This is a genomic window from Burkholderia cepacia ATCC 25416 (assembly GCF_001411495.1).
In the GTDB taxonomy this organism is placed as follows: domain Bacteria; phylum Pseudomonadota; class Gammaproteobacteria; order Burkholderiales; family Burkholderiaceae; genus Burkholderia; species Burkholderia cepacia.
In genome coordinates this window covers 512,707-626,058 of the sequence record NZ_CP012982.1, presented here as the reverse complement: position 1 = coordinate 626,058, position 113,352 = coordinate 512,707, and the positions used below count along the sequence as shown (strand labels likewise).

Sequence of the window (113,352 nt, the reverse complement as noted above, 5' to 3'; positions counted from 1 at the left end):
GTGCTGGCCGGGCTGGCGCCGGACGAGAGCGAAGTGCTCGGGCTCGTCGCGCTGATGGAACTGCAGGCGTCGCGCATGCACGCGCGCACCGACGCGCAGGGCCGGCCCGTCCTGCTGCTCGACCAGGATCGCAGCCGCTGGGATCCGCTCTTGATCCGGCGCGGCCTCGCGGCGCTGGAGCAGGCGGCGAAGCTCGGCGGCGTGCGCGGGCCGTATGCGTTGCAGGCTGCGCTCGCCGCCTGCCATGCGCGTGCGCGGCAGGCGGCGGACACGGACTGGGCGCAGATCGTCGCGCTGTACGACGCGCTCGCCGAGGTTGCGCCGTCGCCGGTCGTCGAACTGAATCGCGCGGTGGCCGTCGGGATGGCGTTCGGGCCCGCCGCGGCGCTCGAACTCGTCGACGTGCTGCGCGACGATCCGGCGCTTGCGCGCTATCACTGGCTGCCGAGCGTGCGCGGCGATCTGCTCGCGAAGCTCGGCCGCGCCGATGAGGCGAAGATCGAGTTCCGGCGTGCGGCGGAACTGACCCGCAACGAGCGCGAGCGCGAATTGCTGCTCAGGCGCGCGACCGACGCGTGAGGCGCACGGCGCGCACGCAGCACGCAGCACTCACACGCAGTACGCACACGCACACGCACACGCGAACGCGAACGCGAACGCGTACCCCGCACACCGTACCCCGCACACCGTACCCCGCACACGCGTACCCCGCGCACCACCCCGCGCACCACCCCGCCGCGCAACGCGCCGACTATCGTCCGGATTGAAAAAGCCTATTGGGGGATGCGAACGCGAGCGCCTAGATTGAAGAGCACGATGCGCGCGCCGCGCCGCGGCGCACGCATCGTTCCCCACATACCTGATCGGCCCGGCTTCGCACGCGGCCGCGCCGACTCGAACGGAGGCGCAAATGGCTCAACTCAAGGGCAGCAAAACCGAAGAGAACCTGAAGGCCGCATTCGCGGGCGAATCGCAGGCGAACCGGCGTTATCTGTACTTCGCTTCGAAGGCTGACGTCGAAGGCCAGAACGACGTCGCCGCGCTGTTCCGCTCGACCGCCGAAGGCGAAACCGGCCATGCGCACGGCCATCTCGAATACCTGGAAGCCGTCGGCGATCCGGCAACGGGCTTGCCGTTCGGTTCATCGCGACAGAATCTCGAATCGGCGATCGCCGGCGAAACGCACGAATACACGGACATGTATCCGGGCATGGCGAAGACGGCGCGCGACGAGGGCTTCGACGAAATCGCGAACTGGTTCGAGACGCTGGCGAAGGCCGAACGCAGCCACGCGAACCGCTATACGAAGGCGCTGGACAGTCTCGTCGACTGACGGGCCGCCGCGGGCCGCACGGCAGACCGTGCGACCGGCAAGCGGCCGGCTGTTCGTTCATCGCTGCCCGCATCGCGCGGGCGGCGCTGGCGCGCATGCGCGCCACGCTGGAGCGCCCCATGCCCCACAAGGAAGGCAGTCTCGAAGCCCCGACCCGGCATCCGCTCGACTGGCAGTCCGACGCGTTCTACGACCAGGCCGCGATCGACGCGGAAATGACGCGCGTGTTCGACATATGTGCCGGATGCCGGCGCTGCGTGTCGCTGTGCGGCGCGTTTCCGACGTTGTTCGACCTGGTCGACGACACGCCGATGGGCGATATCGAGGAAGTGCCGAAGGCGGCGTTCGGCAAGGTCGTCGACCAGTGCTACCTGTGCGACCTCTGCTACATGACGAAATGCCCGTACGTGCCGCCGCACGCATGGAACGTCGACTTCCCGCACCTGATGCTGCGCGGCAAGGCCGCGCGCTACAAGCGCGGCGAAGCGACGTTGCGCGACAAGGTGCTGTCGAACACCGACGCGCTCGGTCACTTTGCCGGCATTCCGATCGTCACGCAGGCGGTGAACGCGGTGAACCGTACGCCGCCCGCGCGCCATGCGCTCGAAGCGACGCTCGGCGTCGATCGCCATGCGTGGCTGCCGGAATTCGCGCCGCGCAAGTTCCGGCGCGCGGCGAAACCGTCGGACGGCCTGCCCGTGCGCGACGGCGAACGCACGCCCGGCAAGGTCGCGATCTACGCGACCTGCTACGTGAATTTCAACGAGCCGGGCATCGGCCACGACCTGCTCGCGATCCTCGCGCACAACGACATCCCTTACGAGCTCGTCACGCGCGAAGCCTGCTGCGGAATGCCGCTGCTCGAACAGGGCAATCTCGCCGGCGTGGCCGCGAAGAAGGACGTGAACCTGCCCGTGCTCGAACGCTATGCGCGCGAAGGCTATGCACTGATCGGCGCGATTCCGAGCTGCGTGCTGATGTACAAGAGCGAGCTGCCGCTGATGTTCCCCGGCGACGACGCGGTGCGCGCGGTGGCCGACGCATTCTGGGATCCGTTCGAATACGTGATCGCGCGGCATCGCGACGGGTTGCTGAAGACCGATTTCAAGACGGGCCTCGGCACCGTGTCGTATCACGTGCCGTGCCATGCGCGCGTGCAGAACATCGGTCGCAAGACGGCCGACGCGCTGTCGCTCGTGCCCGATACGCGCGTGAACGTCGTCGAGCGCTGCTCGGGCCACGCGGGCACGTTCGGCGTGAAAAAGGAGTTTCATGCGGACGCGATGCGGATCGGCGGGCCCGTGTTCAAGGCGATGGCCGAGCCGCAGCCGGATTTCGTGTCGTCGGACTGCGCGCTGGCCGGCCATCACATCGTGCAGGGCATCGACGACAACGGGCTGCCGTCCGCGCCGCTCGCGCATCCGCTCACGCTGCTGCGCCGCGCGTACGGCATCTGAGCCGCCGCCGGCCGACCCACGAGGACATCCCATGACGTTGACCCGCGACTCCCTGCTGACGCTCGAAGCGTACGCGAAGATCCGCAAGGCCGAACATGCGCGGCTGGTCGCGTACAAGCGCCGCCGCGCGGTGGCCCTCGGCAACCACCTGCGCTTCCTGTTCGAGGACGAGACGACGATCCGCTATCAGATCCAGGAGATGCTGCACATCGAGAAGATCTTCGACCAGGCCGGCATCGAAGGGGAGCTGGAAGCGTATCTGCCGCTCGTGCCCGACGGCACGAACCTGAAGGCGACGATGCAGATCGAGTACGAGCACGAGGTCGAACGGCGCGCGGCGCTCGCGCGGCTGATCGGTGTCGAGGATCGCGTGTACCTGCAGGTCGACGGGCACGCGCGCATCTACGCGATCGCCGACGAGGATCTCGAGCGCGACAACGCCGAGAAGACGTCGGCCGTGCACTTCGTGCGCTTCGAGCTCGACGCGCCGATGCGCGCGGCGCTCAAGGGCGGGGCGGCGCTGTCGATCGGCTGCGATCACCCGGCCTACACGATGCCGGCGCAGCGCATGGACGCGGACGTGACCGCATCGCTGGCCGGCGATCTGCGCTGACGCATCCGCCGCACGCCAGCCGCACGTCCGGTGCGTCCCGCACACCGGCTTCCATTTTTCCGTTCCGACCCGAAACGCGATCTCCGCACGCGACGCGGCGCGTTTCGCTCGCCTGCCGCCGCGAAGATGTAACAGGCGTCACGAACTTGCATGCAGCGAAAGACGTGCATCGCACGTCACCGGGCTTTCATCACTCGCAGAGAAACAATAAAAAGATTGTGCACGGAGATAATTAAAATCGGCGAAATTTGAATGATTTACCGATTCGTGAATATCTTGTTACGCTTTTTTCCCTGATTTACCGATGTTGGGCAGCAATGCGCGGGATTGTTGCCGGCAGGGGTCGGAGCGACCCGAAAATGCCCATTCGCGGGCATTCTTCATACGCTGTAGAGCCCCGCCAGACGGGCCTTTGCAGCGTCGGGCATAAAGATCCCGCAAAAAAATTCAAGCGTAAATACATTACGCACCCTTGGCAGGTTGTTTCAGTGCGTAACATTAAGTCATTGTCATATTGAGATAAACCCTAGGGATGGTATGCTTCGTGCACAAAAATTCCCACATTGGAGTGAGACCGTGATTTGTGCGCCATTGCCGGGAATGGCGGCACCGTGAAAGTGCGGTGTCGCACCGGCATGCACAACACCGGATAAGCATAATGTGCAACCTGGCCGCCCCGCGACGCGATGTGTCGCGATGGCGCCGCCAATCGCAGCCCCGGCCTGGCTGCGTGGAGAAATCTACTATGTTCTTCGATGAGCTTACCGATGAAGAGTGGTTTCGTCTTTCAACGCTGATCGCCGATGAACCCATCCGGCTGAACCGTCGTGGGCGTCCGCGTGCCGAACCGCGCGTCGTCGCCAACGCGGTGCTCTGGATCCTGACGACCGGTGAAGCCTGGTCGAAGCTGCCCGGTCGTTATCCGTCCGGGCCGACGTGCCGTCGCCGTTACGAGGAATGGCTGGCGTCCGGCACGCTGCTGCAGATGATCGACGTGCTGACCCAGTTCAGCGGGCGCACGTTCGCGTATATCCCGCCGCCGCCGGTGCCGGTCGTGCCCGCACGCCGTGCCGAGCCCGTGCCCGACAACGATCGCTTGCGCGGTGTGTTCTGGCAAAACCCCGAGTCGTGGCAATTGCCGGTCGCGCACGCAAACGTTTGGGATGGCGAGGGCGCGTCGCAGTCGTCGATGCAGGACGACGCCGAAGCGCGGCCGTCCGACGCGTCGTTCGTGGTGCCGGGCGCGCGGTCGGTGGAGTTGCGCCATGCGCGTGCGTCGTCGGCGAGCTTCGCCGCGGCCGAACCGCAAGTCGACGAGTATCGCGGCTATACGATCCGCGGCATCGCGCAGCCCGTGCAGAACCTGATGTATCGCGCGTGGGCCGAGATCTCGCAGGACGAGCGGCGCGTCGAGCGTTCGGGCCTGATCGGCCCGCGCTTCACCGATGCCGAGGAAGCCGAGCAGTTCGCGCTCGATTGGGCACGTCAGTGGATCGATCGCCATGGCGCGAGCGACGAACCGGCGCGCGCGCCGCAAGGCGAGGTGCTGGCCGGCCTGTCCGCGCTCGCGCGTGCGGAGTCGGACATCAAGCGCTTCATCGCCGAGCGTCACACGGGCGCGCTGTCCGAAAGCCGCAACGATCCGGTGCAGCAGGAGCGTCGCGAATACGTGTACCGCGTAGGCTGATCGCCGCACCGGTGAAACGGGCGGGCCGTCGTGTGCCACGACGCCCGCGCGGAAGCCTCGTCTTTCCATGCCTGCCTGCATCGCCCGGGGCGCCGCCGTCGAAGCGGCGCCCCGGGCGCACGTGTATTACTGGCGGCCGTAGGTATCGTCGAAGCGGACGATGTCGTCCTCGCCGAGATACGCGCCCGACTGTACTTCGATCAGCTCGAGCGGCATCTTGCCCGGGTTCTCGAGGCGATGCGACACGCCGAGCGGGATGTACGTCGATTCGTTTTCGGACAGCAGGAACGTTTCGTCGCCGCGCGTGATGCGCGCGGTGCCGCGCACGACGATCCAGTGTTCGGCGCGGTGGTGGTGCATCTGCAGCGACAGTCGCGCACCCGGTTTCACGACGATGCGTTTCACCTGGAAGCGTTCGCCCATGTCGACCGAGTCGTAGTGGCCCCACGGGCGATGCACCTTGCGGTGATCGGACGCTTCCGCGCCGCGTTGCGCCTTGATGCGCCCGACGATTTTCTTCACGTCCTGCACGCGCGACTTGTCCGCGACGAGCACGGCGTCGGGGGTTTCGACGACGACGAGGTTCTGCGTGCCGACGCAGGCGACGAGCCGGCTTTCCGAATGCGCGAACGTCGATTCCGCGTCTTCGAGCAGCACGTGGCCGCGGCCGACGTTGCCGGCTTCGTCCTTCTCCGAGATCTGCCAGATCGCATCCCACGAGCCGACGTCCGACCAGCCCGCGTCGAGCGGCACGACGACGCTCTCGCACAGTTGCGGCAGGCTCGCGAGCGGCTCCATCACCGCGTAGTCGATCGAGTTCGACGGCGACGCGGCGAATGCATCGCGATCGACGCGGAAGAAATCGCCGTCGGCCTTGCCCTGGGCGACGGCCTGTTCGCAGGCCGCGTAGATCGCGGGTTCGAGCTGGCTGATCGCCTTCAGCCACACCGATGCGCGCACGATGAAGATCCCGCTGTTCCACCAGTATTCGCCCGATGCGACGTACTGCCGAGCGAGTTCGAGATGCGGTTTCTCGACGAAACGATCGAGGCGGCGCACGTCGAGGCTGCCCGTCGCGGCGTCGCCGAGCGGCGCGCCGACGCGGATGTAGCCGTAGCCGGTTTCCGCGTGCTTGGGCACGATGCCCATCGTCGCGATCCGGCCTTGCTTCGCGCAGTGCACGCCGGCCGCGACCGCGGCGTGAAAGCGCGGCAGGTCGGCCACCGCATGGTCGGCCGGCATCACGGTCATGATCGCGTCGTTGCCGTCGGCGACGAGCCGCAGCGCGGCGAGCGTCAGCGCGGGCGCGGTGTCGCGGGCGATCGGCTCGAGCATGATCGATGCGGACTTGCCGGTCAGGCGCAGCTGTTCGGCGGTCGTGAAGCGGTGATCCTCGCCGCATACGATCAGCACGTCGTCGGTCAGCGGATGATCGCCCGCCAGGCCGTCGAGGCGCAGCGCGGTCGACTGCAGCAACGAATGTTCGCCGAGCAAGCCGATCAGCTGTTTCGGAAAGCGCTCGCGCGACATCGGCCACAGGCGCGTGCCGGAGCCGCCGGCGAGAATCACCGGTTGCACGGCGACGCGCGTGCCGGCGGCGGGTGCGGCGGAAGGGGAATGGCGCGTTTCGGCAGCCACGGCCGGAGCATTCATGTTGACACTCTCCACGGTTGAAGTCAGTGCCTGCCGTTGTAGCATGAAGTAAATCGACAATAAAACCGGGCCCATTGCCTGATATTCGCCGGGCATTCACCGGGAAGAATTTTCCTCGCCAGCATCCGGTGCAAATAAAAAAGTAAAAAATAAATCGGTGAATCGGCTGGTGTTGACCGTCCGCAAAGGGTGAGTGGAAACCGTAAAGCTTCCGAAAAATTCCCGATTCGCGATCATTTCGGGAAAACCTGCCGATTTAATTCAAAAACTACGCAGCAAGAATTTCCGATTATTTTTCGAAATACTTGTGCGCTTGAGGCGGAATTTTCTTACCGCTTCAATAGCGTCATGCAACGTTTGAATCGAATGTGCGGCACGGGTCGCACAAGGAGCTGTTCGGCAAACGCCTGTTCAAAGAGGAAGCAGACATGTTGAGCGTGCTGGCGAGAGTCATCGATATCGCGATGGTCGTAGCGGGGGCGCTGATCGCCGCCGCACTGCACGACGGCAGCATCTGGCTCAACGACCTGCAGCGCACGACGGTGCTGTTCGACTGCCTGCTCGTCGTCGTGTTCTTTCCGGCCATCGGCATTTACCAGTCGTGGCGCGGCAAGCGTCTCGTCGGGCTGGTGGGCCGGGTTGCGTTCGCATGGCTCGTGGTCGAGCTCGCGGGCATCCTGATGAGCTTCAGCTTCCACCAGTCGGGCGACCTGTCGCGGCTGTGGCTGGGTTACTGGGCGCTCGTGACGATGGCGCTGCTCGCCGGCTCGAAAACCTGCGTGCACGTCGTGCTGCGGCAGCTGCGCCGAGGCGGCTACAACCTGAAGGCGGTCGCGATCGTCGGCGGGACGCCGGCGGCGCGGCGGCTGATCGCGCAGATGCGGGCGCGGCCGGAGGCCGGTTTCAACCCGGTGTGCGTATACGACGAAAGCGAAGCGCCGGGCGAGGTCGCGCTCGACGACGTGCGCATCGAGCGGCAGTTCGAATCGCTGGTGTGGCTGGTGCGCAGCCGCGCGATCAGCGAGCTGTGGCTCACGCTGCCGATCACGGAGGAACGCCGGATTCACCAGATCGTGACCGTGTTCCGCCACGACTTCGTCAACATCCGTTTCATCCCGGACGTGCGCACGCTGTCGTTCTTCAACCAGGAAGTGGTCGAGGTGCTCGGCGTGCCGGCGATCAACCTCGCGGCGTCGCCGATCACCGACGTGCGGATCCTGCCGAAGTTCGTGTTCGACCGGCTGTTCGCGCTGGCCGCGCTCACCGCGCTCGCGCCGGTGATGGTGCTGATTGCCGGCCTGATCAAGCTGACGTCGCGCGGGCCGGTGTTCTTCCGCCAGAAACGCAAGGGCATCGACGGGCACGAGTTCGAGATCTACAAGTTCCGCTCGATGAAGGTGCACCAGGAAGTGGCCGGGCAGGTCACGCAGGCGACGAAGAACGACTCGCGCGTGACGCCGGTCGGCCGGTTCCTGCGCCGCACGAGCCTCGACGAGCTGCCGCAGTTCATCAACGTATTGAAGGGCGAGATGTCGGTCGTCGGCCCGCGCCCGCATGCGCTCGCGCACGACGACATCTACAAGGATCTCGTCAAGGGCTACATGTTCCGCTACCGGATCAAGCCGGGCATCACCGGCTGGGCGCAGATCAACGGCTTTCGCGGCGAGACCGACCAGATCGAGAAGATGATGGGGCGCGTGAAGCTCGATCTGTACTACATGCAGAACTGGTCGTTCTGGCTCGACATCAAGATCGTCGTGCTGACGCTCTGGAAAGGCTTCACCGGCAGCAACGCGTACTGAGTACCGAGGCCGCGCCACGCAGGCATCGCGGTTTTACGAATTTCGAATCATTGGTCAAGAGGTCCGACACATCATGAATCTGACTATCATCGGCAGCGGTTACGTAGGTCTTGTCACCGGCGCCTGTCTCGCCGACATCGGGCACGACGTGTTCTGTCTCGACGTCGACCAGGCAAAGATCGACATCCTGAACAACGGCGGCGTGCCGATCCACGAGCCGGGCCTCAAGGAAGTGATCGCGCGCAACCGCTCGGCGGGCCGCCTGCGCTTCTCGACCGATATCGAGGCCGCGGTCGCGCACGGCGACGTGCAGTTCATCGCGGTCGGCACGCCGCCCGACGAGGACGGCTCGGCCGACCTGCAATACGTGCTCGCGGCGGCGCGCAACATCGGCCGTTACATGACGGGCTTCAAGGTGATCGTCGACAAGTCGACGGTGCCGGTCGGCACGGCCGAGCGCGTGCGCGCGGCGGTGGCCGAGGAGCTCGCGAAGCGCGGCGGCGACCAGATGTTCTCGGTCGTGTCGAATCCGGAATTCCTGAAGGAAGGCGCGGCGGTCGACGATTTCACGCGGCCGGACCGCATCGTGATCGGCTGCGACGACGACGTGCCGGGCGAGCGCGCGCGCGAGCTGATGAAGAAGCTCTATGCGCCGTTCAACCGCAACCACGAACGCACGCTGTACATGGACGTGCGCTCGGCCGAGTTCACGAAATACGCGGCGAACGCGATGCTCGCGACCCGCATCTCGTTCATGAACGAGCTGGCGAACCTCGCCGACCGCTTCGGCGCGGACATCGAGGCCGTGCGCCGCGGGATCGGCTCCGATCCGCGCATCGGCTATCACTTCCTGTATGCCGGCTGCGGCTACGGCGGCTCGTGCTTCCCGAAGGATGTCGAGGCGCTGATCCGCACGGCCGACGAGCACGGGCAGGCACTGCAGATCCTGAAGGCCGTGTCGTCGGTCAACGCCACGCAAAAGCGCGTGCTCGCCGAGAAGATCGTCGCCCGCTTCGGCGAGGACCTGACCGGCCGCACGTTCGCGATCTGGGGCCTCGCGTTCAAGCCGAACACCGACGACATGCGCGAAGCGCCGAGCCGCGAGCTGATCGCCGAGCTGCTGTCGCGCGGGGCGCGCATCGCCGCGTACGACCCGGTCGCGCAGGAGGAAGCGCGCCGCGTGATCGCGCTCGATCTCGCCGATCACCCGAGCTGGCTCGAGCGCCTCTCCTTCGTCGACGACGAGGCGCAGGCCGCGCGCGATGCCGACGCGCTCGTGATCGTCACCGAATGGAAGATCTTCAAGAGCCCCGACTTCGTCGCGCTCGGCCGCCTGTGGAAAGCGCCGGTGATCTTCGACGGCCGCAACCTGTACGAGCCGGAGACGATGACCGAGCTGGGCATCGAATACCACCCGATCGGCCGGCCGGGCTCGCGCCAGGCCGTCGCCGCGCGTGTGCCGGGCACCGCGCCCGCGAGCGCGTAACCCGTTTCCCGTCACTCGTTACGAGACGCCATGTTCCGGAACATCCTGATCGTCTGTCACGCGAACGTCTGCCGCAGCCCGGCAGCGGAAATGCTGTTCAAGTCGCACGCCGCGTCGCGCGGCGGCCCGCGCCCGACGTTCCATTCGGCCGGCGTGCATGCGAACGACGGCGACGGCATCGATCCGGTGATGCGGCAGCTGCTCGCCGAGCGGGGCGTCGATGCGACGACCCATCGCTCGCGGCGGCTGTCGCGCCGGATCGTGCGCGACGCCGACCTGATTCTCGTCAGCGAGCGCGGACAGATCGCGGCCGTCGAAAAGGTCGATCCGTTCGCGCGCGGCAAGGTCCACCTGCTCGGCAAGTGGGAAGGGGCCGAGATTGCCGACCCGCACGGCGGCCCCGAGGCCGATTACCGCGAGAGCTACTCACTGATCGAACGTCTGGTTCAAGGATGGCTACAGAAACTATGCTGAAACGCCCGATGCGCCCGGTGGCGCTTGCCGTCGCGCTGACGACCTTCCTGTCAGCCTGTGCAACCGCGCCCGGCAACTACCTCGACTCGTCGAACCTGAAGGACGAAGGCCGCCAGCAAGCGGCCGAGACCTATCCGGTTCATTACATCGACGCCAAAGTGGTGATGGACCAGCTGCAGAAGGCGCAGGTCGACCATCCGCTGCCGCCCGGACGCTATACCGATCCGTCGCAATACGTGTACCGCATCGGGCCGCAGGACATCCTCGGCGTCACCGTCTGGGACCACCCGGAGCTGACGACGCCGCAGGGCCAGTCGTTCTCGAGCGGCGGCAACACGACGCAGACGATCGCGGGCGCGCTGCAGCAACCCTATTCGTCGTCGCTGCCGGGCCAGGCCGATCCTTATGGCCAGACGGTGGCCGCCGACGGCACGATCTTCTTCCCGTTCGTCGGCCGCATCCACGTGGCGGGCAAGACGATCGCGCAGACCCGTGACGAGCTGGCCACGCGACTCGCGCGTTACGTGAAGAATCCGCAGCTCGACGTGCGCGTGCTGTCGTTCCGCAGCCAGAAGGTGCAGGTGACCGGCGAGGTGAAGACGCCGGGCCCGCTCGCGATGAGCGACGTGCCGCTGACGCTGGTCGACGCGATCTCGCGTTCGGGCGGCTCGACCACCGACGCCGATCTGCAGCGCGTGCGCCTGACGCGCGACGGCAAGCTCTACACGCTCGACGCGAACGGCGTGCTCGACCGCGGCGAGGTGCGGCAGAACGTGATGCTGCAGCAGGGCGACATCATCAACGTGCCGGACCGCAGCGACAGCCGCGTGTTCATCATGGGCGAAGTCAAGACGCCGGTCACGGTGCCGATGCTCAAGGGCAAGCTGACCATCGCCGATGCGTTGACGGCCGGCGGCGGCATCCTCGACACCGATGCGAACCCGCGCAAGATCTACGTGATGCGCGGCATGCGCGACAACCCGACGAAGCCTGAAGTGTTCCGTCTCGACATGACGCAGCCCGATGCGCTGATGCTGTCGAGCCGCTTCCCGCTTCAGCCGCTCGATGTGGTCTACGTCAGCACGGCCAGCTCGGTGCAGTTCAACCGAGTGCTGCAGCAGGTGTTGCCGACGATCCAGACGATCTTCTACATGCGGCAAATCACGCGCTGATAGCCCGCCGGGGCGGTACCTCCGCCCCGGCACCACTCAAGCGGGAACGAATGGTGAACACGCAAGCGAAACACTCCTACGCGGATCTGTCCGTGAAAACCGAGGAAGAGGACGTCGTCCTCGGCCAGTTGCTCCAGGTGATCATGGACGACATCTGGCTGCTGCTCGGCATCGCGGTGACGGTCGTCGCGCTCGCCGGCCTCTACTGCTACGTCGCGAAGCCGGTGTACCAGGCCGACGTGCACGTGCGGGTCGAGAGCAACGACAACACGTCGCAGGCGCTCACGCAGACGCAGACCGGCGCGACGATCAACTCCGGTCCGCAGCAGGCGCAGACCGATGCGGAAATCGAGATCATCAAGAGCCGCGGCGTCGTCGCGCCGGTGGTCGACCAGTTCAAGCTGAATTTCTCGGTCGTGCCGAAGACGCTGCCGCTGATCGGCAGCCTCGCCGCGCGTGTCGCGACGCCGGGCACGCCGTCGCGGCCGTGGCTCGGCCTGCAATCGTATGCATGGGGCGGTGAAGTCGCCGACGTCGATTCGATCAGCGTCGTGCCCACGCTCGAAGGCAAGAAGCTGACGCTGACGGCCGGCCCGAACGGCACCTATTCGCTCGTCGACCAGAACGGCACGCGGCTGCTGTCGGGCCAGGTCGGCGAATCGACGCAGGGCGGCGGCGTGACGCTGCTCGTGTCGAAGCTCGTCGCGCGCCCCGGCACGCAGTTCACGGTGGTCCGCTACAACGATCTCGACGCGATCAGCGGCTTCCAGGCCGGCATCCAGGTGACCGAGCAGGGCAAGCAGACGGGCGTCGTGCAGATCTCGCTCGAAGGCAAGGACCCGGACCAGACCGCCGCGATCGCGAACGCGCTCGCGCAGTCGTACCTGAACCAGCACGTGGTCGCGAAGCAGGCCGAAGCGACCAAGATGCTCGACTTCCTGAAGGGCGAGGAACCGCGCCTGAAGGCCGACCTCGAACGGGCGGAAGCCGCGCTGACGCAGTACCAGCGCACGTCGGGCTCGATCAACGCGAGCGACGAGGCGAAGGTCTACCTCGAGGGCAGCGTGCAGTACGAGCAGCAGATCGCCGCGCAGCGCCTGCAGCTCGCGTCGCTCGCGCAGCGCTTCACCGATTCGCACCCGATGGTGATCGCCGCGAAGCAGCAGCTCGCCGAGCTGCAGGGCGAGAAGGACAAGTTCAGCAACCGCTTCCGCAGCCTGCCGGCCACCGAAGTGAAGGCCGTCCAGCTGCAGCGCGACGCGAAGGTCGCCGAGGACATCTACGTGCTGCTGCTGAACCGCGTGCAGGAGCTGTCGGTGCAGAAGGCCGGCACGGGCGGCAACATCCACCTCGTCGACTCCGCGCTGCGTCCGGGCGCCCCGGTCAAGCCGAAGAAGGTGCTGATCCTGTCGGCCGCGGTGTTCCTCGGGCTGATCCTCGGCACCGGCGTCGTGTTCCTGCGCCGCAACCTGTTCCAGGGCATCGAGGACCCCGACCGCATCGAGCGCGCGTTCAACCTGCCGCTGTACGGGCTGGTGCCGCAAAGCGCCGAGCAGGTGAAGCTCGACGCGGCGGCCGAGAAGAGCGGCAGCCGCACACGGCCGATCCTCGCGAGCCTGCGTCCGAAGGATCTGAGCGTCGAGAGCCTGCGCAGCCTGCGCACCGCGATGCAGTTCGCGATGATGGACGCGAAGAACCGCGTGATCGTGCTGACGGGCCCGACGCCCGGCATCGGCAAGAGCTTCCTGACGGTCAACCTCGCGGTGCTGCTCGCGCATTCGGGCAAGCGCGTGCTGCTGATCGACGCCGACATGCGCCGCGGCCTGCTCGACCGCTACTTCGGCCTCACCTCGCAGCCGGGCCTGTCCGAGCTGCTGAGCGACCAGTCGGCGCTCGAGGACGCCGTGCGCGAGACGCCGGTGCAGGGCCTGTCGTTCATCTCGGCCGGCACGCGCCCGCCGAACCCGTCGGAGCTGCTGATGTCGACGCGCCTGCCGCAATACCTCGAAGGGCTCGGCAAGCGCTACGACGTCGTGCTGATCGATTCGCCGCCGGTGCTGGCGGTGACCGACGCGACCATCATCGGCCGCATGGCCGGCTCGACGTTCCTCGTGCTGCGCTCGGGCATGCATACCGAAGGCGAGATCGCCGACGCGATCAAGCGCCTGCGTACCGCGGGCGTCGATCTGGAAGGCGGGATCTTCAACGGCGTGCCGCCGAAGGCGCGCGGCTACGGCCGCGGTTATGCGGCCGTGCATGAATACCTGAGCGCCTGATCCGAATCGCACGTAACCGGGCGGGCCGCGCGTGCCGCCTGCCCGGTCGACAGGAGAACCAACGATGAAAATTTCCGTGCTCGTTCCGACCTATCGGCGCCCCGCCGACCTCGCGCGCTGCCTGCTGGCGCTGCAGCGGCAGCAGCGGCTGCCCGACGAGGTGATCGTCGTCGCGCGCCCGGAGGACGATGCCACGCACGAACGGCTCGCCGATCCGGCGGTCGGCGGCGCGCTGCCGCTGCGCATCGTGCCGGTCGATGTGCCGGGCCAGGTCGCCGCGCTGAACAAGGGGCTCGACTCGGCGAACGGCGACATCGTCGCGATCACCGACGACGACGCGGCGCCGCATCCCGACTGGCTCGCCCGCGTCGAGTCGGCGTTCGAGGCCGACCCGCGCGTGGGCGCGGTCGGCGGCCGCGACTGGGTGCACGAGAAGGGCCGCGTGCTCGACGAATCGCGCGAGCTCGTCGGCCAGCTCACGCTGTCCGGCAAGATCGTCGGCAACCATCACCTCGGCGTCGGCGGCATGCGCGAAGTCGACATGCTGAAAGGCGCGAACATGAGCTACCGCCGTGCCGCGATCGAGCGGCTGCGCTTCGACACGCGGCTGCGCGGCGCCGGTGCGCAGGTGCACAACGACATGGGTTTCAGCATGCACGTGCAGCGCGCCGGCTGGAAGCTCGTCTACGACCCGGCGATCGCGGTCGATCATTTTCCGGCGGAACGCTTCGACGACGACCGGCGCGATGCCGCGTCGCTGAATGCGATCAGCAACGGCGCATACAACCTGCACCTGATCCTGCGCGAGCACCTGCCGCCCGTGCGGCGCGAAATCGCGTGGTGGTGGTGGACGCTGGTCGGTACGCGCGTCTACCCGGGCCTCGCGCACGTTCTGCTGTCGCTGCATACGGCGAAGCGCGAGCGGATCCGCGAGCACTGGCGCGCGGTGCGCCGCGGCGCGCGCGATGCCCGCCGCGCGAATCTTGCCCCCCACCGTGCGGCGATGCCGCCGGTGACGTCTTGAACGAGCCGCGCGCGCAACGCCGCGCGGCCGAACCCGGAGAAGGGCTCGAATGACTGCAACCAAGGTCCATGTCCATCTGTTCCACGGCGCCGATCCGCGTACCTACCGGAAAGGCGAGAACATCGGCTGCCTGTACGGCTATCACCACGCCGAATCCGACGAATTCCGGCTGACCTATTCGCAGGACGGCGGCGAGAGCCGCGTCGCCGGCCTCGTGCGCCGCGCGCTGAAGGCGGCGCTCGGCTTCGACGTCGTGCATGCATGGCGCAACCGTGCCGCGCTGCTGAACACCGACGTGATCTGGACGCACACGGAGCAGGAGCACCTTGCGGCGTCGCTGATCCTGAAGCTGGCCGGCGAGCAGGGCAAGCGTCCGCTGCTGCTCGCGCAGAGCGTGTGGCTGTTCGACAAGTGGGGCAGCTTCGGCGGCCCGCGCCGCTGGCTGTACCGCAAGCTGATCGCGCGCGCCGACGCGCTGACCACGCTGGCCCGCGACAACGCCGACCTGTGCCGCCGTTATCTCGGCCGCGAAGCCGAGTTCGTCTACTACGGGCTGAACACGCAGGATTTCCCGATCGTCGAGCCGCAGCAATGGCAACCGAACCGGCCGCTGCGGATCGCGGCGATCGGCAACGACCGCGACCGCGACTGGCGCACGTTCCTCGCCGCGTTCGGCGGCGACGCGCGCTACGACGTGCGGCTGGCGACCCGGCGCCGCGTGCCGCGCGAGTGGCATGCACCGAACGTGAAGATCGGCTCGGCGTCGGGGCTCGCGAAGCAGCACGAACTGTACGCATGGGCCGACGTGATCGTCGTGCCGCTGCGGCCGAATTTCCACGCGTCGGGCATCACCGTGATGCTCGAGGCGGCCGCGGTCGGCAAGCCGATGATCGTGTCCGACGTCGGCGGGCTCAGCGACTACTTCCCGCACGATACGGCCGCCTACGTGCCGGCCTTCGACGCGCAGGCGATGCGCCAGGCCGCCGATCGCTTCGCGGCCGACCCGGTCGCGGCGCTGGGCTGCGCGCGGGCCGCCGCCGCGTGCCTGCGCGAGCGCGACCTGACCACGCAGGCGTTCGCCGAGCAGCACGTGCGGATCACGCGCGACATGCTGCGCCGGCGCCGGACGCCGGCGGCGGCGGGCCTCGCGATGCCGCTCGCGGATTCGCGCCCGTCGTCGCGGTGAGAGCGGATCGATGAGTACGATTGCCGCCGAACGCGCACCGTCGCGCCGCCGCAACTGGCTGCCCGAGCGGAAGCACTGGGTCGGGCAGGCCGGGCTGTGGTCCTTCACCGCCGCGCTGATCGCCATTCACCAGGGCAAGGTGCTGACGCTCGCGTTTCCGGTGCTGGCCATCGCGGTCGGCATCTGGCTGTATTTCAAGAGTCCGGCGCGCTACGTCGGCTTCATGTGGTGGGTGTGGTTTCTGAGCCCGGAAGTGCGGCGTCTCGCCGACTGGTCGAAGGGCGCGTTCACGCCGACGAGCCTGATCCAGGTCGCGCCGCTCGCGGTGACGATGATCGCCGGCCTGGGTTTGATCCGGCATTACCGCGTGCTCGCGCAGCGGCGCGGAATCCCGATCCTGCTGATGCTGTTCGGGCTCGCGTACGCGTACCTCGTCGGGATCGTGTCGAGCGGCGTGATGGCCGCGACCTACGACCTCGCGAACTGGGTGTACCCGGTGCTGATCGGCTTTCACATCATGGTCAACGCCCGCGACTATCCCGAATACCGCGACGTGCTGCTGTCCACGTTCATGTGGGGCATGCTCGTGATGGGCCTGTACGGTGTCGTGCAGTACTTCGTGATGCCGCAGTGGGACGTGCTGTGGATGATCGGCTCCGACATGGGTTCGCAGGGCGAGCCGGTGCCGTACGGCGTGCGCGTGTTCAGCACGATGAACTCGTCCGGGCCGTTCGCGTTCGCGATCATGGGCGCGCTGGTGTTCGTGTTCGCCGCGCCGCAGAAGATCCGCTGGTTCGCGGGCGCGGCCGGCTTCGTGTCGTTCGCGCTGTGTCTCGTGCGCTCGACCTGGGGCGGCTGGGTGATCGCGCTCGCGATCCAGCTCGTGCAGTCGAGCAACCGCGTGCGGATGCGGATCCTGATCAGCGGCGTCGTGCTGGTCGGGCTGTGCGTGCCGCTCCTGACCGTCGGGCCGGTGGCCGACCGTCTCGGCGCGCGTCTGCAGTCGATCACGAACCTGAAGGACGACCGCAGCTACGACGACCGCAACAAGTTCTACGCCACCTTCGCGCAGACGGCGTTCACCGACGTCGCCGGCGAGGGGATGGGCGCGACGGGGGCATCCACGAAGCTGTCGAGCGACAGCGGCGAGCTCGGCAAGTACGGCAGCTTCGACAGCGGCGTGATGAACGTGCCGTTCGTGCTCGGCTGGCCCGGCACGCTGCTGTATCTCGCCGGCGTCGTGATGCTGTTCGGCCGCACGCTGCGTGCGGCATTCAAGCTGCGCAATGACAAGTTCGTCGGCTCATGCCTGAGCCTGTGCCTGTCGACCTTCGCGATGCTCGTGTTCACGAACTCGCTGATCGGCACGGGCGGCCTGCTGATGTTCACAGCCATTTTTTCGATACTAGCCGCGGCGCACTGGCAAAAGGCACAACGCCTGCTGGCCGCCGCGCATTCACGGGGAGGCGACCATTGAGAATCGCGATCGTCACGCACGTCGTGCGACATAACGACGGCCAGGGCCGCGTCAATTACGAAATCGCGCGCGCGGCGCTGGCCGAGAACTACGAGGTCACGCTGGTCGCGTCGCACGTCGCGCCCGAGCTGCTGGCCGACCCGCGCGTGCGCTGGGTGCCGGTGAAGGTCGGCGGCTTCTGGCCGTCGAATCTCGTCAAGCAGCAGGTGTTCGCGCTGAAGAGCGCGGCCTGGCTGCGCGCGCACCGCAGCGAATACGACGTGCTGCACGTGAACGGCTTCATCTCGTGGATCAAGGCCGACGTGAATACCGCGCACTTCGTGCACGGCGGCTGGTTCAAGAGTCCGTACTATCCGTTCGAGCCGACGAAGGGGCTGTGGTCGGCCTATCAGTACGTCTATACGCGCGTGAACACCACGCTCGAGCGCTGGGCGTACAAGCGGTCGCGCGCGATCACCGCCGTGTCGCAGAAGGTGGCCGACGAGATCGCCGGGCTCGGCATCGACAGCCGCAAGATCAGCGTGATCTACAACGGCGTCGACGGCAGCGCGTTCGCCGGTGCGCAGGCCGACCGCGCGGCGTTCAAGCTGCCGGACGACGCGTTCCTGCTGCTGTTCGTCGGCGACCTGCGCACGCCGCGCAAGAACCTCGGCACGGTGCTGAAGGCGCTGACGAAGCTGCCCGCGAACGTGCACCTGGCGGTGGCCGGTTATCTGCCCGGCAGCCCGTATCCGGAAGAGGCGCGCGCGCTCGGCATCGATGCGCGCGTGCATTTCCTCGGTCTCGTGAAAAACATGCCGACGCTGATGCGCTCGGTCGACGCCTACGTATTCCCGTCGCGCTACGAAGCGATGAGCCTGTCGCTGCTGGAGGCGATGGCGGCCGGGCTGCCGGTCGTCACCGCGCGTACGGCGGGCGGCGCCGAAATCATCACGCGCGAATGCGGGATCGTGCTGGAGGACCCGGACGATCCGGCCGCGCTCGCGCAGGCGATCGGCTCGCTCGCGGCGTCGCGCGACACGTGCCGCGCGATGGGCGACGCGGCCCGCGAATTGATGACCCGTTTCGGCTGGGCGCACATGGGCGCCCAGTATGTCGCGCTCTACCGGCGCATCGGCCAACCCACGCAGCCGTCCGCCTTCGAGCGGGTCGAGCATGCAGTGACGCAGGAGCAATCGTAATGTCCCACTCTTCCCGGCCGATCAAATCGTTGCAGATCGGCATGCACTGGTTCCCCGAACGCGCGGGCGGCCTCGACCGGATGTACTACTCGCTCGTCGGCGCGCTGCCGGGCGCGGGCGTCGAGGTGCGCGGGCTCGTCGCCGGCTCGCAGAAGGTCGCCGACGACACGGGCGGCGCGATCCAGGGCTTCGGCCCCGCATCGGAGCCGCTCGCGCGCCGCATGCTCGCCGCGCGGCGCGCGCTGCGCGAGGAGATCCGCAGCGAGCGGCCGGACGTGATCTCGTCGCACTTCGCGCTGTACACGTTCCCGGGCCTCGACGTCACGCGCGGGATTCCGCAGGTGTCGCACTTTCAGGGGCCGTGGGCCGACGAAAGCCAGGTCGAGGGCGCCGCGTCGCTCGGCCAGCGCGCGAAGCGTTATCTCGAGCAGGCCGTCTATACGCGTTCGTCGCGGCTGATCGTGCTGTCGCAGGCGTTCGGCCAGATCCTGACGAACCGCTACGGGATCGATCCGTCGCGTGTGCGCGTGATTCCCGGTTGCGTCGATACCGCGCAGTTCGACACGCCGCTCACGCCCGCCGAGGCGCGGCACAAGCTGCAACTGCCGCAGGACCGGCCGATCGTGCTGGCCGTGCGCCGGCTCGTGCGGCGCATGGGGCTGGAGGACCTGATCGACGCGATCGGCCTCCTCAAGCACCGTCACCCGGACGTGCTGCTGCTGATCGCCGGCAAGGGCAAGATCGGCGAGGAACTGCAGCAGCGCATCGATGCGGCAGGCCTGCAGGACAACGTGAAGCTGCTCGGCTTCGTGCCGGACAACCATCTCGCCGCGCTGTACCGCGCGGCGACGGTCAGCGTCGTGCCGACGGTCGCGCTCGAAGGCTTCGGGCTGATCACCGTCGAATCGCTCGCGTCCGGCACGCCCGTGCTGGTGACGCCGGTCGGCGGGCTGCCGGAGGCGGTGGCCGGGCTGTCCGACGATCTCGTGCTGCCGTCCACCGGCGCGGACGCGATCGCGGAAGGGCTCGGTGCCGCGCTGTCGGGCGCGATCACGCTGCCCGACGAGGCCGCGTGCAAGCGCTATGCACGCGATCATTTCGACAACGCGGTGATCGCGCGGCGCGTGGCCGGCGTGTACGAAGAGGCGATCCGGGCGGCAGGTTGAGCGCCCGTGGCGCGCGATCTGCGCGCCGAACGGGAAGCCGAACCGGCGCGCATGCGCGGCCGGTTCGCGTGCCGGCCGCCTGCGCAGGGCCGGCTGATCCCCCCATCCGATGCGCGACGCCGGCACGTCTCACGCGGCGCGCCTGAGCGTCGCGGCCCAGACGCCGAGCGCCGCCACGCTCACGACCGCGCCGAGCACGCAGACGCCCGCCCATCCGGCGCGCGCATACATCATCGTCGATGCAATCGCGCCGAGCCCGCTGCCGGCCGAATAGAACAGCATGTAGCAGCCGACGAGGCGCGCATGCGCATCGGGCCGCGTGCCGAGGATCATGCTCTGGTTGACGACGTGGACGGCCTGCCCGCCGACGTCGAGCAGTACGATGCCGACCACCAGCCATGCAATCGACGAATCGCCGAATGCGAGCGGCAGCCACGAGCACGCGAGCAGCGCGAGCGCGGCACCGGTCGTCGCTTCGCCGCGCCCGCGATCCGCGAGCCGGCCCGCGCGGGCGGCGGCCGCCGCGCCCAGCGCGCCGACGAGGCCGAAGGCGCCGATCTGCGTATGCGACATCGCGTGCGGCGGTGCGCTCAGCGGCAGCACCAGTGCGCTCCAGAAGATGCTGAATGCCGCGAACATCAGCAGCGCGATCGCGCCGCGCACGCGCAGCACGCGTTCGTCGCGCAGCAGCGACACCATCGATCGCAGCAGCGCCGCGTAGCCGATGCGCTCGCGCGGCCCGTTCTCGTCCGGCAACAGTCGCGACAGCACGACGAGCATGGCGATCGCGAGCGCGCCGGATACCAGATAGACGGCCCGCCAGCCCGCGATGTCGGTGACGACGCCGGCCAGCGAGCGTGCGGCCAGCAACCCGACCACGACACCGCCTTGCGCGGCACCCACCACGCGCCCGCGTTCGCCGGCGCCCGCGAGCGCGGCCGAGCAGGCGATCAGCCCTTGTGTCATCGCGGTGCCGAGCAGTCCGACCGCGACCATCCCTGCCAGCAGCGCAATGCGCGTCGACGATGCGGCGACGCCGATGCAGGCCGCCGTCAGCAGCAGAAGCTGCACGGCGATCAGGCGCTTGCGGTTCAGCAGGTCGCCGAGGGGCACGACGAACAGCAGCGCGAGCGCACAGCCGAGCTGCGTCGCGGTAATGACGCCGCCGACGGCCGCCTGCGACACGCCGAAATCCCGCGCGATCGAATCGAGCAGCGGCTGCGCGTAGTAGACATTCGCGACGCTGGCCGCGCAGCAGACGGCCAGCGTCGCGACGCGCGCCGTGGACAGGGTGCCGACCGCGGCCGGATGCGCGGCAGGCGCGGATGCGTTCGATGCAACGGTGCCGGAACGACAGGAAGACGCCATGGATTTCCCCGTGCAAAGTAGTTGCAAATTAAAACTGGTGTGAGTGTAGGAAAAGTGGTTTTAAAATGCAACCTGTTGTGCGGCGGGCGAGACGTCCGTGCACGGATGGCCGGCGTTGCCGCGAAGGCGGCTGGCACGATTGCGGAGAGGCACATGGCCAGGCAGAAAAGTCTTGCGGATTCGCCGTGCCCGGTGGCACGGGCGACCGATATCGTCGGCGATCGCTGGGCATTGCTGATCGTGCGCGATGCGTTCGACGGGGTGCGCCGGTTCGGCGATTTCCGCGCGAGCCTCGGCGTCGCGAGCAATATCCTGTCCGACCGGCTCAGGATGCTCGTGGATGCGGGCGTGTTCGACGTCGTGCCGGCGTCGGACGGCAGCGCGTATCAGGAGTACGTGCTGACCAGGAAGGGCGAAGGGCTGTTCCCGGTGATCGTGATGCTGCGGCAGTGGGGCGAGGCGAACCTGTTCGCGCGAGGCGAGCCGCATTCGGTGCTGGTCGACCGCCAGACCGGGCGCGCGATCCGCAAGCTCGCGCTGCGCCACGACGACGGCCGGCCGGTGAAGGCGGGCGAGACGGTCGTGAAGAAGGTCGGCGACGAAACGGGCGCTCGGCGGCGATGAGCGTCGTGCGCGACGGCTGCACGGTCGGATAGACTGTCGCGATCGTTGCCGACCGGAACTGCATCGCCATGTCCCATCCGCTGGATTCCGCCGCTTATCGGCTGTTGCTCGACCTGCAGCGGCGCATTCACGACTTCTGCGAGCGCGAGGGCGCCGAGTACGGGCGCGACCATGCCGATCCCGCGGAGCCGCTGTGGCAGACCGATTTCAACCATGTCACGGTTGCGCCGATGCGGGCGGGGCTGCACGTCCGGTACTTCGGCGGCGCCTGGGAGGAACCGTTCGACTGGACGCTGCAGTGTCTGGCGTTGCGGGACGTCGCGGATCTCGTGACCGACCTCGCGTTCAGCGGCATCGACGAAGGGGCGAACGGTACGCGCGAATGGGATTTCGGGCCGCTGCTCGATTCGGATGCGCGCTTCCCGATGCTGCGCTCGCTGTACGTGCGGCCGACCGAGCCGGCCGATCACAACCAGTCGATGATCGTGCGTCGCGACCTGATCATGCAGGAGGGCGGCGAGATTGCCCGCTTTGCCGCGAAGGCGCCGTTTCTCGCCGAGCTGACGGTGCCGAACGCGCCCGATGCGCGCTTCTTCGATGTGCCGCTTGCGCATCTCGAGCGGCTGCGCATCGGCGGCGGAGACGACACGCAGCAGTTCATCGACCATCTGGCGGACTGCGATAACCTGCCGTCGCTCGGCTGGCTCGATTTCTCCGAGTCGACCGCCTTGCATTCGACGTGGAAACGCGAGCGCGGCGCCGGCAGCGTGACGTCGTTCGACGCCTACGAGCGCCTGCTGAAGAGCCGTGCCGGCCAGCGGCTCCGCACGCTGACGCTGAGAAACACCTGTCTCGACCGGGAGGCGCTCGAAGCGCTGCAGGCGCTGCATCCGCGGCTGTCGTTCATGGTGATCCAGGCCGGCAGCGGCGGTTACGTGAGTCACTTCAAGGACAACGTGTTTCCGTGGCGTCACCTGATCCAGCGGGACCCCGGCGACGCATGACCGCAGCCGTTCAATCGGCCGCCGGCACGGCCTGACGCACGGACGATGCGCCGCGATGCGCATCGGGCCGCACCAGCGTCGCGAGCAGCGCGGCGGCGACCAGCAGCGCGACCGACACGGCCGTTTCGATCCGCAACCCGTCCACGACCTGCGCCGCGCCGCCGCCGCCGGCGAGTGCGCCGAACGCGGCCACGCCCATCGCGCCGCCGGCCTGCCGCGCGGTATTCAGCACGGCCGACGCGATGCCGGCCCGTTCGGGCGCGACCGACGCGAGCACGGCGGTCGTCATCGCCGGCACCGCGAAACCCATGCCCGACGGAATCAGCAGGAACGGCACGAGCAGGACGGCCAGCGGCGTCGACGCGTCGATGAAGTGCAGCGATCCGTAGCCGAGCGCGGCGACGAGCGCGCCCGCCAGCATCGGCGCGCGCGGGCCGTGACGCGCCACGACGCGGCCGCTCGCGAGGTTCGACAGCAGGAAGCCGCCCGTCAGCGGCAGGAACGCGAGGCCGGCCTGCAACGCCGATTCGCCGCGTGCGCGCTGCAGGTACAGCGCGAGCACGAACACGGTGCCGTAGTACGTGAGGTTCACGCAGATCCCGAACAGCACGGCCGCGCTGAACGTGCGATGGCGGAACAGCGGCAGCGGCAGCATCGGCGTGGCCGTCCGCGTTTCCACCGCGACGAATGCGAGCGCGGCGAGCGCCGCCAGCGCGAAACCGCCGGCGACGACCGGATGCGTGAAGCCGAGCGGACGCCATTCGATCACGGCGCCGGTCAACGCGGTCAGCATCGCGATCGCGATGAACTGGCCGCGCAGGTCGAGTGCGCGGACGGAGCGGGATGGCGCGGCCGGCGTTGCCGCCGCACGGCGCGCAGGTATCCATGCAAAGGCGGCCGCCAGCCCGGCCGCACACAGCGGCAGGTTCACGAGGAAGATGCCGCGCCAGCCCCACGCCGCGATCAGCAGGCCACCGACGACCGGGCCGGCCGCGATCGAAATCGACCCGGCCGCCGTCCACCAGCCGACGGCCCGCGCGCGCAGGCGCGGGTCGTGCCGGCACGCGTCGTTGAGCAGCGCAAGCGAATTGGGCAGCATCGCCGCGGCGCCGACGCCTTGCAGTGCGCGCGCCGCGATCAGCATCGCGGGCGCGCTCGCGGCGCCGCATGCGAGCGACGCAAGCGCGAACAGCACGAGGCCGGCGATGTACAGGCGGCGCGGGCCGAAGCGGTCGCCGAGCGCGCCGCCCGACAGCATCAGTACCGCGAACGCGAGCGTGTACGCATCGACGACCCACTGCAGGCCGGCGACGGGCAAGCGCAGGTCGCCGGCGAGATGCGCGAGCGCGATGTTGACGATCGTCACGTCGAGCTGCGTGACGACGAAACCGGTGCTGACGGTCGCGACGACGCGGGCGAGCGCGGGCGGGAAGGCGGAGGAGGGGATGGTCGTGTCCATGCGCCAATCGTAGGGCGCGGCCGGCCGGCGATGTTTCAGCGGGACGTGAAGCGTCGAAGCGCCGGGGGCGAAGCAGCAGGGCGGCGAGAGGGACGAAGCGGGGACGAAGCAGGAGCGAAGAATGCTGCGCGCGGGCCGACGTGAGCGCCGTGTGCCCGACCGTGCCGCTACGACCCGTGTCGACGCGCGCTCAGCGCGGAACCCTGGCTGCGTTCAATGGCGCTCGCCGCGCCAGCGACCCGGCGCAACGCCGAAGCGCTTCGTGAACGCATGCGTAAACGTGCTTTGATCCGCGAAGCCGACCATCCCGGCGATATCGACGAGCGGATACCGGCCATCCGCGAGCAGGATCACGGCCGCGTCGAGCCTGAGCCGCTGGAGGTAGCGATGCGGCGTTTCGCCGAACGCATCGACGAACAGTTGATGAAAGCGGCGCATCCCGTAGCCGCAGTGCGCGGCGAGATCGGCGATGCGCAGCGGCTCGGCGAGCCGCGCGCGCAGCCAGCGGTCGATGCGCGCGAAATCGAGGCCCGATGCGGGCGCGGGGATGTCGCGTTCGTCGAGCAGTGCGCCGCACAGCCGGGCGGCGGCCTGCCACTGGAAACGGTGCGCGGCCGCGTGCGGCGCGTCGGCGGCAGGCGCTTCGAATTGCGCGGCCGCCGCTGCGATCTGCGCGACCAGTGACGTCAGGGCCGGATCGATTGCCACGGCGCGCGCGCTGTCGAACAGCCGCTGCGGCACCGCGAGTGACGCGAGGGGAAGATTGAGCACGAGCTGGCGATTCTCGCCGAGGCCCGCGTAATCGTGGCGCGCGCCGGCTGGAACCAGCCAGGCGCGGTGCCGGTCGAGACGCTGGCTGACGCCGTTCACCGCCATCACCATCGCGCCGTCGATGCCGAGCACGATCTGGTGAAAGTCGTGCACGTCCGACGCTTCGAGCGCGTCGTAGCGTTGCAGCTCGACGGTGGGGGACGGAAGGTGTGCCATGGGGCGGGGCGTCAGCCGGGGGCTCGTGTGCCGTGTCAGATGGCGAGCAGTTCGACTTCGAACACGAGCGTCGCATTCGGCGGAATCACGCCGCCTGCGCCGCGCGGGCCGTAACCGAGTTGCGGCGGGATCGTCAGGCGACGCACGCCGCCGACCTTCATGCCCTGCACGCCTTCGTCCCAGCCCTTGATGACCATGCCGCCGCCGAGCACGAACGCGAACGGGTCGTTGCGATCCTTGCTCGAATCGAATTTCTGACCGTCGGTCAGCCAGCCCGTGTAGTGGACGCTGACGGTCTGGCCGGCTTGCGCTACGTCGCCGGTGCCTTCGGTCAGGTCTTCGTATTTGAGGCCCGATTCGGTCGTGATGACAGACATGACTTCTCCTGAAAAAGGATGGGTAAAACCGCTATTGTAGGCGAGCGCGCTGCGGGCCGCCGCTCATGGCTTTCGGCCGGTCGCACGCGTATCGCGGGCGGCGTCGGGCCGTCGCGGCCGCGATCGCGCGGAACGCAAATGGAACGCGCGTTTGAATTTCCGGCCCGCCCGGCGACCGAGGTTGCACCGCGCGAGTGCGACGCGCGTATGAATCGGTGCTACCGGGGTGCTCGGCCGCATGCCGCGCTGGGTTGCCGGATTCCGTGAAATGCCCGCCACGCGGGGCTTCCGGGCCACCGCTGCGATGCGGTGCCGACTGCCGCGAATGGCTCGCGTGCGGTCACGTGCGTTCGAATTCCGCCGTGTCTGGACGCCGTTCGAACGCCGTTTTTTCCGCCTTTTCGACCGTGCCCTGTTTGGAAGCGCGCATCTACCGCGCGGCTTGCGCGCGCTGCCGCGGGCGGCCTATCTTTACAGCTGTCGATGTCAAGATTTTGGCGGTGCGCGATACGCCGCCCGGGCCCGCGCCGGCCGCGTCGGACGACGCGCCGGGCCGCTCCGGAACCAGGAGAACGATGAACATGAAGTCAGCCGCTTCCGCCACCGCAGCCGGGATCATGCCGGTGCGCCGCGACCTGCGCTTCGACCTGCCGGTCGAACGCGCGAAGGACTGGCATGGCCTCGGGTCGCACGTGACCCATTTCTTCAACGCGCTGTCGCTGCTGTTCCCGGCCGGCGAGCGCTTCTTCATGGATTCGGTGCGCAACTATCGCGACCGGATCGACGATCCCGTACTGAAGCAGCAGGTGCTCGGCTTCATCGGCCAGGAGGCGATGCACACGCGCGAGCACATCGAGTACAACGAGCTGATGCAGGCGAACCACCTGCCCGCGCGCAAGCTCGACAAGCGCGTGTGGGCGGTGCTCGGCTACATGAAGCGCAAGCTGCCGCATTCGGTGCAGCTCGCGCACACGGTCGCGGCGGAGCACTACACGGCGATGCTCGCCGACTGGCTGCTGCGCGACCCGACGCGCCTGGAAGGCTCGGTCGAGGGCTACCGCCAGATGTGGATCTGGCACGCGCTCGAGGAAACCGAGCACAAGGCCGTGTCGTTCGACGTGTGGAACACCGTGATGGCGCCGGGGCTGCGTCGTTACCTGATCCGCATCGGCGTGTATCTGCTGACGACGCTGACGTTCTGGCCGACCGTGTTCCTGATGCACGCGACGCTGCTGTGGCGCGATCGCGGCGCCGGCCATCACGTGCGCGGCATGCTGCGGATGATCGCGTTCCTGTACGGGCCGCGCCGCGGGCTGTTCCCGCGCATCGCCGGCGAATGGCTGAGCTTCTTCCGGCCGGGCTTCCATCCGTGGGATCACGACAATCATCACCATCTCGCGCGCGTCGACGCGCTTGCCGCCGCCTACGGCGAACACGGCGGCACGCCGGCCGGCCGTGGCCGTGCGAACGCGCCTGCGCCGCTCGCATCGGGCCGTTGACCCCTCCGCTGCGCCGGCGTGCGCGGCATCGGGCCGAGCATGTTGCGTTCCCGCATCAGCCGGCTTCCTCTGACGATTGACCGAAATCAATTCGAACCGGCCGGGCGGGCATTCCGGCGGCCGGTCGACCGGCCGCGCACGCATGCGCGGCCGGGCCGATCCTGTCGGTGCCGCATCGCCCGCGAACTCCGTGCGCCAGCACCGGCGCGGCTTTGCGCGTCGCGCGGCCACCCGTGGACCGCCCGCGCCGCGCACGCCACCGGGATAACACCCATCTAGTCGCGCGCCGGCCACATCGATATACCGTTGATGACGCTGTCCACCTCACGCGCGATTCATGCACGGGGGGATTTTATTCGGACGGAAATGCGGCCAATATGTCGGTTCGATCGAGGTTCGTCGCACGCGGCGGCGAGCCGGGCGCGCGATACCAATGCCAAGCGGGGAACAACGATGGTTGCTAGGTCACCTGACGCAAACGGGCACACGGTGCCCGAGATGACGCATGTGTCCGTCACCGCGCCCGAGGATGGACGCAAGCTGTTCGTGATCATGCGTTCGCCCGACGAGCCGTTGCTTGCGCAACTGCGCGGGCTGGGCTGGGAAATCTCCGTCGCGAAGACAGCCGGCGCCGCGCAGAACATGACGTCCGGCGTGAGCGTCGCGGCCGGGCTGGTCGATTTCTCCGGGTTCACGTCGCGCGAGTATCCCGCGCTGAAGGCGTGCCTGAGCCAGCCGTCGATCGGCTGGATTTCCATCGCCCAGGCCGGTGTCACGATCGGCCCGGCCGTGCGCGAGCTGATCCGCAGCTACTGCTTCGACTACGTGACCCTTCCGTTGCCGTACGAGTGGATTTCGCACGTGCTCGGCCACGCGCGCGGGATGGCCGCGCTCGATCGCGTCGATGGCGCGGCCTACGCGGCGTCGATCGGCGAACACGGGATGATCGGCAACTGCGAGGCGATGCAGCAGCTGTTCAGCACGATCCGCAAGGTCGCGAAGACGGACGCGAGCGTGTTCATCTCGGGCGAGTCGGGCACCGGCAAGGAGCTGACGGCGCTCGCGATTCACGAGCGTTCCGGCCGCGGCAAGGGGCCGTTCATCGCGATCAATTGCGGCGCGATTCCGCATCACCTGCTGCAGTCGGAACTGTTCGGCTACGAGCGGGGCGCGTTCACCGGCGCGAACCAGCGTCGCGCGGGCCGGATCGAATCGGCGAACGGCGGCACGCTGTTTCTCGACGAAATCGGCGACATGCCGGTCGAAAGCCAGGCGAGCCTGCTGCGCTTCCTGCAGGAAGGGAAGATCGAGCGGCTCGGCGGGCAGGAATCGATTCCGGTCGACGTACGGATCATCTCGGCCACCCACGTGGATCTCGACGGCGCGGTCGAGGCCGGGCGCTTTCGCGCCGACCTGTATCACCGCCTGTGCGTGCTGCGCATCCACGAGCCGCCGCTGCGCGCGCGCGGCAAGGACATCGACATCCTCGCGCACTACGTGCTGCAGAAGTACAAGGCCGATAGCGGCCGCAAGATCAGCGGCTTCACGTCGGCCGCGCTCGACGCGATGCGGCGCTACGAGTGGCCCGGCAACGTGCGCGAGCTGATCAACCGCGTGCGGCGCGCGATCGTGATGGCCGAGAGCCGGCTGCTGACGCCGCACGATCTCGGGCTCGATACGCCGGGCGAAACCGAACCCGTGACGCTCGAACAGGCGCGGGCGCTCGCCGAGCGCACCGCGATCGAGAATGCGCTGCTGCGCAACGATCACCGCATCAACAAGGCCGCCGCCGAACTCGGCATTTCGCGCGTGACGCTCTACCGGATGATGATCGAGCACGGGCTGAACGATCACGACAACAACGGCGACAACGGCGGGCACGACGGCGCGCCGTCCGGCGACGCGGGGCATCAGCGGGTCGGCTGAACCGGCGCACGCGCGACGCGTGAGCCGGTTCAGCGATAGGTCCAGAGCCGGTGCAGCACGAACGTGACGGGCGGCACGCACAGCACGACCGCGACGACGCTCCACGCGCGTGTCAGCCCGAGCGTTACGGTGCCGTGCGCAAGCAGCATCGTCACGGCGAGGCCGACCGTCGCGACGGCGAGAAAGCGCATGAAGTTGCCCCACGTCACGGGCGACGAAAAACTCCACAGCGTGTTGGCGAGATACGAGAACGCGGTCGAGCAGGCGAACGCGACCGCGTTCGCGGTCACGGGCGTCGCGTCGAACAGCGCGAACATCGCGGCCGCGATCAACGCATGCAGCGCGGTCGAACCGAGGCCCGACACACCGAAGCGAATCAGTCTGGCGCGTTCGGCGATATAGAGGGTACGGATCATCGGCGGGGCGATCGTTCGGGCGGTGGGGCGGCGTGTGTGGCGTCGTCGTGCGGTACGGCATCCGCCGGCCGGAGGCGCCGATGCGAACACGACGCACGCCGGTTTCGCAGTATAGCCGTGCGCCCGGCCGGCCCGGTACCGGCGGATGGATCGCGCGGGCAACCCGCGGCCCGCGTGCTGCCTGCGGCATGTAAAGCGCATGAAACATTTCGCGTCGGCGGCCATGCGAATTTGCGTGGTGAATCGGCGTGAATGGCCGGCCGTCCATCGGTAAAAATGCCGTGCTTCATTGTTCAGCCTTATCCGGCAAGCCAGGGCCGCCACGGGGCCCGCGCGTGCCGCGCGCCGCGTGTTTCAGTTTCGTAACTTCCCGCCTTCGGCACCCGTTCCGGCCGCCACGCTGCCCGGCCGGCCCCTTGTCCGGACAGGCTCGCGCGAAGCTGGCCCGCTCCTTGCGAAAGTGGGCGTGCGAAGGTCGACGATGCACGGTCCGTCCGGTTCGGCAGCGAATCCTGTCAGTACCGGTCAGGACACGGTCCGCGGGGATGCGGCGGCGGAGCGCGGCGCAACAGCCGCGTTCCGGCGAGCACGGAGCGTCGTCGCCTGATCGTCGGGGCACCGGCCTCGTCCGGTTGCCGGAACAACCATCAGACTGATACGGGGTAGAAAAATGATCGATCGCCACACGCCGCGGCCGGCAGGCCGCGATCGCAGTGATGTGGAGCATCGCCGGTCGCATGTCGTTCTCTCGGCCGGCCGGCATGCATCGACAGGCCATCTCTCCGCGCCCGGTGCGAGGCGGATCCGGCTGATTGCCGGTCATCCGCGCCGGGTCGGTACTTTCCTGCACGCGAACCCGATTCGCAAGGGCATGTGCGCTCGGGCGCCGGTACCTCGACGCCCGGTCTTCGCCTATTGACCGAAGCCGCACGATATCCGTTCGCGCCGGGCATCGTCGCCGCGAACGATTGATCTGCAATCCGAATGAGGCGCGAGGGTCTTGCCGCGCGCGCGACGGATGATGCATTCGATGCGACGGCAAACGGCGTCACGCCGTTGCCGTCCGGTGGTGAGGGGAGGGGCGGTCGGACGCGCGCGACGGGAGTGGCGCCCGTACGCGCGCGACGCCGTTTCAGCCGCCGTAGATGTCGAAGTCGAAGTACTTCGACGCGAGCCGCTTGTAGGTGCCGTCCTTGACCATGTCGAGGATTGCGCCGTCGATCTTCGCTTTCAGGTCGGTGTCTTCCTTGCGCAGCCCGATGCCGGCGCCGATGCCGAGCACCTTCTCGTCGACGAGCTCCGGGCCGACGAACGTGTAGTTCACGCCGCGCGACGATTTCAGGAACCCGATCGCGGCCTGTACTTCATCCTGCAGCGCCGCGTCGAGGCGGCCCGAGGTCAGGTCCGCGTACACGCCGTCCTGGTTCTGGTACGACACGACGTTCGCGCCTTGCTTGCCCCAGTATGCCTTTGCGTACGTTTCCTGCGTCGTGCCCTGCTCGACGCCGATCGATTTGCCCTTCAGCGATTCGGCCGTCGGCAGCAGCGGCGAGCCCTTCTTCACGACGAGCCGCGTCGGCTGGTTGTAGATCTTCGTCGTGAAGCCGATCTGCTGCGCACGCTGCGGCGTGATCGACATCGACGACAGCACCGCGTCGAACTTCTTCGCCTTCAGCGCCGGAATCATCCCGTCGAAATCGTTCTCGAGCCACACGCACTTCGCCTTCAGGCGCGCGCAGATCTCGTTGCCGAGGTCGATGTCGAAGCCGACGAGCTTGCCGTCGGGCGCCTTCGACTCGAACGGCGCGTAGCTGGCGTCGGTGCCGAAGCGGATGGTGGTCCAGTCCTTCGCGACGGCGGGGCCTGCGGATACCGCGAGCAGGGCGATCGAAACAGCGGCAATCAGTCTCTTCATGGTGCGTTCCTTGGCGGGGTGCTTCCGGTTCTGTGCGACACGGTTTCACGGACCCGAGCCGCATCTGCGCGCGGTGTCCGCACGGCCATTAACGCAGAAAATAAAATCAGAGTCCAGAATGGACAAAAAATATCGTTTTGCCGGATGCGTGAATCGGTCGCCGGGTGCCGACCCTTGCAAAAATACGAAAATGGACTAATCTTGTTAGTAAATTCGTTTCGAGACTAACGATCATGTCACAGCCCGCCTACGAATCGCATTCCTCCCCGCCGCAGGCCTCGGTCGCGCAGATGTCGGCGGCCGGCCTGCGTGCGTTTTTCAACATCGCGCGCGATTGGGAGTTGACGATCGACGAACAGATCGTGCTGCTCGGGTCGCCCGGCCGCTCGACGTTCTTCAAGTGGAAGGCCGCGCCGGAATCGGCGCGGCTGCCGCGCGATACGCTCGAGCGGCTATCGCTGCTGCTCGGCATCTACAAGGCGTTGCAGATCCTGCTGCCGCAGCCGGCCGCGGCCGATGCGTGGGTCAAGCGGCCCAACGACGCGGCGCCGTTCGGCGGCAAACGCGCACTCGACCGGATGCTCGCCGGCAACGTCGGCGATCTGGTCGCGGTCCGCCAATATCTCGACGCGATGCGAGGTGGCTGGGCGTGACGATGCCGATCCAAGCACAACAATGGCCCACGACCGCGGTCGACTGGGCGCCTGCCTATCGCGTGATCCCCACCCGTTTTCCGGCAATCAACCTGTTCGACCGCGTTGCGTCGGCGGACGATTTCGACGCGCTTTACGCGCTCGAATCGCTGACCAACGACCGCATTCGCAACGAAGTCGGCACGCTCGACCTCGTCCCGCCCGCCGAACGTCGCTACGGGCTGGGCTGGGGGCCGATCATGGCCGCGTTCACGCACCTGAATCCGCAGGGCAGCCGTTTTTCCGACGGCAGCTACGGCGTGTTCTACTGCGCGCGCTCGCGCGATACGGCGATCGCCGAAACGCGTTATCACAGCGCGCTGTTCCTGGCGGCGACGAAGGAGCCGCCGATGCGCCAGCAGATGCGGCTCTATACGGTAATCGCGCAAGGCGACGTGGCTGACGTGCGCATGTGGCCGAAACGCGATCCGGCGTTGCTGCACCCGCTCGATTACAGCGCCGGGCAGGCGCTCGGCCGCGCGGTGCGCAATGCCGGCGGTGCGGGGATCGTCTATCCGTCGGTGCGCGACCCGCGCGGCGAATGCCTGGCGGCGTTCCGCACCGCGCTGCTGCGCGATTGCCATCACGCGGCCTACCTCGAATACAACTGGAACGGCTCGGCCGTCGATGCGGTGTTCGAACTGAACCAGGTCGGCTAGTGGGCGCTCGCGGGCATCAGGGCAGCGGCCAGTCGCCCGCGTGGCGTTCGCGCGCCTCGGCCTGCGTCATCGACCAGGTGCGCCCGGTGCGCGGCTCGACGAGCGTGAGCCGCCCGGCCGGTGCGAACGCACCGGTGTCGATGAACCACTGCGCGCCGATCCGCTGCGGTGCGCGCACCGGCGTGTGCCCGGTGCAGGTCAGCGACAGCCCGGCCTGCCGCGCCGGATCGGCGAGCCCCTGGACGAGATCGCGGCCCCAGATCAGCCGTTCGCGCACGTCGTGCGAATAGCTGCCCGTGTCGAGATCGGCGTCCGAGCCGAAGAATTCCGCATGCAGCACGTTGAAGCGCCCGGGGCCGTCGCCGATCACGCGCACCAGCGGCAGCGCGTCGACGCGCGCCGCGTGCGCGTGCAGCCGTTCCGCCGGCAGGTCGGCGCCCCAGTCGCCGCCGATTCCGCGCCACGCGTCGGGCGACAGCTTGCCGCGCGCCACGAGGCTCAGCACTTCCTCGTGATTGCCGCGCACGACGTGGCACCACGGGCGGTCGAGCAGGTCGAGCGTGGTTTCGGATGCAGGGCCGCGGTCGACGAGGTCGCCGACCGAGAACAGGCGGTCGCGAGCCGGATCGAAGCGGATGTCGTGCAACAGCGCGCGCAGCACATCCACGCAGCCGTGCAGGTCGCCGACGACGAAGTCACGGCCGGCCGTATTCGCGGGATGGTGGCAGAGGGGGGCGGTGGCAGTCATCCCATTATCTTAGGCGCTCGCGCCCATCGCCACGTCACGACGGAATGACGATAATCGGGGCGCTACCCGCCGGTGCGGCGCGGCGGGGCGTCCCGCGCGTCGGCCGAACCCTTTCCATCTGCTTTCGGAATCACACGATGACGTTCTATCCGCAGGTATTACGCAACCGGCCGCGCATGGTCGCGGCGTTCATCGCCGGCGTGCTGTGCGCGGTGCTGCTGCCGTTTCCGCTGCGTCCGGCCGCGCGGGCGCTGATCGGCTGGGATTGCGCGGTCTGGCTGTATCTCGTGCTGATGTGGGTGCGCATGGTCACCGCGCATCATCACAAGGTGCGCGAAGTCGCGATCCGCGAAGACGAAAACGCGACGACCGTGCTGACCGTCGTGTGCTTCGCGACCGTGGCGAGCGTGGCTGCGATCGCGATCGAACTCGCGACCGCCAAGAGCGTGGGCTTCAGCGCGGGGCTCAGCCACTACGCGATTACGGGCGCGACGCTGTTCGGCGCGTGGTTCCTGATCCCGACGATCTTCACGCTGCACTATGCGCGCCTCTATTACGGCTCGCCATCCAACGACCGCGCGCTGCGCTTCCCCGACCGCAATCCCGAACCCGATTACTGGGATTTCCTGTATTTCGCGTTCACGCTCGCGGTCGCGTCGCAGACGGCCGACGTGTCGCTGGCGAGCCGCTCCGCGCGGCGCTCGGTGCTCGCGCAGTCGATCCTGTCGTTCTACTTCAACATGGCCGTGCTCGGGCTGTCGATCAACGTGGCAGCCGGCCTGCTGAGCTGACGCGGGCCGAGGTCGTGCGCCGCGTCATTTGAGAAACTCGTACGGGCCGCCGCGCTCCAGTGCGCGCCGGTATGCCGGCCGCGCATGGATCGCGTCGAGAAAGCGCGCGATCGCGGGATGCCGGCCGTCTCCGCCGCGCGCGGTCGCGGCCTCGAGCGGAAAGCTCATCTGGATGTCGGCCGCGCTGAAGCTGTCGCCGACGAACCAGCCGGTGCGCTGCAGCACACCGTCGACATGGCCGAGATGCAGCGCGATCTGCGGATCGACGAAGCCCGACTGCAGCGTCTCGGCGATCTTGCGCGCGATCGGCCGCGCGAAGAACGGCATCGGTGCATGCGCGATCCGCAGCGCGACGAGCTTGAGCAGCAGCGGCGGCATCGCCGATCCTTCCGCGTAGTGCAGCCAGTACGTGTAGTCGTGCCGCTCGGGTGTGCCGGGCGGCGGCGCCAGGCGCCCGTTGCCGTAGCGTTCGACCAGGTATTCGATGATCGCGCCCGATTCGGCGTACGTGCGGCCCTCGTCGGTGACGAGCGGCGACTTGCCGAGCGGATGGATTGCGCGCAACGCGGGCGGTGCGAGCATCGTCTTCGGGTCGCGCGCGTAGCGCACGATCTCGTACGGCACCTCCAGTTCTTCGAGCAGCCAGAGCACGCGCTGCGAGCGCGAGTTGTTCAGGTGATGGACGGTGAGCATGTCGACGCCGGAAGTGGGGGCGGGAACGACATCATACCCAGCGCGGGTGGCGCACAAGCGAAACGCGTCGCGCGACGTGGCGCGACGCGTCTGGCCGACCGCGTCTGGCCAACCGCGTCTGGCCGACCGCCCCGATCCATCACGCGCGCCGGACGGCGATCCACGCGCCCCAGAACAGGCTCGCGAAAAAGCGCAGCGGTGCATCGAAGCCCGCATCGCGCAGCAGGGCGAACACAGCTTCCTCGGACGCGGGCGGATCGGCGCCCTGCAGGATCTTCGCGAGTTGCGCGCGCACCGCGTCGGGCGTCGCGCCTTTCATGCGCCAGCGTTGCTGCCATGCGTCGAGCAGGCGAGGGTGGTCCGCGTAGCGGCGATGATTGCCGGCGAGCACGAGCGGCGCGCCGGGTTTCAGGCGCTGCGCGATCGCCTGCAGCAGCGCCGCCTTCGCTTCGTCGCCCGGGACGTGATGCAGCACGCCGATCAGCGTCGCGCCGTCGAACGCGGGTGTATCGGGCAACGCATCGACACCGTCCTCGACGAACGCCGTGCGCGCGCCGCAGCCCGCGGCCTCGACGTTCGAGCGCGCGAGCGCGAGCATCGGCCCGGACGGGTCGACGGCCGTGAACCGCCAGCCCGGCTCGAGCGCGGCCGCCACGCAGATTTCCTGCCCCGTGCCGCCCGCGCCCGCGACGAGGATCCGTGCATCGGGTGCGGCGATTGCCGACGCGAGCATGCACGCGGTGAGTTCGTGGCAGGCATCGTAGCCGGCGAGTGCGATGCGGGATTGCTCGGCGTATTCGTGTGCGCGTGCCGGATCGAATTTGGCGGCGCTGGCGGGAAGCGACATGACGGGTTCCTCGGGTCGGGCGCGGACGGTGTGTCCACGAGCATCGCGCAGAGCGTAAGCGTGCACGGCCGGTGCAACAAGGCGAGCAGGCATTCCGGTATGCGGGCTACCTGCCTCGCCGGCGCTTGCCGGACCGCGGGTTTTCCAGGGGTCGATTCGCATTTAATAATGTCCGGGGACGTTGCATCGCGATGGCGAATCCGGCGCATACTCGTTTCTCCCCCCGCCTGGCCGTCGCATGCCGGGCCCCGATGTGCCGCGCCGCTGGCGCGGCCATGCCGCTCGGTACGCACGAGGAGCGCATGATGTCCGATTGTCCGCACGACCCGTATGCGCAGCACTACATTCACTGCCTGCCGTTCGGCGCACAGCCCTGTGGCGCGCTCTGCGCGACGCCGCGCACGCATTTTCGCGTGTGGGCACCGGGCAGCACGCAGGTCCAGCTCGAACTCGATACCGGTTTCGGCCCGTTGCTCGTTCCGATGACGGCCGCCGGCACGCACTGGTTCGAAGTCTTTGCCGATTGCGGCGCGGGTGCGCTTTACCGCTATCGCCTCGACGATACGGTATCGATTCCCGATCCAGCATCGCGCTCGCAACCCGAGGGGCTCAACGGCCCGAGCGAGGTCGTCGATCCGCGCGCGTTCACGTGGCGCAACACGTTCTGGCGCGGGCGCGCATGGGAAGACATCTCGCTCTATGCGATTCGCCCGCACGCGGTGGGCGGCTTCGGCGGCGTGCGCCGGCGCCTGCCGCAACTCGCGCGCCTGGGTGTGACCGCGCTGGAGCTGCTCGCGTCGCCGCACGACAGCCTGCCGTTCGCGCCGCTCGCGGCCGAAGGCGGCCCCGACGCGCTGAAAGCGCTGATCGACGATGCGCACGGCTACGGTCTCGCGGTGCTGCTGGAACTCGACTACGCGCGCTTCGGCAGCGGCACCGATGCGCTGCGCCACTACGCGGCGCCGTTCTTCCATACACGCGATGATCCGCTGCAGGCGTCGCCGCTCGCGCTCGATCATCCGGAAGTCTGCGATTTCTTCTGCGACAACGCGCTGTACTGGATCGACGAGTACCGTTGCGACGGTCTGCGCCTGCGCGAAGCCGACCGGATCGGCGTGTCGTGGCTGCGCGAGATCGCGGACCGCGTGCGCGCGGCGGTGCCGGCCGACCGGCTCATCCATCTCGTACTCGGCAGCGAGCGGCATCCCGCGCATCTTGCCGATACCCATTTCGATGCGCAGTGGAACGGGTGCGGCGAACGCGCGCTGCACCGGCTGACGGGCCGCGACACGTCGGCTCATGAAGGCATTTCCGCGCACCAGTCGATCCACACGCTCGCCCGCGCGCTGACCGCGGCCGGGGCCGCATTCCAGCCGGCCGGATCGGGCGAGGGCATGGCGGCCGACAGCGGGCTGTCGTTGACGTCGCTGGTGCTGTCCGACGGCGCGTGGCGCGACAGCGGGCAGGGCGACCACGGGCAGGAGGCCGGTCTGGCCGCGCTTGCGCTGTCGCTGCTCACGCCGCAGATCCCGTTGATCTTCGACGAAACCGCGCGCGACGCCGATCGCGCGCATTTCGTGCAGTCGGCGCTGGCGGTGCGCGCGAAGCTGATCGCGCCGAGGTTGTCCGATTGCCGGCCGCAGGATGCGCGTGCGCTGAAGTCGGACGGCGACGGCGATGCCGACGCGCTGCTTGCGTCATGGCGGCTCGCCGACGACGAGACGCTGACGATCGCGTTGAACCTGTCGCCCGAGGCGGTGCCGTTCGATGCGCCGAGAGGGCGGGTCGTGTTCGAGACGCCGGCGCGTGCGCGCGACCGGGTCGATGAAGGGGAGTTGCCGCCGTACTCGCTCGTCGCGTGGCTGACGGGTGACGTCAACCGGTATGCGCTCACGCACGATGCGCGTCGCATCGACGACGGCGCGTGGCGCGGAAGGCGCCCGAACCTGAACGCATGACGACGTGAGGCGGTAATGTCTGAGCGGCCGGGCGCATCTGCGCCCGGCTGCGTCGCAGGAAATCCCCGGACTACCAGAACCCGCGAATGCCCGCGATGCCGTGCGCGCCGTGGCGGCGTGCGTCGTCGAGGTGGGACCGTTTCATGCCGCCGAGCGCGAAGACGGGCATCGCGGCCTCGGCGGCCAGTGTGCCGAACTGCGTCCAGCCGAGCGTCGGCGCACCGGGATGGCTGAGCGTCGGCAACACGGGCGACAGCGTGACGAAATCCGCGCCGGCGCGCGCGGCCAGCAGCAGGTCGTCACGCGTGTGGCAGGCCGCGGACACCCATCTTCCGGCCGGTAACGGCCGCTGCGTGGCGGCGCGCAACGCGGGGCCGTCGAGATGCCAGCCGGCGCCGTCGAGGCGCATCACGCCGGCCGCATCGATCGGGCCGTTCAGCATCAGGTGTGCGCCGGCCGCGCCGCAGCGCGCGAGCGCCGCGGCGGCGAGCCGCGCAAACGCGGCTGCGTCGAGCGATTTCACGCGCAGTTGCACGAGCGCCTCGCCGCGTGCGAGCACGGCCGACAGCCGGTCGAGGAACGCCGCGCAATCGGCGGCCGGCGCGGACGCCGGCTCGGGCGTGATCACGCAGCAGCGCGGCAGCGTCGCGTTCATCGCGTGCGCCGGCGGCAGCCACGCGCGGCCGTCATTCGTCGGCCTCTTTCGCGATCTTCGGGTAGACGCGCACGAGCACGATGCGCGGCCCGTTCATCTTCTTCACGACGACGTCGAAGCGGTCGAACGACACGCGCTGCCCTTCGGTCGGCAGGTCGCTGAGCGCCTGGATCACGAGGCCGCCGACCGATTCCGCGCGGCCTTCGTCGATGTCGATGCCGAGCGCCTGTTCGAGCGACACGACGGGCAGGCTGCCCTTGCCCATCAGCGTGCCGTCGTCGAGGCGGCTCCAATCGGCGTCGCCCTGGCGGAACTCATCGTGGATCTGGCCGACCAGCGCGCCGAGCAGGTTGTCGAGCGTCAGGAAGCCGATCGGCTTCTCGCCCTTGTTGCCGACCAGCGCGAAGTGCGGTGCGCCCTTGCGGAAACGGCGGAACAGGTCGAGGGCCGGCGTGTCGGGCTTCACGTACTGCACGGGGCGCACGTAGTCGGACAGGTCTTCGAGCGCGGCGCCCGCGTGACGCGCGAGCAGCAGGTCCTTCAGGTGGATCAGCCCGCTCACCTGTTCACGCGACGCATCCTCGAACAGCGGATAGCGGCTGAAGCGGTGCCGCGCGACGATCTCCATGTTGTCGGGCAGCGGCAGGTCGCGGCGCAGGCCGATCATTTCATGGGCCGGCCGCATCAGGTCCGATACGGTCATCGACGAAAAATCGAGCGAATGCGCGAGCGTGTTCCACTCGTCGTTGGTGTACGTGCCGCGCGCCGGCTGCGCGGTGTTGCCGGCCGTGCTGCGGCGGCTGCGCAGGATCAGCTTCAATTCGTCGGTCGAGTAGTGCGCGTCGCCGCCATGGTCGGCCGACAGCCCGGCGAGCCGCAGCACCGCGTTGGCGCTGTTGTTGAGCACCCAGATTGCCGGGTACATCGCCCAGTAGAACGCATAGAGCGGCAGCGCGACCCACAGGCCGACCTTCTCCGACTGGCGGATCGCCATCGACTTCGGCGCCAGTTCGCCGACGACGATGTGCAGGAACGAGATCAGCGAGAACGCGAACACCAGCGAGATCAGGTGCACGACGCGCTCGGACTGCACGCCGATCAGGTCGAGCAGCGGGGTGAGCAGTTGCGCGAACGCCGGTTCGCCGACCCAGCCGAGGCCGAGCGACGCGAGCGTGATGCCGAGCTGGCACGCGGAAAGATACGCGTCGAGCCGGCCGTGCACGATGCCGAGGATGCGGCCGCGCAGGCCGTGCTTGCGGGCCAGTGTCTTGACGCGCGTGGCGCGCAGTTTGACCAGGCCGAATTCGGCCGCGACGAAGAACCCGTTCAGGGCCACCAGGAACAACGCGCCGATGAGCGCGAAGATCTGTAACAAAGAATCACTCCGGTTATGACAGGCCCGTCAGTATAGAGCCAGAAAGGAATTCGTAATGTATCGGGCGGCCGCTGGCTTACACCGGCGCCTCGCCGGGGACGGAGAACGTGACGGTGGCGGTTGCGCCATCGGCGAACGCGTCGTGCGAGAACGTGCCGCCGTGTGCGAGCGCGACGCGCTGGCAGAGCGCAAGCGCCCACGCGACGCGCTTCGCGTCGCGCTCGCGCAGCAGCTCGCGTCGTGCGAACGATTCGAACGCGTGCGGCTGCGCGGGATCGGCGAGCGTGTCGGCGTTGACGGTGCATGTGGCGCGCGCGGTGAACTGCACGCCGTCGCGCGCGCACGCGAACGTCACGCGGCCGCCGGCGGCGCTGGCTTCGACCGCGACCGTCAGCATCGTCCAGAGCGCCTGCGCGATGCGTTCGCGGTCGGCGCTCAGCGACGGTTCGCCGTCCGGCAGCGTCGCGTCGAGCGTGACCTGTCGTGCGTCGGCGAGCGCGAAACGGACGAGTGCGAGTGTGTCGTCGAGCAACGCGCGCAGCGCGAACGGCTGCGGCGCGAGTGCGAGCGTGCGTGTTTCCGCGCGCGGCGCATCGAGCACGTCGTCGATCAGCGCGACCTGCTGGTCGATTCCGGTGCGGATGCCCGCGAGCGCGCGCTGCAGGTTCGGATCGGCGTTGGCGAGCTGGCGCTCGAGCACGTATGCCCAGCTATGCATGGCGTTCAGCGGGCTGCGCAGGTCGTGCGACGCGGTGGAGAGCGCCTGGTCGCGCAGGAACAGCGCCGCCTGGGTGGCGTAGTGCGCTGCGCGTTCGCGCAGCAGGTCGGCGGCGGGATCGACGGAAGTGGACGTCACGGAGCGGGCCTGTCGGAAGCGGTTGGCGTGGTTATCACGCGAACCGCCATTATAGGGACGGTGCGTGTCACGCCGGCAGTGCGTCCTCGTCCTTTTTCCGGGCGTCGCCGTTCGGCAGCAACTGGCACGCGAGCAGGCCGGCCAGCATCAGCGCGCAGCCGACGAGCGCGCGCAGCGTCAGCGTTTCGCCGAGCGCGGCCCAGCCGGCGATCGCCGCGAACACGCCTTCCATGCTGAAGATCACGGCTGCGTGCGCGGGCGCGGCGTCGCGTTGCGCGATGACCTGCAGCGTATAGCCGACGCCAACCGACAACAGGCCGCCGTACAGCAGCGTCGGCAGTGCGCCGCGCAGCATGGCGCCGCTGACCGGCTCGACGGCGAGACCGACCGCGAGACACGCCACGCCGCACACGAGGAATTGCAGGAACGCGAGCACGAGCGGATCGTGGCGCCGGGCGAAATGGCCGACGGCCATCACGTGCGCGGCGATGATCACGGCGCCGGCGAGCTGGAACCAGTCGCCGTACAGCACCGAGAAGTGCTCGTCGATACTGAGGAAATACAGGCCGATCGCCGCGAGCAGCGCGCCGAACCACGTGCCCGCGCCGATCCGGTGACGGGCGAACACACCCATCAGCGGCACGATCACGACGTACAGCGAGCTGATGAACCCCGCGTTGGCGATGCGCGTGTACTGCAGGCCGATCTGCTGCAGCGATATCGATACCGCCAGCAGCCCGCCGAGCGCGAGGCCCGGCAGCAGCAGCGCCGGCGCACGGCGGATCGCCGCGAGCTGCGCGCGCGACGCCGTGTTCAGCGTCAGCAGCGGCACCAGCACCAGCGCGCCGAGCAGGAAGCGCAGCCCCGTGAACAGGAACGGCCCGATCACGTCGAGGCTCAGGCGTTGCGCGACGAAAGCCGAACCCCAGATCGCGGCGGCGGCGAGCATCAGCAGGTTGGCACGGAGGTGCTTGCGGGCTTCGGGCTTCATTGGAATTCTTCTGAAGATTGCTGGCGGCGAAACCCGTCAGTTTACGCCGAGATTGCAAGGCTGTCGGCGAACCTGCGCAGCGCGGCGGCCGCGCGTGGGTCGCGCACGCGCGAGTACAGCACGACCTGCGACAGCGGCAGCGGCGGCAGCCCGAATTTCGCGCCGACGTCGACCAGCGTGCGCGGCGCGACACGCCGCGCGAGCGGGCAGACGGCAAGCCCCGCGGCAGCGGCGGCCGTGACGGCCGCGACCCCCCCTCCCGTAAAGCGTTCTCGCCACGGCTGCCCCGCGTGATCGAGGGCGCGCAGCGCGGCCGCACGCACGCCGCACGGGCCGGCCAGCACCGCGAGCGGCAGCGGCTCGCCTGCACGCGGTGCCCAGTCCGGCGCGGCGAGCCAGGCCAGCGGCTCTGCAAACAGCAACGTGCCGTCTTCGCGCGGCGGGTCCTCGCCCGGCTCGTGCCGCACGATCACCGCATCGAACCGGCGTTCGTCGTATTGCGCGAGCAGGTTCGTCGACGTTCCGAGATGCATTTCGAGCGACAGCCCCGGGTCCTGCCGATGCAGGCTCGTGAGCACGGCCGGCAGGTCGGGCACGGCGACATGCTCGCTGACGCCGAGCGCGAGCCGGTGCGTGCCGGCCGAGATCGCGCCGAGCGCGTGGTCGTGCGCGTCGAGCAGCGCGCGGGCGGCCGGCAGGAAATTCTCGCCGTCGGCGGCCAGCTTGACCACACGCGGCGTGCGTGCGAGCAGCGGCTTGCCGAGGTGCGCTTCCAGCCGTTTCAGCTTCAGGCTCACGGCCGACTGCGTGGTGCCGAGCGCATCGGCGGCGCGCGTGAAGCTGGCGAGATCGGCGACCAGCACGAACGCGCGTACGGCATCGAGGTCGAGGACTTTCATTTTCGATGTAAATGGATGAAATATTCATCAATGACTGTTCATTATAGTTCGGCGCGCCTAACCTGACGCTGTGTTTCCGTTCGTCAACGTCAACTTCACCGACAGGAGCAGGACCATGCCATTCACCCGTATCGCAGTCCGCGAAGGCAAACCGGCCGCGTACCGCGCGGCGCTCGTCGATGGCGTGCATCGCGCGCTGATGCACGCGTTCAACGTGCCCGAGGACGACATCTTCATGGTCGTCACCGAGCATGCGGCCGAGAACTTCGTGTACGGCCGCCACTACCTCGACATCGAACGCAGCGACGATCTCGTGATGATCCAGATCACCGCGAACAACACGCGCACGCTCGAGCAGAAGCGCGCGCTGTACCGGGCGATCGCGGACAACCTCGCGCAGCAACCCGGCGTGCGGCAGCAGGACGTCTTCATCAGTCTCGTCGAGGTGCTGAAGGAGAACTGGTCGTTCGGCAACGGCCTCGCGCAGTACGCCGTTTGACCTGTGACAGGGCGACAGGGCCAGATCGTTGCCTGCCCGATTTTGCGGCGTGTACTATGGAAGCAGCTTCACGGACGACGCCGGCGCGATCGGAAGACCCGCCGGCGCTTCTTCATGTGCAGGAGCCTCCATGTCGCGTGTGCTGGAAATCGTGTTGTCGCTGTCGCTGGAAGGGTGGCCGGCCAAGGCTGCGGGTCGCGCCCGCGGCACGCAGCGTGATTTCGGTGCCGAACTCGTGCGCGCGTGGCGGATCTGCCCGCAGGTCCGGATGCGCCGCGGCCATGAGCGCGTGACGATCGAGCCGTGCCAGATCGAGGAGGCCGAGCCGAGCCCCGGCACAAGCTGGTGGACGTGGGTCGAGTCGAACGCGCATGGAAGGCAGGTCGTCGCGTCGCGCACGAAGGTGTTTGCGCCGGGGGTCACGACGCGCGAACTGTTCGACGCGGAGCATGCGGGCATCGTCGTCGCGATGCCGTTGCCCGTACCCAAGGCGGCAGGCGAAGTCGACGGCGTCGCGCCGGATACGACCGGGCGCGCAGAGGCCGGCATGCAGCCGGAATCGTCGGCACTGCGCCTCGTCAGCGAGCGGCGGCGCGGGCGGTGGGCCGACGACAGCGGCGTCGTGGTCGAGATGACGCTCGACGACGTCACGTTGCATCGCGGCGGCGAGCCGCCGCGCCGCTATGTCGAACTGCGTCTTGCCGCGCCGGACTGGGAAACCCGGGCCGCGCGCACGGCCGCGCTGCACGCGTTGTTTGCCGCGGCGCGCGAACTGAGCGGCGCGTGGCCCGCATTCGTCCAGCTGACGAGCGTGATCGATCGCGCATGTGCGGACGAGCCGGCCGCCAGCGGGCCCGTCAAGGCGCAGCCCGTCGACCTGATCGGCGTGCGCACGCAGCGCGCCGCGCTGTTCGCGTTGTCCGGCGACATCACCGCGCAATGGCTCGGCAACGAGGGCGGCGTGCTCGAGTACGACGATCCCGAATTCGTGCACCAGATGCGGGTCGCGCTGCGCCGCCTGCGTACGCTGATGCGCTTCTTCCCGCGCTTTGCCGACCGCCAGTGGCGGGACACGCTCGGCGCGGACATGCACTGGCTTGCCGCGTTGCTCGGCACGGTGCGCGACTGGGACGTGTTCGCGACCGAGAGCCTGCCCGCGCTGATCGCAGCCGACGGCGGCGACGGCGAATGGAACGGCACGCTCGACGCCGCGCGCGCGCAGTGCGTCGCGGCACGGGGCGAGCTGCGGCAGGCGCTGCATTCGGCCCGCTACGCGCGGCTGACGCTCGGCTGGCTCGAATGGCTGGGCTCGCTTGCGCTGCCGCACGCCGAAGACGGCGACGCACCCTCGCTGCGGCGCCACGCGACGAAGCGCGTGCGGCGGCTGTTCGGCCATCTGTACGCGTCGCCGTCGCTCACGTCGCTCGACACGGCTGCGCGCCACCAGGTGCGGATCGATGCGAAGCGGCTGCGCTATGCGCTCGAATTCTTCGCGTCGCTGGCGTCGCGCCGCACGCGCACCGAGACGGTCAAGACGCTCGCGCGCGTGCAGAGCGTGCTCGGCGAAGCCAACGACACGATAGTCGCGCTGCATCATCTCGAGAAACTGGCGGCGCCGCCGTACCAGCTCGGTTTCGTGCGCGGCTACGGCGCGGCGCTCGAGCAGCGCGCGGCGCGCGACGCCGAGACGCTGCTTGCCAGCCTGCGGCCGCCGAAGCTCGACGGCAAGCCGGGTTGAGCGGCACGCGCCGACTATAATGGCCCGCTGATTCCGGCCCGATTCCGGCTCCGGTCCAATTCCCGCACGTATCCCGATGACCGACGCACCGCATTCTTCCCCGTCCGCCGAACCGCTCGAACTGGGCGGCGAGCTGTGGCTGCGCGCCGGCGAGCAGACGCTCGGCGGCGCCACGCGCATCGCGCTGCTCGTGGCGATCGGCGACACCGGGTCGATCACGCGCGCGGCGAAGGCCGTCGGCCTCAGCTACAAGGCCGCGTGGGATGCCGTCGACACGATGAACAATCTCGCGGGCGAACCGCTCGTCGCGCGTTCGACGGGCGGCAAGGGCGGCGGCGGCACGACGCTGACGCCGCGCGCGACATCGCTGATCGCCGCGTTCCGCACGATCGAGCGCGAGCATCGCCGGTTCATCGAGGCCGCGAGCGCGGCCGTGGCCGGGTTCGACGTCGACTGGGCGCTGATCGGCCGGATCGGGATGAAGACCAGCGCGCGCAACCAGTTGTTCGGCAAGGTCGCGGCGATCGTGCGCGGCACCGTCAACGACGAGGTCACGCTCACGCTGCCCGGCGGACAGCCGGTCGTTGCCGTGCTGACGCACGAGAGCGCCGATGCGCTCGGCCTGCAGGTTGGCGCGGATGCTTGCGCGCTCGTGAAGGCGTCCTGGGTCGTGCTCGCGGCCGACGATGGCGAGCATGCGTTGAAGGTGTCCGCGCGGAACCAACTGCGCGGCCACGTGGAAACGGTCGCAGCGGGCGCGGTGAACAGCGAGGTGACACTGGCGCTCGACGGCGGCGGGACGCTGACGGCCGTCGTGACCAACGACAGCGTCGATGCGCTGCAGCTCGGCGCCGGCCGGCGCGCGATCGCGCTGTTCAAGGCGTCGAGCGTGATTCTTGCGGTGACGGGCTGAGCGGCGGCGTACCGGCGCGCTTCGGCTGCCGTGTGACGGACGGAGCGAAGCCGGCGTCGCCGCTGTATCGGTACGGCGCCGGCTTCGTTTCCGCTTTCCGCTTGTGCCGCTGCTGGCGGCTTCTCTCAGGCTCCAACGTGCTTGCCACGACGACCACGGCGACGCGCGCTCAAGCGACGCGCGTCGGCCACTCGGCGTGCGGCGTCGCCGCCTGCACGCGTCCTTCGCTCAACTGCACGACCTGGTCGCCGAACGCGGCGACGTCGTCGGGATCGTGCGAGATCAGCACCATCGGGATGTCGAGCCGCGCCTGCAGCTCGGCGAGCTCGTGACGCATGCGCTGGCGCATTGCGCCGTCCAGTGCAGCGAACGGTTCGTCGAGCAGCAGGATTCGCGGCTGTGCGACCAGTGCGCGCGCGAGGGCGACGCGCTGTTTCTGCCCGCCGGACAGCTGAGACGGATACTGCCCCGCGAGCGCTTCGAGATCGAACGCTTGGAGCCAGTACGCGACTTCCGGCGGCACTGCTTTCGCGCGCGGGTTGCGCAGCCCCGGCGTGAGCCCGAACGCGATGTTCTGACGCACGTTCAGATGCGGAAACAGCGCGTAGTCCTGGAACAGGTATGCGACGCGGCGTTCGCGGGTCGGCACGTCGATGCGGCGCGCGGCGTCGAACAGCGGTTCGCCGTTCAGCACGATCGTGCCTTCGTCGGGCGACAACAGGCCGGCGATCGCCTGCAGCGTCATGCTCTTGCCCGCGCCGGACGGCCCGAACAGCACGACGCGCTGCATCGTCGCGGTGAACGACATGTCGAGCGTGAAGCGGCGCTCGGCATTCGCGTAGGTCTTGCGGATGTCGACGACGAGGCTCATGCGGGCCTCCGCGGAAGCTGGCCGGCCACGCGCGACGATGGGCGAGGCAGGCGCGTCATGTCAGCTGGCTCCGCCGGGCACGCGACGGCACGAGCCAGCCGGTCGCGAGCAGTACGAGCACGCAGGTGATCGACGTCACCAGCACGAGGAAGTTGGCCGTGTTGTCGTCGCCGGCCTGCACAGCCGCGTAGATCGCGACCGACAGCGTCTGCGTGCGGCCGGGCAGGTTGCCCGCGATCATCAGCGTCGCGCCGAACTCGCCGAGCGCGCGTGCGAACGCGAGCAGCGCGCCCGCGAGAATGCCGCGCGTGGCGAGCGGCAGCGTCACGCGGAAGAACACCGCCGCTTCGCCGAGCCCGAGCGTGCGCGCGGCGCGTTCGAGATGCGGATCGACGCCTTCGAACGCCGCCCGCGCCGATTTCAGGATCAACGGAAACGCGACGACCATCGACGCGATCACCGCGCCTTGCCACGTGAAGACGAGCTCGATGCCGAGCCTGTCGAGCCACGCGCCGAACACGCCGCGCCGGCCGAGCAGCACGAGCAGGTAATACCCGAGCACCGTCGGCGGCAGCACGAGCGGCAGCGTCAGCACGGAATCGACGACGTCGCGCAGCGGCGAGCGCCAGCGCGCGAGCATGAACGCGGCCGCGACGCCGAGCACGATGTCGAGCGCGGTCGCCCAGCCGGCAACCTTCAGTGACAGCAGCAGCGGGACCCAGGCGTCTTGCATCGCGTTACGCTCACTTGCCCGCGGGCTTGAAGCCGAACGTCGACAGCACGGCCTGGCCTTGCGGCGACGCGACGAAGTCGATGAACGACTGCGCCTGCGTGGCGTGGCGGCTGTCCTTGACCACGGCGATCGGGTAGGTGATGGCGGTTTTGGTCGGCACCGTCAGTGCGACCTTCACGCGGCCCGGCATGATTGCCGCGTCGGTGCCGAACACGAAGCCTGCGTCGACTTCGCCGCGTGCGACGTAATCGAGGCTCTGGCGCACGTTGGCTGCCAGTACGCCCTTCGCGCTGACGGCGTCCCACACACCGGCCGCGCGCAGCGCGCCTTCGGTGTAGCGGCCGACCGGCACCGACGCCGGGTCGCCGTACGCGATGCGCTTCACGCCGGGGGTGGTCAGGTCGTTCAGCGACGTCGGCGCGGCCGCGTGGCTGTCCGCCGGCACGATCAGCACGAGTGAGTTCGCCGCGAAATCGCGACGCGTGCCGGGCACGATCACCTTTTCGTCGGCCGCACGATCCATCGCCTTCTGGTCGGCCGACGCGAACACGTCGGCCGGCGCGCCCTTGGCGATCTGCTGCATCAGCACGTCCGACGCGCCGAAGTTGAACAGCACCTTGGTATCCGGATGCTGCTTCTCGTACGCATCGCCGACGGCCTTGAACGCGTTCGTCAGGCTGGCGGCGGCCGACACGACGAGTTCATCGGCGGCGGAAGCGGGCGCGCTGAACGCGACTCCGGCGGCCAGCGTGGCGATCGGCAGCAGGCGAAGTAGGGTGCGGCGAAGCGGACGGACGGTTGAGCGCATGGCGAGTTCGTTCGAATGGGTGGAAACCGTAATCGTAATATAGGGCGGGTTATAACGCTCGACATACCGCACATGCGACGGCGCGCATGGAATGGTCAGACCTGAAAAGGAGGGCCGGCCGGGTGGCCCGTCACGTACGGAGCGTCTGCGACGACGACTGGGTGCGCTGCAGCGACGACGGCTGCGATGCGGGGCGGTAGTTCGGGTTGGCCTTCCAGCGCGCGCGGACGAACGGGCGCTCGTGGCCCGACAGCTGCAGCGCCACCTTGGTGACCCAGCGATGCGACGGCACCGTGATGTCGTGCAGCGCCACGGTGACGAGCGCGAGGCTCGCGACGACCGCGGGCACCGACCAGCGGTGCGGCACCGCGCGCCACGAACCCGCGATGAACGCGAGTGCGGCGATCGCGCCGACGATACAGCCGGTGATCGATTCGGACGGCGAATGCGCGTCGAGCGCGACGCGCGACACGCCGACCGCGACGCCGGCGGCGAGCCCGAGCGCGATGCCGGCGAGCCGCACCGGCGTGCGTGTGCGGATCAGCGCCAGGAAAATCGCGACCGGATAAACCGACGTCGACAGCATCGCATGGCCGCTGAACCCGGTGAAATCCCACTTGCGGATGCCGATGCCCCAGCCGAGGAACGCGATCTTCGTCAGCGCGACCACGCCGATCGCGGCCGCGAGCACGCCGAGCCATGCGGCCGCGCGCTGCCACGAGTAGCCGAGCGCGAGCCAGACGGCGATCGTGATCGCGAGCGGCAAGGTCAGGCCGGCGCCGCCGAACGCGGTGATCATGATCCACAGGTGAGACGACAGGTCGAACATCGGGAAGGGGACAAACGAAGGCGGGGAAGATGCTTAAATCAACGCGCGAGCCGGAAAGAACGACTACAACGGATACAAGCGGCGAAGCCCCAGTATAGCGCCGCGTGCGCCCGAGCCCCGTTTTTTGCGCGGCCGGGAAATATCCGCGTGCAGGAAAAATCCCGGAAACAATGTTATGGTGCATTGCACAAAGTCGAACGCTGCATCCGCTGTGGTGCCCCTATTTTTCCTGACTGCGAGCCCGATCGATGACCAAAAGTCTGACCAAGGTGTGGCTGGGCGGCATGAAACGCATGCTGTCTCCGGCCGCCAAACGCGCGGCGCGCGATGCGCAGCGCATCACACGCGACGCACTCGAGGCAGCGGCGTCTCCCGCCGTATCGGATCTGTCCCCGCCGCGCGAATCGCGCGTGCGCCCGCGCGCGGCCGCATGGGCGGCAGGCGAATGGACGCGTGGCGAACATCCGATGGCACCCGCGCTCGGGCGCCTCGTCCAGCATCTCGCTTACGGGCTCTACGTGCCGCCCGGCCGCCGGCGCGGTGCGATGCCGCTCGTCGTGATGCTGCACGGCTGCCAGCAGTCCGTCGACGAATTCGCGCAAGGCACGCGGATGAACCTGCTGGCCGACAAGCATGGTTTCGCGGTGCTGTATCCGGAGCAGTCGCTGCGCGCCCATGCACATGGCTGCTGGCACTGGTATGAAGATACCGACCGCGCGGGCCGCGGCGAGGCGAACGCGGTGGCGTCGCTCGTCGACGCGCTCGTCGACGAACACGGTTTCGACGCATCGCGTGTTTATGTCGCGGGACTGTCGGCCGGCGCGGGCCTTGCGTCGCTTCTTGCACTGCATCATCCCGACCGCTTCGCGGCGGTGGCGCTGCACTCGGGCCCCGCGCTCGGCGAGGCGAATTCCGGCATTACCGCGATGGATGTGATGCGGCGCGGCGTGCGGCAAAACCCGGCTGCAGCCGTCGATGCGCTGGTCGATGCCGCCGCGTATCCGGGCATGCCCGCGCTGATCGTCCAGGGCGACGGCGACCACGTGGTCGCCCCGAAGAATGCCGACCAGCTGACGGTTCAGTTCATGCGCTTGAACGGGCTTGCCGACAGCCGCGGCGCACTGCGCGGCGGCGAGCGGGTCGAGACGCGCGACGCGGGCGCGCAGATCACCGATGTCTGCCGCGACGGCCAGCCTGTCGTGCGGCTCTGTCATGTGAAAGGGCTCGATCATGCATGGGCCGGCGGCGATGAAGCCGTGCCGTTTCATGCGGCGGTCGGCCCCGATGCGAGCGCGATGATCTGGGCCTTTTTCGAGGCACAGCGGCGCACTGTGGCGACCGAACGACGCATCGTCTGATCGACGCTGGCCAAGAACTAGGGTTTTCCCTATAATCCGGGAAAACCCTAGTCAAAGAACCCTTGGATTGCGAGATCGACCATGTACCTGCTGAGCCACCTCTTCCTGATGCTGACCAAGAACGCTGAAACGGCCCGTAAAGAGCGCGCCGAGGCGTACCTGTCCGAAGCCACCGATATCTACGATCTCGAATTCCGCATGCGCAAGATCGATCGCGAATCGGCGATGAACCGCCCGTATTCGTTCGGCGCGCGCTAAGCAGCGCAGGGCGGGCCGGCCGGTCCGCCATTCCGGCGAGTCACGCAGCAGAAAAGGGCGCGTGCGGCTACATGCCGCACGCGCCCTTTTTGCATGCGTGGCGTTGCGTCGCGTCAGATGACCGTCAGGCGCACCGGTACGTTGTTGCGCGTCGCGTTCGAATACGGGCACACATGGTGCGCCTTTTCGACCAGCGCTTGCGCGTCGGCCTTGTCGAGCCCCGGCAGCGACACGCGCAGCTCGATGTCGAGCCCGAAGCCGCCTGCGTCGTTCGGCCCGATGCCCACTTCCGCCGTGACCTGCGTGTCCGCCGGCAGCGCCTTCTTGTCCTGGCCGGCGACGAATTTCATCGCGCTCAGGAAACAGGCCGAGTAACCTGCGGCAAACAGTTGCTCCGGATTCGTGCCTTCCGCGCCCGTGCCGCCGAGTTCGCGCGGCGCGGCCAGCTTCACTTCCAGCTTGTTGTCGGCGGATACCGCGCGGCCGTCGCGGCCGCCCGTGCTCGTGGCGCTGGTCTTGTACAGAATGTTCATCGTGCAGCTCCTGTCGGGAAAAGGGAGGAAAAGCGGCCCGGTCGAACGGGGTGTCGCCGGCCACGACGAAAATATAGAACACAAATGATTAGTGTGCAAATGAAATTTTGAAGAAAAGGCCCGACAGTGCCGGGCCGGTTCGTCGATGCTTTCCCGTCAGCGTTCGTTGGCGGCCGACAGCGCGTCGCGCAACTGGTGGAGATCGGCGCGCAGCCTGACCAGGAACTCGGGGGACTGCTGCATCGCGCAGAACAGATCGGCGGGTACCGAGCGCGCGCGCTCCTTCAGTGCACGGCCTTCCTGTGTCACGCGCACGTTCACGACGCGTTCATCGGCTGCGCTGCGCACGCGCTCGACGTAACCGAGCGCCTCCAGCCGCTTCAGCAGTGGCGTGACCGTGGCCGGGTCGAGGTCTAGCCGCGCGGCGATGTCCTTCACGGCGATGTCGTCGCGCTCCCACAGCACGAGCATCGCGAGATATTGGGGATAGGTCAGCGACAGCTTGTCGAGCAGCGGCTTGTACGCCTTCGTCATCGCGTGCGAAGTCGAGTAGAGGGCGAAGCAGAGTTGCTCGTCGAGCGTCTGGGGCAACGGGGGCGGGCGGTCCATCATTCGGGCGGCGCGTCGAACGCGCGAACAATTTGTACGCAAATCATTTTGCGCGCAAAAGATCGGGATGAACAGGGGGCGGCCGGCGCGGGGCGGTGGCCGACGGAGGCGGGGGGACGGAGGAGGCGCCGGGCGGTAACCCGGCGCGAGCGCGGCGGGCCGGCGACACGCGCCGGCCGGGGAGACTTCAGCGACCCGACGTGGTGGTCGTCGCGCCCGGCTCCTGGATGCCGAAGCAGCCGCGATAGGTCGCGTAGAACGAGCAGTACAGCATCGTGACGATGACGATTGTCACCGGCATCATGATCGTCAGCGCATAGGCGCCGGCGCCGAGCGCCTGCAGCAGCAGCGACAGGGCGAGCGACGTGCCGAGCGCGACGCCGAACCACAGCGCGCCGTACACGACGAACGCGCCGCGATTGCGCCAGCAGCTGACGACGCTGAAGAACAGCGCCTTGGCGGGCGGCACGTCATGCCACGCGACCAGCACCGGCGCGAACCAGAACAGCATCGCGACCGGCAGGTAGAGCAGCGTCGCGAACATCAGCGCGCCGAACGTGCCTTGCGCGGCGAGCGTTTCCGGCGTCGCGCTCGCTTCGTCGGCCGCGCCCATCATCACGTGGAACAGCGCGCCGCCGTCCACGAACGACGAGGCAGCGAACACGAGCACCATCGACGCGACGTAGATCACGCCGAGCACGAGCAGCCGCTGGGTCGCGACGGTGCCGTACGAGCGGAAGCCGTCGATGAGGATCGTCGGCATCACGGGCTTCCCGGCCACCGTGTCGCGGCATGCGGCCATGAAGCCGACCGCGATGCCGGGAATGAACACCAGCGGTAGCGCGGAGCCGATCACGGGCACCTGCGACACCAGCGTGATCGCCAGCAGGTACGTGAAGAACAGCGTGATGAACGCGAGCGGGTTCCGGCGGAACAGCCAGATGCCTTGGCGGAACCAGACATAGCCCGTTTTCGCGGGCACTTCGATCAGTTGCATGCGGTTTGGATCTCGGGAAGCGCGGGCGTATGCGCGATACGCTCGCGCAGGATGCGTTCGAAATGGCCGGGGTCGTGCGGCTTGAGCATCTCGGCCGCGCGCGGCAGGTAAAAGTCGTACAGGCGCGACACCCAGAAGCGGTACGCACCCGCGCGCAGCATGTCGCTCCAGTGGCGGCGCTCCTCGGCCGTGAACGGCCGCACGGTCTGGTACGCGCGCAGCAGCGCATCGGCGCGCGCGACGTCGAGCACGCCGGTCGCGAGGTCGACGCACCAGTCGTTGACCGTGACCGCGACGTCGAACAGCCACTTGTCGCAGCCCGCGAAATAGAAGTCGAAGAAGCCGCCGAGCCGCACGTCATGGCCGCTGCCGGGCGCCGCGTGCGCGAACAGCACGTTGTCGCGGAACAGGTCGCAATGGCACGGTCCGGCCGGCAGCGCCGCGTAATCGTCCGACGCGAAGAAGCTGGCCTGATGCGCGAGTTCGCTTTCCAGCAGCGCGCGCTGCGCGTCGGTGATGAACGGCGAGATCGCCGGTGCGTTCTCCTGCCACCACGGCAGGCTGCGCAGGTTCGGCTGGTTGCGCGGATAGTCGCGGCCGGCGAGGTGCATGCGCGCGAGCATCTGCCCGACCTCGATACAGTGTTCGACCCCCGGCGCGAGTTCGGCGGAGCCGTCGAGCTTCGTGACGATCGCGGCCGGCTTGCCGTGCAGCTCGCCGAACAGCGCGCCGTCGTCACGCGGGATCGGATCCGGCACCGGTACGCCGTGGCCGGCCAGATGGCGCATCAGGTCGAGGTAGAACGGCAGTTGCTGCGCCGTCAGGTTTTCGAAGATCGTGAGGACGTATTCGCCGCGCGTCGTCGTCAGGAAGAAATTGCTGTTTTCGATACCGGACGGAATGCCGCGGAACGCAAGCACGTCGCCCAGTTCGTAGTGGCGCATCCATTGCGCGAGATCGGAGTCGGAAACAGCTGTGAAAACGGCCATGCGGGATGCGTCAGGTCAGGGTGTCGGCACGCGGGCGGCGTGCGTCGCGACAGCAGGTGAAGGGAAGCGGCGCGCGGCGTTCGGTGCGGCGCGCCACGGAATCAGTAGCGCAGGTTCAGCGACGGCAGGCGCGTGATCGGGATGCCCGCGTCGTGCGGCTTCGGCGACGTGTCGGGCGTCGAGCTCATCTGGTAGCGCGTGCCGAAGTTCGACTTCACGTCGATCTCGACCGGCTTGCCGCGATCGCGGTACTCGGTGACTTCGGTGCCGTTCTTGCTCTTTTCGTGGAAGCTCGGCGTGCGGCGGATGTCGGCGAAGTCGACTTTCGACGTGACTTCGGCGCCCGGCCGGTTGATCTTGCGGAGATCGGGCAGGCCGGCGGCCTCGTTGGCCTCGGCCCGTGCCTGCGCGTCGGCGTCAGGCGTGCCGCCGGCGGCGTAAGCGGCGCTGGCGGCGGCAAACGCGGCGGCAGCGACGACGAGAATGAGCGGCTTCATGATGAGTCTCCAGTGAACCCACCGATTTTAGCAAATACTGCGCACCATCCGGCCCTCGCGTGCGTGGGGGCAGCCACAAGGGCGACCGGGTTCCGTGGTAATGTCGTCGGATCAGACGAGGTGATGAAAATGAAGAACGATTTGAGCCGCCGGCACCGTGTGCTGACGCCCGAGAGCCCGTCGGTCGAGGCTTTCGACGATCCGGTCGCCGCCGTCGCGCGGCTGTCCGCCATTTACGACACGAACACGGGTTTCCTGCGTGACGCATTCGCGCGCTATCGCCGCCACGAACCGATCACCGAGCACGTGCGAGCGTGCTACCCGTTCGTGCGGATCCGCACCGATGTCAACACGCACGTCGATTCGCGCCGCTCGTACGGTTTCGTCGCGGGCCCCGGCGTGTTCGAGACGACGGTCACGCGCCCCGACCTCTTCGCGAACTACTATCGCGAGCAACTGCGCCTGCTGGCGAAGAACCACCATGTAAAGATCGAGATCGGCGTGTCGTCGCAGCCGATTCCGATCCATTTCGCGTTTCCCGAAGGCATCCATCTCGAGGGCGAGCTCGACCGCGACCGCCTGCTCGCGATGCGCGACATCTTCGATACGCCCGACCTGTCGTATCTCGACGATCGCATCGTCAACGGCACGTTCGAGCCGGCGCCGGGCGAGCCGCATCCGCTCGCGCTGTTCACGGCCGCGCGCGTCGACTTCTCGCTGCACCGGTTGCGCCACTACACGGCGACGTCGCCCACGCATTTCCAGAACTACGTGCTCTACACGAACTACCAGTTCTACATCGACGAGTTCGTGAAGCTGGGCCGCACGGTGATGACGGAGAGCGACGATCCCGAGGTGCGCGCGTATCGCAGCCAGTACAGCTCGTTCGTCGAGCCGGGCGATGTCGTGACCTACAACGCGAACCTCGGCAGCGAGCCGGCCGAGGGCGCCGCGCCGCCGCGCCTGCCGCAGATGCCCGCGTATCACCTGAAGCGCGCGGACGGCAGCGGGATCACGATGGTCAACATCGGCGTCGGTCCGTCGAACGCGAAGACGATCACCGATCACATCGCGGTGCTGCGTCCGCACGCGTGGGTGATGCTCGGTCACTGCGCGGGGCTGCGCAATACGCAGCGTCTCGGCGACTACGTGCTCGCACACGGCTACGTGCGCGAGGATCACGTGCTGGATGCCGACCTGCCGCTGTGGGTGCCGATTCCGGCGCTCGCCGAAGTGCAGCTCGCGCTCGAGCGCGGGGTGGCCGACGTCACGCGGCTCGATGGCGTCGAACTGAAGCGCGTGATGCGTACGGGCACCGTCGCGAGCGTCGACAACCGCAACTGGGAGCTGCGCGATCATCGCGAACCCGTGCAGCGCCTGTCGCAGAGCCGCGCGATCGCGCTCGACATGGAAAGCGCGACGATCGCCGCGAACGGCTTCCGCTTCCGCGTGCCGTACGGCACGCTGCTCTGCGTGTCGGACAAGCCGCTGCACGGCGAGCTCAAGTTGCCGGGCATGGCCGATACGTTCTATCGCGGGCAGGTCGACCAGCATCTGCAGATCGGCGTGAAGGCGATGGAGATCCTGCGCACGAACGGGCTCGACAAGCTGCATAGCCGGAAGCTGCGGAGCTTTGCGGAAGTGGCGTTCCAGTGATGTGAACGGCGGCCCCGGGTGCGGTGTGCGTCACGATGTCAGGCGCAATCGCGAACCGGGGCATGACGGGCTTCAAGGCGGCAGGCGTGCACTTGTACCGCTCCATCTGGCCGTGCGTAGCCACTCGCGGTGGCCGCGTCGCGGCCTTAGTACTGGAACTCGATCATTTTCTGCAATTTGGAAGTTGTCCTATTGGTTGCCTCTGTCATCGAGAATATGCTCTCCTGCGCGGCGTTATTCGACGCCCGTACGAAGGGACGGCGAACAGTCGATCCGATCGATTCCTATCAAAATGAAAGAGGGCATACCTGATGAAAATCAATCTCTTGCTGGCTTCCCTGATGTTCACCACATCTCTGTCGGCAATGGCCGCAACCGCGGTGATCGGCCCGTCCAATCCTTGTGCACCCGTCGCAGTAATCGGTCCGTCCAACCCCTGCAAACCCGTCGCGGTGATTGGTCCCGGCCCTGTCAAAAAGTGTCCGTGCTATTGACCGAATAAGTGATTGAACAGGTGCGCTCGCCCTTGGGCGCATCTCGTCCGTGTATTGCTTTTTCGTGCCGTCCGGCACGCTGCTATGCGTGTCGGACAAGCAGCTGCGCGCCGGGGTCAGCGCGCGGCTTTGGCGGCCGGTTCGTGCGATCCACTCCGAGCCGTTTCCAACATCGAATCTCGCACCGCATCGACGACCCGACCCGCATCCGCCTGTCGCTTGATCGCCAGCCGCCATTCCCCGAGCGCCCGCAGTTCGGCGCCACCGAAATATTCCATGATGTCCGGCAGGCGGCGCACGACGCCGCGGCTGCCCCAGCAGCCGTCGTCGATTTCCGTTGGAAAGACCCACACGCGCGTCGCGACGGCATCGACCGGCAGGCCCTCCGCGCGCGCGACGGCAGCGGTCACGTCCGCGATCAGCCCGGCACGCGCGGCATCCGTGTACTGACCTTCCGGCACGGTCGGCACGATCCGGTAGATCGGCGCAGGCGCGACAGCCCCTGCGCGATACACGGCTGCCGGCCGATGGACGAAGATCCAGGTCACGTCCCGCGTGCGCGGATTGTCGGGATCGAGTCCCTCGTGACGGATCAGCGTTCCGGTCAGTTCTTCCATCAGTTGGGCTTCGGCCTGCGGTGCGAGCGCACCTTCGGGAATGTAGACGTCGATCATCGGCATGATGGTGTCCTGGTTCGGTGAGGATGGCGTCGCTCCGATGCCGGGCGACGAGAATCCAGTGTACGAACCGCATGCCGCCACGCGGAGTGGCGAAACTGCCATTCGACGATGCCATTTCCGACACTGCACCCGACGACGGTTGCGCGCGTTTATCGCGTGAAGCGACGGCGATACTCGCCGGGGGAAATGCCGGTCTCGCGCTTGAACAGTTGCCGGAAGCCGCTGATGTCCGCATAGCCGACGCGTTCGCAGACGGTGTCGATCGCGAGCGTCGTTTCCGCGAGCAGCCGCTTCGCGACTTCGATCCTGAGCGTCTGCAGATACCTGAGCGGCGGCGCGCCCACGGCGTCCCTGAAGCGGCGATGGAGCGTACGCTCGCTCATCGCGACGTGATCGCTCAGCCGGGCGAGGCTGAACGGCTCGCGCAGGTGCTTTTCCATCCAGCGTTGGGCGCGTGCGATGGCCGCATCGTCGTGCCCGTCATGCCCCATCCGGCCGAGATCGATGAATGAATCCTGCGACACGCGGTTCACGTCGATCAGCATGACCTTGGCGACGGCCGCGGCAAGGCGCGCGTTCGCCAGTTTGTCGACGACCCGCAACGCGAGATTCTGATACGACGTGACGGCGCCGCCGCACAATATGCCGTCCTGTTCGGTCAGGACGTCCGACGCGCGCAATGCCACGTCCGGATAGCGTACGCGGAAGCTCGATGCTTTCGACCAGTGCGTCGTGGCGACGCGGCCGTCGAGCAGCCCGGCTTCCGCGAGCAGGAACGCGCCCGTGCAGTACGTCGCGATCAGTGTGCCGCGCGCATGTTGCCGGCGCAGCGCGTCGAACAGCGGCGCGAGTGACGCCGGCCGGGCGAGCAGCCGCTCGAGATCGGCGACGAACGGAGCGGTGAGCCAGATCGCATCGGCGGTGCCGTGACCGTCGATCGTGCCGTCGACCGCGGCGGCCTGGCCGGAAGCCGTGCGTACCGGCTTGCCGTCGATCGATTCGATGCGCCAGCGAAACGGGGCTTGCGGCCGGCCGATACGCAATGACGGGGCGAGATGATTGGCTGCCGTGAAGATGTCGGTCGGCGCGGCGATGCCAGACGCAAGGGCATGGTCGACAGCCCAGATCCGGATGAGTGGCATGGGTGGCGGGAATGGCCATGGACAGGGCCGATCCTACCATTGGTTCCCACGGTCGTGCGGGCGGTTGCAGGCACGCGCTGCACCGGCCCGCGGCGTGCGCGGCAGTCGGGCTTGCCGCTCGCATCGCCGGTGGGGGGTGCCCCTATGTTGTTCGTCAAGCGTTAGGGGCTGACTTGGGTTGGTAAATGGTTCCGTCACGCAGCATGGCGAACAGGACGTCGCAGCGTCGCCGCGCCAGCGCGATGAGCGCTTGGTTGTGGCGCTTGCCCTGCTGGATCTTGCGGGAGTAATAGGCCCGTGAGACTGGGTCTCGTAAGGCCGCGAAGGCGGATAGGAACAAGGCGCGCTTGAGCACCTTGTTGCCCCGTCTAGATGGGTGCTCGCCACGGATCGACGATCCTGAGCGCCGGGTGACCGGCGCGAGGCCTGCGTAGGCCGCCAGATGCGCGGCGGAGGCGAAGGCTTTATGGGCGACTTCGGTCAGGAGTCTGGCAGCGGTCCTGACGCCGACTCCCGGCATGCTGGTCAGGACCGGCCAAAGAGGGTGAGCAAGCACCAGCTGTTCCACTTCGGCAGCGACCTCGTCGCGCTGCTTACGCAAGGCCGCAAGCTGCTGGGCCAAACGAGGCATGACGATGGTGGCAGCTTGCGTGCCGGGCACGGTCACGGCTTGTTCGCTCAGAGCCTGAACGATCTCGGCCGCCAAGCTCTTGCCCATGCGCGGCGCGAGCTTAGTCAGGCGGTTGGCGAGCGTCTTCTCGCTGGTTGAGGCAAGCGCGGCGGGCGACGGGTAGCGCTCAAGCAGATCGAGCACCGCCGGATGGTCGAGGCGCGGTCCGAGAACGCGCTCGAGCGCTGGATGGATCTGGGTAAGCAGGCCGCGAATGCGGTTGCTGGTTTGAGTGACCTGAGCGGCGAGATCATCGTCGAAGCCGCACAGCATGGTGAGCTCGGCGAGTTGCTCGTCAGCCAATCGAAGCGAGCGCAGCGTATGCGGCATCGAGCGGGCGGCTTCGGCAATGATCGCGGCATCGCGGGCATCGGTCTTGGCTTCACCTGCGTGCAGATCGGCGATGCGGCGCATGGCCAGTCCCGGCAGATAGGCGACGAGCACGCCTTCAGCGCGAGCGACGGCCACTGGCAGCGCTCCGATGGTGGAAGGCTGATCGACGACGAACAGGAGTCGACCATGAGTCTTGAGTTCGGCGATGAGGGCGCGCAGCTTGGCCTCATCGTTGGGCAGCGCTTTGTTGTACAGACGCTTGCCATTTCGATCGAGTGCAACAGCGTGATGCTGGCCCTTACCGACGTCAACGCCGACGAAAACATCGACGGCGTCATGCTGTTGAGTGTCTTGCATCGCAGTTTGTGCAAAGTGAACGGATTGGCCTGCAACAACGGTGGCAAGTCTCGGCATCCACGTTACGGACGGCGTCGGAATATTCCGGCCAAACCCCTATCAGCGATCACCAGCCACCCACCAGACCCGGCGACAACACCCCCCGGATCATGACTGCGACTGGGGGCGGGAATCATACCGGGCCTGGCTGGCCAAAGCCCCATTATTGGGACGGGAAGATAGTAACGGGGGCAGGGATGGCGCGGAGCGCGCCGCTGAAAGCGACAAGGCCGCCCGGCGCTGAAGCGCACGGGCGGCCTTGCCGGTCAGGCGATTGCGCTGTCGCTCAGCACTCGCCCTTCTTCGCGTGCCCCGGCGGGCAGTGATAGCCGCGGCGATCCGGGCCATGTTCGCGGCCGCGATAACGCTGGTGATCTTCCCATTCGCGGCGTTCCCAGTAGCGGTGGCCGTCCCAGTAGCGGTCGCCGTGCCAGCCGACGATGACCGCGGGCGCCGGGGCGACCACGACGGGCGCGGGCGCGACGACGACCGGTGCGGGCGTGCCGATGTTGACGTCGACGTTGACGGCGTGGGCGAGGCCGGACAGCGAAAGGCCGAGGCCGGCGAAGGCAAGGGCGATCAGCGAGCGTTGCATGTTCTTTTCCGTGATGTCGTTGTAAAAGGCCGGCGCGACGCGATGGAAGCGAGGGGGGATCGTTCCACCGGGGGAAACGCCACACCGACACATGCAGTGTGCTGGTGCGCGACGGAAAACGCGAGGCGGGTTTGTTACGGCGGATTGGCGGCCGGCAGGCGCAGGGTACGGGCGTCGGGTCGCGTCATTTGACAATGGCGGCCCGCGTTTGCGGATGATTGCGCGCGTCGCACGGCACCGGCCTTGCGAATTTGACATTCGACGGCGAATGGCACGCCAGGCGCGATTAATGGCGCGTTACAAAGTGACACACGGCAGGTGGCGGGATCGCCACGCCTGCCGCGCGGAAAGCGGGAAGCCGGCCCTCGGGCCGGCGGTCTTCATCGACCGGTTACAGGTAGAACATCCGGTCTTCTTCGGGGCGCGGCGGATGGCCATCGTCGTCCGAACCTTCTTCCTCGCCGCTGTCCTCGTAGAACGCGAGCACGGCGTCGAGCACCTGGTCGGGATCGTCGATCACCTGCATCAGGTTCATGTCTTCCGGATTGATGAGGCCCATCGGGATCAACTGGTCGCGGAACCATTGCAGCAGCCCCTTCCAGAACTCGCTGCCGACGAGGATGATCGGCACGAGGCGCGACTTCTTCGTCTGGATCAGCGTGAGCACTTCCGACAGCTCGTCGAGCGTGCCGAAGCCGCCCGGCATCACGATCACCGCATCCGAATTCTTCACGAACGTGACCTTGCGCGTGAAGAAGTGGCGGAAGCGCAGCGAGATGTCCTGGTAGTGGTTGCCGGCCTGTTCGTGCGGCAGCTCGATGTTCAGGCCGACCGACGGCGCCTTGCCGGCGTGCGCGCCCTTGTTCGCGGCTTCCATGATGCCGGGGCCGCCGCCGGAGATCACGGCGAAGCCGGCGTCGGACAGCTTGCGTGCGATCTGCACGGCGAGCTTGTAGTGCGGCGTGTCGGGCTTGAGGCGGGCAGAACCGTAGATGCTGACGGCCGGGCGGATCTCCGACAGGTACTCGGTCGCCTCGATAAACTCTGCCATAATCGTGAACATCTGCCACGATGCGCGCGCCTTCTTGGCCGTCGCGCGTTCTTGATCTGCGAGCGAACGCAGACTCGGAATCACTTTTCTCTTGTTCATAATGCCTGAAGAACGAAATCTGGAAGGTAAGACCCTGCTATTGGTTGACGGTTCGAGCTATCTGTATCGGGCTTACCATGCGATGCCTGATTTGCGTGGCCCTGGCGGGGAGCCGACCGGAGCGCTCTACGGAATCATCAACATGCTGCGCCGTATGCGCAAGGAAGTCAGTGCAGAGTATAGCGCTTGCGTGTTCGATGCAAAGGGCAAGACGTTCCGTGACGACCTTTATGCCGACTATAAGGCAAACCGCCCGTCGATGCCGCCCGATCTTGCGTTGCAGGTCGAGCCGATCCACGGCGCCGTGCGTGCGCTCGGCTGGCCGCTGCTGATGGTCGAAGGCGTCGAGGCCGACGACGTGATCGGCACGCTCGCGCGCGAAGCCGAGCGGCACGGGATGAACGTGATCGTGTCGACGGGCGACAAGGATCTCGCACAGCTCGTGACCGACCGCGTCACGCTCGTCAACACGATGACCAACGAGACGCTCGATCGCGACGGCGTGATCGCGAAGTTCGGCGTGCCGCCCGAGCGGATCATCGATTACCTCGCGTTGATCGGCGACACCGTCGACAACGTGCCGGGCGTCGAGAAGTGCGGGCCGAAGACGGCCGTGAAATGGCTGGCCCAATACGACAGCCTCGACGGCGTGATCGAGCATGCGGGCGACATCAAGGGCGTGGTCGGCGACAACCTGCGCCGCGCGCTCGACTTCCTGCCGCTCGGCCGCAAGCTCGTGACCGTCGAGACGGCCTGCGATCTCGCGCCGCACCTCGAATCGATCGAGGCGTCGTTGAAGACGGACGGCGAAGCCCGCGACATGATGCGCGACATCTTCGCGCGTTACGGCTTCAAGACCTGGCTGCGCGAAGTCGACAGCGCGCCGGCCGAAGGCGGCGGCGCCGATGCGCCGGAAGGCGAGCCGGCGCCGGTGGTGGCAGCCGACATCGTCCGCGAATACGACACGATCCAGACCTGGGAGCAGTTCGACGCGTGGTTCGCCAAGATCGACACGGCCGCGCTGACCGCGTTCGACACCGAGACGACTTCGCTCGACCCGATGCTCGCGCGGCTCGTCGGCCTGTCGTTCTCGATCGAGCCGGGCAAGGCGGCATACCTGCCGGTTGCGCACCGCGGCCCCGACATGCCCGAACAGCTTCCGCTCGACGAAGTGCTCGCGCGCCTGAAGCCGTGGCTCGAATCGGCCGATCGCAAGAAGGTTGGCCAGCACCTGAAATACGACGCGCAGGTGCTCGCGAACTACGACATCGAACTGAACGGCATCGAGCACGACACGCTGCTCGAATCGTACGTCGTCGAATCGCACCGCACGCACGACATGGACAGCCTCGCGCTGCGTCATCTGGGCGTCAAGACGATCAAGTACGAAGACGTGGCCGGCAAGGGCGCGAAGCAGATCGGTTTCGACGAAGTGGCGCTTGCGGAGGCCGCCGCATACGCGGCCGAAGATGCGGACATCACGCTGCAGCTGCATCACGTGCTGTATCCGCAGGTTGCACGCGAACCGGGCCTCGAGCGCGTGTATCGCGAGATCGAAATGCCCGTGTCGCTCGTGCTGCGCAAGATGGAACGCACGGGCGTCCTGATCGACGATGCGCGCCTGCAGGCGCAGAGCACCGAAATCGCGACGCGCCTGATCGAGCTCGAAGGGCAGGCGTACGAACTGGCCGGCGGCGAATTCAATCTCGGCTCGCCGAAACAGATCGGGCAGATTTTCTTCGAGAAGCTGCAACTGCCGGTCGTGAAAAAGACGCCGAGCGGCGCGCCGTCGACCGACGAGGAAGTGCTGCAGAAACTGGCCGAGGACTACCCGCTGCCGAAGCTGCTGCTCGAGCATCGCGGGCTGTCGAAGCTGAAGTCGACCTATACCGACAAGCTGCCGCGCATGGTGAACCCGTCCACGGGCCGCGTGCACACGAACTACGCGCAGGCCGTCGCGGTCACGGGCCGTCTTGCGTCGAACGACCCCAATCTTCAGAACATTCCGGTGCGCACGGCCGAGGGCCGGCGGATCCGCGAGGCGTTCATCGCCTCGCCGGGCCACCGGATCGTGTCGGCCGATTATTCGCAGATCGAACTGCGGATCATGGCGCATATTTCGGGCGATGCGTCGCTGCTGCGCGCGTTCTCGCAGGGCGAGGACATTCACCGTGCAACGGCCGCCGAGGTGTTCGGCGTGACGCCGCTGGAGGTCAATTCCGACCAGCGCCGGATCGCGAAGGTGATCAACTTCGGGCTCATCTACGGGATGAGCGCGTTCGGGCTCGCGTCGAACCTCGGCATTACGCGTGATGCGGCGAAGCTCTATATCGACCGGTATTTCGCCCGTTATCCGGGCGTCGCGCAGTACATGGAAGACACGCGCTCGGTGGCGAAGGAGAAGGGCTACGTCGAAACCGTTTTCGGTCGCCGCCTGTGGCTGCCCGAGATCAACGGCGGCAACGGGCCGCGCCGCCAGGCAGCCGAGCGCGCGGCGATCAATGCGCCGATGCAGGGCACGGCGGCCGACCTGATCAAGCTGTCGATGATCGCGGTGGACGACTGGCTCACGCGCGACAAGCTTGCGTCGCGGATGATCATGCAGGTGCACGATGAACTGGTGCTCGAGGTACCCGACGGCGAGCTGTCGCTGGTGCGCGAGAAACTGCCGGAAATGATGTGCGGCGTGGCGAAGCTCAAGGTGCCGCTCGTCGCCGAAGTGGGTGCCGGCGCGAACTGGGAAGAGGCACACTGACGCACCGCCACGCGGTTCCCGATTCCTGCGGCATATTGTTGCAGGGATGCTGAATATCGAGATGGTTTGCTTGTGGTCAACGCGCAAGCTCCCGGACAATGCATGTCATGGACACGGGGGCTTGCGCGCCCCGCGTTCCCGGGGCGGTCGCATCGAAGTGCTTCGAACTGCACATCGATGATGTCCGAACCGGTTAATCCAACGGGTGGCGCGAATGCATCGCGTTCGCACTGTCCGGCGGCAGCAGTTTCGAATCGCAAAGGGGGAACAGATGCATCGGATCATCATCGTAGGCGGAGGCGCGGGCGGCCTGGAACTGGCGACGCGGCTCGGCGACCGTTACGGCGCGCGCGGCAATCGTCCCGCGCGTGCGCTTGTCACGCTCGTCGACCGCAATCCGACCCACATCTGGAAACCGCTGCTGCATGAGGTCGCGGCCGGCAGCATGGATCCGTTCACGCAGGAGCTCGAATATGCGGCGCAGGCGCGCTGGCATGGCTTCGAATTCCAGCAGGGCGAACTGACCGGGCTCGACCGCGCGGCGAAACGCTTGACGCTGTCACCCATCAACGACAGCGACGGCGAGGAACTGCTGCCGGCGCGCGAGCTGGAATACGACACGCTCGTGATCGCGATCGGCAGCACGACCCACTTCTTCGGCGTACAGGGCGCATCGGAAAACGCGATCGCGCTCGATACGGTCGGCGAGGCCGAGCGTTTCCGCAAGCGGCTGATCGCCGCGTGCATGCGTGCGGAACATCAGGCGCCGGCGCCGACCGCGCCGGGCGAGGCGGCCGAGCCGCGCATCCAGGTCGTGATCGTCGGTGGCGGCGCGACGGGCGTCGAGTTGTCCGCCGAGTTGCGCAACACCGCGCAGGTGTTGTCGGCCTACGGGCTGCACAAGCTCGACCCGCGGCACGACGTCGGCATCGTGCTGATCGAATCGGGGCCGCGAATTCTCCCGGCGTTGCCGGAGCGCGTGTCGTTGGCGACGGCCGAACTGCTCGAAAAGATCGGCGTGCGGCTGATGCTTGCCGAGCGCGTGACCGAGGTGGCGCCCGGGGCCGTTCATACGGCGAGCGGCAAGACGGTGCGTGCCGACCTGACGGTCTGGGCCGCAGGCATCAAGGCGCCGTCAGTGCTCGCCAATCTCGATGGCCTTCAGGTCAACAAGCTCGGCCAGCTTGACGTGCGCCGCACGCTGCAGACCTTTACCGACGACAACGTGTTCGCGCTAGGCGATTGTGCGGCATGCGCATGGCCCGGCAACGAGCGCAACGTGCCGCCGCGCGCGCAGGCTGCGCACCAGCAGGCGAGCTTCCTGCTGAAGGCAATCGGCTGTCGGCTCGACGGGCGCCCGCTGCCCGAATTCACCTATCGCGACCTGGGCTCGCTCGTGTCGCTCGGCCATTTCAGTGCGGTCGGCAACCTGATGGGCGGGCTGATCGGCGGCAACATGCTGATCGAAGGGCTGTTCGCGCGCTTCATGTACATGTCGCTGTACCGGATGCACATCGCCGCGCTGCACGGCTATCCGCGCATGATGCTCGACACGGTTGCGCACTGGCTGCGGCGCACGACGCTGCCGCGCGTCAAGTTGCACTGAGCGCGCGTTCGCGCGGGAAGCGGGCGGGGAGCGCACGTCGTGCGTAGTCCCTGCCCGTCGTTCTTTGCGGGCTGCCGTGCCGGCGTGTGACGGGCAACATCGACCGCGTGTTTTTCGTTTCAATTCGCCAGCATCCGATCGCTCGACGGCGATCGACATGCGGCTTGTTGCATCGCGATTCGATGGGGCGCCTGCGGTTTTTGCGCGGCGATCGGCGTGTCGAAGCAACGCGCCGTAATCGAGTCTTACATATCCGACAGTTGACGTGACAACGGATTATTGGGCATCTTGTCCGGGTTTCCGTTTGCGGCGGGGTGCCAACCGCCGCGACATCCGCGCCGCATGCCGGCGCGATGCCACGTCATACCGTATTCGCGATCGTGACGGCGGCGCCCAATCGAGGAGTGCATTCATGTTGAAACCCGAAGTCGACAGCCTGGTTCCCCACGTTCCGTTCTCGCGCCGCAAGTTCATGCAGGCCGCGCTGGGCGGTGCCTTCGCAGCGGCGGTGCTGCCCGTGTCGGCGCAGACGGTCACGACCGACAGCGAAGGGCTGGACGTCGACACCGTCGAGATCCGTTCGGGAGACGCGAGCGTGCCCGCGTATCGCGCGCAGCCGAAGGACAAGACGAACCTGCCGGTCGTCATCGTGATTCACGAGATCTTCGGCGTGCACGCGCACATCGCCGACGTCTGCCGTCGCTTCGCGAAGCTCGGTTATCTCGCCATCGCGCCCGACCTGTTCGTACGGCAGGGCAATGCGGCGAAGTATCCGACGATCAAGGATCTGTCCGAGCACATCATCAGCAAGGTGCCTGACCGGCAGGTGACCGAGGATCTCGATGCGACCGTCGCGTGGGCCGGCAAGAACGGCGGCGACCTGTCGCGTCTCGGCGTGGTGGGGTTCTGCTGGGGCGGCCGTCAGAGCTGGCTGTATGCCGAGCACAACCCGCACGTGCGTGCGGCCATTGCATGGTACGGGTTCGTCGAAGGCAAGACCGACGAGATGACGCCGTTCAATCCGGTCGATCATGCATCGTTGCTGAAGGTGCCCGTGCTCGGGCTCTACGGCGAGAAGGACGCGAACATCACGCAGGCATCGCTCGCCGACATGCGCAAGGCGATCCAGGCGAGCGATTCGAAGCTCGCGCGCGAATCGGAGATCGTCGTGTATCCGGATGCCGGCCACGCGTTCTTTGCCGATTACCGGCCGAGCTATGTGAAGGCCGATGCGGAGGAAAGCTGGAAGCGCGCGATCGCGTGGTTCCACAAGTACGGCGTGATGTAAACGGCAAGCGGCGGCACATGCCGCCGCTGCGTTGTGACCGCGCTTACGGTGTCGCGCCGGTTGCGATCGGTCGCGACGGATCGGCGCTCCATTCGCTCCACGAGCCCGGATACAGCGACGCGCCGTGCAGGCCCGCCACCTCCAGTGCAAGCGCATTGTGGCAGGCGGTGACGCCGGAGCCGCATTGCAGGATCACGCGGTTCGGTTCGGTGCCGGCCAGCACCGCGGAAAACGCTTCGCGCAGTTCATGGCCGGTCTTGAAGCGGCCGTCCGCGGCGAGGTTGTCCTTGAAGAAGCGGTTGCGTGCACCGGGGATGTGGCCGCCCACACGATCGATCGTTTCGTTTTCGCCGCGGTAGCGGTCGGGTGCGCGTGCATCGATCACGACACGCGTGGGTGTGCTCACGTTGGCGAGCACGGCTGCCGCGTCGACCGTCGATTCGAGCGGCGCCGCCGCGCGGAAATCGCCGGCGGCCGGGTGCGGCACGTCGGTTGCCAGAGGCTGGCCGGCTGCTTCCCAGGCCTGCAGGCCGCCGTCGAGCACGGCGACCGAATCGTGGCCGAGCCAGCGCAGCAGCCACCACAGGCGCGCCGCATAGGCGCCGCCCTGCGCGTCGTACGCGACGACTTGCTGACCCTGCTTGAGGCCTCGGCTCGCGAGCAGCGTGGCGAGTGCGTCGCGGGTCGGCAGCGGATGGCGGCCGTTGGTGCCTGTCTTGCGGCCCGACAGGTCGCGGTCGAGATGAAGATACTGTGCGCCGGGGATATGGCCGGCCGCATATGCGGCTTCGCCGGCGGCGGGATCGACGAGATCGAAGCGGCAATCGAACAGTGCGACGCTGCCGGGCGCCGCCGCCAGGCGCTCGGCGAGATTGGCGGCGGAAATGAGCGTGGTGTAGTGGGTGTGTGGCATGACGGCTCCCTGGAGTGCGAATGGCCTGACATTCCAAGTCTAAACAAAAAAAGACGGGCCGAAGCCCGTCTTTTCGTCTGCCGGATGCCGTGCGGCGTCAAAGCGCCGCACTGGCTTTCAGATGTCGCCGAGGTGGCGGCGCAGGAACTCGTGGAAGTGCTGCATGCCGTCTTCCATCGGGCTCTGGTACGGGCCGACCTGCGACTCGCCGCGTGCCATCAGCGCACGGCGACCTGCGTCCATCCGCATCGCGATTTCGTCGTCCTCGACGGCCGTTTCCATATAGGCGGCGCGTTCCGCCTCGACGAATTCGCGTTCGAACAGCGCGATTTCCTCGGGGTAATAGAACTCGACGATGTTGGTCGTCTTTTGCGGGCCGCGCGGGATCAGCCACGACACGACGAGCACGTGCGGATACCACTCGATCATCAGGCCCGGGTAGTAGACCATCCAGATCGCGCCGAACTCCGGCGGCACGCCGTTGCGGAACTTGAGCACCTGCTCGTGCCATTTCTGGTAAGTCGCGCTGCCCGGTTTCGCGAGGGCGTTGTGCACGCCGACCGTCTGCACGCTGTACCAGTCGCCGAACTCCCACTTGAGGTCGTCGCACGACACGAAGCTGCCGAGGCCCGGGTGGAACGGGACGACATGGTAATCCTCGAGGTAGACCTCGATGAACGTCTTCCAGTTGTAATCGCACTCGTGCACTTCGACGTGATCGAAGTGGTACTCGGAGAAGTCGAAGTGATGCTTCGTGCCGAGATGGGCGAGATCGCGCGCGACGTTCCGGCCTTCGGCTTCGAACAGCAGCCCCTGCCAGTTCTGCAGCGGGCTCTTGCCGAGGTTCAGGCACGGCTTGTCGGGGAAGTGCGGCGCGCCGAGCAACTGGCCGTCCAGGTCGTACGTCCAGCGGTGCAGCGGGCACACGATGTTCTGCGTGTGGCCGCGCCCGTTGAGCATGATCGCCTGCCGGTGACGGCAGACGTTCGACAGCAGTTCGATCTGGTTCGCGGGGTTGCGGACCAGCACGCGACCTTCCTTCTCGGACGGCAGCGCAAAATAATCCCCCGCCTCGGGCACCATCAACTCGTGCCCGACGTAACGAGGTCCTTTCTTGAAGAGGGTTTCGATCTCGCGCTCGAGTAGCGCCTCATCGAAGTATGCAGTGACTGGAAGCTGGCTGTGGGCCGACTTCAACTGAAGCGCATCGCTCAGATTGGACATTCCCACTCCCGGTGTTAGCGTGAAAGCAGTGAACAACCCAACCATCGAAAAATCGATTTAGGGAAACGCGGAATTATACCCGGTTCGCCTCGCAAGGCCAGGATTAAGTGCCTGATTTGTGTCAATTTTTTGTCGGGCGACCGCCGAAAGGCGCACACTGTGCATCGTAGATGGGGCCGGAATTGTGCGCGGGCGCCCACGACGGCAGGTCGGAAAATTCTCTTTTGCCGTAGAATGTCCGACTTGTTTTGAAATTTGACACCCTCGTCCATGGCGAAAACCGCATCCCCAGGCGCCACGCCGCCCGGCAATGGCACCGAACCGTTGCCGGACAATTACGAGACGGCGCTCGCGGAGCTCGAGACGCTGGTTGCCCGGATGGAAGGCGGCGCGTTGAGCCTCGAGGATTCGCTGACGGCGTATCGCCGCGGTGCGACCCTCGTTGCGTTTTGCCAACAGCAGCTTGAGAAAGTGGAACAGCAGGTTCGTGTGCTCGACGGCGCGACGCTGAAGCCGCTTTCGTCCGGAACGGCCGCCACGGACGGCGAAGACGACGATCTATGACATTCGAACAATGGATGCGGTCCGTGCTTGACCGTGTCGAGGACGCACTCGGCCACTATTTGCCCGCTGAAACCGCGGTGCCGGCGAAACTCCACGAGGCGATGCGCTACGCGGTCCTCGGCGGCGGCAAACGCGTTCGCCCGCTGCTGTGCCATGCAGCAGGCGAACTGACCGGCGCGACGGAAGCGGCGCGCAATGCGGCGGCGGCGGCACTGGAGATGATCCATGTCTACTCGCTCGTGCACGACGACATGCCGTGCATGGACGACGACGCACTGCGTCGCGGCAAGCCGACCGTGCACGTGCAGTACGACGAGCCGACGGCACTGCTGGTCGGCGACGCGCTGCAGTCGCAGGCGTTCGTTGCGCTGACCGACGCCGCTGCGCTGTCGCCGGTGCAGCAGGCCGCGCTCGTGCGCGAGCTGGCGCTGGCGAGCGGCTCGATCGGCATGGCCGGCGGGCAGGCGATCGACCTGGCGAGCGTCGGCCTCAAGCTGACGCGCGAGCAGCTCGAGACGATGCACCGGATGAAGACGGGCGCACTGTTGCGCGCGGCCGTGCGGATGGGCGCGCTGGCCGGCGAGACGCCGTCGGCGGAAACGATGGCGGCGCTCGATGTGTACGCAGGGGCCGTGGGTCTGGCCTTCCAGGTCGTCGACGACATTCTCGACGTCACGACCGATTCGGCGACGCTCGGCAAGACGGCCGGCAAGGATGCGGCGAACGACAAGCCGACCTATGTATCGATCCTCGGCCTCGAGGCGTCGCGCGAGCTCGCAGCACAACTACGCGCCGAAGCGCACGACGCGCTGAAACCGTTCGGCGCACGCGCTCAGCGTCTCGCCGAACTTGCCGACCTGGTAGTGAACCGGGTCAGCTGACGCGAAAGCCCGCCGCCGCGCACATGCTACGGTGCGTGCAACAGAATGCGGGCGCGTTTGATTTCCTACAATGGAACGACGATGTACGACTTGCTGAAAACCATCGACGACCCGGCGGACTTGCGCCGCCTCGATCGTCGCCAACTTCAACCGCTCGCGGATGAACTGCGCGCGTTCGTGCTCGACAGTGTGTCGAAGACGGGCGGCCATTTGTCGTCCAATCTCGGGACGGTCGAGCTGACGATCGCGTTGCACTACGTGTTCAACACGCCGAACGATCGCATCGTCTGGGACGTGGGGCACCAGACCTACCCGCACAAGATCCTGACGGGGCGTCGCGACCAGATGCATTCGCTGCGTCAGCAGGATGGCATCTCGGGGTTCCCGCGCCGTTCGGAGTCGGAATACGACACGTTCGGCACCGCGCACTCGAGCACGTCGATCTCGGCCGCGCTCGGCATGGCGATCGGCAGCCAGCTGAACGGCGACGACCGCTTCTCGATCGCCGTGATCGGCGACGGCGCGATGACGGCCGGCATGGCGTTCGAGGCGATGAACAACGCGGGCGTGTCGGAAGACGCGAAGGTGCTCGTGATCCTCAACGACAACGACATGTCGATCTCGCCGCCGGTCGGTGCGCTGAATCGCCATCTCGCACGCCTGATGTCGGGCCGCTTCTATGCGGCTGCGCGCGCGGGCGTCGAGCGCGTGCTGAGCGTTGCACCGCCGGTGCTCGAACTCGCACGCAAGCTCGAGGAGCACGCGAAGGGCATGGTCGTGCCGGCCACGCTGTTCGAAGAGTTCGGCTTCAACTACATCGGCCCGATCGACGGTCACGATCTCGATTCGCTGATCCCGACGCTGCAGAACATCCGCGAACTGCGCGGCCCGCAGTTCCTGCACGTGGTGACGAAGAAAGGCCAGGGCTACAAGCTCGCCGAAGCCGATCCCGTGCTCTACCACGGCCCGGGCAAGTTCAATCCGGCCGAAGGCATCAAGCCGTCCGCCACGCCCGCGAAGAAGACGTACACGCAGGTGTTCGGCGAGTGGCTGTGCGATGAAGCCGAGCGCGACACGCGCGTGGTCGGCATCACGCCGGCGATGCGCGAAGGCTCGGGCATGGTCGAATTCGAGAAGCGCTTCAAGGATCGCTACTACGACGTCGGCATCGCCGAGCAGCACGCGGTGACGTTCGCGGGCGGCCTCGCGACCGAAGGGCTCAAGCCGGTCGTCGCGATCTACTCGACGTTCTTGCAACGTGCGTACGATCAGCTGATCCACGACGTTGCGCTGCAGAACCTGCCGGTCGTGTTCGCGATCGACCGCGCGGGCCTCGTCGGCGCGGACGGCGCGACGCATGCGGGCGCGTACGATCTCGCGTTCATGCGCTGCATTCCGAACATGACGATCATGGCCGCATCCGACGAGAACGAATGCCGCCAGATGCTGCACACGGCGCTGCAACAGCCGAACCCGACCGCGGTGCGTTATCCGCGCGGCGCGGGTACGGGCGTGGCGACGGTGAAGGAGTTCACCGAGATCCCGCTCGGCAAGGGTGAAGTGCGTCGCCACACGTCGCAGCCGGAAGGCAAGCGCGTCGCGATCCTCGCGTTCGGCACGATGGTCGCACCGTCGCTTGCCGCCGCCGAGGAACTTGATGCAACCGTCGCGAACATGCGTTTCGTGAAGCCGGTCGACGCTGCGCTCGTGCGTGAACTCGCCGAGACGCACGACTACCTCGTCACGGTCGAGGAAGGTTGCGTGATGGGCGGCGCGGGCTCGGCCTGCGTGGAAGCCCTGATGGAGAGTGGGGTTATCCGACCCGTACTACAATTGGGCCTCCCTGACCTGTTCATCGATCACGGCGACCCCGCGAAGCTGCTGTCGCAATGCGGCCTCGACGGCGCGGGTATCGCGAAATCGATTCGCGAACGCTTTCTGAATCCGGCGGCCGATGTCGCCGGTCAGGCGAAGCGCGTCGCATAAGCTGGCGCCGCCCGCGGGCGGTGCCGGTGCGACTGGCGCGACCGGTCTTCATTGATGCGGAAAACATGGGCCTGCGGGCCCATGTTGCTTTTCCGGCTGCCGCATGACGCGGCGTGCGCGTCATCGAACGCGCGGCTTACAAGGATTGAACAAGATGAACCAGATGAATCCCGCCTTCGTGATGCCCGACGTGCAGAGCACGGTGGATACCCGCCAGATTCCGATTCAGCGCGTGGGCGTGAAGGCGGTCCGGCATCCGTTGACGGTGTGTACCGAAGGCGGCGACGTGCAGCCGACCGTCGGCGTCTGGAATCTCGACGTCCGCCTGCCGGCCGACCAGAAGGGTACGCACATGTCGCGCTTCGTCGCGCTGCTCGAAGAGAACCGTGCGCCGCTGACGGTCGAGCGTTTTCGCGCGATGCTTGCGTCGATGCTCGAGAAGCTGGAAGCCGAGGCGGGCCGCATCGAGGTCACGTTCCCGTACTTCGTGAACAAGACGGCGCCGGTGTCGGGTGTGCAGAGCCTGCTCGACTATGAGGTGACGCTCGCGGGCGAAAGCCGCAACGGCGACACGCGCCTGTTCCTCAAGGTGCTCGTGCCGGTGACGAGCCTGTGCCCGTGCTCGAAGAAGATCTCGCAATATGGCGCGCACAACCAGCGCTCGCACGTGACGATCGACGCGGAGCTCGCGGCCGACCTGCCGGTCGAGGCGCTGATCCGCATCGCGGAGGAAGAGGCGTCGTGCGAGCTGTGGGGCCTGTTGAAGCGCCCGGACGAGAAGTTCGTCACCGAGCGCGCATACGAGAACCCGAAGTTCGTCGAGGATCTCGTGCGCGACGTCGCGCAGCGTCTCGACGCGGACGAGCGCGTGGTCGCGTATGTGCTCGAAGCCGAGAACTTCGAGTCGATCCACAATCACAGTGCGTATGCATTGATCGAACGCGACAAGCGGCAGGCTGCATAACGCTGCGTCGTTTTGCCGCGCCGATGAAAAAGGCCGCTCGTATGAGCGGCCTTTTCGTTTGTCGGTGTGGCGTTGTGTCGCGGGGCGTCGCTCAGCGTGCGAGCGACGCGAGATCCCAGCGTGGCTTCACCGTGAAGGCATAGTCGGCATTCGCCTGCTCGGGCCAGCGGCCGAGCCGCAAGGCGCCCGCGAGCGCGATCATCGCGCCGTTGTCGGTGCAGAGCGCGAGGTCGGGGTAGTGCACGTCGAAACCGCGCTTGGTCGCGGCGGCCGACAGCGCGGCGCGCAACTGGCGGTTCGCGCCGACGCCGCCCGCGACCACGAGGCGCTTGAGCTTCGTCTTCTTCAGCGCGGCGAGCGACTTCGCGACGAGCACGTCGACGGCCGCGTCGACGAAGCCGCGCGCGAGGTCGGCCTTCGCGCGTTCGAGCGCTTCGCCCTCCAGCTTCGCCGCTTCGAATTTCTTCATCTGTGTGAGCACGGCCGTCTTCAGGCCGCTGAAGCTGAAGTCGAGATCGCCCGAATGCAGCATCGGGCGTGGCAGCACGACCGCACCCGGCGTGCCGGTTTCGGCGAGCTTCGAGACTTCCGGGCCGCCCGGGTAGCCGAGGCCGATCAGCTTGGCCGTCTTGTCGAATGCTTCGCCGGCCGCGTCGTCGAGCGTTTCGCCGAGCGTCTCGTACACGCCGACGTCGGTCACGCGCATCAGTTGCGTGTGGCCGCCGGACACCAGCAGTGCGACGAACGGGAACGGCGGCGGCTCGTCGACGAGCAGCGGCGACAGCAGGTGGCCTTCGAGGTGATGGATGCCGACGGTCGGCTTGTTCCAGGCAAGCGCGAGCGCATTCGCGATGCTCGCACCGACCAGCAGCGCGCCCGCGAGGCCGGGGCCCTGGGTGAACGCGATCGCGTCGATGTCGTCGCGGCGCGTGCCGCTTTGCGCCATCACTTCCTCGAGTAGCGGCAGCGCACGGCGGATGTGGTCGCGTGACGCGAGTTCGGGCACGACGCCGCCGTACTCGCGGTGCATCGCGATCTGCGAATGGAGCGCGTGCGCGAGCAGGCCGCGCTGCGTGTCGTAGAGCGCGAGGCCGGTTTCGTCACAGGAGCTTTCGATGCCGAGAACGAGCATGGGTGCGGGCAGGGCGCGCCGTATCGAGCGCGCCGCGGGAAGGTCAACGTAACCGGAAATTATAGCAGGCGGGGGGGCAGGTCGCCGCCGCAGGCAGCCCGGGCCGGAGGCCGGGCGGGTACAATCCGCGCCATGGAAACTTATGACATCGCCGTGATCGGCGCGGGCGCCGCCGGGATGATGAGCGCCGCGGTTGCCGGGCAGCTCGGCCGCCGCGTCGTGCTGATCGACCACGCGCCGCGGCTCGCCGAGAAGATCCGCATCTCGGGCGGCGGCCGCTGCAACTTCACGAATCTTTACGCAGGCCCCGACAACTATCTGTCGGCGAATCCTCATTTCGCGCGCTCGGCGCTGGCGCGCTATACACCGCGCGACTTCCTCGGGCTGCTCAAGCGCCATCATGTGACCTGGCACGAAAAGCACAAGGGCCAGCTCTTTTGCGACCACGGCAGCGACGCGATCATCGACGTGCTGAAGCACGAGTGCGACGCGGGCGGCATCGCGTGGCGCAGGCCCGTCGTCGTCGACGCGGTGCGCCACGCGCCGGCCGACGGCTTCGCGCTCGACACGCAGCAGGCGGGGACGATCGGCGCGCGTGCACTGATCATCGCGACCGGCGGTCTGTCGATTCCGAAAATCGGCGCGACCGACTTCGGTTACCGGCTCGCCAAGCAGTTCGGCCACAAGCTGATCGACACGCGGCCCGCGCTCGTGCCGCTGACGTTCGCGCAGCAGGACTGGGAGCCGTTCGCGGCGTTGTCCGGTGTATCGCTCGAAGTGCGCGTATCGACCGGCGACAAGAAGCGCGGCGGAGAATTCGTCGAGGACCTGTTGCTGACCCATCGCGGCCTGTCCGGGCCAGGGATCTTGCAGATTTCGAGTTACTGGCAGCCGGGCGACCCGATCCGCGTCGACCTGTTGCCGCAACGCGATACGGTAGCCGACCTGCTCGACGCGAAGCGCACGTCGAAGCGCCAGATCGGTTCGCTGCTCGCGGACTGGGTGCCGTCGCGCCTCGCGCATGCGTGGCTCGACACGCATCGCGTCGCGGCCGACGCGCGGCTCGCGGACCTGCCCGACAAGACACTGCGCCAGATCGGCGACGCGCTGTCCGGCTGGACGCTGACGCCGAACGGCACCGAGGGCTACAAGAAAGCCGAAGTGACGAAGGGTGGGGTCGATACGCGCGACCTGTCGTCGGCGACGATGATGAGCACGCGTGTGCCGGGGCTGTTCTTCGTCGGCGAGGCGGTGGACGTGACGGGCTGGCTCGGCGGCTACAACTTCCAGTGGGCGTGGGCGTCCGGCACGGCGGCCGGGCAGGCTGCCGCGGAGTATTCGCGTGGCGCCTGACATGCCGGGCCGACGCCGTTTTGGCGGGACCAGGCCCCGTGCCTTTGAGCAATCGCTCTGCTATACTCGGTAGTCTTTCCCTGCAAACCTTTATTCGTGTCGGATCATGACGATCATTCGCGTTAAAGAGAACGAGCCGTTCGAAGTTGCAATGCGTCGCTTCAAGCGCACGATCGAGAAGAACGGGCTGTTGACCGAACTTCGCGCGCGCGAGTTTTACGAGAAGCCGACCGCGGAGCGCAAGCGCAAGAAGGCGGCAGCGGTGAAGCGTCATTACAAGCGTATCCGCAGCCAGACGCTGCCGAAGAAGCTGTACTGAACGATTGGGCGCCGCGCGGTTCGCTGAGCGGCGCACCGGCGACTCCGTGCGATCGGGCGATCGCGGAAGATCGAGCATGATCGTGCGACCGATCAGGCGAGCCGCCGATGCCGGATTCGAGCAACCCGCTTGAGACACAGTCCCAAGCGGGTTTTTGTGTTGACGCCCGTATGGCGGGCGTCGGATTCACGTTTCCTTCCCGGGTGAAAGATGAGTTTGAAAGAGCAGATCAGCGAAGACATGAAGGCCGCGATGCGCGCGAAGGAAAGCGAGCGCCTGGCAACGATTCGCTTGCTGATGGCCGCGATCAAGCAGCGCGAAGTCGACGATCAGATCACCCTCGACGACGCGGGCATCACGGCCGTGATCGACAAGATGATCAAGCAGCGCAAGGATTCGATCAGCCAGTTCCAGGCCGCCGGCCGTGACGACCTCGTCGCGAAGGAGCAGGCGGAGCTGGTCGTGCTGAGCGGCTACATGCCCGAGCAGCTGTCGGAGGCCGAGGTGGCCGCCGAAGTCCAGGCCGCGGTCGCGCAGACGGGCGCCGCGGGCCCGCAGGACATGGGCAAGGTGATGGGCGTCCTGAAGGGCAAGCTCGCCGGCCGTGCCGACATGACGGCCATTTCCGCACTGGTCAAGGCCGCGCTTTCGAAGTAACACCTGTCTCCCCGGCGCGCGCGGTGCGTGCGCCGGGGTGTCGTATTGTCTTTTTTCGCTCGATCCCACGGTGATTCCGCATTCGTTCCTGCAGGATTTGCTGAACCGCGTCGATATCGTCGACGTGGTGGGCCGGTACGTGCAGCTCAAGAAGGGCGGCGCCAACTTCATGGGGCTGTGCCCGTTCCATAACGAGAAAAGCCCGTCGTTTACGGTCAGCCCGACCAAGCAGTTCTATCACTGCTTCGGCTGCGGCGCGCACGGCACGGCGATCGGCTTCCTGATGGAACACGCGGGGCTCACGTTCCCGGAAGCCGTGCAGGAGCTCGCGCAGTCGGTCGGCCTGACCGTGCCGCACGAGCCGTCGATGCGTGGTGGGGGTGGAGGCGGTGGCGGCGACTATCCGGCGCCGGTGTCGAAATCGGTTGCAACCGCGCTGTCCGATGCAATGACCGCCGCGTGCGACTACTACCGCAAGCAGTTGCGTGGCGCGACCGTCGCGATCCAGTACCTGAAAAACCGGGGCCTGACCGGCGAGATCGCCGCGCGCTTCGGGCTCGGCTATGCGCCGGACGGCTGGCAGAACCTCGAAGCTGCGTTCCCCGACTATCGCGACGAGTCGCTCGTCGAGTCGGGGCTCGTGATCGTCAGCGAGAAGACCGATGCGCAGGGCGTCGCGCGCCGCTACGATCGGTTCCGCGAGCGGATCATGTTCCCGATCCGCAATGTGAAGGGGCAGGTGATCGGCTTCGGCGGCCGCGTGCTCGGCAGCGGCGAGCCGAAGTACCTGAACTCGCCTGAAACCCCGTTGTTCAACAAAGGGAGCGAGTTGTACGGCCTGTTCGAGGCGCGGCTCGCGATTCGCGAGCGCAAGTACGTGCTGGTCGTCGAAGGCTACATGGACGTCGTCGCGCTCGCGCAGCTCGGGTTCCCGAACGCGGTCGCGACACTCGGCACAGCGTGTACGCCGATTCACGTGCAGAAGCTGCTGCGCCAGACCGATACGGTCATTTTCAGTTTCGACGGCGATTCGGCAGGACGGCGGGCAGCCCGGCGCGCGCTCGAGGCATGCCTGCCGCATGCCGGCGACAACCGTACGATCCGGTTCCTATTTTTGCCGGCCGAGCACGATCCGGACAGCTACGTGCGCGAATTCGGCGCGGAGGCGTTCTCCGAACAGGTTGAGCGCGCGATGCCGCTGTCGCAATTTCTGCTGAACGAAGCAATTGCCGGCAAGGCGCTCGATCAGCCGGAAGGCCGTGCGAAGGCGCTGTTCGATGCGAAGCCGATGTTGCAGGCGCTGCCCGCGAACGCGTTGCGCGCGCAGATCATGCACATGTTCGCCGACCGCCTCGATATCCCGTTCGAGGAGGTTGCGGGGCTGTCCGATGTCGATACGCGGATCGCGGCACCGCCGCGCCAGGCGCCTGCACGCAGCGAGCGGCGCCGCGTGACGGACAGCGAAAAGCGTGCGTTGCGCACGCTGGTGATGCATCCGCGCATCGCGTCGCAGCTCGACGATGAACAGCTTGCGACCCTGCGTGCGTTGCCGTGCATCGGCGAACTGTTCGCGGAGGTCGTCGATCATGCCCGCGCGCTGGGCGATGGCGCAGAATTCCGGCTGCTTTCCGATGTCCTGCGGACGTCCTCGAATGGAGCGACTTACGAGGAAATCTTCCGCGAAATTCTGGACTATGATGAAAACGTCCGCGATTTGCTGTTACAGAATCCGGAAGACGAGACGGTGCCCGAGCGGCAGCGTGAGCAGGAACGGATCGCGGGGGAGGAGTTGCAGGCCGCGGTGCTCAAGATGCGTTACGACGCTTGCTGCGACCGGCTTGACAGGCTGGCGCGGCAATCCACCTTCACACCCGAGGAATTGGCCGAATTGACGGAATTGAACCAGCAGCGAACCGACATGAAGCGTCGGCTCGGGCTGTAGGCGGCCGGGGAGCTTAGAGAGGGTTCCCCAGCGTGCTATAATATAAGGTTTCCAGCGGTTTGTTTTCTAAGCAGAGGCGAGAATCGCGATGGCAAAGACGACAGGCGGAAAGAAAGCAACAGGCAAGGGCTCGACGGAGCCGACCAAGAAGGTCACAGCGGCCAAGTCTGCTTCTTCCACCAGGACAACGTCTTCAGCCACGTCAGCCCCAGCAGGAAAAAAAACCGCGGCCGGCACTGCTCAGGCTGCGCCGGCGCCGGCAGCCAGAACACGGGCTGCCGCCAGACCCGACTCCGGGCCGGCCAAGCCGGCGGCGAAGCGGGCAAGTGCGAAAAGCGCAAGGGACACGACTGCCGCCGCGGACGAAACGGCAGTACGTACTACTCATGCACCCACGGTTCAACCGGCTGTCGTCCAGCAGCCGCGAGTCGATATAGCCGGTACGGCGAACTCCATGACCAAAAAGCTGAACGAAGTATCCGTCGAAGACGACGCAAATCAGAGCGACGAGCAGCCCGCAGCAGCAGCGGCTGCACCGGGCAAATCCAAGGTGCGCGACCGTCGCGCCAAGGAAAAGGCGCTGCTGAAGGAAGCGTTCGCGACGAGCACGCCGGGTACGGCCGAGGAGCTCGAAGAGCGCCGCGTGAAGCTGCGCGCGCTGATCAAGCTCGGCAAGGAGCGCGGCTTCCTCACGTACGCCGAAATCAACGACCACCTGCCGGACAACTTCACCGAGACCGAAGCCCTCGAAGGCATCATCGGCACGTTCAACGACATGGGCGTGGCGGTCTACGAGCAGGCGCCGGACGCGGAAACGCTGCTCCTGAACGACAACGCGCCCGCCGCGTCGTCGGACGATGAAGTCGAAGAGGAAGCGGAAGTCGCGCTGTCCACCGTCGATTCGGAATTCGGCCGCACGACCGATCCGGTCCGGATGTACATGCGCGAAATGGGCACGGTCGAGCTGCTCACGCGCGAAGGCGAAATCGAGATCGCGAAGCGGATCGAGGACGGCCTGCGCCACATGGTGATGGCCATCTCCGCGTGCCCGACGACGATCGCCGACATCCTCGCGATGGCCGAACGCGTCGCGAACGAAGAGATCCGTGTCGACGAGCTCGTCGACGGCCTGCTCGATCCGAATGCTTCGGACTCCGCCGATACCGACGGCTTCTCCGCGAAGGAAGCGGAAGCCATCGAGAACGAGGACGAGGAAGCCGAAGAGGAAGAGGAAGAAGAGGAAGAGGAGGAAGATGACGGTGCCGCACAGGCATCGGCCAACGCCGCCCAGCTCGAAGCCCTCAAGCGTGCGTCGCTCGAGAAGTTCTCGCAGATCAGCGAGTGGTTCGACAAGATGCGCCGCGCGTTCGAAAAGGAAGGCTACAAGTCGAAGGCCTACCTGAAGGCGCAGGAAACGATCCAGACCGAACTGATGACGATCCGCTTCACCGCGCGTACCGTCGAACGCCTGTGCGACACGCTGCGTGCGCAGGTGGACGAAGTGCGCCAGGTCGAACGCCAGATCCTGCATATCGTCGTCGACAAGTGCGGCATGCCGCGTTCGGAATTCATCGCGCGCTTCCCGGGCAGCGAAACCGACCTCGACTGGGCCGAGAAGATCATGGCCGAAGGCCATTCGTACAGCGCGGTGCTGTCGCGTAACGTTCCGGCGATCCGCGAACAGCAGCAGCGCCTGCTCGACCTGCAGGCGCGTGTCGTGCTGCCGCTGAAGGACCTGAAGGAAACCAACCGCCAGATGGCGGCCGGCGAACTGAAGGCGCGCCAGGCGAAGCGTGAAATGACCGAGGCCAACCTGCGTCTCGTGATCTCGATCGCGAAGAAGTACACGAACCGCGGCCTGCAGTTCCTCGACCTGATCCAGGAAGGCAACATCGGCCTGATGAAGGCGGTCGACAAGTTCGAATACCGTCGCGGCTACAAGTTCTCGACCTATGCGACGTGGTGGATCCGCCAGGCCATCACGCGCTCGATCGCGGACCAGGCGCGCACGATCCGTATTCCGGTTCACATGATCGAGACGATCAACAAGATGAACCGCATCTCGCGGCAGATCCTGCAGGAAACCGGTCTCGAGCCGGATCCGGCAACGCTCGCCGAGAAGATGGAGATGCCGGAAGACAAGATCCGCAAGATCATGAAGATCGCGAAGGAGCCGATCTCGATGGAAACGCCGATCGGTGACGACGACGATTCCCATCTCGGCGACTTCATCGAGGACACCAACACGGTCGCGCCGGCGGATGCCGCGCTGCATGCGAGCATGCGCGACGTCGTGAAGGACGTGCTCGATTCGCTGACGCCGCGCGAGGCGAAGGTGCTGCGGATGCGCTTCGGTATCGAGATGAGCACCGATCACACGCTCGAGGAAGTCGGCAAGCAGTTCGACGTCACGCGTGAACGGATCCGTCAGATCGAGGCCAAGGCGCTGCGCAAGCTGCGTCACCCGAGCCGTTCCGACAAGCTGAAGTCGTTCCTCGAAGGGAACTGATTTCCAGCGTCTCTCCTGCGAACGCCGCCGGTATCCGCGTGATGCCGGTGGCGTTTGTCCCCTTTGTTGTTACAATGCCGGCCCGGCTTCTTTGCCGGGGCAGCGTGTGACACGCTTCGATTCTTTTCAGGGCTTGTAGCTCAGCGGTTAGAGCAGTCGACTCATAATCGATTGGTCGCGGGTTCGAACCCCGCCGGGCCCACCAGATTTCATGCGCGCGCTCGCGCCGCATGCCGAAAACCCGCGATGGCTTCATGCGTCGCGGGTTTTTCTTTGTATGGACGCGTGCCGCGATCGGGAAAGTACCAAGAGGGTGCCGCGCCGCTGTCAATCGAAGTATGCTGTAGCGCGGCCGTTCCACACGCGACACCAGGTACGGCCGAACGAAAACCAGGCAGCCCCGCGATCCATCCGGCGGCGAGAACAAACAGACTTCGGCCGGGAGCGGGACGGCAATCATGACCATGCTGCGTTCGTGGGGTGCGATTCTTTCGTTGCTGGCGCTCGTCGCATGCGCGAGCCTGCCGCCGCAGGCCGATCGCGCGCCGATGCACGCGTACACCGATACGGACAACACGCGGCTGGGCGTAGCGTTCCGGCAGCAAGCCAGCGCCCATCCCGGGCAGGACGCGTTTCACCTGCTGACCGATCCGGTCGACGCGCTGGATGCGCGTGTGTTGCTTGCCGATCACGCGGACCGGTCGCTCGACCTTCAGTACTACATCTGGCACGACGACCTGACCGGGCACGAACTGGCCGATGCGATCATTCGCGCGGCGGATCGCGGCGTCCGCGTCCGTGCGCTGCTCGACGATCTCGGCACGAACGCGGACGACCTCAAGCTGCTCGAGATCAGTTCGCACCCGAACATCGAGATCCGGCTGTTCAATCCGGTCGCCACGCGGCGGTTCAAGAAGATCGGCACGGTGTTCGAGTTCGCGCGCGTCAACCGGCGCATGCACAACAAGGCGATGATCGCGGACAACCAGGCGGCGATCATCGGCGGCCGCAATATCGGCGACGAGTATTTCGGCGCATCGTCGATGCTGGAGTTCGGCGATCTCGATGTCGTCGTCCATGGCCCGGTCGTGAAGGACATCTCGACCGAATTCGACACGTTCTGGAATTCCCCGTACGCGTATCCGATCAGCGCACTGGTCGGGCACGAGGCGGCACCGGGCGGGCTGGACCGCGAGCGCGAACGGTTGCGCGACTACCTGAGGGCCATGGAGGACAATCCGTACGTGCTCGAGGCCAGGCAGCGACTCGACCGGATCGTTCACGGGCAGGGCACGGAACTGTCGTGGGGCCGCGCAACGGTGCTGTACGACGATCCGTCGAAGATCGCGCACGCGCCGAAGGACAGCGACGGGCATTTGATGCCGCAATTGCGGGCGCTCGCGTTGCAGCCCGAACATGACCTGCTGATCGTGTCGCCGTATTTCGTGCCGGGCAAGGATGTCGTCGAGCGGCTGCGCGCGCTCACGGCGCGCGGCGTGCGCGTCACGGTGCTGACCAACTCGCTCGCGTCGACCGACGTGGCGGCCGTGCATGCGGGCTACCGGCATTACCGGAGCGATCTCGTGGCAGCCGGCGTGCGGCTTTACGAACGGCGGCCGTCGGGCGACAAGAGCATCTCGAAGCAGGTCATCATCGGATCGTCGCGTGCGTCGCTGCATGCGAAGACCTACGTGTTCGACCACAAGAGCATTTTCATCGGATCGATGAATCTCGATCCGCGTTCGCTGAACCTCAATACGGAGATCGGCGTTTACTGCGAGAGCCCGGCGATTGCGTCGCAGGTGGCGAACGATCTGGAAGCGCGGCTCGATCGAATCGCGTGGCGCGTCGAGCCGAGGACCGATACGGCGGGCACGGGGCAGCTCAAGTGGATTCAGACCGATTCGGACGGGAAGGTCACCGAGCTCGATCACGAACCGGAAGTGTCGGCCGGGCGGCGGATGGAAGTCTGGTTTCTCGGGCTGTTTCCGCTGGAATCGCAACTGTGAGCGAGGACGCCGCGCGTGACGTTCAGCCGCGCGTGCGGCCCTGCGCGTCGATGACCGCAGCGAGCTGCATCGTCGCGGTCTCGATCGTCGCATCGCTCAGCCCGGAGTATCCCAGCACGAAGCCGTTGTACGGCCGGCCGTCGCCGACCCGGTAGCTGCTCAGCGGCTGAAGCAGCAGGCCACGCGCGGCTGCGGCGCGGGCGACGTCGGTATCGCGCAGCGGGAGCGCGAGGTCCGCCGACAGATGCATGCCGCCCGGGCTTTCCCGAACGCACAGCGCGGTGCCGAGGTGGCGGGCGAGTGCCGTTTCCAGGTTGTTCCGCCGCTCGGCATACAGCGTCCTCATCCTGCGCAGGTGCCGTGCAAAGAGGCCGGTGTCGATGAACTCGGCCATCGCGAGTTGATCGGCCGAGTGGCCGCGATGAACGAGTTCGCGCAGCGTCCGGGTGAAGCGTTCGACCAGAACCGGCGGAACCACCATGAAGCCGAGCCGAAGGGCGGGAAACATCGTCTTGCTGAAGGTGCCGAGATAGCAGACCGGTGCGTCGGCATGCAGGCCCTGGATCGCGGGCAGCGGCTCGCCGTCGTGGCGGAACTCGCTGTCGTAGTCGTCCTCGATGATCCACGCGCCGCACGCACGTGCGTGCTCGACGAGCGCCGCTCGTCGCCGGGGGCTCATCAGCGCGCCGAGCGGGTATTGATGCGATGGCGTCGTATAGATCAGCCGGGGTGGCCGGGTGCGCCACTGTTCGTCGGTGGGCGCCATTCCTTCGCGGTCGACCTCGATCGGCACGATATCGAGGCCGGTCGAGCGGAATGCGGTACGGGCGCCGTTGTAGCAGGGGTTCTCGAGCCAGCCGGGTTCGCCGGGATTCGCCAGCATGCGCGCGCACAGTTCGAGGCTGCCTTGCGTGCCGTCGGTGATGAATACCTGGCCTGTTTCGCAGCGCACGCCTCGCGAGACGCGGATGTAGGCCGCCACGGCACGCCGCAATTCGGGCAGCCCTTCGACCGGACCGTATGCGAGCTGCGCGGGTTTGATGACTTTCCATGCGCGCTCGATGCAACGGCGCCATTGGGCAACCGGGAATTCATCGAGCGACGGAAGACCGGGGACGAACGGCAGCATGCGTTCGGGTTCGGGATCGGCGTTCTCCAGCCCGTGCACGCGCTCGGACAAGCGAACCGTGGCCGGCCCGCTCTCGAGCCCGGTGCTCGAACAGCCGCATCCGTCCCAGCGCGTGATCGTACCGTTGCGCGTGGCCGCCACGAAGCCTTCCTCGGCAAGTCGCTCGTACGCATAGACGGCCGAATTGCGCGCGATGCCCAATTCCGCCGCGAGCACGCGGGTCGACACGAGCCGTGTGCCGGACGGGATGTGCCCGTCCAGCAGCATGTTGCGCAGGCTCCGGTAGAGGGCCTCCTGCTGGCTGTGGCGCGTCGTGCCCTCCTGTCTGGAAAGCGATGAGAGGAGCAGCGCGAGATCCATGGGCTGGTTCCAGAATTTTTCGGTGAGCTGGTTCTTTTGAAGATTCGGCGCGCGTCGTATCGTTCACGTTCTCGCGGTGCAGGCGCGGTGCGCGGGGTCTCCCGGCGATCGTCCCCGATTGCGGCACGCGCGTATTTTGATCGATTTGAAGCGCGGCTGTCGATGGGCCGATCGACCGGTTTTGCAGGCTTGGAAGCTGCATGCGTTCAATTCGATTAAATTCGCAGTGCAAATATATTCCGGGCAGATCGTTGAGCCTTGCCGGAACGCGGGCCGCTCGATGTGCGCAAGGGCGTGCGAACAGGAAAACGAAACATGAAAGATCAGACCGTCATCGCTTCCACACCCCGCACCACCATTCGCCGCCTGCCGGAATTGGCGAATCGCGATCGCACGATGCTTCATCGCATCGTGGACGAAGCGTACGTCTGCCACATCGCGTTCGCTGCAGGCGAGAACACGCACTGTATCCCGACCGCGCACTGGAGACGGGGCGATGACCTCTATATTCACGGGTCCAACGGTAGCCGGATGATCAAGGCGCTGTCGGCGGGCGCGCCGGCCTCCGTCGCGATTACGTTGCTGGACGGGCTCGTGCTGGCCAGGTCGGCCTTCAACCATTCGATGAATTATCGATCCGCGGTGATCTACGGGCGGTTCGACGTCGTGGAGGGCCGTGACGACAAGCTGGCGGCGCTGGATGCGTTGATGGACAAGATCGCACCAGGTCGCAAGCATGACGCGCGGCCCGGCAACGAGAAGGAAATCAATGCGACCAGCGTGCTGCGGATTGCCCTTGCGGAAGCGGCGGTGAAAGTCAGCGATTCGCTGCCGTCCGACAAGGATGAAGATCTTGCGCTTGCTGTCTGGACGGGGATCCTGCCGCTGAAGACGACGCGCGGCGCACCGGTTCATGCCGACGGCAACATGCCGGTGCCGGACTACGTCCGGAACTGGGCCGAGTGAGTTGTGCGGCAAGGCCGTGCGGCTTCGTGGAAGACGGCGGGGTACGGCGTTTGAGTCGTGCTCGCGTCGCATGGCGGCACGACGCGCGTTTCGTCGGCAGGCAGCGCGAATACCGCGCTGCCGTGACGGGGTGCGTTTCACTCGGTGCGATGCTCATGCTCGGGTAATGAACATGAAAGTTGCGCACGCAACTATTTAAAGGTCTGCTGGTGCGTCGTCGTGCCAGATGCTGCCCCGCGAGACTACGCAGAACGCAAAATAACCCGCGACGGCCTGGCAGCCCTCGCGGGTTATTTGAACGACCACATCCGGTTCCAGACGTGCGCTCAGGAGCGTACGCGGAACCGGGGCAGTCATCGGTCCATCAGCGCGCGAAATCCGGCGTGCTCTGGATGAACGCGTTCAGCTTCGAGATGTTCACGCTGCCGAAGCCCGTCGTTGCGTCCCAGCCGGCCTTCGCCTTGTAGCCGTAGGTGCCGCTGCCGTTGTTGCCGGACGTGACATCGTGCAGCAGCGCCGCGTTGCTCGGGAAGTACTTGTAGAGGCTCGACGCGGGGAACCCGAGCGCATTGTTGTTCGCGGACTGCAGCCGCGCCCAGATGCCCGTGAAGATCGGCGCGGCGAGGCTCGTGCCGCCTTCGTTGTTCAGGTAGCCCGAGCCCCACAGCGTGTCGGACGTCTGGCCGTTCACGACGAGAATCGCGCCGGTGCGCAGGTCGGCATCGAAGCCGACGTCGGGCAGTGCGCGCTTGGTCGATCCCGTGAGGCTCGACGATTGCCACGACGGCGCCGCTTCGTACTTGCTGTACCCGCCGCCTGTCGACCACACGGTGCCCGGCTGCCAGCTCGGATCGTTCCAGACGATCTCGCTGTTGTAAGCGTTGGTCGACGTATTGGTGAACAGCGTCGTGCCGCCCACTGCGATCACGTACGGCGACGTTGCCGGCTCGCTCACCGTGTAGGTCGAGCGCGACGGCGTGCCACCCGCGCATTCGTATGCACCGTGGTCGCCGGCGGATACCGAGAAGGTTTGCCCCTGCGCGATCGCCTGCTTGAAGATGGTGTCGTCGGTTGCCTGCGAGCCGGTGCTGTTCGCGGACGATTCGCACACGCCGAGCGACACGTTGATTACCTTCGCGACGTTGTCGGTCACGGCCTTGTTGTATGCGGCGGTGATCGCCGTGAGCGTCATTGACGGTGCGACGTAGAACACGACCTGCTTCACGCTGCCGCCGGCCGCGCCGACGATCGACTGGCTGTCGAGGTTCCATTCGACGGTGCCGTCGGTGTCGGTGTACGAGCTGCCGGATGGGCCCGTCTTCACGATGCTGCTGCTGATCGTGCCGAGGCTGTTGTTTGCGGCGAACGTGTTGAGGTCGCTCACCGTCTGCGACAGGTCGCCCTCGGAGATGATGCCGACGGTGGTTTGCGAGGCCGTCGGCGTACCGTTGCCGCCGTAGATCGACGAGAACTCGGTCGGGTTGTGCGGCACCGCCGATGCGCCGGCCGGAATCGTCAGGTTGCTGGTGTTGCCTTGCGGCTTGCTGCCCGCGCCCGTGTGCATCAGTTCGACGTTCTGCAGGCCCAGCACCGCGCCCACGACGCCGCCGATCGCGTTCGGCACTTGCGCGGCGTCGGTATTCGCATAGACGCTGCGGCCGTTGCGCGTGAAGCGCTTGAGCGTCGTGCGGAACGCGGACTTGATGGTCGCCGCGGTGCCGGACGCGGATACCAGCAGGCGGTTCGGTGCGACCACGATGTTCACGAAGCCTTCCTTGCGCAGGTGCGCGACGACCGAGGCGACCTGCTGGTCGGTCGGCGCATATTGCGCGGCAAACTGCGCCGGCGTGAGGAACTGCCGGTAGTGCGGCGAGCCGGGCGTATGCAGGTCGTGCAGGTATTGGTCGAGCTGTGCTTCGTTGCGCAGGTTCAGCCCGAGCACGATGTCCACCGATTCGCCGGGTGCCATCTCGATGGCTGCCGTGGCAGCGGCGGCCGTGCTTGCGGCAGGCGCGCTGGCCGTACCGGCTTCGTTCTGCTGCACGAGCGGCAGGAAGCCCTTGGTGCGCGTTTCCGTCCAGCCGGCCGCGGGCGCGGCGTGGACGGTCGCGATGCCGAACGATGCGGCTGCCGCGGCGGCGAAGGCGAGCTTGATGAAGCGATTGTGCTTTTGATTCTTGTCTGCAACCTGATTCATTTGAATTACCCCTCCGGTTGAACATCGAACGGCACGAACAACAACGGTCGACAGCGGCGCGGATCATGCACCGCCGATTTCTGTCGCATGCGTGCGGATGGCGCGGACGCGACAGGGCCTTTCGCCCGATCCGGACAGGTGTTTTTTCCCGGGGGCGAAATTCTGTAAATGCGGTAGCGAGAGGGCTGCGTCGCGATACGGCGCAGTCGCGCGGACTGGGCGCGAGCGGGATTGCTAGAGCAACAGTTTCGTTGTCCTGCTCATTTGATTCGATCCTTCGGCCCGCTGCCGGATGGCAGTCGTCCAATGAAATGCATCGGGATGTTGCATGGCCGGCGCGCGAACGATACGGCCGGCGGCTGGCACTTCGGTGCGGCGGAAGCGAAAAAAACGTGGAGCGGAAGCGATTGCGCAGTGAGCAATTTGTCAGATTGCTTGCATCGGACGGTATCAAGAACGAAAGCGGGGTGTCAAACTTTTTTTGGTTATATGAAACAAATTTAAAGCGAATAAATGCAATGTTTTTGAAAATTTTGGCAGTAATTTGTAATATTCGACGCCAACGAAGAAAGTAATGCTGAATGCGGTTCGCCGATCGTTTCCGGTTCGATGCGTAATTGGCGCGACTGCCCGATCGTGTTCGAGGCGCAACTCGAATCGCCGGTGCGAGATATCGAAGCCGATCTCGGCAGTGAATGGGTCGCGCCTTTCTTCGACCGGTACGGAGTCGGGCAGCCCGATCCGGGCCGGATCGCTTTCTACCGGCTGCTCGACGAGTTTTTCTGATTCATCGGGTGGTCACGGGCGGCGCGCGAAACGTTTTTCTGTCCCGCGCATCGCTGTTGTCGATGTGTTGCAGCCGCGACAAACCCGGCCGCACGGCACCGCTCGACTCACCGTCAACCCGCGCCCGCCTGCCACCCGAGCCCGAGGCTCTTCTGCACCGACACGTAGTCCTTGATCAGTTCGGCCTGCCCGGCGATCACGTTCTGCTGCGCGGAAAGTGCTTCGCGTTGCGTATCGAGCAGGTCGATCATCGATGCGACGCCCGCGCGATAGCGTTCATCCATCAGCGATCGCGAATGCACGGCGGAGGTTTGAACCCTGGTGAGCGCAACGACGTGCTCGCGCTGGTGTCCGTAGCGCTGCAATGCCGTGTTGGCATCCTGCAACGCACCGAGCACCGCCTTCTGATAGTTCGCTTCCGCTTCGTCGCGCGATGCTTCGGCCGCGCGCACCGCGCCACGCGTGCGCCCGAAGTCGAGAATGTTCCATTGCAGATACGGCGCGCCGACCCACGTGAAGTTCTGCTTGCGGAGCAGGTGGCCCGGGTCCGCCGCGCTGAAGCCGAGATCGCCGAGCAGCGTCACCTTCGGGAAGTAATCGGCGACATGCTCGCCGATCTGCGCATTGCTCGATGCGAGCCGGCGCTCGGCCGCGCGAATGTCGGGGCGCTGTTTCAGCAGCGTGGCCGGATCGCCGATCGCGACGCTGCCGGGCAGCGTCGGCAGCGGCGCGGCCGGTGTCGTCAGCGCCGCGTCGAGCGCACCCGGCGCGCGCCCCGTCAGGATCGCGAGCCGGTCGAGCGATTCCGTCACCTGCGCGTCGAGCGGGATCAGCGAGGCTCGCGTGTTCTCGACCTGTGTCGTCAGGCGTTCGATGTCGGCATCGGCCGCGACGCCGCGCGCGCGGCGCTGCTGCGTGAGTTCAAGCATCTTCTGCTGCAACTCGGCGGTGCGTCGCGACAGCGCAAGCCGCTGCTGCTGGTCGCGGAGGTCGACGTACGCGTTCGCGACTTCTGCCGCGATCGACACCTGCGTGTCGGCGAGATCGGCGTCGACTGCTTCCGCTTGAGCGGACGCGGCTTCGACCGCCCGGCGCGTGCCGCCGAACAGGTCGATTTCCCAGGTTGCGTCGAAGCCTGCCGAATAGAGCTGCAGCGGACCCGAGCCGCCCAGCGACGGCGATGCACCGCCTGACTGGTTCGAGCCGTTCGACGGCAGCAGCGAACCGAGCGCGCTGACGTCCGGCTCGCGCATGCGGACGGCGGCGACGGTGGCGGACGATTTCGGCAACTGCGCCGCGCGCTGTTGCGAGAGCTGCGCGCGCGATGCGCGCAAGCGTGCCTGCGCAGCGTGCAGATCGGGGTTGTACGCGAGCGCCGCAGTGATCAGGTCGTCGAGCTGGCGATCGTCGAGCGCGTGCCACCACGCGCTTGGCGCGGGTGCGGCGGTGTCGACACCGGAGGCCGGCGCGCGCACGAAGACCGGCGCATCCGGTGCGGCGGGCGCGCCGCGGTAGTCGGGGCCGACCGTGCAGCCGGCGAGCAGGCACGCGGCCGCACACAGCGTGAGCACGGGGCGGCGGGGCAGGGAGAAGGGTTTCATCGCGTAAGACGGTTCAGTGGCCGGACGACATCGGCTGCGGCCCGCGCGGCGTTCTCAGCAGCAGCGCGAGCGGCACGCAGGCGAGCAGTGCAAGGCCCAGCAGATAGAAGGTTTCGGAATAGGTCATCACGACGGCCTGGACCTGGATCTGCTGCGCCAGCTGTCCGAGCGCGCGCATGTTCGAATACGCGAGATCGCCGGTGTGTGCGAACCAGTTGGCCGCGTAGGCCGACAGCCGGTCCTGCCCGATCAGCGAGTTCGCCGTCACCGATTCGCGCAGCGCGGCCGTGTGGAAGGTCGTGCGCCGGTCGATCACGGTGCCGATGATCGCGAGCCCGATCGAGCCGCCGAGGTTGCGTGCCATGTTGTAGAGCCCGGCTGCATCGCCGGAGTCTTCGCGTGCGACGGCCGCCATCGATGCCTGGTTGAGCGGCATCATCGCGAGCATCTGCGCGACGCCGCGAATCAGTTGCGACCAGACGAAGTCGTGGCCGACGCTCTGCGCGGTCAGGCTGATGTCGAGCATGCAGCTCAGGCAGAACAGCAGCAGCCCGGAGATCACGAGGATGCGGAAATCGACCTTGCCGAGCAGGCGCGGCAGGATCGGCATCACGAGAAAGGCCGGCAGCCCCGACAGCAGCATGATTGCGCCCGCCTGTTCCGCGTTGTAGCCGGCGACGATCGCGAGGAACTGCGGCAGCAGGTAGGACACGCCGTACAGGCCGGCACCGACCGCGGACACGATCACGATCACGCTTGCGTAGCGCGGATTGCGCATCAGCGACAGCCGCACGATCGGCCGCTTCGCGAAGCGTTGCGACAGCGCGATCAGGATCATCCCGGCGAGCGACACCAGGCTCAATGTGACGATCATCTGCGATTCGAACCAGCGTTCGCGCTGGCCTTCCTCGAGCACGACGGTGAGCGAGCTCAGCCCGATCGCGAGGCCGGCGATCCCGAGCCAGTCCGCGTTGAAGAACGTGCTCCATTGCGGACGATCGGACGGCAGCCCGAACCATAGCAGCCCCATCAACAGCAGGCACACCGGCAGGTTCAGGAAAAAGCACCAGCTCCAGTTCACGTTTTCCGCGAGCCAGCCGCCGAGCACCGGGCCGAACAGCGGCCCGAGCAGCACGATCAGGCCGAACAGCGTCATGCCGACCGGCAACTGCGACAGCGGCAGCCGCGTGCGGATGATGGTCTGCGCGGTCGGGATCAGCGCGCCACCGGTGAAGCCCTGGCCGATCCGGCCGGCGATCATCATCGGCAGCGAATGCGACCAGCCGCACATCATCGAGAACGCGATGAACAGCGCGGAGTTCGTCAGCAGGAAATTGCGCAGCCCGAACACGCGCGTGAGCCACGCGGCGAGTGGGATCATCACAATCTCCGACATCAGGTAGCCGGTCGAGATCCACGTGCCTTCGGTGCCGGTTGCGCCGATTTCACCCTGGATCTGCGGCAACGCGGAATTCGTGATCGAGATGTCGAGCGTCGCCATCAGCGCGCCGAGCGCGCCGGCCGCGACCGCGATCCAGTCGGTCACGCTCGCGCGGCCTTCGTGCGGCGGCACGGGCATCGTGGCGGACGGTTCAGCCATGATGCGTCTCGTCGCGGGCCGAGCGCGTATCGACGTCGACCGTCACCGACAGCCCCGGCAGCAGCATGCGCTGCGCGCGGGCGTTCGCGGCGAGGCGGATGCGTACCGGCACGCGCTGGACGATCTTCGTGAAGTTGCCGGTCGCATTCTCGGGCGGCAGGAGGGCGAACTGCGCGCCGGTGCCGGGTGCGAAGCTGTCGACGACGCCGGACAGCGCACCGTCCGGCAAGGCGTCGACATGCAGTTCGACCGGCTGGCCGATACGCATGTTGCCGATCTGCGTTTCCTTGAAGTTCGCGACGAGGTAGATCGAATCGACGGGCACCACGGTCAGCAGGCGCGTGCCGGGCTGCACGTATTGACCGACGCGCACCGTGCGATCGCCGACGCGGCCGGCGAGGGTGCTGCGCACGATCGTGTTGTCGAGGTCGAGCTGCGCCTGTGCGGCACTGGCCTGCGCGGCTTCGAGCTGCGCGCGTGCCTGCTGGAGCTGGGCGGTGAACGACGCGATCTGCGTGCGTGCGGCCGCGATCGACGCATTGTTCGCGGCGAGCGTCGCGACCGCCTGATCGCGCGTGCTCTTCAGGTCTGCCACGCGTTCGTGCGTCTCCGCACCGGTCGCCGCGAGCGGCGCATAACGCGCGTATTCGTCGCCGGCGTGCTGCGCATTGATCCGCGACACCTTCGCCTGCGCGTCGGCCTGTTCGAGATTCGCACGCTGCTGGCTGATGTCGGCCTCGGCGCGTGCGATATCCGCGCGGCGTGCATCGACGGTCGCAAGCGATTGCGCGAGCGCAACCTGGTACTGGCGGACGTCGAGTCGCACGAGCGGATCGCCGGCCTTCACGGCCTGGTTGTCGCGGACATACACATCGGTCACGTAGCCGGCGACCTTCGGCGCGGCAGTCATGCTGTCCGCCTGCAGGTACGCGTCGTTGGTACTTTCGATGAAACGGCCGACCGTCCACCAGCGGCCGAGCCAGACGGTGCCGCCGATCGCCGCGAGCACGGCGACGACGAGCAGGATGCGCCGTTTCGATCCGTTGCCGGATTTGCTTCCGTTTCGCGGTGTTGTTCCGTTTTCCTGACGATCTGCTTGCTGTGGCGGGTCTTGCGGCGTCGACATTCCGGTGTCCAATTTATTCCAAGTGGAAGAATTATTCCAGTTGATAAAATTGTGTCAAGTAGAATATCGATCGATCGAATGACGGGGAAGGCATGAACGAAGCGAAGAAGCTGCGCCGGACGTCGGCGGGCGGCTACGCCCGCGGCGACGAAACGCGCCAGCGGATCATCGAGGCGGCGATCGAACTGTTCGGCGAGCGCGGGTTCGCGGGTGCATCGACACGCGAGATCGCCGCGATGGCCGGCGTGAACGCGCCGGCGCTCCAGTACTACTTCGAGAACAAGGAGGGCGTGTACCGCGCGTGCGTCGAGGCGATCGCGGAGAATGGCAGGGAAGTGTTCGCACCGTCGGTCGGCCATGCGAGGGCGATGCTCGATGCGGACGCGGACGTCGACGTGCTGATCGACGCGTTCATCGGGCTGCTGCGCGCGCTGTCGGACCGGATGTTCACCGCGCCGAAGACGATGAACCAGCGGATGTTCTTTGCACGCGAGCAAGGCGGCCAGGAGCCGGCGAGCGCGAGCGAGATCCTGATGAAGCGCATGCGCAAGCCGCTCAACGACGTGAGCGCCGAACTGATCGGCCGTATCTCGGGCCGGCCGGCCAACGATCCCGTCACCCGATTGCGCGCGCTGAGCCTGTTCGGGCAGATCACGGTGTTCCACATCGCGCAGCGTTCGGCGCTGCAGTTGCTCGAATGGGAGGCGTTCGAGGGCGAGCGTGCGGCATTGCTGGTCGACACGATCGCCGACCAGACACGCCTGCTGCTCGAGCAATGGCATGCGCAGCGCGACGTATCGGCTGCCGATCCGGAAGCCGGCGTGAAGCGCGGGCAGGGCGCGGCGGCGAAACGTGCGGTTAAGGCGAAGGCGGGGGCATCGGCGCCCGCCGCGAAAAGCACGCGGCGCGTGAACAAGCCCGCCGCGCGTTGAGCGCGGCGCGGCATCGCCCCCGGCTGGTCAACCCGGCTTGCGCTCCGGTTCGGCGGCATGGCCGTTGCCGCTGTTGTCACCGTCGCTGCCATTGCCGCCGTTTTCGCCTTCGACGACAGGCCGCGATCCGTCCGCATAGGCGACGACGCTGCGCTGCGGATTGGCGATCCGGATGCCGCGTTCGCGGAACGTCTCCGCGATCCGCCGGTTGAATTCACGCTGCACGCTCCAGCGCGTCGCGTCCGTGCATTGCATCTGCCCGGCCAGCGCGAGTGCCGCGCCGTCGACCTGGTCGATCCCCCAGTAGCTGAAGTCCGACAGGATGCCGTCGCGGTATTTCGGATCGTCGCGCAACGCCGCGCCGATCTCCTTCAGCGTCGCGATCGCGCGATCGATATCCTCGCCGTAGGCAATACTGATCTTGACGGCGGCGTTGCCGAGCCCGCGGTTCGTGTTGTTGACGGTCGTCACCGAGCTGAACGGGATCGTGTACAGCGACCCGTCGCCCGCACGCAGCCGCACGGTGCGGATCGACAGGTACTCGACCGTACCCGACACGCCCGCGAGCGTGACCCAGTCGCCGACCTGCATCGCGTTTTCCATCAGCAGGAAGATCCCGGTGATGAAATCCTGCACGAGCTTCTGCGAGCCGAAGCCGAGCGCGACACCGAAGATGCTCGCGCCGGCAAGCAGCGGGCCGACGTTCACGCCGAGCTGGCTGAGGCCCGTCAGCACGACGACGAGCGCGATCATCACGAACAGCAGCGAGCGCAACATCGGCAGCAGCGTGCGCAGTCGCGCCGCGCGCACGAGATTGCCTTCGCGCGTCCACCGCTGCAGGCGGCGCTCGATCGCGATGTTCGCGGCTTCCCACACGAGGAGCGCGACGATGGCCGCGATCGCGATCGTCACCAGCGCCGACGCGAGCCGGTGGCCGATGGTGCCGGTTTCGAACGCGCGGAAGATCGGTACCCCCCAGATCTGCAGCAGCAACACGACGGTCACGATGCCGATCGCGCCCGACACGATCTGGCGCAGCAGCGGGTAGTAGCGGTACGCGTGCAGGTGGACGAGCGTGCGGTCTTCGTCGCGGCCCTGGAACAGCCGCGCGAGCGCGCCGAACACGACGATCGAGACCATCCGCATGCCGATCATCACGGCGATCGAGCGGCCGCCGAGCGTGATCAGCACGCGATAGCCGTTGTGGACGTCGAGCGCCCAGACGAACCACAGCGCCATCACGATGAATACCGACACGGGAGCCCACGCGTCCGCGAGCGCATTCGCGACCATCTCGAAGGACGCACGGTCGTCGCCGGCCGCGCGGATCCGCGCGGCGACCGGCTGGCGGCTCCGCAGGATCAGCGCCGATACCATCAGGTGCCCGACGAGCGCGACGGCTTTCAGCAGGGCGACATGACCGGCCTCGCTGAGCCCGAAGCTCGCGGCGATCTCGACAGCGGCCGTGCAGGCGCCGACCACGATCACGATCCGCGCGATCGAACGTTGCGCGAAATCGGCCCACGCATCGCTGATGTGCAGCAACCGCAATTGCCGCGCATCGGGCTGGAAGAACAGCCGGCTGACGATCGTGACGAGCCGGCAGATCACGTAGATGTCGATCAGCGCTTCGAGCGCGAATTCGATCGGGGTGCCCGTCTCTCCGATCGCGGACATCGTCAGGCTCGCGACGCCGACGAACACGAGCAGCGGCACGGCACGCAACGCGAGGCTGACGAGCGCGCGCGGCATCCGGTGCAGCAGCGTGGTGTGGCGGCGCGCGTGGCCTCGGCCTTGTGACGATGCGGGGGCGGTGTCAGGGGCATCGGCGGGATCGGCGGCGTCGGGTTTGGCGAGGGTGTCCGGCGGCGCGTCGTCGTCATCGGGCGAGGTGGAGTCCGGCGCGGTGCGGGGCGACGTGTCGGCACGCCGTGCGGCCACTGCGGTCAGCGCGCGTCGCAACAACCGCTTTGCCAACCATTCGACGAAGAGCGCGGGCACGAGCACGGCGACGATGATCCAGAACGCGTGCGCGAGATCCGCGCGCTCGTCGGCTCGCACCAGCCTGTCGTGCCACCAGCTTCCGACCGAGCCGACATCGAGCAGCGAGTGCAGCGACTCCTTCAGCGCGCCGCCGATTTCGGTGGCCCAGCGCGATCCCTGCCGGACGAGCATCGACGCGAGCCCGTTCGACGTGAGCGCGCCCGGGGCCGCGGCCGCCGAAGCGCCGCTGGCCGCCGCCGCATCGCTGGCAACGACCGCGGGTGCGCTCAGCGCGCCGACGGCCGCGATCGCACGCAGCGTCGTTTCGACCTGCGCGCGATCGCGGGGATTTTCGAGCACGTTGAGCGCCTGCTGAGCCTGTTGCGGCGTCAGCGCAGGCGCGGTGCCGGAAGCGGCCGACGCGGCGGCCGGGGCGGGAGCGGCCGCGTGAGCGGCCGTGACGACGGCGGCAAGCAGCCAGCCGAGGAGGATATGTCGCATGGAGTGGGCATGCGGGCGCGCATCGGCGCGCGGCCCGCCGGGCTGAACGATGGACGGGAAGTTAACATGATCGCGCCCGGAACCGAATAGTTCCGTCGACGATCATTCGAATCGGGCATGCACGACGCGGCGCGGCCGTTTGCGGCGCGTTTCCGCGGTCATGTGGCTGACGCAGGGGGGGGCGACTCGATTGTCGGCGTGTAAGGCTCGCGTAATGCCCGCTTGCGGGCAACGGCGAGCGCCGCGCGCATCGCGCCGAATTCATCCGGAATCCTGCCAAATCACGCTTCCCCGTCGTGAAAAACCGGCAGGACGTGTTCCGCGATTTCTTCGATGACGTCGCGCACGGGCCGGTCCGAGCCCGGATTCAGCGTGACGTGATGCGTGCCTGCCGCGCGCATGTTCCGCAGGATGTCGATCAATGCGCGGCGTCCGGTTGCATAGCCGAGCGGCAATGCGGTAGCCGGCGCATCGGGATCCTCGACGAGGTCGAGTCGCATCGACACGCCGAACGCGCGAAAGGCCGGCGACGCGAGCCTTTCAACCGCCGCGCGCCACATCGAATACCGTGCGTGCTGCGTGTCCGGATCGCGGTGGTACGTCATCCAGCCGATCGAGTGACGCGCGATCCAGTCGACGCTTTGCCCGCCCGAGCCGACCGCCAGCATCGGCACCGCGTCGGCGCCGCGAGGCAGCAGCGTGAAGTCGGGCGCATCGGGCGGCGCTTCGTCGGGCAGCACGCGCGATGGCACGCCGAGCGCCGCCGCGACGACGTCCCAGTGCGCGCGGTACCGGTCGCGGCGCGTTTCCGCGTCGACGCCGAACGCCGCATATTCGGGCGGCCGGTCGCCGGAGCCGAGCCCGAGGATGAAGCGTCCGCCCGACAGCGTCGCGACCGACAGCGCGCCTTTCGCGATATGCAGCGGATGACGCAGCGGCAGCACGATCGCGCCGCTGGCGAGTGCAATCCGGCGCGTGCGTGACGCCAGTGCGCCGAGCAGGACCCACGGGTCGAGGTGGCCGACCGGGTCGGGATAGTCGGCGCTGTTCAGCGGCACGTCGCGAATCCACAGCGCGCGAAAGCCGAGCGTGTCGGCCAGCGCCGCGAGTTCGAGTTGCTCGTCGAAGTCGGCAACGACATGGCCGGTGCGAAGCAGCGGCAACGTGAGGCCGATCGACAGCTGCCCGGCCGAAAAGATGCGATGCGCGACGTCGGGACGGGCAGGGGCGGGCGTGGTCATGTCGGGTCCTTGGAGGCGGGGCAAAGCGGGCGCGCGACGTTGCGTGTCCGAATGCTAGCGTGTTTGCGCGCCGGCTGCGCGGCGCGGCGCGGCACGGCATGCGCAGCGCCCGATCGGGCGTGACCGGTGACGTCGAGGTAACGGGAGCCATGCGGGCAGCGGGCCGGGCATAATCGGTGCCTTCGATCATTGAGAACGGCGAATCCGGATGAATGCGCTTCAACACGCGGTGATCGGTCTGGCGGCGAGCGCGATGCTTTTCACGGTTGCGTCCGACGCGCGCGCGGACGATGCGCAGCGTACCGTTATCTGCAAGACCGCCGAGGAAACGGGCTACACGGCCGACATCCGCAATTGCCTGCGGCTGAAATACGACGAGGCCGACCGACGGTTGAATGCCGTCTACAAGACGAAGATGGCGAGCCTGGATGCACAGGGCAAGGCGAGGTTGCGCGACGACGAGCGCCGCTGGCTCAAGGCGCGGGATGCTGCCTGCGCCGAATCGCGGCAGCCCGATGCAGGCGGTACGCTCGGGCTCGTGGAGGTTGACAGTTGCTTCGTCGGCGAAACCGAACGCCGCGTGAAGGTCATCGAGGCCTTTCGTTGAGGTGTCGCGCAGGCCCCGGCGCTATGCCACCCGCAGCGTCGTACCGCGCAGCGTGAGGCCGAGGCGCGCCGCCACGCGTTGTGACGCTCGGTTGTCGCTGGCCGTGCTGTAGAACAGCGTGCGGGTTCGAAGCGACGGCAGCCGCGACCACGCGGCGGTCACGGCCGCCGCGAGGCCGCGCCCCCGGAATGCAGGGGCCGTCGCGAGACCGAGTTCGGCACCGACTTCGGATAGCCGCGCGGCGAATGCGACCGAGGCGACTTCTCCGTCGACGACGGCCGCGCACCACGGCGCCCACAGATCGGCGGCGCCTTGAAACCCCATCGAGAACAGGCCTTCGGGCATCCCGCGCATCGACAGCGCGTGCAGCAGATGCCGGCCCGCGTCGCTGTCGCCGTCGATCAGTTCGACGTGTGCGTCGGTGTCGAAGCCGAGTGCGTGCGGCAGCGCGTAGACGAGACCGATGTTCCAGTGCGGAACGGGGGCGAGCAGCGACAGATAGCGTTCGAGATGCGCGGGCTGCGTGAAGTCCGCCGACGGCGTTTCGCTGTCGGCCAGGCGCGCCAGTTCTTCTGCTACAGGAAAAGGCACGTCGGCGCGTACGCCCGCCAGGTTGCGTTCCGCGCCTCTGCCGAGCCAGAAGCGGGGCCCGGGCGAGCAGTCGGGATCGTTCTCGCGTTCGATCCGGCGATCCGGATGCAGCCGGAACAGCGTCCGGTAGTCGATATCCAGCCAGTCGTGTGTGTCAGGCATAGGTCGGGCAGGTGGCTCCCGTCAGGTGGCGGCGGGTTGCGCGAAGCAGGCCGGGGTGGGCCCGCGCGTCCGTTCGTGCGTATGCGGCACTGTGGGGCGATTGTAAGCCGGTCGGCAATCGCGCGCGGATGCAACGACGCGACATCGGCGCGGGCCGTGCCGGCGCGGCATGACGACATCGCGGCATGCCCGGCCGACGGTCGCCGATCCGGTACGCGTTTCAGTTTCGAAACGTTCGCGCTGCTTGCCGGTGCGCGATTCGCCGCGATGGCCCCGCTTCGGCCCGCGCGGCCTTGCGGCATGAAGCATGGTGCGCTCCTTGCATATCTGTACGTGCCGTGAGCGCGGTCGCGGACGCAGTCGGTCCGGCGATCGCTTCAGTGGGTCGGACGTATCGGAGACGGGGACAAGAGAATGAAAACAGACCGAATCGCAACATGCCGTGTTGCAAACATGAATCGCCGACCTGCCTGGGTATTCGCTTCGCCGTTGATCGAGGCGACGTGAGCGCGCGGCTTTCCGTTCCATCCGAGCAATCGGGTTTGTTCTGAACGACGACGTGCAGGTGTGACGCACGAGGCCGACTGGTGCCGGTCGGCCGTCGGGGACGAACTTCGAATATCCGTGGATGGCCCGGCCCGGAACCCGGATCGTCATGCTGGCGCGCGCAACGCGAGTCGTCGCGCGGCGCAGGTGTTCGTGCGCCGTGTATCGCGTCGGCGCGACGGGCCCGAACCGGAGCGCACCGGAAAGCCGGCAGCGCATCGATGTGTCCGGCACCGCGGAATACATGCAGTCCAGGGGAAGCGTTCGCCGGCCGCGGCATGGCGGGCGCCGCGAAATTGTGCTGTCAGTTGATCCACTACCCCGATGGATCAATTGTTGAAGCGCCCATCGCCGAGTGGCGGATGGGCGTCTTTTTTTGTGCGCCGGTTTGCGACGCGGGCCATCGGCCCGATCGCGCGGCGTTCTGTATCATGTGCTGGCGTGCCTGGCTGCCCGTGCGGGCGCACGGCTTGCCGGCGCACCCGATCACGCGTTGCCAACATGAACGACACAGCCCTGCACGACCCCTCAACCGCCGGCATCGATCCGGCCGCACTCGATGCGCTGCAGACGTTCGTCGAACGTCATCCGCGCCTGCTGGTACTGACCGGCGCGGGCATCAGCACCGACTCCGGCATTCCCGGCTATCGCGACCGCAACGGCCAGTGGATGCGCTCGCCGCCGATTCAGCTCCATGAATTCCTCGGCTCCGATGCCGCGCGGCGGCGTTACTGGGCGCGCAGCATGATCGGCTGGCCCGTCGTCGGCCGCGCCCAGCCGAACGGGTCGCACGTCGCGCTCGCGCGGCTCGGCAGCGCGGGGCGGATCGAGCGTCTCGTCACGCAGAACGTCGACGGTTTGCACCAGCGCGCGGGCAGCGGCGACGTGATCGAGCTGCACGGCGGCATCGACGGCGTCACGTGTCTCGATTGCGGCGCGCATCATGCGCGCGCGACGATCCAGGTCATGCTCGAGGCCGACAATCCCGAGCTGCTGGGCGCGCAGGCCGAGCCTGCCGCGGACGGCGACGCGCATCTCGAATGGGCGGCGCTCGACACGTTCCGCATCCCGGCGTGCCCCGCGTGCGGCGGGCTGCTGAAGCCGGCAGTCGTGTTCTTCGGCGAAAACGTGCCGCGCGAGCGCGTGGCGCTCGCGTCGCAGGCGCTCGATGCGGCCGATGCGCTGCTCGTCGTCGGCTCGTCGCTGATGGTGTATTCCGGCTACCGCTTCTGCGTGTGGGCGCAGGCGCAGCACAAGCCGGTCGCCGCGCTCAATCTCGGCCATACGCGCGCCGATCCGATCCTGACGCTGAAGGTCGAGGCGCGTTGCGCACCCGCGCTCGACGCGCTCACCGCGCGGCTGGGCCTCGCGGGCCACGCACCGGAGCACGCATCGTGACCGATCCGACCGCTTCGCCCGATCCGTCCGCGCGGCTGTCGGCGCCGGCAGCCGAACGCAATCGCGGGCCGATCCTCGACGTCTTGCGCCGCGTGTTGCCGGCGAGCGGCCGCGTGCTCGAAATCGCGAGCGGCACGGGCCAGCACGTCGTCCATTTCGCACAGGCGTTGCCGGGCCTGCACTGGCAACCGAGCGATCCCGATGCGCAGGCGCGCCGCTCGATCGCCGCGTGGGTTGCCCATGCGGGCCTCGCGAACGTTGCCGGGCCGCTGGCGTTCGACGTGCGCGACGCGTCGTGGCCGGTCGACGCGCTCGACGCGATCGTCTGCATCAACATGATCCACATCTCGCCCTGGGCCTGCACCGACGCGCTGTTCGCGGGCGCGTCGCGCCTGCTGCGGCCGGGCGGCGTGCTGTTCCTGTACGGGCCGTATCGCCGCGAGGGCCGGCACACGGCGCCGTCGAACGAGGCATTCGACCTGCAGCTGCGCAGCCGCGACCCGTCGTGGGGCGTGCGCGATCTCGAAACCGTCGTCGCGCTCGGCCTCGATCGCGGGCTCGATTGCATCGAGGTGGTCGAGATGCCGGCGAACAACCTGAGCGTCGTGTTCCGGCGGCTGCCGCACGCGGAGCAGTGACACGCAAGCGCGCATCGCCGCCGGGTTTCCACTATCCTTTCGCCTGTGCGCGCGACCCGGTTCGGGTCGCGCCCCGTTTTTTCCGGAGAATTGACTAATGGGCAAACAAGCAATCGGTGTGATCGGGCTCGCGGTGATGGGCCGCAATCTCGCACTCAATATCGAGAGCCGCGGTTACGCGGTGTCTGTGTACAACCGCAGCCGCGAGAAAACCGACGAACTGATCGCCGAATTCCCCGGCCGCAACCTGGTGCCGACCTATACGCTCGAGGAATTCGTCGCGTCGCTCGAAACGCCGCGCCGGATCCTGATGATGGTGAAGGCCGGCGAAGCGACCGATGCGACGATCGCATCGCTCAAGCCGCTGCTCGAGAAGGGCGATGTGCTGATCGACGGCGGCAACACGCATTTCACCGACACGATCCGCCGCAACCAGGAGCTCGCGCAATCGGGCCTGCATTTCATCGGCACCGGCGTGTCGGGCGGCGAAGAGGGCGCGCTGCGCGGCCCGTCGATCATGCCTGGCGGCCAGCGTGACGCGTACGACCTCGTCGAGCCGATCCTCAAGCAGATCGCCGCGAAGGCGCCGTCGGACGGCGAGCCGTGCGTCGCCTACATGGGCCCGGACGGTGCGGGCCACTACGTGAAGATGGTCCACAACGGCATCGAATACGGCGACATGCAGCTGATCGCCGAAAGCTACTCGGTGCTGAAGGACGTCGCGGGCCTGACCAACGACGAACTCGGCGCGGTGTACACCGAATGGAACCAGGGCGAACTCGACAGCTACCTGATCGAGATCACGTCGAAGATCTTCGGCAAGAAGGACGAAGAGACCGGCAAGCACCTCGTCGACGTGATCCTCGATCGCGCCGCGCAGAAGGGCACCGGCAAGTGGACGAGCCAGAACGCGCTGGATCTCGGCGTGCCGCTGCCGCTCATCACCGAGTCGGTGTTCGCGCGCGTGCTGTCGTCGCTGAAGACCGAGCGTGTCGCGGCCAGCAAGATCCTGTCGGGCCCGGCCGCCGCGCCGTTCGACGGCGATCGCGCCGCGTTCGTCGAAGCGGTGCGCCGCGCGCTGTACCTGAGCAAGGTGATCTCGTACGCGCAGGGCTTCGCGCAACTGCGCACGGCCTCCGAAGAGTACGGCTGGAACCTCGATCTCGGGACGATCGCGAAGATCTTCCGCGCGGGCTGCATCATCCGCGCGCGCTTCCTGCAGAAGATCACGGACGCGTATGCGAAGGATCCGGCGCTCGCGAACCTGCTGCTCGACCCGTACTTCAAGGACATCGCCGCGAACTATCAGACCGCGCTGCGCGACGTCGTGGTGGCCGCGGTGAAGGCAGGCGTGCCGGTACCGGCGTTCGCGTCGGCCGTCGCGTACTTCGACAGCTATCGTTCCGAGCGGCTGCCGGCGAACCTCGTGCAGGCGCAGCGAGACTTCTTCGGCGCGCACACGTTCGAGCGTACCGACAAGCCGGGCAGCTTCCACGCGAACTGGTCCTGACCGGCTGGCAGGGGGCGGCATTGTTGCGAAAATCTATTCTTTGAATAGGGTTTTTCTATCCCGGATGCCGACATTGTTGGCTCCGGGGAAACAGTGTTTTCGTTCTTTCATGGTTTTCCCTAGGTGTTCCCGGGACTAAACTCTGTTCCATCGCTGCAGACATGGTGTGTGCGGCGGAGCAAAAAAATCCCGGAGGTAATCATGAAATCGCTGATCGCAACGTTCGCCGCAGCTGCCGTTCTCGCCGTTCCCGCCGTCTCGTTCGCCCAACAGAATGCGCCCGTCACCCGTGCACAGGTGAAGGCCGATCTGGTTGCCGTCCAGCAGGCCGGCTACAAGCTGGGCAGCGACCGTACGAACTACCCGGAAAGCATTCAGGCCGCTGAAGCCCGCCTGAACCCGCAACAGAACGTTGCCGCTGCCGACACGACCGGCTATGGCGCACAACCGGCTGCCGCGCAAGAATCCGGCGCACCGGCCAAGGCCAAGACCGGCTGGCAAGTCAAGCGCATCGCTGACGACGCGCCGATCTACAAGGGTCGTTAATGGTGGTTCGGTCGGTGCGGCCGCGTTGGCGGCCTGATCCGTCCCCTGAAGTACGAACAGCCCGTCGTTCCGGATAGCGGAACGACGGGCTGTTTTCATTGGTGGCGCGCGTATCGCGCCGACCGTCGGTTCAGTGCAGCGGGCGCCTGCCGCGCCCGATATCCCGGAACAGCGCTTCGGCCGGTTCCAGCACCTGCAGCCACGTTTCGTCGTAGCCGCTCAGCGTGTCGAGCGCGTCGCGCAGCCGCTCGATCGCGAGGACCGGCAGCTCGACGCTGTGGCGCGTGGCGCCGGTCATGTGCGCGACGCTCGCCAGCTGGACGAGCGCATCGGCCGCCTCGGCGACGTCGGTCGCGAACAGCAGGTGCCGGTTGAGCAATTCGACCAGGCCGCTGGAACCGGAGAAATCGTCGGCGTTGAGCTGCACGGAAAGAAACGTCGCGTTGTTCATTGTCATGCTCCTCGTTGTCGTTGGGTCGCGCAGTGCATCACCGAGTATAGGTGGCGATCGAAGGGAAGAATGTGACGGGATCGATACGGCAGGCGCGGGTGGTGAGGCCTGCGGAAGATCCGTGGCAGGCCCGCCCGGCGGGGCTCGCAGGCAGCCGGCACGCTGCTGCGGCACCGCAAGATTGTTGCCGGATCAGGCATCGGTCGCGGCCTTGACCGCCACAAATGGTATCTTTGCCGATCGGAACGGCGCGAAAAAGGGGCCGGTGAGCCCATCGCGCCGATGTTCCGCTGTGGAAACTGACGGCCGCGAGAGCGGTCGGATACTGATTGGTCCGGCCGTCCGGCCGGACATCGTGCGTCGCGCGCCGGGGGGCGGTGGGCGGCGCAACGACGCAAATCCGGGAGGACCCTTGAGAGAAACTATTCCCATCCACGATGCGCCGACGCGCTGGCTGCCGCAGGCGGCACTCGTTGCCGCGGCCATCGCGCTGACGGGTTGCACGATGACGCCGTGGACCGACAGCTGGCAGCCGGCGCGCCAGTCGGCACCCACGTCGGCCGCGACGCCGGGCGTGATCGCCGGCTATTACCGCGTGAATCCGGGCGATACGCTCGCGGGCGTCGCGAACGCATACGGGCAGCGCGTGCAGGACGTGGCCAGCTGGAACCACATGGCGCCGACCGATGCCGTGTATCCCGGGCAGGTGCTGCGCGTCGCGCCGCCGCCTGCGGCGACGTCGCTCGGGCAGCCGCCCTCGGCGGCCGCGCAGCCGGGCTCGCTCGCCTGGCCGGCCACCGGTGTCGTGGCGACGCCGTTCACGGCCGGCAGGACGCGCGGCATCGTGATCGCCGCGTCCGGCCCCGACCATTCGGTGCGGGCCGCGGCGGCCGGACGCGTGGTTTATGCGGGGTCCGGCGTCAAGGCCTACGGCCCGCTCGTGATCCTGAAGCATGAGAACGGGCTCATCACGGCCTACGGACACAACGGCAAACTGCTGGTCAACGAAGGCGACGCGGTGCGCCAGGGCCAGCCGGTCGCCGAAATGGGCACCGACACGAGCGGCCGTTCGACGTTCGAGTTCGAAGTGCGCCAGAACGGCAAGGTCGTCGATCCGATGAACTTCCTGCCGCGCAACGGCGGCTGACGGCCCGCCTCACCCCGTGTGCGCCGGGCGGCGCACACGATCCGGCGTTTCCCGCCTTCATCCTTTCCCGAGCGTCACTGCACCCGACTGTCTCGCGTGATTGCCGAGCCAGCGAATGCCCAGTGCGAGCGCCGCCGCGCCGATCGCGATCAGCGAACACTGGATCGCGACCGGCAGGTAGCCATGCGGCCGCGGATCGACGAACGGGTAGGGATACCAGTTCTCCAGCGCGCCGCGCACGAGCGTATAGCCGAGATAGACGACCGGAAAGGCGAGCCACGCGAACGCGCTGCGCCGCGGGATCGGCAGGCGCGGCTCCACGTACAGCCAGTCGCACAGCACGACGAGCGGCACGATCCGGTGCAGCACCCAGTTGTTGAACGCCGGCGTGACGTGGCGCAGCGCATCGAGCCGCGCGAGCAGGAGCTCGTAGACGATCGCGGTGATCAGGACGTACAGCACCGCGGCGCCGCGCATCGATTCGTAGCGAGCCGAGCCGGGGCGGGCGATGCGCCAGAGCCCGGCGGCGAGCATCGCGGCCGCGTAGAGGCTGCTCAGTTGCGTGAAGTAGCTGAGAAAGTTGCCGAGCTCGAATGCAGGCATGCCCCAGTAGCCGGCGATGCTGTGCAACGTCGTCGACACCGCGAGCAACGCGGCGGTCAGCCGATAGGCCGCAACGAAGAACGCCTTGCTCATGATGCGCGCGCAACGTCGACACCAAAGCTTCATCGTGCCACAGCCGTTTACGGGCGCGATGCGGATTTTCCATATGACGGCCCGCGCGACGCGTGCGCTGACGATTCGTCCGATATTTGACCTTGCCGCACAAAACCGGACGCACGTGCGGCTACAATCGTGGCAGCTTTGCCGGGCTGCCGAGCCGATTGCGGCATGCGCCCATCCCCGCATACAACACGAGACGAAGCATGAGAAACATCCTCGCGAAACAGACGCGCTACAGCTCGCCCGCGATCTTCTTCCACTGGGCCGTGTTCGCGCTGGTGGCGCTGGCCTACCTGGCGATCGAGATCCGCGGCCCGAAAGGCAGCGACAGCCGGGTGTTCTGGATGAACGTGCACCTCACCGCGGGCACGCTCGTGCTCGTGCTGTCGGTGCTGCGCGTGCTGTGGCGAGTCGTCAGCCGCGTGCCCGAGGCCGTTCCGCAAACGGCGCTGCTGCGCTGGCTCTCGAAGCTCGCGCATCTCGCGCTCTACGTGTTCATCATCGCGCAGCCGCTGCTCGGGATCATGACGATCAACCTGGGCGGAAAGCCGGTGTCGCTCGACTGGCTTGGCGTGTCGTTCACGCTGCTCGGCCCCGACAAGGCGCTGCGGCCGACGATCAAGGAAGCGCACGAGCTGATCGGCAACGCGTTCTATTTCGTGATCGGATTGCACGCGCTGGCCGCGCTCTACCATCATTTCATCCGGCGCGACGACGTACTGCGGCGCATGGCGCCCTGAACGGCACGTTCGTTCCGGAAGCATGCAGCAGGCGGGGGCGCATGGTTGTGTTGACAACCATGCGCCCCCGGTCCGTTTACTGCCGTCTGCGCTGGTCAGCGCGTTAAACATTCTGTAACATCTCGGCTGTTTTTACATTCCGCTTACTCTGCGCCGCGCATGCTGCACCGACATCGTCACCTGACCGCCTGGCTTGGCGTGCTCGCGATCTGGTTCGCGATCGCGGCGCCGCTGGTGTCGCAGTGGCGCGTCGCGCAGGCGGCCACGCCCGACGCAATTGTCTGCAGTGCAGAGCATGGCGCGCATCGGTCACCCGATGCAGGCCGCATGCACGATCACGCGCTGCATCTCGATGCGTGCGGCTACTGCGGTTTCTTCGCGCACAGTCCCGCGATCGGCGGGACTGCCGCCGCGGCACTCGCTTCCGTTCCCGTCGTTTCCGTCTCCGCCGTCGCGCCGCCTGCCGTCGCGGCGCGCGCCGACCGCTATCCGCGCGCGTACCCGCGCGCACCGCCCGAGCGCGCCTGACGCGCTGTTTTCCGTTCTTTTCACCGCCGATATCCGTGCGGCCCGTCGAGGCCGTGCGGAGGGCGTCACTCGGGCTTTCGATCATGACCATTTTCCAGTTGCGTGCGCCGCGGGCGTCGCGCAATGCCTGTGCGCGGCGCTTGCCGCGTGTGCTGAAACTCACCGTTCCCGCGCTCGCAGCCGGCGCACTGGCCGCGAGCGCCGCGGCAGCCGAAACGGCGCGCGCGGCTGGCGCGCCGGCCGACGACACGGCCGCGCCGCTGCCGGCCATCGAAGTCGTCGCATCGCCGCTGACGACGCCGCTCGTCGTCGTCACGGATCCGAAGACCCCGCGCCAGCCGCTGCCCGCCAGCGACGGCGCGGATTACCTGAAGACGATCCCCGGCTTCACGTCGATCCGCAGCGGCGGCACCAACGGCGACCTCGTGCTGCGCGGGATGTTCGGCTCGCGGCTGAACATCCTGGCGAACGGGATGTCGACGCTCGGCGCATGCCCGGGCCGGATGGATGCGCCGACGTCGTATATCGCACCGGAAAGCTATGACAAGGTCACCGTCCTGAAGGGGCCGCAGACCGTGCTGTACGGCCCCGGCGCATCGGCCGGCACCGTGCTGTTCGAGCGCGTGACCCCGCGATTCGACAAGCCCGGCATGCGCTTCGAGGGCAGCCTGGTCGGCGGGTCGTTCGGCCGCAACGACCAGAACGTCGACGTGACGGCCGGCACGCCGGACGTCTATGGCCGCGTGACCGCGAACCACGCGCATTCGCAGGACTACAAGGACGGCAACGGCAACACCGTGCCGTCGCAGTGGGACAAATGGAACGCCGACGCGGCGCTCGGCTGGACACCGGACGACCACACGCGCGTCGAGCTGACCGCCGGCACCGGCGACGGCTATGCGCGCTACGCGGGGCGCGGAATGGACGGCGCGCATTTCCGCCGCGAGACGTTCGGCCTGTCGTTCGACAAGAAGCATATCGGCGACGTGCTCGACCGGATCGAGGCGCGCGTGTACTACAACGAAGCCGATCACGTGATGGACAACTACACGTTGCGGCAACCCGACCCGACCAGCAGCATGCCGATGCGGATGGCGTCGGAAGTGCGGCGTCGCACGGTCGGCGCGCGCGCAGCCGCGACGTTCCGTTTCGCCGGCGACTTCAAGCTCGTGACGGGCGTGGATGCGCAATCGAACCGGCTCGACTCGCGCTCGGCGATGGGGCGGCAGAACTACGGCGACCAGCCGTGGGATGCGCAGGCGACGATGTGGAACGCGGGCGTGTTCGGCGAACTGACGTGGTACGCGAGCGAAGTGTCGCGCGTGATCGGCGGCGTGCGCGTCGACTATGCGAGCGCACGCGACAAGCGCGCGACGACGAGCGGCATGATGAAGAGCAAGCCGAATCCGACCTTCGACGACGATCGCACGCGCGTGCTGCCGAGCGGCTTCATCCGCTACGAACGCGATCTCGCGTCGCTGCCCGTCACGTGGTACGCGGGGATCGGCCATACGGAGCGTTATCCCGATTACTGGGAGCTGTTCTCCGCGAAGCGCGGGCCGGCCGGTTCGGTCAACGCGTTTTCGGCGGTGCAGCCGGAGAAGACCACGCAGCTCGACATCGGCGCGCAATACAAGAGCGACCGGCTCGATGCATGGGTGTCGGCCTACGCGGGCTACGTGCAGGACTTCATCCTGTTCAACTACTCGGCCGGCATGATGGGCTCGACCACGCAGGCGACCAACGTCAATGCGCAGATCATGGGCGGCGAGGCGGGCGTGTCGTGGCGGCCGGTTGCGCCGCTGCGCGTCGAGACGTCGCTCGCGTATGCGTGGGGGCGCAACGTGGCAAGCGGCGATCCGCTGCCGCAGATGCCGCCGCTCGAGGCACGCATCGGGCTCGAATACACGCGTGGTGCGTGGTCGGCAGGGGGCCTGTGGCGCATCGTTGCGCCGCAGCATCGCTATGCACTGAACGAGGGCAACGTGGTCGGCAAGGACTTCGGCCCGAGCGCCGGATTCGGCGTGCTCTCGCTGCATACGCAGTACAACGTGAGCAAGACCGTGCAGATATCGGTGGGCGTCGACAACGTGCTGAACAAGGCCTATACCGAGCACCTGAACCTCGCCGGCAACGCGGGCTTCGGCTATCCGGCGAACTCGCCGGTGATGGAGCCGGGCCGGACCGCCTGGGTGCGCGTGAGCGCGAAGCTGTAACGCGTCGCGCGTGTGCGTTGCAGCATGCGCACGCATGAACGCGGCCCCGCCTGAACGGGCGGGGCGCGTCAACCGATTAGAGAACCGTGTCTAGTCAGGGCGCAAACGTTCGCGAGTCGTGATTCACTCCCGCATTCGACGCACACGGTGCGCGCGACGTTCGCGATGCAGGGTGTGTGTCGATCCGGCTTCATTCGCACCGGCAGCACAATAATCAGGAGAACATGCATGGCCAGGACGATGCGTTCCAGGGTGGTGGCAGGGGCAGTGGCATGCGCGATGAGCATCGCGCCGTTCGCGGGGACGACCGCGGTGATGACGCTCGCAACGACGCACGCGGCAATGGCGGCCACCGCGCCCGCCGCTGGCTACGCGGCGACGCGTTACCCGATCATCCTCGTGCACGGGCTCTCGGGTACCGACAAGTACGCCGGCGTGCTCGAGTATTGGTACGGCATCCAGGAGGACCTGCAACAGAACGGTGCGACCGTCTACGTCGCGAACCTGTCGGGTTTCCAGAGCGACGACGGCCCGAACGGGCGCGGCGAACAGTTGCTCGCTTACGTGAAGACGGTGCTCGCGGCGACGGGGGCGACCAAGGTCAATCTCGTCGGTCACAGCCAGGGCGGCCTCTCGTCGCGCTATGTTGCTGCCGTCGCGCCCGATCTCGTTGCGTCGGTGACGACGATCGGCACGCCGCATCGCGGCTCCGAATTCGCCGACTTCGTGCAGGACGTGCTCGCGTACGATCCGACCGGGCTTTCGTCATCGGTGATCGCAGCGTTCGTCAATGTGTTCGGGATCCTGACGAGCAGCAGCCACAACACCAACCAGGACGCGCTCGCCGCACTGCAGACGCTGACCACCGCACGGGCCGCCACGTACAACCAGAACTATCCGAGCGCGGGCCTGGGTGCGCCGGGCAGTTGCCAGACCGGTGCGCCGACCGAAACCGTCGGCGGCAACACGCACCTGCTGTATTCGTGGGCCGGCACGGCGATCCAGCCGACGCTCTCCGTGTTCGGCGTCACGGGCGCGACGGACACGAGCACCCTTCCGCTCGTCGATCCGGCGAACGTGCTCGATCTGTCGACGCTTGCGCTGTTCGGCACCGGCACGGTGATGATCAACCGCGGCTCCGGGCAGAACGACGGGCTCGTGTCGAAATGCAGTGCGCTGTTCGGCAAGGTGCTGAGCACGAACTACAAGTGGAACCACCTCGACGAGATCAACCAGCTGCTCGGCGTGCGCGGCGCGTATGCGGAAGATCCGGTCGCGGTGATCCGCACGCATGCGAACCGGCTGAAGCTGGCGGGCGTGTAATCGATGACGGCACGAGGAGGACGCGCGCCGCTGGCGCGCCGCGCCGTGGTCTATGGTGCCGTGGGGCTGGCGGCGGTTGCCGGCGTGGCGATGTGGAGCGGCGCGGGCCGGCATGGCGGGACGGGCGCATCCGGCGAGCCGCCGGATGCGTCGGCGGCACGCGGACCGGCTGCCGCACCGCCGCAGGCCGCCGTGCCGGCAAGCACGAGCCTGCCGCCGTCGCTCGCCGGCTCCAGCGCGCCTCGCTTGCCGCTCGATGCGGGCGGCCATCTCGCGAAGTCGCGCGCGGTGCGGGATTTCTTCGACTACTGCCTGACCGCGCAGAGCGACCTGAGTGCGGCCGGGCTCGATGCGTTCGTCGTGCGCGAGATTGCCGCACAGCTCGACGGTACCGTTGCGCAGGCCGAGGCGCTCGACGTGTGGCACCGGTATCGCGCGTATCTCGACGCACTCGCGAAATTGCGCGATGCCGGCGCGGTCGACAAGTCGGACCTGGGTGCATTGCAGCTCGCGCTCGACCAGCGCGCGTCGATCGCGTACCGCACGCTCGGCGACTGGAGCCAGCCGTTCTTCGGTGCGGAGCAATGGCGGCAGCGCTACGACCTCGCACGGCTGAAGATCGCGCAGGACCCCGCGCTGACGGATGCGCAGAAGGCCGAACGGCTCGCGGCGCTCGAACAGCAGATGCCGGCCGACGAACGCGCCGCGCAGCAGCGCGTCGACCGGCAGCGCGCGGCGATCGACCAGATCGCGCAATTGCAGAAGAGCGGGGCGACGCCCGATGCGATGCGCGCACAACTGACGCAGACGCTCGGCCCTGAAGCGGCCGTGCGCGTCGCGCAGATGCAGCAGGACGACGCATCGTGGCAGAGCCGCTACGCGGACTATGCGGCGCAGCGTGCGCAGATCGAGTCGGCCGGCCTGTCGCCGCAGGATCGCGACGCGCAGATCGCCGCGCTGCGGCAGCGCATGTTCACGAAGCCCGGCGAAGCCGTGCGCGCGGCTTCGCTCGATCGCGGGGCGGGCAGCGCGCGGTAACACGGGCGGCGCTGGCGGCCCGGCGCATGACGGTCGTTATGCCGCGCGCGTGAGATCGCGAGGCAGGTGTTGCTCGATGGTATTCGCGAGCGTGTCGAATGCCGGCCGGATGCCTTCGTGCGCGACGCATGCATAACCGAGCAGCAGGCCGCGCCGCGCGGTATCGAGGTTGCTGTAGTAGCTGGTGAGCGGGCGCACGATCACGCCCGCATCGAACGCGCTCTGCGTGACCGCGCGGTCGTCGCAGGCGTCGGGCAGGCCGAGCACGAGATGCAGGCCGGCCTCGTCGCCCATCACGGGCAGCGCGTCGCCGAAGCGCGCGCGGATCGCGTCGATCATCAGCTGCCGGCGCTCGCCGTACAGCGTGCGCATCCGTCTGACGTGCGAAGTCAGGTGGCCGTCCATGATGAACTCTGCGAGCACGGCCTGCTGCATCAACTGGCCCTCGCGGTACAGCTCCGACAACCCGGTGCGGAACGTGTCGACGAGATGCTCGGGCACGACCATGTAGCCCATCCGCAGCCCCGGAAACAGCATCTTGCCGAGGCTGCCGACGTAGATCACGCGGCCGCCGTCGTCGAGCCCCTGCAGCGACGCGAGCGGGCGGCTGCCGTAGCGGAACTCGCTGTCGTAGTCGTCCTCGATGATCCAGCAGCGGTGCTGCCGCGCGTATTCGAGCAGCATCCGGCGCCGTGCGAGGCTCATCACCATCCCGAGCGGGTACTGGTGCGACGGCGTGACGAGCACGAGCCGGGGCGGATGCTGCATGTCGCTGGCGCGCGGGTCGAGCCCTTCCTGGTCGACCGGCACCGGCGTCAGCGTGAGGCCCGCCGCCTGCAATACGCTTCGCACACCCCAGTAGCACGGTTCCTCGACCCACGCGCGATCGCCGATGTCGGACAGCAGCCGCACCGCAAGATCGATCGACTGGTGGATGCCCGTCGTGATGATCACCTGGTCCGGCGAGCACTTGACCGAGCGCGCGACGCGCAGGTAATCGGCGAGCGCGCGCCGCAGCGGCCGGTAGCCGCCGCCCGGCGCATAGGTCAGCAGCTCGGGGTTCGCTTCCTTCCACAGCCGCGCCTGCAGGCGGCTCCACGTCCGGCTCGGGAACTCCGACACGTCCGGCACGCCCGGCATGAACGCGCCCCATTGGCGTCGCGATACCCCCGCATGCTCGATCAGTTGCC

The 113,352-nt window shown here is 67.3% G+C and carries 98 protein-coding genes, 1 tRNA gene and 1 pseudogene (2 of these 100 cut by a window edge); 57 read left to right on the top strand and 43 right to left on the bottom strand.

The features are described from left to right. The 5 genes from APZ15_RS20190 to APZ15_RS20170 all read left to right on the top strand — a co-directional run. Positions 1 to 579: the final stretch of an RNA polymerase sigma factor gene (locus APZ15_RS20190; RefSeq protein ID WP_027791019.1), read on the top strand. Its footprint begins 690 nt before the window's first position; only the last 579 of its 1,269 coding nucleotides appear in the window; its start codon lies beyond the left edge, outside the window; it ends in the stop codon at positions 577 to 579. Between the two features lie 331 nt (positions 580 to 910). Further along, on the top strand, positions 911 to 1,333 hold the full coding sequence (locus APZ15_RS20185) for a rubrerythrin family protein (protein ID WP_027791020.1): 423 nt from the start codon (positions 911 to 913) through the stop codon (positions 1,331 to 1,333). A 119-nt stretch (positions 1,334 to 1,452) separates the two neighbouring features. Further along, on the top strand, positions 1,453 to 2,790 hold the full coding sequence (locus APZ15_RS20180; RefSeq protein WP_027791021.1) for a heterodisulfide reductase-related iron-sulfur binding cluster: 1,338 nt from the start codon (positions 1,453 to 1,455) through the stop codon (positions 2,788 to 2,790). 31 nt (positions 2,791 to 2,821) lie between these two features. After that, on the top strand, positions 2,822 to 3,403 hold the full coding sequence (locus APZ15_RS20175) for a DUF3501 family protein (protein WP_027791022.1): 582 nt from the start codon (positions 2,822 to 2,824) through the stop codon (positions 3,401 to 3,403). Between the two features lie 745 nt (positions 3,404 to 4,148). After that, positions 4,149 to 5,090, top strand: coding sequence for a transposase (locus tag APZ15_RS20170; protein ID WP_027791023.1), 942 nt, complete (start codon positions 4,149 to 4,151; stop codon positions 5,088 to 5,090). A 126-nt stretch (positions 5,091 to 5,216) separates the two neighbouring features. Here the strand turns inward: APZ15_RS20170 and APZ15_RS20165 are convergent, their stop codons facing one another. Then, the gene (locus APZ15_RS20165; RefSeq protein ID WP_027791024.1) at positions 5,217 to 6,743 is read right to left on the bottom strand and encodes a mannose-1-phosphate guanylyltransferase/mannose-6-phosphate isomerase; all 1,527 of its coding nucleotides are present in this window, start codon (positions 6,741 to 6,743) and stop codon (positions 5,217 to 5,219) included. A gap of 428 nt (positions 6,744 to 7,171) precedes the next feature. Between APZ15_RS20165 and APZ15_RS20160 the strand changes: the two genes are divergently transcribed. The 10 genes from APZ15_RS20160 to APZ15_RS20115 all read left to right on the top strand — a co-directional run bounded on the left by APZ15_RS20160 (position 7,172) and on the right by APZ15_RS20115 (position 19,987). Further along, complete coding sequence (locus APZ15_RS20160) at positions 7,172 to 8,545, top strand: undecaprenyl-phosphate glucose phosphotransferase (RefSeq protein ID WP_027791025.1); 1,374 nt, start codon at positions 7,172 to 7,174, stop codon at positions 8,543 to 8,545. Between the two features lie 73 nt (positions 8,546 to 8,618). Then, positions 8,619 to 10,031, top strand: a complete 1,413-nt coding sequence (locus APZ15_RS20155) for a UDP-glucose dehydrogenase family protein (RefSeq protein WP_027791026.1) — start codon at positions 8,619 to 8,621, stop codon at positions 10,029 to 10,031. Between the two features lie 30 nt (positions 10,032 to 10,061). Then, positions 10,062 to 10,505, top strand: coding sequence for a low molecular weight protein-tyrosine-phosphatase (locus tag APZ15_RS20150; protein WP_027791027.1), 444 nt, complete (start codon positions 10,062 to 10,064; stop codon positions 10,503 to 10,505). After that, complete coding sequence (locus APZ15_RS20145; RefSeq protein ID WP_027791028.1) at positions 10,499 to 11,677, top strand: polysaccharide biosynthesis/export family protein; 1,179 nt, start codon at positions 10,499 to 10,501, stop codon at positions 11,675 to 11,677. The genes APZ15_RS20150 and APZ15_RS20145 overlap by 7 nt, the downstream gene beginning before the upstream one ends. 50 nt (positions 11,678 to 11,727) lie before the next feature. Then, the gene (locus APZ15_RS20140) at positions 11,728 to 13,953 is read left to right on the top strand and encodes a polysaccharide biosynthesis tyrosine autokinase (RefSeq protein WP_027791029.1); all 2,226 of its coding nucleotides are present in this window, start codon (positions 11,728 to 11,730) and stop codon (positions 13,951 to 13,953) included. Positions 13,954 to 14,017: 64 nt separating this feature from the next. Next, positions 14,018 to 14,977: a glycosyltransferase family 2 protein gene (locus tag APZ15_RS20135; protein WP_027791030.1), complete on the top strand. Its 960-nt coding sequence runs from the start codon at positions 14,018 to 14,020 to the stop codon at positions 14,975 to 14,977. Positions 14,978 to 15,026: 49 nt separating this feature from the next. Next, the gene (locus tag APZ15_RS20130; protein WP_027791031.1) at positions 15,027 to 16,163 is read left to right on the top strand and encodes a glycosyltransferase family 4 protein; all 1,137 of its coding nucleotides are present in this window, start codon (positions 15,027 to 15,029) and stop codon (positions 16,161 to 16,163) included. 10 nt (positions 16,164 to 16,173) lie between these two features. Then, positions 16,174 to 17,640, top strand: a complete 1,467-nt coding sequence (locus tag APZ15_RS20125) for an O-antigen ligase family protein (RefSeq protein WP_027791032.1) — start codon at positions 16,174 to 16,176, stop codon at positions 17,638 to 17,640. Then, entirely contained in the window at positions 17,637 to 18,821 is a 1,185-nt protein-coding gene (locus APZ15_RS20120; protein ID WP_027791033.1) for a glycosyltransferase family 4 protein, read from the top strand. Before APZ15_RS20125 ends, APZ15_RS20120 begins: the two co-directional genes overlap by 4 nt. Further along, the gene (locus APZ15_RS20115; RefSeq protein ID WP_027791034.1) at positions 18,821 to 19,987 is read left to right on the top strand and encodes a glycosyltransferase family 4 protein; all 1,167 of its coding nucleotides are present in this window, start codon (positions 18,821 to 18,823) and stop codon (positions 19,985 to 19,987) included. Before APZ15_RS20120 ends, APZ15_RS20115 begins: the two co-directional genes overlap by 1 nt. 129 nt (positions 19,988 to 20,116) lie before the next feature. Here the strand turns inward: APZ15_RS20115 and APZ15_RS20110 are convergent, their stop codons facing one another. Further along, positions 20,117 to 21,355, bottom strand: coding sequence for an MFS transporter (locus tag APZ15_RS20110; RefSeq protein WP_027791035.1), 1,239 nt, complete (start codon positions 21,353 to 21,355; stop codon positions 20,117 to 20,119). A 153-nt stretch (positions 21,356 to 21,508) separates the two neighbouring features. Here APZ15_RS20110 and APZ15_RS20105 point away from each other — a divergent pair, with 153 nt between their 5' ends. Further along, positions 21,509 to 21,979, top strand: coding sequence for a winged helix-turn-helix transcriptional regulator (locus APZ15_RS20105; protein WP_027791036.1), 471 nt, complete (start codon positions 21,509 to 21,511; stop codon positions 21,977 to 21,979). Positions 21,980 to 22,047: 68 nt separating this feature from the next. After that, positions 22,048 to 22,983, top strand: coding sequence for a hypothetical protein (locus tag APZ15_RS20100; RefSeq protein ID WP_027791037.1), 936 nt, complete (start codon positions 22,048 to 22,050; stop codon positions 22,981 to 22,983). A gap of 10 nt (positions 22,984 to 22,993) precedes the next feature. Here APZ15_RS20100 and APZ15_RS20095 read toward each other — a convergent pair whose 3' ends face one another. The 3 genes from APZ15_RS20095 to APZ15_RS20085 form a co-directional block, all read right to left on the bottom strand. Next, positions 22,994 to 24,442, bottom strand: coding sequence for an MFS transporter (locus APZ15_RS20095; RefSeq protein ID WP_027791038.1), 1,449 nt, complete (start codon positions 24,440 to 24,442; stop codon positions 22,994 to 22,996). 213 nt (positions 24,443 to 24,655) lie between these two features. Then, positions 24,656 to 25,429, bottom strand: a complete 774-nt coding sequence (locus tag APZ15_RS20090) for an AraC family transcriptional regulator (RefSeq protein WP_027791039.1) — start codon at positions 25,427 to 25,429, stop codon at positions 24,656 to 24,658. A 35-nt stretch (positions 25,430 to 25,464) separates the two neighbouring features. Then, positions 25,465 to 25,806, bottom strand: coding sequence for an FKBP-type peptidyl-prolyl cis-trans isomerase (locus APZ15_RS20085; RefSeq protein WP_027791040.1), 342 nt, complete (start codon positions 25,804 to 25,806; stop codon positions 25,465 to 25,467). A 581-nt stretch (positions 25,807 to 26,387) separates the two neighbouring features. Between APZ15_RS20085 and APZ15_RS20080 the strand changes: the two genes are divergently transcribed. Both APZ15_RS20080 and APZ15_RS20075 read left to right on the top strand, forming a co-directional pair. Then, positions 26,388 to 27,305 (top strand): metal-dependent hydrolase, encoded by a 918-nt coding sequence (locus tag APZ15_RS20080; RefSeq protein ID WP_027791041.1) that lies wholly within the window; start codon positions 26,388 to 26,390, stop codon positions 27,303 to 27,305. Positions 27,306 to 27,758: 453 nt separating this feature from the next. After that, on the top strand, positions 27,759 to 29,231 hold the full coding sequence (locus tag APZ15_RS20075) for a sigma-54 dependent transcriptional regulator (RefSeq protein ID WP_027791042.1): 1,473 nt from the start codon (positions 27,759 to 27,761) through the stop codon (positions 29,229 to 29,231). Between the two features lie 29 nt (positions 29,232 to 29,260). On the opposite strand, the gene APZ15_RS20070 is transcribed toward APZ15_RS20075, so the two are convergent. Further along, positions 29,261 to 29,647 carry a GtrA family protein gene (locus tag APZ15_RS20070; RefSeq protein WP_027791043.1) on the bottom strand — a complete coding sequence of 129 codons (387 nt, stop codon included), beginning with the start codon at positions 29,645 to 29,647 and terminating at the stop codon, positions 29,261 to 29,263. Between the two features lie 1,132 nt (positions 29,648 to 30,779). Further along, positions 30,780 to 31,562: an ABC transporter substrate-binding protein gene (locus APZ15_RS20065; protein WP_027791044.1), complete on the bottom strand. Its 783-nt coding sequence runs from the start codon at positions 31,560 to 31,562 to the stop codon at positions 30,780 to 30,782. Between the two features lie 233 nt (positions 31,563 to 31,795). Between APZ15_RS20065 and APZ15_RS20060 the strand changes: the two genes are divergently transcribed. Both APZ15_RS20060 and APZ15_RS20055 read left to right on the top strand, forming a co-directional pair. Then, positions 31,796 to 32,215, top strand: coding sequence for an MbcA/ParS/Xre antitoxin family protein (locus tag APZ15_RS20060; protein ID WP_027791045.1), 420 nt, complete (start codon positions 31,796 to 31,798; stop codon positions 32,213 to 32,215). A 2-nt stretch (positions 32,216 to 32,217) separates the two neighbouring features. Further along, entirely contained in the window at positions 32,218 to 32,913 is a 696-nt protein-coding gene (locus APZ15_RS20055) for an RES family NAD+ phosphorylase (RefSeq protein ID WP_027791046.1), read from the top strand. 16 nt (positions 32,914 to 32,929) lie between these two features. Here the strand turns inward: APZ15_RS20055 and APZ15_RS20050 are convergent, their stop codons facing one another. Next, positions 32,930 to 33,661 (bottom strand): metallophosphoesterase, encoded by a 732-nt coding sequence (locus tag APZ15_RS20050; RefSeq protein WP_027791047.1) that lies wholly within the window; start codon positions 33,659 to 33,661, stop codon positions 32,930 to 32,932. A gap of 137 nt (positions 33,662 to 33,798) precedes the next feature. On the opposite strand from APZ15_RS20050, the gene APZ15_RS20045 reads away from it, so the two are divergent. Then, positions 33,799 to 34,452 carry a DUF1345 domain-containing protein gene (locus tag APZ15_RS20045; RefSeq protein ID WP_027791048.1) on the top strand — a complete coding sequence of 218 codons (654 nt, stop codon included), beginning with the start codon at positions 33,799 to 33,801 and terminating at the stop codon, positions 34,450 to 34,452. Positions 34,453 to 34,476: 24 nt separating this feature from the next. Here the strand turns inward: APZ15_RS20045 and APZ15_RS20040 are convergent, their stop codons facing one another. Together APZ15_RS20040 and APZ15_RS20035 are read right to left on the bottom strand one after the other, a co-directional pair. Then, positions 34,477 to 35,145 carry a glutathione S-transferase gene (locus APZ15_RS20040; protein WP_027791049.1) on the bottom strand — a complete coding sequence of 223 codons (669 nt, stop codon included), beginning with the start codon at positions 35,143 to 35,145 and terminating at the stop codon, positions 34,477 to 34,479. Between the two features lie 139 nt (positions 35,146 to 35,284). Beyond that, positions 35,285 to 35,992, bottom strand: coding sequence for an SAM-dependent methyltransferase (locus APZ15_RS20035; RefSeq protein ID WP_027791050.1), 708 nt, complete (start codon positions 35,990 to 35,992; stop codon positions 35,285 to 35,287). A 305-nt stretch (positions 35,993 to 36,297) separates the two neighbouring features. On the opposite strand from APZ15_RS20035, the gene APZ15_RS20030 reads away from it, so the two are divergent. Continuing rightward, the gene (locus APZ15_RS20030; RefSeq protein ID WP_027791051.1) at positions 36,298 to 37,950 is read left to right on the top strand and encodes a DUF3459 domain-containing protein; all 1,653 of its coding nucleotides are present in this window, start codon (positions 36,298 to 36,300) and stop codon (positions 37,948 to 37,950) included. Between the two features lie 70 nt (positions 37,951 to 38,020). On the opposite strand, the gene APZ15_RS20025 is transcribed toward APZ15_RS20030, so the two are convergent. From APZ15_RS20025 to APZ15_RS20005, 5 genes are all read right to left on the bottom strand, one after another. Beyond that, positions 38,021 to 38,605, bottom strand: a complete 585-nt coding sequence (locus tag APZ15_RS20025) for a thiamine phosphate synthase (RefSeq protein WP_027791052.1) — start codon at positions 38,603 to 38,605, stop codon at positions 38,021 to 38,023. Positions 38,606 to 38,636: 31 nt separating this feature from the next. Next, the gene (locus APZ15_RS20020) at positions 38,637 to 39,980 is read right to left on the bottom strand and encodes a hemolysin family protein (protein WP_027791053.1); all 1,344 of its coding nucleotides are present in this window, start codon (positions 39,978 to 39,980) and stop codon (positions 38,637 to 38,639) included. Between the two features lie 76 nt (positions 39,981 to 40,056). Then, a complete protein-coding gene (locus APZ15_RS20015) occupies positions 40,057 to 40,836 on the bottom strand; it encodes a sensor histidine kinase (protein ID WP_027791054.1) in 780 nt (259 codons plus the stop codon). A 67-nt stretch (positions 40,837 to 40,903) separates the two neighbouring features. After that, positions 40,904 to 41,827, bottom strand: a complete 924-nt coding sequence (locus APZ15_RS20010) for a DMT family transporter (RefSeq protein WP_027791055.1) — start codon at positions 41,825 to 41,827, stop codon at positions 40,904 to 40,906. A 41-nt stretch (positions 41,828 to 41,868) separates the two neighbouring features. Next, a complete protein-coding gene (locus tag APZ15_RS20005) occupies positions 41,869 to 42,726 on the bottom strand; it encodes a LysR family transcriptional regulator (RefSeq protein WP_027791056.1) in 858 nt (285 codons plus the stop codon). Positions 42,727 to 42,841: 115 nt separating this feature from the next. On the opposite strand from APZ15_RS20005, the gene APZ15_RS20000 reads away from it, so the two are divergent. From APZ15_RS20000 to APZ15_RS19990, 3 genes are all read left to right on the top strand, one after another. Continuing rightward, positions 42,842 to 43,225: a tautomerase family protein gene (locus APZ15_RS20000; RefSeq protein ID WP_027791057.1), complete on the top strand. Its 384-nt coding sequence runs from the start codon at positions 42,842 to 42,844 to the stop codon at positions 43,223 to 43,225. A 130-nt stretch (positions 43,226 to 43,355) separates the two neighbouring features. After that, positions 43,356 to 44,963: a CHAD domain-containing protein gene (locus APZ15_RS19995; RefSeq protein ID WP_027791058.1), complete on the top strand. Its 1,608-nt coding sequence runs from the start codon at positions 43,356 to 43,358 to the stop codon at positions 44,961 to 44,963. Between the two features lie 76 nt (positions 44,964 to 45,039). Beyond that, positions 45,040 to 45,876, top strand: a complete 837-nt coding sequence (locus APZ15_RS19990; RefSeq protein WP_027791059.1) for a TOBE domain-containing protein — start codon at positions 45,040 to 45,042, stop codon at positions 45,874 to 45,876. Between the two features lie 169 nt (positions 45,877 to 46,045). On the opposite strand, the gene APZ15_RS19985 is transcribed toward APZ15_RS19990, so the two are convergent. From APZ15_RS19985 to APZ15_RS19970, 4 genes are all read right to left on the bottom strand, one after another. Continuing rightward, positions 46,046 to 46,747 (bottom strand): sulfate/molybdate ABC transporter ATP-binding protein, encoded by a 702-nt coding sequence (locus APZ15_RS19985; protein ID WP_027791060.1) that lies wholly within the window; start codon positions 46,745 to 46,747, stop codon positions 46,046 to 46,048. Positions 46,748 to 46,802: 55 nt separating this feature from the next. Beyond that, on the bottom strand, positions 46,803 to 47,480 hold the full coding sequence (gene modB, locus APZ15_RS19980; protein WP_027791061.1) for a molybdate ABC transporter permease subunit: 678 nt from the start codon (positions 47,478 to 47,480) through the stop codon (positions 46,803 to 46,805). A 10-nt stretch (positions 47,481 to 47,490) separates the two neighbouring features. After that, on the bottom strand, positions 47,491 to 48,288 hold the full coding sequence (gene modA / locus APZ15_RS19975; protein WP_027791062.1) for a molybdate ABC transporter substrate-binding protein: 798 nt from the start codon (positions 48,286 to 48,288) through the stop codon (positions 47,491 to 47,493). Between the two features lie 130 nt (positions 48,289 to 48,418). Beyond that, positions 48,419 to 49,117, bottom strand: a complete 699-nt coding sequence (locus tag APZ15_RS19970; RefSeq protein WP_027791063.1) for a phosphatase PAP2 family protein — start codon at positions 49,115 to 49,117, stop codon at positions 48,419 to 48,421. A 248-nt stretch (positions 49,118 to 49,365) separates the two neighbouring features. On the opposite strand from APZ15_RS19970, the gene APZ15_RS19965 reads away from it, so the two are divergent. Further along, a complete protein-coding gene (locus APZ15_RS19965) occupies positions 49,366 to 50,475 on the top strand; it encodes an extracellular catalytic domain type 1 short-chain-length polyhydroxyalkanoate depolymerase (protein WP_027791064.1) in 1,110 nt (369 codons plus the stop codon). Between the two features lie 81 nt (positions 50,476 to 50,556). Further along, complete coding sequence (locus APZ15_RS39555) at positions 50,557 to 50,733, top strand: DUF3563 family protein (protein WP_021156289.1); 177 nt, start codon at positions 50,557 to 50,559, stop codon at positions 50,731 to 50,733. Positions 50,734 to 50,846: 113 nt separating this feature from the next. Here the strand turns inward: APZ15_RS39555 and APZ15_RS19960 are convergent, their stop codons facing one another. The 5 genes from APZ15_RS19960 to APZ15_RS19940 form a co-directional block, all read right to left on the bottom strand. Next, positions 50,847 to 51,266 carry an organic hydroperoxide resistance protein gene (locus APZ15_RS19960; protein WP_027791065.1) on the bottom strand — a complete coding sequence of 140 codons (420 nt, stop codon included), beginning with the start codon at positions 51,264 to 51,266 and terminating at the stop codon, positions 50,847 to 50,849. Positions 51,267 to 51,422: 156 nt separating this feature from the next. Next, on the bottom strand, positions 51,423 to 51,875 hold the full coding sequence (locus tag APZ15_RS19955) for a MarR family winged helix-turn-helix transcriptional regulator (RefSeq protein ID WP_027791066.1): 453 nt from the start codon (positions 51,873 to 51,875) through the stop codon (positions 51,423 to 51,425). 187 nt (positions 51,876 to 52,062) lie between these two features. Then, on the bottom strand, positions 52,063 to 52,872 hold the full coding sequence (locus APZ15_RS19950) for a BPSS1780 family membrane protein (protein ID WP_027791067.1): 810 nt from the start codon (positions 52,870 to 52,872) through the stop codon (positions 52,063 to 52,065). After that, positions 52,863 to 53,861, bottom strand: coding sequence for a homoserine kinase (locus APZ15_RS19945; protein ID WP_027791068.1), 999 nt, complete (start codon positions 53,859 to 53,861; stop codon positions 52,863 to 52,865). The genes APZ15_RS19950 and APZ15_RS19945 overlap by 10 nt, the downstream gene beginning before the upstream one ends. A gap of 101 nt (positions 53,862 to 53,962) precedes the next feature. Next, the gene (locus APZ15_RS19940; protein WP_021160838.1) at positions 53,963 to 54,358 is read right to left on the bottom strand and encodes a hypothetical protein; all 396 of its coding nucleotides are present in this window, start codon (positions 54,356 to 54,358) and stop codon (positions 53,963 to 53,965) included. Positions 54,359 to 54,487: 129 nt separating this feature from the next. Between APZ15_RS19940 and APZ15_RS19935 the strand changes: the two genes are divergently transcribed. After that, entirely contained in the window at positions 54,488 to 56,014 is a 1,527-nt protein-coding gene (locus tag APZ15_RS19935) for an AMP nucleosidase (RefSeq protein WP_027791069.1), read from the top strand. Positions 56,015 to 56,624: 610 nt separating this feature from the next. On the opposite strand, the gene APZ15_RS19930 is transcribed toward APZ15_RS19935, so the two are convergent. The 5 genes from APZ15_RS19930 to APZ15_RS19910 all read right to left on the bottom strand — a co-directional run bounded on the left by APZ15_RS19930 (position 56,625) and on the right by APZ15_RS19910 (position 61,474). Continuing rightward, positions 56,625 to 57,188, bottom strand: coding sequence for a tautomerase family protein (locus tag APZ15_RS19930; RefSeq protein ID WP_027791070.1), 564 nt, complete (start codon positions 57,186 to 57,188; stop codon positions 56,625 to 56,627). Positions 57,189 to 57,337: 149 nt separating this feature from the next. Further along, positions 57,338 to 58,330 (bottom strand): GlxA family transcriptional regulator, encoded by a 993-nt coding sequence (locus APZ15_RS19925; RefSeq protein ID WP_027791071.1) that lies wholly within the window; start codon positions 58,328 to 58,330, stop codon positions 57,338 to 57,340. A 154-nt stretch (positions 58,331 to 58,484) separates the two neighbouring features. Continuing rightward, complete coding sequence (locus APZ15_RS19920; protein ID WP_027788961.1) at positions 58,485 to 59,690, bottom strand: IS110-like element ISBma3 family transposase; 1,206 nt, start codon at positions 59,688 to 59,690, stop codon at positions 58,485 to 58,487. Positions 59,691 to 60,015: 325 nt separating this feature from the next. Continuing rightward, entirely contained in the window at positions 60,016 to 60,324 is a 309-nt protein-coding gene (locus APZ15_RS19915; protein ID WP_027791072.1) for a hypothetical protein, read from the bottom strand. Positions 60,325 to 60,715: 391 nt separating this feature from the next. Beyond that, positions 60,716 to 61,474 carry an LOG family protein gene (locus APZ15_RS19910; RefSeq protein ID WP_027791073.1) on the bottom strand — a complete coding sequence of 253 codons (759 nt, stop codon included), beginning with the start codon at positions 61,472 to 61,474 and terminating at the stop codon, positions 60,716 to 60,718. Position 61,475: 1 nt separating this feature from the next. Between APZ15_RS19910 and polA the strand changes: the two genes are divergently transcribed. From polA to APZ15_RS19895, 3 genes are all read left to right on the top strand, one after another. Next, entirely contained in the window at positions 61,476 to 64,229 is a 2,754-nt protein-coding gene (polA, locus tag APZ15_RS19905) for a DNA polymerase I (protein ID WP_027791074.1), read from the top strand. A 271-nt stretch (positions 64,230 to 64,500) separates the two neighbouring features. Next, complete coding sequence (locus APZ15_RS19900) at positions 64,501 to 65,835, top strand: NAD(P)/FAD-dependent oxidoreductase (protein ID WP_027791075.1); 1,335 nt, start codon at positions 64,501 to 64,503, stop codon at positions 65,833 to 65,835. Between the two features lie 412 nt (positions 65,836 to 66,247). Next, positions 66,248 to 67,123, top strand: coding sequence for a dienelactone hydrolase family protein (locus APZ15_RS19895; protein ID WP_027791076.1), 876 nt, complete (start codon positions 66,248 to 66,250; stop codon positions 67,121 to 67,123). 43 nt (positions 67,124 to 67,166) lie between these two features. Here the strand turns inward: APZ15_RS19895 and APZ15_RS19890 are convergent, their stop codons facing one another. Together APZ15_RS19890 and APZ15_RS19885 are read right to left on the bottom strand one after the other, a co-directional pair. Further along, entirely contained in the window at positions 67,167 to 68,036 is an 870-nt protein-coding gene (locus APZ15_RS19890; RefSeq protein ID WP_027791077.1) for a sulfurtransferase, read from the bottom strand. A 117-nt stretch (positions 68,037 to 68,153) separates the two neighbouring features. Then, a complete protein-coding gene (locus APZ15_RS19885) occupies positions 68,154 to 69,260 on the bottom strand; it encodes an aromatic ring-hydroxylating oxygenase subunit alpha (protein WP_027791078.1) in 1,107 nt (368 codons plus the stop codon). Between the two features lie 270 nt (positions 69,261 to 69,530). Between APZ15_RS19885 and APZ15_RS19880 the strand changes: the two genes are divergently transcribed. From APZ15_RS19880 to folE2, 4 genes are all read left to right on the top strand, one after another. After that, positions 69,531 to 69,824 carry an exodeoxyribonuclease VII small subunit gene (locus tag APZ15_RS19880; RefSeq protein WP_027791079.1) on the top strand — a complete coding sequence of 98 codons (294 nt, stop codon included), beginning with the start codon at positions 69,531 to 69,533 and terminating at the stop codon, positions 69,822 to 69,824. Further along, entirely contained in the window at positions 69,821 to 70,705 is an 885-nt protein-coding gene (locus APZ15_RS19875) for a polyprenyl synthetase family protein (RefSeq protein ID WP_027791080.1), read from the top strand. The genes APZ15_RS19880 and APZ15_RS19875 overlap by 4 nt, the downstream gene beginning before the upstream one ends. A gap of 81 nt (positions 70,706 to 70,786) precedes the next feature. Beyond that, positions 70,787 to 72,691: a 1-deoxy-D-xylulose-5-phosphate synthase gene (gene dxs, locus APZ15_RS19870; RefSeq protein ID WP_021160852.1), complete on the top strand. Its 1,905-nt coding sequence runs from the start codon at positions 70,787 to 70,789 to the stop codon at positions 72,689 to 72,691. Positions 72,692 to 72,845: 154 nt separating this feature from the next. Then, positions 72,846 to 73,655, top strand: a complete 810-nt coding sequence (gene folE2, locus APZ15_RS19865) for a GTP cyclohydrolase FolE2 (protein WP_021160853.1) — start codon at positions 72,846 to 72,848, stop codon at positions 73,653 to 73,655. Between the two features lie 91 nt (positions 73,656 to 73,746). Here the strand turns inward: folE2 and tsaD are convergent, their stop codons facing one another. Continuing rightward, positions 73,747 to 74,787: a tRNA (adenosine(37)-N6)-threonylcarbamoyltransferase complex transferase subunit TsaD gene (gene tsaD, locus APZ15_RS19860; RefSeq protein ID WP_027791081.1), complete on the bottom strand. Its 1,041-nt coding sequence runs from the start codon at positions 74,785 to 74,787 to the stop codon at positions 73,747 to 73,749. Between the two features lie 123 nt (positions 74,788 to 74,910). On the opposite strand from tsaD, the gene APZ15_RS19855 reads away from it, so the two are divergent. The 7 genes from APZ15_RS19855 to APZ15_RS19820 all read left to right on the top strand — a co-directional run bounded on the left by APZ15_RS19855 (position 74,911) and on the right by APZ15_RS19820 (position 83,576). Continuing rightward, positions 74,911 to 76,140: a BaiN/RdsA family NAD(P)/FAD-dependent oxidoreductase gene (locus APZ15_RS19855; protein ID WP_226153235.1), complete on the top strand. Its 1,230-nt coding sequence runs from the start codon at positions 74,911 to 74,913 to the stop codon at positions 76,138 to 76,140. 106 nt (positions 76,141 to 76,246) lie between these two features. Then, positions 76,247 to 76,459: a 30S ribosomal protein S21 gene (gene rpsU, locus APZ15_RS19850; RefSeq protein ID WP_006479415.1), complete on the top strand. Its 213-nt coding sequence runs from the start codon at positions 76,247 to 76,249 to the stop codon at positions 76,457 to 76,459. 210 nt (positions 76,460 to 76,669) lie between these two features. Beyond that, positions 76,670 to 77,116 carry a GatB/YqeY domain-containing protein gene (locus tag APZ15_RS19845; protein ID WP_021160855.1) on the top strand — a complete coding sequence of 149 codons (447 nt, stop codon included), beginning with the start codon at positions 76,670 to 76,672 and terminating at the stop codon, positions 77,114 to 77,116. 70 nt (positions 77,117 to 77,186) lie between these two features. Beyond that, the gene (gene dnaG, locus APZ15_RS19840) at positions 77,187 to 79,058 is read left to right on the top strand and encodes a DNA primase (RefSeq protein WP_027791083.1); all 1,872 of its coding nucleotides are present in this window, start codon (positions 77,187 to 77,189) and stop codon (positions 79,056 to 79,058) included. A gap of 88 nt (positions 79,059 to 79,146) precedes the next feature. Beyond that, positions 79,147 to 81,567, top strand: a complete 2,421-nt coding sequence (gene rpoD, locus APZ15_RS19830) for an RNA polymerase sigma factor RpoD (protein ID WP_027791084.1) — start codon at positions 79,147 to 79,149, stop codon at positions 81,565 to 81,567. Positions 81,568 to 81,696: 129 nt separating this feature from the next. After that, positions 81,697 to 81,772, top strand: a tRNA-Ile gene (locus tag APZ15_RS19825). A 253-nt stretch (positions 81,773 to 82,025) separates the two neighbouring features. Further along, positions 82,026 to 83,576: a phospholipase D family protein gene (locus tag APZ15_RS19820; protein WP_027791085.1), complete on the top strand. Its 1,551-nt coding sequence runs from the start codon at positions 82,026 to 82,028 to the stop codon at positions 83,574 to 83,576. Between the two features lie 22 nt (positions 83,577 to 83,598). Here APZ15_RS19820 and pdxR (APZ15_RS19815) read toward each other — a convergent pair whose 3' ends face one another. Further along, positions 83,599 to 85,065 carry a MocR-like pyridoxine biosynthesis transcription factor PdxR gene (gene pdxR / locus APZ15_RS19815; RefSeq protein ID WP_027791086.1) on the bottom strand — a complete coding sequence of 489 codons (1,467 nt, stop codon included), beginning with the start codon at positions 85,063 to 85,065 and terminating at the stop codon, positions 83,599 to 83,601. Positions 85,066 to 85,380: 315 nt separating this feature from the next. Here pdxR (APZ15_RS19815) and APZ15_RS19810 point away from each other — a divergent pair, with 315 nt between their 5' ends. Beyond that, positions 85,381 to 86,031, top strand: a complete 651-nt coding sequence (locus tag APZ15_RS19810; protein ID WP_027791087.1) for a pyridoxamine 5'-phosphate oxidase family protein — start codon at positions 85,381 to 85,383, stop codon at positions 86,029 to 86,031. 364 nt (positions 86,032 to 86,395) lie between these two features. Here APZ15_RS19810 and APZ15_RS19805 read toward each other — a convergent pair whose 3' ends face one another. Then, complete coding sequence (locus tag APZ15_RS19805) at positions 86,396 to 88,228, bottom strand: S53 family peptidase (protein ID WP_027791088.1); 1,833 nt, start codon at positions 88,226 to 88,228, stop codon at positions 86,396 to 86,398. Between the two features lie 666 nt (positions 88,229 to 88,894). Between APZ15_RS19805 and APZ15_RS39550 the strand changes: the two are divergent. After that, positions 88,895 to 89,014: pseudogene (locus APZ15_RS39550) on the top strand (APH(3') family aminoglycoside O-phosphotransferase); the annotation flags it as partial. A gap of 113 nt (positions 89,015 to 89,127) precedes the next feature. Here APZ15_RS39550 and APZ15_RS19800 read toward each other — a convergent pair. Genes APZ15_RS19800 through APZ15_RS19790 form a run of 3 tightly spaced genes read right to left on the bottom strand, consistent with a single transcriptional unit; the run spans position 89,128 to position 93,341 of the window. Beyond that, the gene (locus APZ15_RS19800; RefSeq protein ID WP_027791089.1) at positions 89,128 to 90,615 is read right to left on the bottom strand and encodes an efflux transporter outer membrane subunit; all 1,488 of its coding nucleotides are present in this window, start codon (positions 90,613 to 90,615) and stop codon (positions 89,128 to 89,130) included. A gap of 13 nt (positions 90,616 to 90,628) precedes the next feature. Next, a complete protein-coding gene (locus APZ15_RS19795; protein WP_027791090.1) occupies positions 90,629 to 92,215 on the bottom strand; it encodes an MDR family MFS transporter in 1,587 nt (528 codons plus the stop codon). Further along, positions 92,208 to 93,341 (bottom strand): HlyD family secretion protein, encoded by a 1,134-nt coding sequence (locus APZ15_RS19790; protein WP_027791091.1) that lies wholly within the window; start codon positions 93,339 to 93,341, stop codon positions 92,208 to 92,210. Before APZ15_RS19790 ends, APZ15_RS19795 begins: the two co-directional genes overlap by 8 nt. Before the next feature lie 92 nt (positions 93,342 to 93,433). On the opposite strand from APZ15_RS19790, the gene APZ15_RS19785 reads away from it, so the two are divergent. Beyond that, positions 93,434 to 94,273, top strand: a complete 840-nt coding sequence (locus tag APZ15_RS19785; protein ID WP_027791092.1) for a CerR family C-terminal domain-containing protein — start codon at positions 93,434 to 93,436, stop codon at positions 94,271 to 94,273. Positions 94,274 to 94,300: 27 nt separating this feature from the next. Here the strand turns inward: APZ15_RS19785 and APZ15_RS19780 are convergent, their stop codons facing one another. Next, entirely contained in the window at positions 94,301 to 96,757 is a 2,457-nt protein-coding gene (locus tag APZ15_RS19780; protein ID WP_034196030.1) for a mechanosensitive ion channel family protein, read from the bottom strand. Between the two features lie 281 nt (positions 96,758 to 97,038). Beyond that, complete coding sequence (locus tag APZ15_RS19775) at positions 97,039 to 97,998, bottom strand: LLM class oxidoreductase (RefSeq protein WP_027791093.1); 960 nt, start codon at positions 97,996 to 97,998, stop codon at positions 97,039 to 97,041. Between the two features lie 208 nt (positions 97,999 to 98,206). On the opposite strand from APZ15_RS19775, the gene APZ15_RS19770 reads away from it, so the two are divergent. Then, the gene (locus tag APZ15_RS19770) at positions 98,207 to 98,605 is read left to right on the top strand and encodes a lysozyme inhibitor LprI family protein (protein WP_049097331.1); all 399 of its coding nucleotides are present in this window, start codon (positions 98,207 to 98,209) and stop codon (positions 98,603 to 98,605) included. Positions 98,606 to 98,626: 21 nt separating this feature from the next. Here APZ15_RS19770 and APZ15_RS19765 read toward each other — a convergent pair whose 3' ends face one another. Beyond that, positions 98,627 to 99,358, bottom strand: a complete 732-nt coding sequence (locus APZ15_RS19765; protein WP_027791094.1) for a GNAT family N-acetyltransferase — start codon at positions 99,356 to 99,358, stop codon at positions 98,627 to 98,629. Positions 99,359 to 100,405: 1,047 nt separating this feature from the next. Here APZ15_RS19765 and APZ15_RS19755 point away from each other — a divergent pair. The 4 genes from APZ15_RS19755 to APZ15_RS19740 all read left to right on the top strand — a co-directional run bounded on the left by APZ15_RS19755 (position 100,406) and on the right by APZ15_RS19740 (position 103,996). Beyond that, the gene (locus tag APZ15_RS19755) at positions 100,406 to 101,302 is read left to right on the top strand and encodes an NAD-dependent protein deacetylase (protein WP_027791096.1); all 897 of its coding nucleotides are present in this window, start codon (positions 100,406 to 100,408) and stop codon (positions 101,300 to 101,302) included. Continuing rightward, positions 101,299 to 101,940 (top strand): DUF938 domain-containing protein, encoded by a 642-nt coding sequence (locus APZ15_RS19750; protein WP_027791097.1) that lies wholly within the window; start codon positions 101,299 to 101,301, stop codon positions 101,938 to 101,940. The genes APZ15_RS19755 and APZ15_RS19750 overlap by 4 nt, the downstream gene beginning before the upstream one ends. 97 nt (positions 101,941 to 102,037) lie before the next feature. Continuing rightward, the gene (gndA, locus tag APZ15_RS19745) at positions 102,038 to 103,450 is read left to right on the top strand and encodes an NADP-dependent phosphogluconate dehydrogenase (protein ID WP_027791098.1); all 1,413 of its coding nucleotides are present in this window, start codon (positions 102,038 to 102,040) and stop codon (positions 103,448 to 103,450) included. A 201-nt stretch (positions 103,451 to 103,651) separates the two neighbouring features. Continuing rightward, entirely contained in the window at positions 103,652 to 103,996 is a 345-nt protein-coding gene (locus APZ15_RS19740) for a DUF4148 domain-containing protein (protein WP_021160880.1), read from the top strand. A gap of 130 nt (positions 103,997 to 104,126) precedes the next feature. On the opposite strand, the gene APZ15_RS19735 is transcribed toward APZ15_RS19740, so the two are convergent. Continuing rightward, positions 104,127 to 104,447, bottom strand: coding sequence for a hypothetical protein (locus tag APZ15_RS19735; protein ID WP_021160881.1), 321 nt, complete (start codon positions 104,445 to 104,447; stop codon positions 104,127 to 104,129). A gap of 412 nt (positions 104,448 to 104,859) precedes the next feature. On the opposite strand from APZ15_RS19735, the gene APZ15_RS19730 reads away from it, so the two are divergent. Beyond that, a complete protein-coding gene (locus tag APZ15_RS19730; RefSeq protein WP_027791099.1) occupies positions 104,860 to 105,594 on the top strand; it encodes a peptidoglycan DD-metalloendopeptidase family protein in 735 nt (244 codons plus the stop codon). 57 nt (positions 105,595 to 105,651) lie between these two features. Here the strand turns inward: APZ15_RS19730 and APZ15_RS19725 are convergent, their stop codons facing one another. After that, positions 105,652 to 106,290 (bottom strand): Pr6Pr family membrane protein, encoded by a 639-nt coding sequence (locus APZ15_RS19725; protein WP_027791100.1) that lies wholly within the window; start codon positions 106,288 to 106,290, stop codon positions 105,652 to 105,654. A 230-nt stretch (positions 106,291 to 106,520) separates the two neighbouring features. Between APZ15_RS19725 and APZ15_RS19720 the strand changes: the two genes are divergently transcribed. From APZ15_RS19720 to APZ15_RS19700, 5 genes are all read left to right on the top strand, one after another. Next, positions 106,521 to 107,057, top strand: coding sequence for a cytochrome b (locus tag APZ15_RS19720; protein WP_027791101.1), 537 nt, complete (start codon positions 106,521 to 106,523; stop codon positions 107,055 to 107,057). A gap of 159 nt (positions 107,058 to 107,216) precedes the next feature. After that, entirely contained in the window at positions 107,217 to 107,585 is a 369-nt protein-coding gene (locus tag APZ15_RS19715) for a DUF2946 domain-containing protein (protein WP_027791102.1), read from the top strand. Between the two features lie 83 nt (positions 107,586 to 107,668). Next, positions 107,669 to 109,801 carry a TonB-dependent copper receptor gene (locus APZ15_RS19710; RefSeq protein ID WP_027791103.1) on the top strand — a complete coding sequence of 711 codons (2,133 nt, stop codon included), beginning with the start codon at positions 107,669 to 107,671 and terminating at the stop codon, positions 109,799 to 109,801. 228 nt (positions 109,802 to 110,029) lie between these two features. Next, entirely contained in the window at positions 110,030 to 111,124 is a 1,095-nt protein-coding gene (locus APZ15_RS19705; protein ID WP_027791104.1) for a triacylglycerol lipase, read from the top strand. A 3-nt stretch (positions 111,125 to 111,127) separates the two neighbouring features. Next, the gene (locus tag APZ15_RS19700; protein ID WP_027791105.1) at positions 111,128 to 112,162 is read left to right on the top strand and encodes a lipase secretion chaperone; all 1,035 of its coding nucleotides are present in this window, start codon (positions 111,128 to 111,130) and stop codon (positions 112,160 to 112,162) included. 36 nt (positions 112,163 to 112,198) lie between these two features. Here the strand turns inward: APZ15_RS19700 and pdxR (APZ15_RS19695) are convergent, their stop codons facing one another. Then, positions 112,199 to 113,352, bottom strand: partial view of a MocR-like pyridoxine biosynthesis transcription factor PdxR gene (gene pdxR / locus APZ15_RS19695; RefSeq protein ID WP_027791106.1) — the 3' portion only. The gene runs 370 nt beyond the window's last position; only the last 1,154 of its 1,524 coding nucleotides appear in the window; its start codon lies beyond the right edge, outside the window — the gene reads right to left on this strand; it ends in the stop codon at positions 112,199 to 112,201.

What these genes read in the sequence shown, in the direction of transcription:
- APZ15_RS20185 (WP_027791020.1), top strand. Translation starts at nt 911, where the DNA reads ATGGCTCAACTCAAGGGCAGCAAAACCGAAGAGAACCTGAAGGCCGCA.
- APZ15_RS20180 (WP_027791021.1), top strand. Translation starts at nt 1,453, where the DNA reads ATGCCCCACAAGGAAGGCAGTCTCGAAGCCCCGACCCGGCATCCGCTC.
- APZ15_RS20175 (WP_027791022.1), top strand. Translation starts at nt 2,822, where the DNA reads ATGACGTTGACCCGCGACTCCCTGCTGACGCTCGAAGCGTACGCGAAG.
- APZ15_RS20170 (WP_027791023.1), top strand. Translation starts at nt 4,149, where the DNA reads ATGTTCTTCGATGAGCTTACCGATGAAGAGTGGTTTCGTCTTTCAACG.
- APZ15_RS20165 (WP_027791024.1), bottom strand. Translation starts at nt 6,743, where the DNA reads ATGAATGCTCCGGCCGTGGCTGCCGAAACGCGCCATTCCCCTTCCGCC.
- APZ15_RS20160 (WP_027791025.1), top strand. Translation starts at nt 7,172, where the DNA reads ATGTTGAGCGTGCTGGCGAGAGTCATCGATATCGCGATGGTCGTAGCG.
- APZ15_RS20155 (WP_027791026.1), top strand. Translation starts at nt 8,619, where the DNA reads ATGAATCTGACTATCATCGGCAGCGGTTACGTAGGTCTTGTCACCGGC.
- APZ15_RS20150 (WP_027791027.1), top strand. Translation starts at nt 10,062, where the DNA reads ATGTTCCGGAACATCCTGATCGTCTGTCACGCGAACGTCTGCCGCAGC.
- APZ15_RS20145 (WP_027791028.1), top strand. Translation starts at nt 10,499, where the DNA reads ATGCTGAAACGCCCGATGCGCCCGGTGGCGCTTGCCGTCGCGCTGACG.
- APZ15_RS20140 (WP_027791029.1), top strand. Translation starts at nt 11,728, where the DNA reads ATGGTGAACACGCAAGCGAAACACTCCTACGCGGATCTGTCCGTGAAA.
- APZ15_RS20135 (WP_027791030.1), top strand. Translation starts at nt 14,018, where the DNA reads ATGAAAATTTCCGTGCTCGTTCCGACCTATCGGCGCCCCGCCGACCTC.
- APZ15_RS20130 (WP_027791031.1), top strand. Translation starts at nt 15,027, where the DNA reads ATGACTGCAACCAAGGTCCATGTCCATCTGTTCCACGGCGCCGATCCG.
- APZ15_RS20125 (WP_027791032.1), top strand. Translation starts at nt 16,174, where the DNA reads ATGAGTACGATTGCCGCCGAACGCGCACCGTCGCGCCGCCGCAACTGG.
- APZ15_RS20115 (WP_027791034.1), top strand. Translation starts at nt 18,821, where the DNA reads ATGTCCCACTCTTCCCGGCCGATCAAATCGTTGCAGATCGGCATGCAC.
- APZ15_RS20110 (WP_027791035.1), bottom strand. Translation starts at nt 21,355, where the DNA reads ATGGCGTCTTCCTGTCGTTCCGGCACCGTTGCATCGAACGCATCCGCG.
- APZ15_RS20105 (WP_027791036.1), top strand. Translation starts at nt 21,509, where the DNA reads ATGGCCAGGCAGAAAAGTCTTGCGGATTCGCCGTGCCCGGTGGCACGG.
- APZ15_RS20100 (WP_027791037.1), top strand. Translation starts at nt 22,048, where the DNA reads ATGTCCCATCCGCTGGATTCCGCCGCTTATCGGCTGTTGCTCGACCTG.
- APZ15_RS20095 (WP_027791038.1), bottom strand. Translation starts at nt 24,442, where the DNA reads ATGGACACGACCATCCCCTCCTCCGCCTTCCCGCCCGCGCTCGCCCGC.
- APZ15_RS20090 (WP_027791039.1), bottom strand. Translation starts at nt 25,429, where the DNA reads ATGGCACACCTTCCGTCCCCCACCGTCGAGCTGCAACGCTACGACGCG.
- APZ15_RS20085 (WP_027791040.1), bottom strand. Translation starts at nt 25,806, where the DNA reads ATGTCTGTCATCACGACCGAATCGGGCCTCAAATACGAAGACCTGACC.
- APZ15_RS20080 (WP_027791041.1), top strand. Translation starts at nt 26,388, where the DNA reads ATGAAGTCAGCCGCTTCCGCCACCGCAGCCGGGATCATGCCGGTGCGC.
- APZ15_RS20075 (WP_027791042.1), top strand. Translation starts at nt 27,759, where the DNA reads ATGGTTGCTAGGTCACCTGACGCAAACGGGCACACGGTGCCCGAGATG.
- APZ15_RS20070 (WP_027791043.1), bottom strand. Translation starts at nt 29,647, where the DNA reads ATGATCCGTACCCTCTATATCGCCGAACGCGCCAGACTGATTCGCTTC.
- APZ15_RS20065 (WP_027791044.1), bottom strand. Translation starts at nt 31,562, where the DNA reads ATGAAGAGACTGATTGCCGCTGTTTCGATCGCCCTGCTCGCGGTATCC.
- APZ15_RS20060 (WP_027791045.1), top strand. Translation starts at nt 31,796, where the DNA reads ATGTCACAGCCCGCCTACGAATCGCATTCCTCCCCGCCGCAGGCCTCG.
- APZ15_RS20055 (WP_027791046.1), top strand. Translation starts at nt 32,218, where the DNA reads ATGCCGATCCAAGCACAACAATGGCCCACGACCGCGGTCGACTGGGCG.
- APZ15_RS20050 (WP_027791047.1), bottom strand. Translation starts at nt 33,661, where the DNA reads ATGACTGCCACCGCCCCCCTCTGCCACCATCCCGCGAATACGGCCGGC.
- APZ15_RS20045 (WP_027791048.1), top strand. Translation starts at nt 33,799, where the DNA reads ATGACGTTCTATCCGCAGGTATTACGCAACCGGCCGCGCATGGTCGCG.
- APZ15_RS20040 (WP_027791049.1), bottom strand. Translation starts at nt 35,145, where the DNA reads ATGCTCACCGTCCATCACCTGAACAACTCGCGCTCGCAGCGCGTGCTC.
- APZ15_RS20035 (WP_027791050.1), bottom strand. Translation starts at nt 35,992, where the DNA reads ATGTCGCTTCCCGCCAGCGCCGCCAAATTCGATCCGGCACGCGCACAC.
- APZ15_RS20030 (WP_027791051.1), top strand. Translation starts at nt 36,298, where the DNA reads ATGTCCGATTGTCCGCACGACCCGTATGCGCAGCACTACATTCACTGC.
- APZ15_RS20025 (WP_027791052.1), bottom strand. Translation starts at nt 38,605, where the DNA reads ATGAACGCGACGCTGCCGCGCTGCTGCGTGATCACGCCCGAGCCGGCG.
- APZ15_RS20010 (WP_027791055.1), bottom strand. Translation starts at nt 41,827, where the DNA reads ATGAAGCCCGAAGCCCGCAAGCACCTCCGTGCCAACCTGCTGATGCTC.
- APZ15_RS20005 (WP_027791056.1), bottom strand. Translation starts at nt 42,726, where the DNA reads ATGAAAGTCCTCGACCTCGATGCCGTACGCGCGTTCGTGCTGGTCGCC.
- APZ15_RS20000 (WP_027791057.1), top strand. Translation starts at nt 42,842, where the DNA reads ATGCCATTCACCCGTATCGCAGTCCGCGAAGGCAAACCGGCCGCGTAC.
- APZ15_RS19995 (WP_027791058.1), top strand. Translation starts at nt 43,356, where the DNA reads ATGTCGCGTGTGCTGGAAATCGTGTTGTCGCTGTCGCTGGAAGGGTGG.
- APZ15_RS19990 (WP_027791059.1), top strand. Translation starts at nt 45,040, where the DNA reads ATGACCGACGCACCGCATTCTTCCCCGTCCGCCGAACCGCTCGAACTG.
- APZ15_RS19985 (WP_027791060.1), bottom strand. Translation starts at nt 46,747, where the DNA reads ATGAGCCTCGTCGTCGACATCCGCAAGACCTACGCGAATGCCGAGCGC.
- modB (WP_027791061.1), bottom strand. Translation starts at nt 47,480, where the DNA reads ATGCAAGACGCCTGGGTCCCGCTGCTGCTGTCACTGAAGGTTGCCGGC.
- modA (WP_027791062.1), bottom strand. Translation starts at nt 48,288, where the DNA reads ATGCGCTCAACCGTCCGTCCGCTTCGCCGCACCCTACTTCGCCTGCTG.
- APZ15_RS19970 (WP_027791063.1), bottom strand. Translation starts at nt 49,117, where the DNA reads ATGTTCGACCTGTCGTCTCACCTGTGGATCATGATCACCGCGTTCGGC.
- APZ15_RS19965 (WP_027791064.1), top strand. Translation starts at nt 49,366, where the DNA reads ATGACCAAAAGTCTGACCAAGGTGTGGCTGGGCGGCATGAAACGCATG.
- APZ15_RS39555 (WP_021156289.1), top strand. Translation starts at nt 50,557, where the DNA reads ATGTACCTGCTGAGCCACCTCTTCCTGATGCTGACCAAGAACGCTGAA.
- APZ15_RS19960 (WP_027791065.1), bottom strand. Translation starts at nt 51,266, where the DNA reads ATGAACATTCTGTACAAGACCAGCGCCACGAGCACGGGCGGCCGCGAC.
- APZ15_RS19955 (WP_027791066.1), bottom strand. Translation starts at nt 51,875, where the DNA reads ATGGACCGCCCGCCCCCGTTGCCCCAGACGCTCGACGAGCAACTCTGC.
- APZ15_RS19950 (WP_027791067.1), bottom strand. Translation starts at nt 52,872, where the DNA reads ATGCAACTGATCGAAGTGCCCGCGAAAACGGGCTATGTCTGGTTCCGC.
- APZ15_RS19945 (WP_027791068.1), bottom strand. Translation starts at nt 53,861, where the DNA reads ATGGCCGTTTTCACAGCTGTTTCCGACTCCGATCTCGCGCAATGGATG.
- APZ15_RS19940 (WP_021160838.1), bottom strand. Translation starts at nt 54,358, where the DNA reads ATGAAGCCGCTCATTCTCGTCGTCGCTGCCGCCGCGTTTGCCGCCGCC.
- APZ15_RS19935 (WP_027791069.1), top strand. Translation starts at nt 54,488, where the DNA reads ATGAAGAACGATTTGAGCCGCCGGCACCGTGTGCTGACGCCCGAGAGC.
- APZ15_RS19930 (WP_027791070.1), bottom strand. Translation starts at nt 57,188, where the DNA reads ATGCCGATGATCGACGTCTACATTCCCGAAGGTGCGCTCGCACCGCAG.
- APZ15_RS19925 (WP_027791071.1), bottom strand. Translation starts at nt 58,330, where the DNA reads ATGCCACTCATCCGGATCTGGGCTGTCGACCATGCCCTTGCGTCTGGC.
- APZ15_RS19920 (WP_027788961.1), bottom strand. Translation starts at nt 59,690, where the DNA reads ATGCAAGACACTCAACAGCATGACGCCGTCGATGTTTTCGTCGGCGTT.
- APZ15_RS19915 (WP_027791072.1), bottom strand. Translation starts at nt 60,324, where the DNA reads ATGCAACGCTCGCTGATCGCCCTTGCCTTCGCCGGCCTCGGCCTTTCG.
- APZ15_RS19910 (WP_027791073.1), bottom strand. Translation starts at nt 61,474, where the DNA reads ATGAACAAGAGAAAAGTGATTCCGAGTCTGCGTTCGCTCGCAGATCAA.
- polA (WP_027791074.1), top strand. Translation starts at nt 61,476, where the DNA reads ATGCCTGAAGAACGAAATCTGGAAGGTAAGACCCTGCTATTGGTTGAC.
- APZ15_RS19900 (WP_027791075.1), top strand. Translation starts at nt 64,501, where the DNA reads ATGCATCGGATCATCATCGTAGGCGGAGGCGCGGGCGGCCTGGAACTG.
- APZ15_RS19895 (WP_027791076.1), top strand. Translation starts at nt 66,248, where the DNA reads ATGTTGAAACCCGAAGTCGACAGCCTGGTTCCCCACGTTCCGTTCTCG.
- APZ15_RS19890 (WP_027791077.1), bottom strand. Translation starts at nt 68,036, where the DNA reads ATGCCACACACCCACTACACCACGCTCATTTCCGCCGCCAATCTCGCC.
- APZ15_RS19885 (WP_027791078.1), bottom strand. Translation starts at nt 69,260, where the DNA reads ATGTCCAATCTGAGCGATGCGCTTCAGTTGAAGTCGGCCCACAGCCAG.
- APZ15_RS19880 (WP_027791079.1), top strand. Translation starts at nt 69,531, where the DNA reads ATGGCGAAAACCGCATCCCCAGGCGCCACGCCGCCCGGCAATGGCACC.
- APZ15_RS19875 (WP_027791080.1), top strand. Translation starts at nt 69,821, where the DNA reads ATGACATTCGAACAATGGATGCGGTCCGTGCTTGACCGTGTCGAGGAC.
- dxs (WP_021160852.1), top strand. Translation starts at nt 70,787, where the DNA reads ATGTACGACTTGCTGAAAACCATCGACGACCCGGCGGACTTGCGCCGC.
- folE2 (WP_021160853.1), top strand. Translation starts at nt 72,846, where the DNA reads ATGAACCAGATGAATCCCGCCTTCGTGATGCCCGACGTGCAGAGCACG.
- tsaD (WP_027791081.1), bottom strand. Translation starts at nt 74,787, where the DNA reads ATGCTCGTTCTCGGCATCGAAAGCTCCTGTGACGAAACCGGCCTCGCG.
- rpsU (WP_006479415.1), top strand. Translation starts at nt 76,247, where the DNA reads ATGACGATCATTCGCGTTAAAGAGAACGAGCCGTTCGAAGTTGCAATG.
- APZ15_RS19845 (WP_021160855.1), top strand. Translation starts at nt 76,670, where the DNA reads ATGAGTTTGAAAGAGCAGATCAGCGAAGACATGAAGGCCGCGATGCGC.
- rpoD (WP_027791084.1), top strand. Translation starts at nt 79,147, where the DNA reads ATGGCAAAGACGACAGGCGGAAAGAAAGCAACAGGCAAGGGCTCGACG.
- APZ15_RS19820 (WP_027791085.1), top strand. Translation starts at nt 82,026, where the DNA reads ATGACCATGCTGCGTTCGTGGGGTGCGATTCTTTCGTTGCTGGCGCTC.
- pdxR (WP_027791086.1), bottom strand. Translation starts at nt 85,065, where the DNA reads ATGGATCTCGCGCTGCTCCTCTCATCGCTTTCCAGACAGGAGGGCACG.
- APZ15_RS19810 (WP_027791087.1), top strand. Translation starts at nt 85,381, where the DNA reads ATGAAAGATCAGACCGTCATCGCTTCCACACCCCGCACCACCATTCGC.
- APZ15_RS19805 (WP_027791088.1), bottom strand. Translation starts at nt 88,228, where the DNA reads ATGAATCAGGTTGCAGACAAGAATCAAAAGCACAATCGCTTCATCAAG.
- APZ15_RS19800 (WP_027791089.1), bottom strand. Translation starts at nt 90,615, where the DNA reads ATGAAACCCTTCTCCCTGCCCCGCCGCCCCGTGCTCACGCTGTGTGCG.
- APZ15_RS19795 (WP_027791090.1), bottom strand. Translation starts at nt 92,215, where the DNA reads ATGGCTGAACCGTCCGCCACGATGCCCGTGCCGCCGCACGAAGGCCGC.
- APZ15_RS19790 (WP_027791091.1), bottom strand. Translation starts at nt 93,341, where the DNA reads ATGTCGACGCCGCAAGACCCGCCACAGCAAGCAGATCGTCAGGAAAAC.
- APZ15_RS19785 (WP_027791092.1), top strand. Translation starts at nt 93,434, where the DNA reads ATGAACGAAGCGAAGAAGCTGCGCCGGACGTCGGCGGGCGGCTACGCC.
- APZ15_RS19780 (WP_034196030.1), bottom strand. Translation starts at nt 96,757, where the DNA reads ATGCGACATATCCTCCTCGGCTGGCTGCTTGCCGCCGTCGTCACGGCC.
- APZ15_RS19775 (WP_027791093.1), bottom strand. Translation starts at nt 97,998, where the DNA reads ATGACCACGCCCGCCCCTGCCCGTCCCGACGTCGCGCATCGCATCTTT.
- APZ15_RS19770 (WP_049097331.1), top strand. Translation starts at nt 98,207, where the DNA reads ATGAATGCGCTTCAACACGCGGTGATCGGTCTGGCGGCGAGCGCGATG.
- APZ15_RS19765 (WP_027791094.1), bottom strand. Translation starts at nt 99,358, where the DNA reads ATGCCTGACACACACGACTGGCTGGATATCGACTACCGGACGCTGTTC.
- APZ15_RS19755 (WP_027791096.1), top strand. Translation starts at nt 100,406, where the DNA reads ATGAACGACACAGCCCTGCACGACCCCTCAACCGCCGGCATCGATCCG.
- gndA (WP_027791098.1), top strand. Translation starts at nt 102,038, where the DNA reads ATGGGCAAACAAGCAATCGGTGTGATCGGGCTCGCGGTGATGGGCCGC.
- APZ15_RS19740 (WP_021160880.1), top strand. Translation starts at nt 103,652, where the DNA reads ATGAAATCGCTGATCGCAACGTTCGCCGCAGCTGCCGTTCTCGCCGTT.
- APZ15_RS19735 (WP_021160881.1), bottom strand. Translation starts at nt 104,447, where the DNA reads ATGAACAACGCGACGTTTCTTTCCGTGCAGCTCAACGCCGACGATTTC.
- APZ15_RS19725 (WP_027791100.1), bottom strand. Translation starts at nt 106,290, where the DNA reads ATGAGCAAGGCGTTCTTCGTTGCGGCCTATCGGCTGACCGCCGCGTTG.
- APZ15_RS19720 (WP_027791101.1), top strand. Translation starts at nt 106,521, where the DNA reads ATGAGAAACATCCTCGCGAAACAGACGCGCTACAGCTCGCCCGCGATC.
- APZ15_RS19715 (WP_027791102.1), top strand. Translation starts at nt 107,217, where the DNA reads ATGCTGCACCGACATCGTCACCTGACCGCCTGGCTTGGCGTGCTCGCG.
- APZ15_RS19710 (WP_027791103.1), top strand. Translation starts at nt 107,669, where the DNA reads ATGACCATTTTCCAGTTGCGTGCGCCGCGGGCGTCGCGCAATGCCTGT.
- APZ15_RS19705 (WP_027791104.1), top strand. Translation starts at nt 110,030, where the DNA reads ATGGCCAGGACGATGCGTTCCAGGGTGGTGGCAGGGGCAGTGGCATGC.
- APZ15_RS19700 (WP_027791105.1), top strand. Translation starts at nt 111,128, where the DNA reads ATGACGGCACGAGGAGGACGCGCGCCGCTGGCGCGCCGCGCCGTGGTC.